We start from the raw sequence: 113281 nt of genomic DNA, 5'->3' as shown, positions 1-113281 counted from the left end.
CGGCACCACCTGGCTGGGCACGGCGGCGCTGCTCCGGGCACCGGACACGGAGGCGGCACGCGCCGTCCTGACCCCGGACCGGTACGCCGACATCGAGGTGCACAACTGGCAGTTCGGCGGGCGGCCCTCATGACGGAGGACGTCCAGGCCATCAGCACCGCGGAAGTCCGTCGGACCGCTCGGCATCCCTCTCTCACCCGAACCCGCGGAGGGATCGGCCTGACGCGTACTGCCGGACCCGTGGGTTCGCGCTGAACGGCTTCCGGTTTCCCCGAACCCGCGGGGAGCACGGCCCCGTTCCTGTACGGCTACGGCGAGAGGGCGAGCAGCTCGACGGGGCGGCTTCCGGGCCTACGATGAGCGGCATGCCGCCTGATGCCTTCCCGTCTTCCGTATGGCCGGTCCTGCACTACGACGACACGAGGGCGGCACTGCGCTTCCTGGTCGATGTTCTGGGGTTCACGCAGGTGGTGGCGGCGCCGGATGAGCACGGCGGGATCGGGCACGCCGAGCTGCGCCGGCCCGGCGGTGGTGCGCTGGTGTTCGGTTCGACCCGGCACACGGACAGCGTGCACGGGGGGGGATGCGGGCGGGGACCAGCGCGGTCTGCGTGGTGAGCGACGACGTGGACGCGGTGCACCGGCGGGTGGTCGACGCCGGTGGTGAGGTTCTGGAGGCGCCGCATGAGACCCGCTTCGGGTCGGGCGCCGCGGCGTACGTGTGCACGGTGCGGGACCCGGAGGGCAACTTGTGGACCTTCGGCACCTACCGGGGCCCTTCGTAGGTACAGGGCGCCGGGTGGAGACCGGAGGACCCCGGCCCGACCGGCCGGGGTCCTCCGGTGTTGCGGCGCCGGGGGTCAGTGGCTGCCGGCGAGTTCGCCGGTGAGCTTGCCGTGGAGGTCGGCGCTGGGATCGTTCAGGCCGGTGATCTCCACCGTCTTGCCGCGCTGCTTGTACTTGGTCTCGATCGCGTCCAGGGCGGCGACGGAGGAGGCGTCCCAGATGTGGGCGGCGGACAGGTCGATGACGACCTTCTCCGGGTCGCCTGCGTAGTCGAACTGGCCGACGAGGTCGTTGGACGAGGCGAAGAACAGCTCGCCCGTGACCTGGTAGACCACCGTGTGACCGTCCGGGTCGGTGACGGCGGTGACGTGGGCGAGGTGGGCGACGCGCCTGGCGAAGATGACCATGGCGGTGATCGAGCCGACGACGACGCCGATGGCGAGGTTGCCGGTGGCAACCACGACGATCACGGTGACGACCATGACGGCGATCTCCCCGGCGGGCATCCGCTTGAGCGTCCTGGGGGCGATGGAGTGCCAGTCGAAGGTGCCGAAGGCGACCATGACCATGACGGCTACCAGGGCGGCCATGGGGATGTCGGAGACGACCGGGCCGAAGACGATGCACAGCACCATCAGGAACACGCCCGCCAGGAAGGTCGAGACGCGGGTGCGGGCGCCGGAGACCTTCACGTTGATCATCGTCTGGCCGATCATGGCGCAGCCGCCCATGCCGCCGAAGAAACCGGTGACGATGTTGGCGATGCCCTGGCCGATGGACTCACGGGTCTTGGAGGAGTGGGTGTCGGTGATGTCGTCGACCAGCTTGGCGGTCATCAGCGACTCCATCAGGCCGACCAGCGCCATCGCGAGGGCGTAGGGGGCGATGGTGGTCAGGGTGTCCAGGGTGAACGGCACGTCCGGCAGGCCGGGCACCGGCAGCGAGGAGGGAAGTTCGCCCTTGTCACCGACGGTGGGCACCGCGATGCCGGCGGCGACGGTGATCACGGTGAGGATGACGATGGACACCAGCGGGGCCGGGATCACCTTGGTGACCTTCGGGAAGAACACCATCAGCGCCAGGCCGGCGATGATCAGCGGGTAGACCGGCCAGGGCACGTCGTGCATCTCCGGCACCTGCGCCATGAAGATCATGATGGCCAGGGCGTTGACGAAGCCGGTCATCACCGAGCGGGGCACGAACCGCATGAGCTTGGCCACGCCGACCGCGCCGAGGATCACCTGGAAGACGCCGGCGAGGATGACGGTGGCGACCAGGTGGCCCAGGCCGTGTTCACGGTTCACGGGGGCGATGACGAGGGCGACGGCGCCGGTGGCGGCGGAGATCATCGCGCGGCGTCCGCCGACGATGGAGATGGTGACGGCCATGGTGAACGAGGCGAACAGGCCGATCGCCGGGTCCACCCCGGCGATGATCGAGAACGAGATCGCCTCGGGGATCAGGGCCAGGGCGACGACCAGGCCGGCGAGGACCTCGGTGCGCCAGACCTTGGGGTTGTTCAGCCAGTCGGGGCGCAGGCCGCGCAGCCGCGCGGCGGGAGTCACAGCTGTGAAGGACAAGGAAATGTGTACCTGTCGTGTTCAGGCACACCCCACCGGTGGACCGGGGCGTGCGGGAAGGACGCGCAGGGGCCGGGCCGGCACCCCACGGACGGCCCGCGGACCGGGCCGGAAGTCGGCGGGGGGAGGGACGCGAGGCAGGGCGGCACGCGGCGGCGGCCGGGCGGCTCACATCCGGGGGCGAAGTCTCACGGCGGGCAGGCGGCGGCGATCGGCGTCATGGGCTCGCGCACGCTCTCTCCTGCAAGAATCGGGGCTTCGCCGGGGACGCCATCGGCCCCGGAACGGCAGTGGCGGGGCAGCCGTGCTGCCCTCACCATCATCAACTCTACCCTAACGTTAGAGTAGGGGTCTGGGGGTCGCGCGGGATGCGGCCCGCCACGACAGGAAGGGCCAGGGGAACGGGCGTGGACGACAAGCACATGCAGATCGGCGAGGTCGCCGCGCGGACGGAGCTGTCCCTGCGCACCATCCGGCACTACGAGGAGACCGGCCTGGTCATCCCCTCCGCCCGGTCCCAGGGCGGCTTCCGCCTCTACACCGAGACCGACGTCGCCCGCCTCATGGTCATCCGCCGGATGAAGCCGCTCGGCTTCACCCTGGAGCAGATGCGCGACCTGCTGGACGCCACCGACCGTCTGGACGGCGACGACGCCCTCGGCACCGGCGAACGCGAGGCCCTGCTGGAGCGCATCCGCACGTACCAGCAGGCAGCCGCCGAGCAAGTGGAAAAACTGCGAGTCCAGCTCGCCCGCGCCGAGGACTTCGCCGCCACCCTGGCCGCCCGCCTGGAACAGAACGCTCCGCCCGCCCGGCTCTAGAACCGCAGGCTCACCTCCCGGCCGGTGCCGTCTCGCCCGGTGGATCGTGCGGACCGGACACCGCAGCAGCCGGCTCCAGCCGGAACCGGCCGCGGCCGTACGAGGGCGGAGCCCCGGGCCCGCTCCTCGGCACTGCTGCCACTCGTAGGTTCCGCCAAAGGGGGCCGTGGCGCTGGCCTGCAGGAATCGCCAGTAGAATCCGTACACGTGACTTCCGCTCCCGCCAAGCCCCGCATCCCCAACGTCCTCGCCGGACGCTACGCCTCCGCCGAGCTCGCCACGCTCTGGTCGCCCGAGCAGAAGGTGAAGCTGGAGCGGCAGCTCTGGCTCGCCGTGCTGCGCGCCCAGAAGGACCTCGGCATCGAGGTGCCCGACGAGGCGATCGCCGCCTACGAGCGCGTCCTGGACCAGGTCGACCTGGCCTCCATCGCCGAGCGCGAGAAGGTCACCCGGCACGATGTGAAGGCGCGGATCGAGGAGTTCAACGACCTCGCCGGGCACGAGCACGTGCACAAGGGCATGACCTCCCGCGACCTGACAGAGAACGTCGAGCAGCTCCAGATCCGGCTGTCGCTGGAGCTGATGCGGGACCGGACCGTGGCCGTGCTGGCGCGGCTGGGCAAGCTGGCCGGGGAGTACGGCGAGCTGGTCATGGCCGGCCGCTCGCACAACGTGGCCGCGCAGGCCACGACGCTCGGCAAGCGCTTCGCCACCGCCGCCGACGAGCTGCTCGTCGCCTACGGCCGGGTGGAGGAACTGCTCGGCCGCTACCCGCTGCGCGGCATCAAGGGCCCGGTCGGCACCGCGCAGGACATGCTGGACCTGCTCGGCGGGGACGCGGGCAAGCTCGCGGAGCTGGAGCAGCGGATCGCCGGGCACCTGGGCTTCTCCGAGGCGTTCACCTCGGTCGGCCAGGTCTACCCGCGCTCGCTGGACTACGAGGTCGTCACCGCGCTGGTGCAGCTCGCGGCGGCGCCGTCGTCGCTGGCGAAAACGATCCGGCTGATGGCCGGGCACGAGCTGGTCACCGAGGGCTTCAAGCCCGGCCAGGTCGGCTCCTCGGCGATGCCGCACAAGATGAACACCCGCTCCTGCGAGCGCGTCAACGGCCTGATGGTGATCCTGCGCGGCTACGCCTCGATGACCGGCGAGCTGGCGGGCGACCAGTGGAACGAGGGCGACGTGTCCTGCTCGGTGGTGCGCCGGGTCGCGCTGCCGGACGCGTTCTTCGCGCTGGACGGCCTGCTGGAGACGTTCCTGACCGTGCTCGACGAGTTCGGTGCCTTCCCGGCCGTCGTCGCCCGCGAGCTGGACCGCTACCTGCCGTTCCTGGCCACCACCAAGGTGCTGATGGCCTCGGTGCGCGCGGGCGTCGGCCGCGAGGTCGCGCACGAGGCGATCAAGGAGAACGCCGTCGCCTGCGCTCTCGCCATGCGCGAGCAGGGCGCCGAGCGCAACGAGCTGCTCGACCGGCTCGCCGCCGACGAGCGCATCCCGCTCGACCGCGCCGGGCTGGACGCGCTGATGGCCGACAAGCTGTCCTTCACCGGTGCCGCGGCCGACCAGGTCGCCGCCGTCGTCGGCCGCGTCGAGGAGATCGTGAAGCGGCACCCGCAGGCCGCCGCGTACACGCCGGGGGCGATCCTCTGACGCGTTTCACTCCCGAGGAGTTGGAGGCCGCCCGCGACCGTCCGGTGCCGGACGTCGTCGCGGACGGCCTCCGCGTGCTTTTCTGCGGCATCAACCCCGGTCTGATGTCGGCCGCGACCGGCCACCACTTCGCCCGCCCCGGCAACCGCTTCTGGCCGGTGCTGCACCTGTCCGGCTTCACCCCGCGGCGGCTGAAGCCGTCCGAGCAGCACGAGCTGCTGTCGTACGGGCTCGGCATCACCAACGTGGTCGCGCGGCCGACCGCGCGGGCGGACGAGCTGAGCGCGGAGGAGTACCGGGAGGGCGGGCGGCTGCTCGCCCTGAAGGTGGCGCGGCTGCGGCCCCGCTGGCTGGCCGTCGTGGGCGTGACCGCGTACCGGGCGGCGTTCGACGACCGCAAGGCGAAGGTGGGCCCGCAGGAGCGGACGATCGGGGACACGCGCGTGTGGGTGCTGCCCAACCCCAGCGGGCTGAACGCGCACTGGACGGCGCAGACGATGGCGGAGGAGTTCGCGCGGCTGCGGGCCGCCGCCGAGGAGTGAGCCGGGCGGGCCGTGGCCGTCCGCCCCGCGCGAGGCCGTGGCCGGGACCCCGTGACTGGTGCCCATGATCGGGCCTCGTGGCTGGTACCCCATGGCCGGGGCCCGGCATCCGGTGGACCCTGCTCCGCCGGGCCCGGGCCCGGCCGCGCGACGGAGCGGACGCAGCCGGCCGAGCGGGAGGGCGCCGTCCTGGTGGGGCGGGGCGCGGGACCGCGCGCAGGCGGTGATCGCGGTGTAGGCGTCGGGGTCCGTGGCGCCGGGCCGAGCGGGCGGCCGGGGCCGCGCTCGCCGGGGGACGGCGTGCCGAGTACGATCCGGCCAACACGCGCACGAGCTGGGAGGACGGACGGTGGGGCGGCTGACCGGCGGGGACCCCTCGCTGCTGCGGAGGATCAACTCCGCGGTGGTGCTGCACGCGTTGCGTGCCACGGACTGTGCGACGCTCACCGAGATCACGCGGGTGACGGGGCTGTCCCGGCCGACCGTCGAGGGCGTCGTGGAGGGGCTGATCGAGGCGGGTCTCGTCGTCGAGAAGGCCGCGGAGGAGGGCGCCGCCCGGCGGCAGGGGCGGCCCGCGCGACGGTTCCGGTTCCGCGCGGAGGCGGGTCATCTGCTGGGGCTGGAGATCGGGGCGCACCGGGTCGCGGCGCTCCTGGCCGACCTGGACGGCCGGGTGATCGGCGCGCAGGTCAAGGACGTCGACGAGTCCGCCCCGGCCGACGAGCGGCTGGAGCGGCTGCGCACGGCGGTGGCCGAGCTGCTGCGCCGGGCCGGTGTCGCGCGGGGCTCCCTGCGGGCCGTGGGCGTGGCCACGCCGGGCATCGTGGAGGCGGGCGGCACGATCCGGCTGGGCACGGCGCTGCCCGAGTGGACGGGGCTGCGCCTGGGCGAGCGGCTGAGCCGTTCCTTCAAGTGCCCGGTGCTGGTGGAGAACGACGCGAACGCGGCGGCGGTCGCCGAGCACTGGAAGGGCGCCGCGACCGACTCCGACGACATGGTGTTCGTGCTGGCCGGACTGAGCCCGGGGGCCGGTTCGCTGATCGGCGGGCGGCTGCACCGCGGATACGGCGGGGCGGCCGGTGAGATCGGGGCGCTGCATCTGCTGGGCCGGGAGGTGAGGCCGGAGACGCTGCTGTCGACCACCGACCGGCCGCTGCACCCGCTGGACGAGCAGGCGGTCGCCGAGGTCTTCGCACGGGCCCGGGAGGGCGACGAGCGGGCCCGCGCAGCCGTCGAGCGGTTCATCCAGCGGCTGGTGCACGACGTGGCGGCGCTGGCGCTGGCGCTCGATCCGGAGCTGGTGGTGATCGGCGGCTGGGCGTCGGGGCTGGACGGCGTGCTGGAGCCGCTGCGGCGCGAACTGGCCCGGTACTGCCTGCGCCCGCCGAAGGTGGCGCTGTCACTGCTCGGGGAGGCCGCCGTGGCCACCGGGGCGCTGCGGCTGGCCCTGGACCACGTGGAGGAGCAACTGTTCGCGGTGGACGGGACGGTGACGGCCCGCCACCGGTGACCGGACGGGCCCGTGCCCGGTGACCGATAGCGGGCCCATGTCCGGTCATCAGTAGCGGACCCGTGCCCGGTGACCGATAGCGGACCCGTGCCCGGTCATCAGTAGCGGACCCGTGCCCGGTGGTGGTACGGCCGTCAGGAGGCCCGGCGGTGCGGGTCGTGGTCGATCCGCACGCCGCCCGAGTCGCCGAACGTCAGCCGGCAGGTGTCCGCGCGGTAGGTGGCGACGGAGAGCGCGGCGGTGCGGCCCTCGGCGATGTAGCGGGTGGTGACGACGAGGACGGGCGATCCCGGGAGCCGGTCCAGCACCTTGGCGTCCTCGGTGTGGGCCGAGCCGAGTTCCACGGCGCTCTCCTGCCGCTCCAGCTCCCGGCGCTGCAGCTCGCGCAGCACGGCACGCGCGCGTGCGGGTCCGGCCGGGGCCTCTATGGCGGACAGGCCGGGCACCGAGGAGGCGGGGATGTGGAGCAGTTCGGCGGCCACGGGCCGGCCGTGCGTGGCGCGGAAGCGGCGCACGGTGTGCACGGGCTCGTCGCGGCCGGTGCCCAGGGCGTCGGCGACGGCCGCGGGCGGGACCGCCAGGGTGCAGTCGGCCGGCTGCCAGGCGTCGCCCGCCGCTCCGGGCCAGGCGTGCTGCTCCGTGCCGACGGACACGCCCACGCGCGGCGGGGCGACGGTCGTGCCGACACCGCGGCGGCGCTGGAGCCGGCCTTCGAGCTCGAGCTGTTCCAGTGCCTGGCGGAGCGTGGCGCGGGCGACGCCGAAACGTGCGGCGAGTTCCCGTTCGTTGGGCAGGATCTCCCCGACGGAGAACTCCGTCTCCAGCGCCTCGCTCAGCACGGTCCTCAGATGCCAGTACTTGGGCTCCGGCACCGATTCCACCTGCGTGGTCCCCACCCTGTCCTCCGCGATCGCCGTGTCTGCGGCGGCGTTTTCAGCGCCCTTGTTTATTAAAGGTTGTTGCACTTCTCTGCGACCATAGGTCGGCCCCCACCCTTGGTCAAGACCAATCCTCGATCCCTCGCGCGTCGTCCGTCGGCGGTGTGGCGGGGACTTCACGGGGAGTTCGTACGGCGTCATGGGCGTGACACGACGGCGAAGCCCTCGCCGTACGGCGAGGGCTTCGTGCGGAGCGCGGAGCGGTCAGGCGGCGGCCAGGGACCCCAGCTTGTCGGGGTTGCGGATGATGTAGACGGCCTGGATGCGGCCGTCGGCGACCTCCATCTGGAAGACGGAGTCGGGCTTGCCCCCCGACAGGACCAGCGCGGCGGGACCGCCGTTGAGTTCCAGGAAGCGGAAGGTCGCGTCGGAGACGCCGCCCTTGCGGGCCGCGCCCAGGATGAAGCGGCCCACCTTGTCGGCGCTCTCCAGCACCCGCAGCGGCGCCCGGGCCTTGCCGCCGCTGTCGCCGACGAGGCGGACGTCGGGCGCGAGCAGGGACATCAGCCCCTCCAGGTCCCCGCCGGCCGCGGCGGTGAGGAAACGCTCGGTGAGGTCGCGGCGCCGGCCGGGATCGACGTCGTAGCGCGGGCGCCGCTCGTCGACGTGTCTGCGGGCCCGTCCGGCGAGCTGCCGCACCGCCGCCTCGCCGCGGTCGAGCATGGCGGCGATCTCGGCGTACGGGTAACCGAACGCCTCCCTGAGCACGAACACCGCCCGCTCCAGGGGCGAGAGGGACTCCAGGACGACGAGGACGGCGAGGGAGACGGAGTCGGCGAGCACGGCCCGCTCGGCGGCGTCGGGCACGGTATCCGCGTAGTCGGTGACGTACGGCTCGGGCAGCCAGGGGCCGACGTACGTCTCGCCCCGCGCCTTGATCTGGCGCAGCCGGTCGACGGCGAGGCGGGTGGTGACGCGCACGAGGTAGCCGCGCGGTTCGCGGACCGACGCGCGGTCGGCGGCGGACCAGCGCAGCCAGGCGTCCTGGACCACGTCCTCCGCGTCGGCCAGGCGCCCCAGCATGCGGTAGGCGACTCCCAGGAGGACGGGGCGGTGCTCTTCGAAGACGTCGGTGGCGGTGTCGGTGGTCACGGGTCCATCCCAGCGGACGCGTCCGGTGGTGTCCAGACGGAATCGGCGCCCCGGCCGTGCGGCGGACACGGCGGACACGGCGGACGCGGCGGACACGGCGGACGCGGCGGACACGGCGGACGCGGCGGACGCGGCACCCGGGAGCGGAACGGCCCGGGGGCTACCCATCGGTAGCCGTTGCTGACACTCTGTCTACGCAAACGTCCGTTCCCCTCCGCCGGCTCCGGCGGGTTCCCGCGCGTCCTCACGAGGAGCCCCATGTCCGCCACCGTCTCGTTCCAGGTCCCCACCCCCCACGGCCCGCGGCCCATGACCGTCGCCTACGCCCGCAAGGGCGCCGGCGATCCCCTCCTCCTGCTGCACGGCATCGGCCACCACCGGCAGGCCTGGGACCCGGTGGCGGACATCCTCGCCACCGAACGCGACGTGATAGCCGTCGACCTGCCCGGGTGCGGCCGGTCCCCGGCGCTGCCGGACGGACTGGCGCACGACCTGCCGACGATGAGCGCCGTGCTCGGCGCGTTCTGCGAGGCGCTGGAGATCGAGCGGCCGCACGCGGCGGGCAACTCCCTCGGCGGTCTGCTGGCCCTGGAACTCGGCCGTACCGGCCGCGTACGGTCCGTCACCGCCCTGTCCCCCGCCGGGTTCTGGGCGCCGGCCGAGCGGCGGTACGCCTTCGGGGTCCTGACGTGCATGCGGCACACCGCCCGGCGCATGCCGGTGCCCCTGGTCGAGCGGCTGTCCCGCACCGCGGCCGGCCGCGTGGTGCTGACGAGCACCATCTACGCCCGCCCGGGTCGCCGTTCGCCCGAGGCGGTGGTCGCCGAGACGCTCGCGCTGGCCCGGGCCGAGGGGTTCTCCGAGACCCTGCGGTCCGGGCGGCAGGTCCGTTTCGCCGACGACGTCCCCGGCATACCGGTCACCGTGGCCTGGGGCAGCCGGGACCGGCTGCTCCTGCCACGGCAGGGCGTACGCGCCAAGCACGCCATCCCGCGGGCCCGGCTGGTGCGGCTGCCGGGCTGCGGCCACGTCCCCATGAACGACGACCCGGCCCTGGTCGCCCGCGTCGTCCTGGACGGCAGTCGCGGCCGCTGACACCCCGTCGGCCGTCCGGCCGGCGCTCACGGTGCGGCGCACGGCGTGGCCGGTTGTTCACCTCGGGTTCGCGTGGGCGCTGCGGAGCCCGCGTAGGTGTGGCACCGACACCGGCCGGATCACCCGTCCCTGGAGGCACCGTCATGTCCCACCGTCCCTTCCCGGGCCGCCGCAGCGTCCTGCGCGGTTCCCTGGCCGCCTCGGCGGCCCTGACCCTGCCCACGGCGCTCGGCGCGGCACCGGCCTTCGCCCGGTCCGGGCGGCCCGGCGCGGGCTGGGGCGTGCAGACGGGCGACGTGACCACCGACTCGGGACTGGTGTGGGTGCGCTCCGACCGGCCCGCCCGCATGATCGTCGAGACGTCGGCGACCGAGTCGTTCCGCGCCCCGCGCAGATGGCACGGTCCGCTGCTGGGCCCGGACACGGACTTCACCGGCACGACCCGGCTGCGCGGCCTGCCGCCCGGCGAGCAGATCCACTACCGGGTGCTGCTCGCCGACCCGGACGACCCGCGCCGCACCGGCGAGCCGGTCACCGGCACGTTCCGCACGGTGCCGGTCCGCCGGCGCGACGGGGTGCGGTTCGTGTGGTCCGGCGACCAGGCGGGCCAGGGCTGGGGCATCAACCCCGGTCTCGGCGGCTACCGCATCTACGACGCGATGGCCCGCCTGGACCCCGACTTCTTCCTGTGCAGCGGCGACACCGTCTACGCCGACGGCCCCATCCCGGAGACGGCCGTCCTGCCCGACGGCACCATCTGGCGGAACATCACCACCGAGGAGAAGTCCAAGGTCGCCGAGACCCTCGCCGAGTTCCGCGGCAACTTCCGCTACAACCTGCTCGACGAGAACCTGCGGCGGTTCAACGCCCAGGTGCCGTCGATCGTCCAGTGGGACGACCACGAGGTGCGCAACAACTGGTACCCGGGCCAGGTCGTCGCGGACACGGACAGCCGGTACACCGAGAAGAGCGTGGACGTGCTGGCGGCCCGGGCGCGGCGCGCGTTCGCCGAGTACTTCCCGGTCTCGACGCTGCGGCCGGGGGCGCGGGAGGGCCGCGTGTACCGGGTGCTGCGGCAGGGCCCGCTGCTGGACGTGTTCGTGCTGGACATGCGGACGTACCGCAACGCCAACTCCTCCGGCGACCAGGCGGTGGACCCGCAGGGCATCCTCGGCCGGGAGCAACTGGAGTGGCTCAAGCGGGAGCTGGCGCGGTCGCGTGCCGTGTGGAAGGTGATCGCCGCGGACATGCCGATCGGCCTGGTGGTGCCCGACACGTCGGAGGGGCGGCCGAACGTCGAGGCGGTGGCGCAGGGCGACCCGGGCGCTCCGCTGGGGCGTGAGCTGCAGATCGCGGAGCTGCTGCGGTTCGTCAAGCACCGGCGGATCACCGGCACGGTGTGGCTGACGGCCGACGTGCACCACACCTCGGCCCAGCACTACCAGCCGTCGCGGGCGGCGTTCACGGACTTCGAGCCGTTCTGGGAGTTCGTCTCCGGTCCGCTGAACGCCGGGGCGTTCCCGGCCAGTCCGCTCGACGGCACCTTCGGGCCGGAGCGGGTGTTCGTGAAGGCGCCGGCCGCCTCGAACGTCTCGCCCGCCGGCGGCTACCAGTTCTTCGGCGAGGTCGACATCGACGGCGACAGCGGGGAGATGACGGTGCGGCTGCGCGAGCAGGACGGCACGGTGCTGTTCACGCGGGTGCTCCAGCCGGGCCGGGTCGGCCAGTGACTCCCGTAGCCTGGTGAATGTGCCGCGCACCGGTGTCATCCCCTGGTGCGCGGCGCATGCCCGGCCCGCCGCCCGGCTTCCCGCCCGCACGGCCGGACACATCCGCAAGCCGCACGGCCCGCACCCGCACCCGCACCCGCACCCGGAACAAACGGCCACGAAGAGCACAGAGGGCTCTTTACTCAGCGGTCACAAGGCGTTCGTGATCGCGCAACACCGTTCCTCCACAGTGGCCGTATGAGTCGAGAAATGTCTGATGTGACGCGCGCCAAGAACGGCCGTCCGGTCCGCCACTGGCGGCGGGACGTGGTCGAACTCGCCGCCCTGTTCACGGCGGTCGCCGCGGCGGACACCGTGGCGCAGCTGGTGGGCCACGGCCCCGACGGCCCGGTCCTGCTGGTGGTCTCGGCGGTCGCCCTGGTCGCCACGGCGGGGTTCCACCTGTGGTGGTCACGCCGCCACGGCCACGCACCGCCGGCGGACGATACCGGCGCCCGGCCGCCGTCCGCCGGGCGGCAGGCCGGGCCCGCCGACCGGGTCACGCCGGAGCACCCCGGCAGGACGGACCGCGGAACGGACCGCGGAACGGACCGCGGAACGGACCGCGGAACGGACCGCGGGGTGGACAGCGAGATGGACGGCGTGCTGTGGCGGATGCGGACGACGGTGCGGGACGAGCCCGGGTCGCTGGCCGCGCTGTGCGCCGCCCTCGCCGACCGGCGGGTCGACATCCTGAGCCTGCAGACGCACCCGCTGGGCGAGGGCACCGTCGACGAGTTCCTGCTGCGCGCCCCGGCCGGGGTCGAGGCGTCCGAGATCACCCGGGCGGTGGCGCGGGCGGGCGGCAGCGGCTCCTGGATCGAGCGGGCGGACGCCCACGACCTGGTGGACGCGCCGACCCGCGTCCTGGAGCTGGCCACGCGGACCGCCCTGGACGCGGCGGAACTCCCTCTGGCGTTGCGGAAGTTGCTGGGCCGGTGCACGATCCGCTCGCTGCCCGCGGCGCCGGGCGACGACGGCCGGGAGGCGGACGGTGTGCCGGTCGAGGGCGTGTGGGAGGACACCGTGCTGCGGCTGCGCGCGCCGGAGGGCGGTGTGATCACGGTGGAGCGGCCGTATCTGCCGTTCACCCCGACCGAGTTCGCGCGCGCGAGGGCGCTGGTGGAGCTGGACGCCCGGCTCGGTCCGCGCGTTCCGCGCGGCGGGGACGTGCTGACGCTGCCCGAGGGCGGCGACCTGACGGTGCGCCGGGCCGGCACCCAGGACGTGGAGGCGGCCAGGGCGATGCACGAGCGGTGCTCGGCGCGGACGCTCGGGCTGCGGTACCACGGGCCGGTCGGTGACGCCGACCGCTATCTGAACCACCTGCTCAGCCCGCGCTTCGGGCGGACGCTCGCCGCGCAGACCGCGTCGGGGCGCGTCGTCGGGCTGGGCCACCTGCTGTGGGACGGCGACGAGACGGAGGTCGCGCTGCTCGTCGAGGACGCCTGGCAGCGCCGCGGCATCGGCGGTGAACTGCTGCGCCGGCTCGTCGCGATGGCCGCCGAGGCGGGCTGCGCGAGCGTGTACGCCGTCACGCAGTCGTCGAACACCGGTATGGTCGCCGCGATGCGCGGACTGGGCCTGCCCCTCGACTACCAGATCGAGGAGGGCACCCTGGTCGTCACCGCCCGCCTGGACCGGGCCGCCGCCGGGACCGGTGCGGCGTACGACCCCGCCGGCCCCGGTGCGGCGTACGACCGGACGCAGGAGCGGTACGGAGGGCGGCTGTAGCGGCACGGAGGGCGGATCCAGCGCTACCGCGGGCGGTTGTGGCGGTACGGCGGACGGATCCAGCACTACCGCGGGCGGTTGTGGCGGTACGGCGGACGGATTCGAGGAACGCCGTCCGCCCGCGCCCCGCCCCTCCCCCGCCCCTCACTTCCGTGCCGGCACCTCTCCCCACGGCTCCTTTGCCGCCGCCCGCTCCCCCAGCGCCCCGTCCAGGTCGGCCCACAGGTCGTCGACGTCCTCCAGCCCCACCGACAGCCGCAGCAGCCGGTCGCTCACCCCGGCGGCGCGGCGGTCGTCGGCGTCGACGACGCGGTGGCTGATGGACGCCGGGTGCTGGATGAGGGTGTCGACACTGCCGAGGCTGACGGCCGGAGTGACGAGCCGGACACGGCCGATGACCTCGTGCGGATCGCCGTGGACCTCGAAGGCGACCATCGCCCCGCCGATGCGCGGGTAGTGGACGCGGGCGACGCGCGGGTCGGCGGCGAGCCGGCGGACGAGTTCGGCGGCGTTCGCGGACGCCGCCCGGACCCGTACGGGCAGGGTCGCCAGGCCGCGCAGCAGCAGGTAGCCGGCGAGCGGGTGCAGGACGCCGCCGGTGGCGAACCGCACCTGCCGCAGCCGCCCGGCGAACTCCTCGTCGCAGGCGACCACGCCCGCGAGCACGTCCCCGTGTCCGCCGAGGTACTTGGTGGCGCTGTGCAGCACCAGCCGGGCGCCCTGCCGGGCGGGACGCTGCAGCACGGGCGTCGCGAAGGTGTTGTCGACCAGCAGGGGCACGGATCCGCAGGCGTGGGCGACGGCCCGCAGGTCCACCTCGGCGAGCGTGGGGTTGGCCGGGGACTCGACCAGCACCAGCCCCGTGTCCGGGCGCAGCGCGTCGGTGATGCCCGCCGGGTCGGTCCAGGTCACCTCCGTGCCGAGCAGCCCGGCGGCCAGCAGGTGGTCGCTGCACCCGTACAGGGGGCGTACGGCCACGACGTGCCGCAGCCCCGTCGCGCCCCGCGCCAGCAGGACGGCGCTCAGCGCGGCCATGCCGCTGGCGAAGGCGACCGCGGCCTCGGTGCCCTCCAGGCGGGCCAGCGCCGTCTCGAAACGGGCGACGGTGGGATTGCCCAGCCGCCCGTACACGGGCGGGCCGTCGGGCTCCGCGCCGGTGGCGGCGAAGGCGTCGATGCGGGCGGCCTCGCCGCGGCTGTCGGAGGAGGGGTAGGTGGTGGACAGGTCGATCGGCGGGGCGTGCAGCCCCTGCCGGGCGAGGTCGTCACGGCCGGCGTGCACGGCCTCGGTGGCCAGTGCTCTCGATGCGGTGGGCGTGTCCATGCCGTAAGGGTGAACGCCGGCCGGGTCATCGGGGCCAAAGCCCGTGCTACGTTCGGCCGATGGCCGACTCTGTCGTACTGGACCCGGTCGATCTCCATCTGCTGCGGCTGCTGCAGAACGACGCACGGACGACCTACCGCGAGCTCGCCGCGCAGGTCGGGGTGGCGCCGTCGACCTGCCTGGACCGGGTGACCCGGCTGCGCCGCGCCGGGGTGATCCTCGGCCATCGCCTGCGCCTGGACCCGGCGAAGCTGGGGCGCGGCCTGGAGGCGCTGTTGTCGGTGCAGGTGCGACCGCACCGGCGGGAACTGGTGGGGCCGTTCGTGGAGCGGATCCGGGCGCTGCCGGAGTCGCGGACCGTCTTCCACCTGACCGGCCCGGACGACTACCTCGTCCACGTCGCGGTCGCCGGCATGACGGACCTGCAGCGGCTGGTCCTGGACGAGTTCACGGCCCGGCGGGAGGTGGCGCGCGTCGAGACCCGGCTGATCTTCCAGCAGTGGGACTGCGGGCCCCTGCTGCCGCCCGCGCCCTGACCGGGGCACGCCCTGGGCGAAATCCGGCCGCCGCGACGCACGCGTCCGGCGAACCGGGCTGACGCGGCACCGGATTCCGTACGAGGATGTCCGCATGTCAGAGACGACCAAGAGCCCGCTGCCCCGCGAGGTCGCCGACGCCTACGTCGACGACCTCATCGCCCTCGACCCGGTCACCGGTACGTACCTCGGCGTGAAGGAGAGTTCCAGCCGCCTGCCCGACTTCTCGCCCGCGGGGCAGGAGGCCCTGGCCGAGCTGGCGCGGGCGACGCTCGCGAAGCTGGACGAGGCGGAGCGCCGGCCGGGCGCGGACAGCGATGTGGAGCGGCGCTGCGGCCGGCTGCTGCGCGAGCGGCTCACCGCCGAACTCGCCGTTCACGAGGCGGAGGAGGGCCTGCGCTCGGTCGGCAACATGAGCACGCCGGCGCACGCGGTCCGGGAGATCTTCACCGTGACGCCGACGGGGACGGACGAGGACTGGGCGGCGATCGCCGAGCGGCTGCGCGCGGTGCCGGACGCGCTGGCGGGCTACCGGGAGTCCCTCGCCCTCGGCCTGGAGCGCAAGCTGTACGGAGGGCCGCGCCCGACCGCCACCTTCGTCGGGCAGCTCGGCGAGTGGGCCGACACCGGTCAGGGCCGCGGCTGGTTCGAGGACTTCGCGTCCGCCGGTCCCGAGGCGCTGCGCGCCGAGCTCGACGAGGCCGCCCGCACCGCGACCGCCGCCGTGACCGAACTGCGCGACTGGATGCGCGACGTGTACGCCCCGGCGGTCGAGGGCGCGCCGGACACGGTGGGCCGGGAGCGCTACGCCCGCTGGTCGCGCTACTTCAACGGCACCGACCTGGACCTGGACGAGGCGTACGCGTACGGCTGGTCCGAGTACCACCGCCTGCTCGGGGAGATGAAGAAGGAGGCGGAGAAGATCCTGCCGGGTGCCGAGACGCCGTGGGTGGCGCTGGCGCACCTGGACGAGCACGGCCGGCACATCGAGGGCGTCGACGAGGTCCGCGACTGGCTGCAGGGCCTGATGGACCAGGCGATCGACGCGCTGGACGGCACCCACTTCGACCTGGCCGAGCGGGTGCGGAGGGTGGAGTCGTGCATCGCCCCGCCCGGCAGCGCGGCGGCGCCGTACTACACGCCCCCGTCGGAGGACTTCTCCCGTCCGGGCCGCACCTGGCTGCCGACGATGGGCCAGACCCGCTTCCCCGTCTACGACCTGGTCTCCACCTGGTACCACGAGGGCGTCCCCGGCCACCACCTCCAGCTCGCGCAGTGGGCGCACGTGGCCAAGGACCTCTCCCGCTACCAGGCGTCCATCGGCATGGTCAGCGCCAACGCCGAGGGCTGGGCGCTGTACGCGGAGCGCCTGATGGACGAACTGGGCTTCCTCACGGACGCGGAGCAGCGGCTGGGCTACCTGGACGCGCAGATGATGCGGGCCGCCCGCGTCATCGTCGACATCGGCATGCACCTGGAGCTGGAGATCCCGGCCGACTCCCCCTTCCACCCGGGCGAGCGCTGGACGTCCGCGCTGGCGCAGGAGTTCTTCGGCGCGCACAGCAGCCGTCCGGCGGAGTTCGTGGAGAGCGAGCTGACCCGCTACCTGACGATCCCCGGGCAGGCGATCGGCTACAAGCTGGGCGAGCGGGCCTGGCTGCTGGGCCGGGAGAACGCGCGCAAGCGGCACGGTGACGCCTTCGACCTGAAGTCCTGGCACATGGCCGCCCTGTCGCAGGGGTCCCTGGGTCTGGACGACCTGGTGGACGAGCTGTCGCGGCTGTGACCCCGAGGCCCCGGCGCGCAGCCGGGGCCCGGACACGGGTCGGCGGCGGAAGCCGCCCTCGGAGTCGATGACCTGCCCGGTGATCCTTCCCCAGCTCTCAACCACGTTCGAGCCGGGGAGACCCCTATCGCCTCGTCGGTGGCGAGCCACGCGACGAGGCGGGCAGGGTCGTCGGGCATGCCCCACCGTCCGCCGAGCGCGCCGGCGGCCCGGGTGACGAGTCCGGCGGGGGCGGCCGGGTCGGCGAGGTCGCCGGGCCCGGCGAGCACGGCCGCGGCGGGGTTGCCGGCCGCCTCGCGCACGGAGGCGACCACGTCGTCGATCCGGTCGGCACCCCAGGGCTGGGCGGCGTCGTGCGGCACGTGGTGGTGCAGGTACACGCTCGCGCCGTACGCGGCGAGCCGCCGGGCGACGGCGTGCCCGATGCCGCCCCGCCTGCCGGCACCGGTGACGAGGGCGGTCCGGCCGCGCAGGGGCAGGGGGTCGCGGCGCAACTGGTCGGGGGTCGGGTGCGGGAGCAGGGGCATGGGGCCCCATGATGGTCGCCCCTCGAGCACCGCGCACGCGGTTATCGGCGGCGAAGCCGCCAAAGGGCCGCCGGCCGGAGGGGTCAGCAGCCGCAGTCCTCCGCGTCCGCCGGCGCCGTCAGCGGGTCGGCGGCGCGCCGCTCGCCGCCCTGCCAGGTCTCGTACGCGAAGCCCTCGCGGACCCAGTACTCGAAGCCGCCGAGCATCTCCTTGACCTGGTAGCCGAGTTCGGCGAGGGCGAGTGCGGCGCGGGTGGCGCCGTTGCAGCCGGGGCCCCAGCAGTACGTCACGACCGGCACGGACCGGTCGAGGAGCCGCTCGGCCTGCTCGGGGACGAGCGCGGTGGGCAGGTGGACCGCGCCGGGCACGTGGCCCTGGTCCCAGGCGGCGGTGGAGCGGGAGTCGACGAGGACGAACCCGGGGTCGCCGCCGGCCGCGAGCGCGGCGGCGACGTCGGACACGTCGGCGTGGAAGGCGAGACTGGCGCGGAAGTAGGCGGCGGCGTCGGCCGGCGCGGCGGGGGCGACGCGCAGGACGGGGTTGGCTGCGGTGGTGGTGCCGGTGCTCATGACGGGTGGCCCTTCGTCGGCGTGCTGTCCTGCCGGAAATCTACGCGGCAATGATCATCTCCAAGAAGGGACGATCCACGGCTTCCCCCTTGTCCCGCCGGGGATTTCCCTGCTATCCCTCGGGGATGACCGCGTATTCCCCGGACGCCACCGACTGGCGCATCCTCGACGTCCTCCAGCGGGAGGGCCGGGCCAGTTTCGCCGAGCTGGCCCGGGCCGTGTCCATGTCCGCGAGCGCGGTGACCGAGCGGGTGCGGCGCATGGAGGAGGCGGGGATCATCCAGGGGTACGCGGCGGTCGTCGACCCGGACCGGCTGGGCCTGCCGATCCTGGCCTTCGTACGGCTGCGCTATCCGAACGGCAACTACAAGCCGTTCCACGACCTGGTCGCGGTCACGCCCGAGATCCTGGAGGCGCACCACGTCACGGGGGACGACTGCTTCGTCATCAAGGTCGCGGCCCGCTCGATGCGGCACCTGGAGGAGGTGTCGGGGAAGATCGGCGCGCTGGGTTCGGTGACGACGAGCGTGGTGTACTCCTCGCCGCTGCCCCGGCGCTCGCTCGGCCGCTGAGCCGCCGTCGGCCCGCCGCCCTCCTCAGGCGGTGCCCCGCCCCCCTCAAGCAGTGCCCCGCCGCCCCTCTCAGGCGGTGCCCCGCTGCCGCAGTACCGACCCCGACCGCCCCTTGACGACCTCCAGTTGCGCGTGGATGCGCCGCCGCAGGTCGGGGACGTGGCTGACGATGCCGACACTGCGGTCCCGCTCGCGCAGGGAGTCGAGCACGTCGAGGACCTCGTCGAGGGTCTGGTCGTCGAGGCTGCCGAAGCCCTCGTCGATGAAGAGGGTGTCCAGGCGGACGCCGCCCGCCTCGTCGGTGACGACGTCGGCGAGGCCGAGGGCGAGGGCGAGGGAGGCGAAGAACGTCTCACCGCCGGACAGGGTCGCCGTGTCGCGTTCGCGTCCGGTCCAGGCGTCGACGACGTGCAGGCCCAGGCCGCTGCGGCCGCGCCCGGTGCGGCCGTCGGAGTGGACGAGGGTGTAGCGGCCGGACGACATGCGCTGCAGCCGCGCGGTCGCGGCGGCGGCCACCTGTTCCAGGCGGGCGGCCAGCACGTACGACTCCAGGCGCATGCGGTGTTCGTTCTCCGCGGAGGTGCCGGCGGCGAGGCCGGCCAGGCGGGCCACCCGGTCGTACTCCTCACGCAGCGGGGCCAGGCGGCGTGCGGAGGCGGCGGCGCGCGCGGAGAGCCGGTCGAGCTCGGCGCAGCGCCGGGCGGCGGCGTCGCGTGCGGAGGCGGCGTCGCGCACCCGCCGGGCGGCGTCGGCCGCGGCCCGTTCGGCGGCGGCGAGGTCGGCGGGCGGCTGCCCGGCGGCGGCCGCGGTGTCGGCCTCGGCGAGGATCGCGCGGACGGCGGCCTCCTCGGTCTGCCACTCGTCGATCCGCCGCCGCAGGGCGCGGTGGGCGGTGTCGTCGAGGAGTGCGTCGGCCGCGGCCTGCGGGGTGTCGAAGCCGGCCCGGTAGGCGGCGTCGGCGAGGCGGGCGTCGGCGTCCTTCAGGCGCTGGGCGGCGTCCTCGGCGGCGCGGGCCGCGTCGGCGGCGCCGGTCAGCGCGGCGGCCTGCCGCTCCAGCTGCGCGGCCCGCGCGGCCACGCTGCCGGCGGCGCCCCGCGCCTGCGCCAGCTCCTCCTCCAGCGTTTCCTGTTCGCGCTCCAGCCGCTCGCGCCGGCCCACCCGGGCGGCGGCCCGCACCGCGGCCTGCTGCCGCGCGGCGACGCGCTCCTCCCGCTCCGACTCCGCCCGGCGCAGCTCCTCCTGCGCGGCGTGCAGCCCGGAGGCGGCGGCGCGTGCCTGTGCGTACGCCCGTTCCAGTTCCCCGGCCTGCTCGGCCAGCCGGCCGGTGGGTTCCTCGCCCGCCTCGGCGGTGGCGGCGGCCAGCGCCTCCCGCAGGGCGGCCAGCCGCCGTTCGTCCTCTGCGCGCTGCTCCTCGGCGCGCCGGCAGGCGGCGAGGGCCTGCTCCTCCGCCTCGCGGTCGACGTGCCCGGCGTCCTTGCGGGCGGGGGCGGGGTGGTCGGTGGCGCCGCAGACGGCGCACGGCTCGCCGTCGGTGAGGGTGGCGGCGAGTTCGGCGGCGATGCCGCTCAGCCGCTGCTCTTTCAGGTCGAGCCAGCGGGTGCGGGCCTCGACGGCGTGTTCGGCGGAGGCGAGGGCACGGCGCCGGGCGTCGTCGGCCTCGGCGGTCAGCCGGTCCCGCTGCCGGGCCGCCGCCAGCCGCCGCCGGGCGGGCTCCTGCTGCACGGCGAGCTGTTCGGCGCGGGTCGCGGCCTCCTGGGCCGCCTCGATACGGGCCTGGAGGGCGGCTCGGGCGGCCTCCCAGCCGGCGAGCCAGCTCTCCGCCTCGTGCAGGACGTCCTCGTCGGCACGTTCCTGGCGGTCCAGGCCGGCGCGTTCGGCGCCGAGTTCGGCCAGCCGCCGCTCGGCGCGGCGGGCCGACTCCAGGCCGCCCAGCTCCTCGGCGGCCCGGCGGGCGGCGGCGGCCAGCCCGGCGGCACCGGCGTCCGCGAAGGCGACCGGCAGCGCGGCACGCGCGCGTGCCTCCGCGGCGGCGGCCCGCCGGTGCTCGGCGTCGGCGGCGTCCCGCAGCTCCAGGGCGGGCGCCACCGCCTCGGCCTTGCGGGCCCGCTCCATGCGCTCCTGCGCCTCGCGGTGGGCGCCGGCCCGTTCCGCCAGCCGCTCGGCCCGCTGCCGCGCCTCGGCGAACCGCCGCTGCAGCCGGGCCCGTTCCCGTACGTCCGCCAGGTCGCTCTCGGCGGCGGCCTGGGCGGACTCGGCCGCGGCCAGGCGCAGCCGGGCGACGGTCAGCTGTTCGCGGGCGGTGCTGCGGGCGACGGCGGCGGCGGTCAGCACGGCCGTGGCCAGGCCCGGCTCGCCCGGCGTCAGCTCCGGGAGCTCCAGGGAGCCGTCGGCGGCCTGCTGCATGCGGTGGGCGTCCGCCAGCAGCGCGGCGTCCCCGTCCCGCACCTGCGCCTCGGTGGCGCGCCGCCGCTCGGCGAGGCGTTTTTCGACGTCGGCGAAGCGGCGGGTGTCGAAGAGGCGGCCCAGCAGCCTGCCGCGCGCCTCGGCGTCGGCGCGCAGGAACCGCGCGAAGTCCCCCTGCGGCAACAGCACGACCTGACAGAACTGCTCGCGGCTCATGCCGAGCAGCCCGGTGATCTCCTCGCCGATCTCCTGGTGGGAGCGGCTGAGGTCCTTCCAGGCCCCGGCCGTCGCGTCGTACTCGCGCAGCCAGGTCTGCGCCTTGTCCACGGTGGTGCCCGTGCCGCGCTTCTTGGGGCGCTCCCAGGGCGGCTGCCGGGTGATCTCCAGCCGGCGCCCGGCGACGGTGAGGTCGAGGGTCACCGAGGTGCGGGTCGCGGGCGCGGCGTGATCACTGCGCAGGCCCGTGCCCTGGCCGCTCTGCCGGGCCCCCGGCACCGAGCCGTACAGCGCGTAGCACACGGCGTCCAGGACGGAGGTCTTGCCCGCGCCGGTGGGTCCGTGCAGCAGGAACAGCCCGGCCGCCGACAGCGCGTCGAAGTCGACCGTCTGCGCGCCGCCGAAGGGCCCGAAGGCGGTGATGTCCAGCCGGTGCAGCCTCATCGGGTCTCTCCCTCGTCCGCCGTGTCCACCCCGTACGCCGCCCTCCTCATCGGGCCGTCTCCCGCGCGGCGTCGTCCGCGCGGACCGCGTCGAAGGCGTCCCGCAGCACGGCCCGCTCGTCCGCGTCGGGCCCGGTGCCGCGCACGTGGGCGACGAAGTCCTCCGCGATCTCCTGGTCGCTGCGGTCGGCCAGGCGCCGGGCGTAGGAGGTCCCGGCGTCCTCGGCGGCGCGCTCGGGGTCGAAGAGGAGGGCGAGGGTGTGCGGGAACCGCTCGGTGAGCCGGGCCATGGGGTCGGCGGGGCGCACCGGGTCGGTGAGCGTCGCCTCGACCCACGCCTCCTCGTGCCGTGCCAGCTCCGGGTCGGCGAGCAGGTCCTCCAGCCGTCCGCGCAGGCGGGCCAGCGGACGCGGCACGGGGCAGTCGATCCGCTCGGCGCTCAGCGCGCCGCCGGGGCCGAGGTCGACGAGCCACATGCTCTTGCGGTGGCCGGCCTCGGAGAAGGAGTACGGCAGCGGGGAGCCGGAGTAGCGGACCCGTTCGGTGATGGTCTGGCAGCCGTGCAGGTGGCCGAGGGCCACGTAGTCCACGCCGTCGAAGATCCCGGCGGGCACGGCGGCCACTCCGCCGACGGTGATGTCCCGCTCGCTGTCGCTGGGCTCGCCGCCGGTGACGAAGGCGTGGGCGAGGACGACGGAGCGGGTGCCCGGGGCGCGGGCGGCGAGGTCGGCGCGGACCCGGTCCATGGCGGCGGCGAGCACGGCCTCGTGGCCCGCCCTGTCCACGGCGAACTCGTCCTTGACCAGGGCGGGTTCGAGGTACGGCAGCCCGTAGAAGGCGACGTCCCCGTGCGCGTCGGCCAGCACCACCGGGGTGCCGCACGCCGCGGGCTCGGTCCGCAGGTGGATGCCGGCCCGTCCGATCAGCCCGGCGCCCACGCCCAGACGGCGGGCGGAGTCGTGGTTCCCGGAGATCATCACCGTGGGCACGCCGAGACCGGCGAGGCGGTGCAGGGTGTCGTCGAACAGTTCGACCGCGGCCAGCGGCGGCACCGCCCGGTCGTACACGTCGCCCGACACGACCACCGCGTCCACGGCGCGCTCGCGCACGGTGGTGACGAGGTGGCCGATGAAGTCGGCCTGGGCGCCGAGCATGCCGACCCGGTGGAACGACCGTCCCAGATGCCAGTCGGAGGTGTGCAGGATTCTCACGTCGCCGCTCCGGCCCGCATCTCTCTCCTCACCTGGCCTCCGGGGACAGCGCCGGTCCCGCGGGGCCGGCGCTGTGAGCACCCACCACGGTAACGCCCGTGGGCACCTGTGCCCTCACCGCCCTCGGGCGGCCCGAAGGACACGGCCCGCCCCGGGACGGGGCGGACCGTGAGGGGGCCGGAGGTTCAGCGTCCGCCGGTCAGCAGCACCGGGCTCGGCAGCCCGTTCTCCTGCTCGTCGTACCCGACGACCGTGATCCCCTGCGGGGTCCAGGCCAGTCCGCTCAGGTGCCGGCTCCCGGCCGGGTCGGCCTGCGGCACCTCCAGCGACGACCAGCGCCCGTCGCGCAGCCGCATCGCGTACGGGGTGCCGTCCGGCCGCTCGCCGGTCACCGCGACCCCGCCGGGGGTGAGGGCCAGGTCGTCGACGCGGCCGGCGTCCGCCGGCACCGGCACCTGCCGCCAGGCGCGGCCGTCCCAGCGCATGACCAGGGCGTGCCCGGTGTCCTCGTCGTCGTTCAGCTTGCGGCCCGCCGCCCAGATGTCGCCGGGCCCGCGCACCTCCAGGTCGAGGAGTTCGCCGTTCACCCCGTCGTAGGGGACCGGGACGCGGGACCAGGAGCCGCCGTCGTAGTGGAGCATCATCGGCTGGTCCTGCGAGGTGTAGCCGGAGACCCACACGTCGTCGGCGGCGAGGGCGGTGACGGAGCTCACCCACAGCGAGCCGGCGTCCGGCACGGGCACGATGTGCCACGCGGTGCCGTCCCAGTGCTGGACCAGCGCCTCCGCGTGGGTTTCCACGACCGTCCCGCCGGGCTTGTCCGGGTTCGGGCTGGGCCTCTCGCTGTCGACGACCTCGAGCCAGCCGACCGCCCACACGTCGTCGGCGGAGCGGGCCGACACGTCCAGCAGTCCGCTGCCCAGGAGCCGCACCCCTTCGGGCGCCGGGGCGTCGATCACCTGCCAGGCGGTGCCGTCCCAGTGCTGGGTGCGGAAGGCGCCGCGCGCCTCGTCGTACAGCCCGACCGCCCAGGCGTCGTCCTGCGACACGGCGCTGATCTCGCTGATCTGGTCGGAGCCCTGGCTGAACGGCGGCATCGGCATCTCCCGCCAGTCCCGCTCGCCGTCGTCCCGGGTCAGCAGCAGGGGTGCCGAGCGCTCGGCCTTGCCCTCCCGGCTCACCCGCATCCCGTACGCCCAGGTGGTGTCACCGTCGACCCGGGTGATCCCGGTCAGCGCGGCGTCGCCCGCCCAGGACAGTTCCGCCGGGGACCATCCCGCGCCGGCGTGCGCCGTCGCCGGCGACGCGACGGCCACCGCGGCGGCCAGCGCCACGGCGCCCGCTCTCATCCGTACACGCGTCTTCCTCATGCCGAGCACTCCCTGCTCTCCTTCCGGGTGCCAACGTCTGCACCCCTTTCAGTGCGCCGGGAGAGGCGGCGGGTTGCACCCGAGGCTCACCACCCGGGTGCCGTACCCGGGTGGTGAGCCTGTCGGGGCGGGTGCGTTCAGCAGCCGGTGGTCCAGATGTGGGAGTCGCCGCGGTCGTTGGCTCCTGCGTTGTAGCCGACCTCCTGGCCGGGGCGCAGGCAGATGGTGACGCCGCCGCCCTGCCAGGCGCTGGCGTAGACCTTGACGTGGTCCTTGATGCCCGGGCCGGAGATGCCGTGGTTGGCCCAGGAGCTGTCCTGGTCGGCGATGTTGCCCTCCCACCAGCCGTCGTCGCCGGACCAGCTCACGCCCAGGCCGCCGAAGTTGGCGTCGGTGTAGGCGCAGAAGTTCCCGCGGGCGCAGGGGGCGGCGGCGTGGGCCGCGGTGGGCACGGTGACCAGGGTGGCAGCGGCGGCGAGGATCAGGCCGGCCGTGGTGGCGAGGGTCTTGCGCATGATGTCGGTCCTTTCGGTGGGTGAGGCCGAGTGGTCCCGGCGGGACGCACTCGCTGAACCCGGTGCCCTGCCGGCCGGTCGCCGGCCGGGCCCCGGGAGTCCTGTCGGGGAGGTGTCAGAGGCCGTGCCGCACGGCGTGGCGCAGACCCTGCTCGCGCATGCGCCGGTGGTCGGCGATCAGTTCGGCGTACTCGGCCCGTACCTCGGCCGCGTGGTGTCGCTCCAGCCTGGTCCCGGTGGCGGCGAGGTCCGTGCTCCGCACGCACCGGGCCTCGGCCACGGCCCACCGCCGTTGCAGGGCCGCGGCCCGGTCCGGCGGGAGGTCACGGGCCTGGCGCTGCCAGGCGGTGCGCAGTTCACCGGGGTCGTCGGCCTTGTGCACCGGGGCGATGCAGCGGGCCCAGCGGGTGAGCGCGGCCCGGTAGGCGGGGTCCCGGACCACGCGGTGGTGGGTGGCGGCCTCCAGGTTGTCGACCGCCACCGTGGCGCGGAACCAGCGGGCCTGGTCGCCGTAGAGGATGCGCTGTGCCTGGGCGAGGCACCCGTCGCTGTTGGCCCGGACGACCAGCCCGGTGGCCGTCCGGGTGGACAGTTCCCGGCGCCCGGTGCCGAACAGCGCGTCGACGAGCCGTTGCTGCTGCCGCGCCTCCTGCCCGCCGGGCCGCGGCGCCTGTGCGCGGGCGCCGTCCGCGCCGTCCGCACCGTCTGGGTTCCCGGTGTCCGACGCGCCGCCGAAGCCGTACTCGGCGGCCCAGGCGGGGTCGTCGATCCCGTACGGGAACGCGCGTCGTGCCGCCGGTTCCCGGTCCGGCGCGGAGCCGTCGCCGGTGCGGGCCCCGTCCCCTGCCCCGGGCGAGGCCGGCGGTGGTGCCATCCCGCGTTCCCTCAGGCACCGCCCGGCGAGCTCCGACTCGGCCCGCTTCAGCAGGTCGTCCTGGGCCCGGGCGGACCGCGGCACGGACCGCGTCCGCTCCGCACCGTCCCGGCCCGGGCCTTCCCCGCAGCCGCCCACCGTGGACACCGCGCACAGCGACAGCGCCACCGTGGCGACGAACCTCGAAGCCCGCACCGTGGTCACCCCCTGCCCCGTCCGGTCGCGTGGACCGGATCGGCCGCCCTCCGACTCCCCCGTCGGCTCGGCTCCATTACAGGGGAGGCGAGGTCGGTTGTGATCCTCGGAAGTGATAGGGCGGCGCGGGGGCGGGCCGTTCGCCGGTGTCCGGCCCGCCGCTCAGTTGCCCGTGGTGGCGAGTTTCGCCGCGAAGCCGAGGAAGAGGGCGCCGGCTCCGGTGGTCAGCGCCGCCGACAGCCGCCGGCGGCGGCGGAACTGGGCCGAGAGATACGTACCGCCGAGGATCAGCAAGGTCACGTAACTGACGCTGATCGCCTGGTAGATCAGTGCGAGCAGGCCGAAGGAGAGCACCGGGTGGGGGTAGGCCGGGTCCACGAACTGCACGAAGAAGGAGATGAAGAACAGGATCGCCTTCGGGTTGAGCAGCGTGATCAGCAGCGACCGGCGGAACGGCCGCTCGTCGTGGCGCGTGTCTTCCGGGCTCTCGGCCGGTGCCGCCGCCCTCCGCGTGCGCCATGTCCTCAGGGCTCCGCGGAGCATGCCGACGGCGATCCAGGCCAGATAGCCGGCCCCCGCGTATTTGATCGCCGAGAAGACGAGCGCGTTGGCGCGCAGCAGCGAGGCGAGTCCCGCGGCGGTGAGCAGCATCAGCAGGGTCTCGCCGAGGAACACGCCCGCCGCCGCCCGGTACCCGGTCCGCACTCCGCGCCGTGCCGCCACGGACAGCGTGTAGAGGGAACTCGGCCCCGGCAGCAGGATGATGAGGAGTGTCCCCAGGGCGTAGGTGGACAGGCTGGACACTCCCAGCATCGGCTTCACTCCCTTCGTGGCGACCGCGGCCGGCCACCGGTGACCACACCGGTGGCCGGCCGCGGTCGCCGGTGTGGTCACCGGTGGCTAGCCGACGTTGTTGCCGGTGCGTACGTTGTGCGCCATGACCAACCGGTCGACTTCCGCGATCCGTTGCAGAGCGTAGTCCTCGGTGATGTGGGTGAAGTTCTCCGCCCACGCGGCCGCGAGTTCGTCGATGTCGAGCAGGTCCTGTTCGCCGAAGCGTTCGCGCAGCTCCGCCCGCTTCTCGGGGGTGAGGGTGATGTCGAGATCGGCCAGGTACGCGTCGATCTCCGTGCTGCTCTTGAAGAACGAGGGCTTCTCGTGGTCGACGAGAAGGTCCCACGCCGGACTGTTGGGCAGGGGGATGAACCGGGAGAACTCGACGGACGACAGCTCGACCTCGCCCAGCATCCGCCGGATGCCCTCGATCGTCCGGTCCAGCGTCTGCGGGCGTTCGCCCGGCGCCCCCGCGATGTACGAGGCGTGTACGGAGATCCCGGCCTTGTTGAGCAGCCGGATCGCCTCCAGGTTCGTCGCGTCGGTGGTCTTGTTCTTCCGCTGCGCCTCCAGCATCTCGGGGTCGGCGGCGTCGAGTCCGATGTTCACCCGGGTCACGCCGAGGCGGCGGCACTTGTCCACGTTGTTGCGCTTGGTCAGGCCCAGCGCTCGCGCGTACACCATGACCTCCAGCTCACCGTTGTCGATACGGCGGCGGATGTGGCGGGGAGTGGCGTCGATGAGGGCGTCGACATAACGCGGGCTGGCGGTGAAGCTGTCGTACACCTCGAAGAAGAGGTTGATGCCGAATTCCCGGTTGTAGGTCTCCACCGCCTTCCAGAATCCGCTCGGTTCGCCCGTGTTGACGGTGAGGTCGGCGATGCTGCAATAGGTGCAGCGTTTGTATCCGTTCTCACAGCCGCGGGCGTTGTTCACGGTGACGGGTCTGACCGTGTGGTCGTGCAGATGCCCGAACTGCTCCCGGTAGTTCCGGGCGTACACGTCGAGTTCGTCGCGTATGAACGCCAGGTCCGGAATCGTGTTGCGTTCGGCGAGCGCGTACCGGGGCGCGGCGTTGGAGACGATCGCCTCGCCCTGCCGGTGGACCAGCGAGGAGACGTCCGACACCGGACCGCCGGACAGGAGCGCGCCGACCAGTTCCACGAAGGGCGTCTCCCCCACGTCGTTGGCGACGACATAGTCGACGCAGGGCCGGTTGGCCAGGATGAGCTCGGGGAAGAACCCGGCGTGGTCGTCCCCGAGGACGACCCTGGCCCCGACCTGTTTCGCGGTGTCGGCGATCTTGAGCGCCTCGCCGTAGGTGGGGGTCAGGGCGCTCACCCCGACGAGGTCCGGTCCGAATTCCCGCACTTTTCTCTGCACTTCGGCGGTATTGCTGATACCTCCGTCGACCACGCGTGCCTCCACCTGATCGCCGAAGGTGTCACGTATCGCCGTGGCGAGCTGGATGATACCGATGTGGGGATAGCAGGCGTAGTTGGACGCGTTTCCGTTGGCAGTGGGGTTCGGGGCGTTCGCCAGAAGCACCTTCAGCGGCATTCTTCCCTCCGCTACGAAGATCGGTGCCCTGATCGTGGCGACGAGGACGAGGTGTGTCATCCCCCCCTCGTTGATTTTTGGTCGCCCGCCGGCGGGCCGGTCACCGGACATGTTTCGGAGCCCTTGGGGAGCACTGGTGCATGCGCCCTACATGCACTCTCTGCGCCCTTCTCGGGGAAGCGGGCCGCTGTGTCCGGGCGAGGACCGCAAGGATCCGGCCGACCGGCCGCTTTCCGCTCGCGGGCCGGGCTCCGGCGGACTTGACCGAATGTCGCCCCTCCGCCGTCCGGTGGACGGGCGGGACCGGGAAGCGGCGCGCCCACCCGCCTCCGGTCCCCCTTCCCGGCTCACACGTCCCCGTACGCCTCCCCGCCCGGCTCGAACCGGGCCGTCCCCGCGGTCGCGTCCGCCAGCCACGCGCGGAAGGCGTCCACGTCGGCGTCCGGCAGGCCGATCTCCAGGGTGACCTCCTCGCCGTAGCGCACGTCCCGGATCGCGCGCCCGGCCGCGCGCAGGTCGTTCTGGAGCTTGCCGGCCCGCTGGTGGTCGACCGTCACGGTGGCCAGGCGGAACCGGCGGCGGGTGATCGTGCCGAGGGCGTCGAGCGCCTCGCCGACCGTCCCTCCGTAGGCGCGGATGAGCCCGCCGGCGCCCAGCTTGACGCCGCCGTAGTAGCGGGTGACGACGGCGACGACGTACCGCATGTCGCGGCGCAGCAGCATCTGGAGCATGGGCAGGCCGGCGGTGCCGCCGGGTTCCCCGTCGTCGCTGGCCTTCTGGACGGAGGCGTCGGCGCCGATGACGTACGCCCAGCAGTTGTGCGTGGCGTCCGCGTGCTCCTTGCGCACGGCCGCGACGAAGTCCTGCGCCTCCTGCTCGGTGGCCGCCGGGGCGAGGGCGCACAGGAAGCGGGAGCGGTTGATCTCGGTTTCGTGCACGCCCGCGCGGGCGACCGTGCGGTACTCGTCCTGCATCCGGCCAGCCTACGGGGGCCGCGCGGAACGCCTGCTCACCCGGGGTGGCGGGGCGGGCGCCGGGAATCGGTCACGCGGCGCCGGCGTTGTCCGGACGACAGCGCGTCCAGCAGTCCCGCAGTCCAAGGAGGCCGCCGATGTACGGCGACGAGGCAACCGTCCGCAAGATCCTCACCGAGCTCGGCGACACCTGGGCCGTGGTGGGCCTGTCGAACAACCGGCAGCGCGCGGCGTACGGCGTCGCCGAGGTGCTCCAGCGCTTCGGCAAGCGCGTCGTGCCCGTCCATCCCAAGGCGGAGACGGTGCACGGCGAGCCGGGGTACGCCTCCCTCGCGGACGTCCCCTTCGACGTGGACGTCGTCGACGTGTTCGTCAACAGCGAGCTGGCCGGGCCGGTCGCCGACGAGGCGGTCGCCAAGGGCGCGAAGGCGGTGTGGTTCCAGCTGGGGGTCGTCGACGAGGCCGCCTACGAGCGGACGCGGGCCGCCGGGCTGGAGATGGTGATGGACCGCTGCCCCGCGATCGAGATCCCGCGCCTGGGCTGACCCGCCCGCTCACCGGCGGCCCCGCCTCCGCGGCGCACCCGTGCGGGCGGGAGGCGGCTGCCACCTCCCCCGCGCCCGCCTCCCCATGCCCGCCTCCTCTGCGTCCGCTTCCCCGTGCCCACCTCCCCTGCGTCCACTTCTCCCCGCGCCGCCTCCCTCCGCGCCCGCCTCCCCGTGCCCCCGCCGGTCCTCCCCGGCGATAATGCGCGGATGACCTCGCACTTTCCCCACCCGCACCCGCACCCGGACCGCGTCGCCACCGCCCCGCGGCACTTCCCGGTCGTCATCGTCGGCGCAGGCCCGGCCGGGCTCACCGTCGGCGCCGTCCTGCGCGCCGCGGGCGTCGACTGCCTGGTGCTGGAGACGGAGAGCCGGGAGTTCATCGAAGCCCGGCCCCGTGCGGGCTTCGTCGAGGAGTGGGCGGTGCGCGAGCTCCGGCGGCGGGGCCTGGCACGGGAGCTGCTGGACGCGGCACCGACGCAGACCGAGTGCGAGTTCCGGGTCGGCGGCGACCGGCACCGGTTCCGGTACACCGAGCTGACCGGGCACCGTCACTTCGTCTGCCCGCAGCCGCTGCTGGTGACGGAGCTGGTCCGCGAGTACGCGGACGTGCGGGGCGGTGCGATCGCCTTCGGCGTACGGGACGTGGCACTGCACGACCTCGGCACGGACCGGCCCGCGGTGTCGTACGTCTGCCCGGACACGGGCGAACGGCGGCTGGTGCGCTGCGACTTCGTCGCCGGGTGCGACGGGGCGCGCGGGGTGACGCGGACCGCGCTGCCGCCGGAGCGCACCTCGCGGCACGACTACGGGATCGGCTGGCTGGCGCTGCTGGCCGAGGCGCCGCCGTCCTGCGACTGCGTCGTCTTCGGCATCCATCCGCGGGGTTTCGCCGCGCACATGGCCCGCGGCCCGCAGGTCACCCGCTACTACCTCGAATGCCCCTCCGGCGACGACCCGGAGAACTGGCCGCACGACCGGGTGTGGACCGAGCTGAGCCACCGCCTGGCCGCCACCGGCGCCGAGCCGCTCACCGAGGGACGGCTGCTCGAGAAGCGCGTCCTGGACATGCACAACTACGTCGTCGACCCCATGGTGCACGGCCGCCTCTTCCTCGCCGGTGACGCGGCCCACCTCACCGCGCCGATCGCCGCCAAGGGCATGAACCTCGCCCTGCACGACGCCTTCCTGCTGGGCGACGCGCTCGCCGCCCGTCTCACCACGGGCGACGAGCGCGGCCTGCGCGGCTACGGCGAGGCGAGCCTGCGGCGCGTGTGGCAGTACCAGGAGTTCTCGCTGTGGCTGTCCGACGTGTTCCACGGCGCCTCGTCGGGCAACCCGTTCCGCGCCGGTACGACGCTGGCCCGGCTGCGCCGCCTGCTCGCCTCCCCTCCGGCGGCGGCGGCCTTCGCCGACCTGTACATCGGCAGGAACGCCGACCACTGACCCGGCGGACCGGCGCCTGGCGCCGGCCGGTCCCGGACGTCAGGCGACGCCCAGCCCCTCCAGCACCACCGCTTGGGGCAGTTCCGCGAACGCCTTGCCGGGGACCAGCAGTTTGCCGCGCCGGCGTCCGCTGCCGACGAGGACGTACGGCAGGTCGGTGACGGCCGGGTCCACCAGGATCGGCCAGCCCTCGGGCAGGCCGACGGGGGTGATGCCGCCGTACTCCATGCCCGTCTCCCCCGTGGCCGTGTCCATGGGGGCGAACGATGCCTTGCGGGCGCCCAGGTGCCGGCGGACGGCGCCGTTGACGTCGACCCGGGTGGTGGAGAGCACCACGCACGCCGCGAGCGTGGTCCCGCCGCCGCGTTTGCCCGTGACCACCACGCAGTTGGCGGACTGTTCGAGCAGCTCGCGGCCGTAGTGCTCGACGAAGGTGGCGGTGTCGGCCCACTGCGGGTCGGTGTCGACGTAGACGATCTGGTCGGCGGGGACGCTGCCGCGCCAGTGGCGTACCGCGTCGGCGACCGGCCGGGTCAGCTCGTCGAGGCAGTCGGGCGCGGGCCGGGCGTTGTCGAAGTGTCCGATGGGTGCGTGCATGGCCGCACGCTAGCAACGGCGGGCGGTCCCGCGGCCGGGTGTCTCAGCGGACGGGCGGGACCGAGACCGCCATGACCATCTCCATGGGCACGTCGCCGTCGTTGCCGTAGGTGTGCGGGGCGTCGGCCTCGAAGGACGCGCTGGCGCCCGCCGGGACGCGGTGCGCCACGCCGTCGACGGTGAGGGTCAGTTCCCCGGCCGTGACGTGCACGAGCTCGACCGTGCCGGCGAGATGCGGGTCGGACGGGCTGCTCTCGCCGGGCATGAGCCGCCAGTCCCACATCTCCAGCGGCCCGGGCGCCTCGGTGCCCGCCAGGAGCCGGTTGTAGCTGCCGGCGTCGGTGTGCCAGAGCCGGACGGCCTGCTCGGCGGGGACGATGCGGACCCGGGGGCCCTGCTCGTAGTCGAGCAGGGTGGTGATGCTGACGCCGAGGGCGTCGCCGATCTTGACGACCGTGCCGAGGCTGGGGTTGGTGCGGGCCTGCTCGATCTGGATGAGCATGCCGCGGCTGACCCCGGCGCGGGCGGCGAGCGCGTCGAGGGTGAAGCCGCGCTCGGTGCGCCAGCGCTTGACGTTGCGCGCCAGGGACTGGGTCAGCAGGTCGAGGTCCGACACATTCCGTCCAATATCGTGGATGACACAGTACAACTTATTGAACTATGGTGGGGTGCACCTGATCGTTCACTGAACTGTACTGCGAGGCCACCGTCCCATGACAGCTCTCTTCGCCCTGGCCACCAGCCTCCTGTGGGGCCTGGCAGATTTCGGCGGCGGGGTACTGAGCCGGCGTACCCCCGCCCTCACGGTGGTCGTCGTCTCCCAGTCCCTCGCGGTCGTCGTCCTCGGCGCGATCGTCGTCGCCACCGGCGGCTGGAGCGAGGCGGGGCCGAAGCTGTGGTTCGCCGTGGCCGCCGGCCTGGTGGGCCCGGTGGCGATGCTCGCCTTCTACAAGGCGCTCGCCCTGGGCCCGATGGGCGTCGTCTCCCCGCTCGGCTCGCTCGGCGTGGCCGTCCCGGTCGGCGTCGGCCTGGTGCTGGGCGAGCGTCCGGGGCTGCTGCAGTTCACGGGCATCCTGGTCGCCGTCGCCGGTGTCGTCCTCGCGGGCGGTCCGCAGCTGCGGGGCGCCCCGGTCCAGCGGCAGGCCGTGGTCCTCACGCTGGTCGCGGCGTTCGGCTTCGGCGCCGTCATGGCCCTGATCGCGGAGGCGTCGACCACGGTCACGGGCCTGTTCCTCGCCCTGTTCGTGCAGCGCGTCACGAACATCGTCGTGGGCGGTACGGCCCTGTGCGTCTCCGTTCGGCGCGGCGGCGCGGCCCTCCCGCCGGAAGGCTTCCCGTGGCGCTCGCTCCCGGCGCTCGCCTTCGTGGGCCTCGCCGACGTCGCGGCGAACGGCACCTACTCCGTCGCCGCCCAGCACGGCCCGGTCACGGTGGCCGCCGTGCTCGCCTCCCTCTACCCGGTGGTGACGGCGCTCGCCGCACGCGGGTTCCTCAGCGAACGGCTGCGCGCCGTCCAGGCGGCGGGCGCGGGGCTCGCGCTGGCGGGCACGGTCCTGCTGGCGGCGGGCTGAGGACCGGGCTCTCTCCGCGGGGCCACCGGCCCAGGCCCTCTACGCCTCGGCGGACCGCGCCGCCGCCTCCCCCGCCGCCGCTTCCCCGTCCGCCGCCGCCTCCGCCAGCGCCAGCAGCTGCTCCGGGGTGACGCCCTCCGGTATCGGCACCGGTGCCGGGGTCCTGAGCGGCGGCTGCCAGCCGTCGGCGGGGGTCCAGCGCCGTACGACCCGGGCGGGGGCGCCCGCGACCACGCTGTGGTCGGGCACCGTGCCGCGGACCACGGCGCCCGCGGCCACCACCACGTTCCGCCCGATCCGCGCCCCCGGCAGGATCACCGCGCCGGTGCCGATCCAGCAGCCGGGGCCGATCTCCACCGGTTCCATCCGGGGCCACTGCTTGCCGATGGGCTCGTGGGGGTCGTCGTAGGAGTGGTTGGTGGAGGTGACGTAGACGTACGGCCCGACGTAGCAGTCGCTGCCGATGGTGACCGTGGTGTCGGCGATGACGTGGCTGCCGCGGCCCAGGACGACGCCGTCGCCGATGCGCAGGATCGGCTCGGGGCCGAGGTCGAGGCCGGGCATCAGCCCGGCGGTGAGGGTGACCTGCTCGCCGATGATGCAGTGGGCGCCCAGGTGGATCCACGGTTCGCCGAAGACCGTGCCGAGCGGGAAGGCGAGCCGCGTGCCGGTGCCGAGCGCGCCGAAGCGGAAGCGCCCGGGGTGCTCGGCGGTGACGGACCCCGTGCGCTGCGCCCAGGCCCACCCCGCGTGGACGGCGCGCTGCGCGAGGCGGCGCCGCCAGGACGAGAACGTGTTCTTGGGCTTGGGCACCCGCTTACCGTACTCAGCGCGCGCGGCGCCGCTGCCGCCCCGGGTCTGTGATCTTCACCCCACCGGGTGGCGTACGGTGCCGTGTATCACCCGACCAGGAGGCGATGATGACGCACAACGCGCTGATCAGAGGCATCGGCGGCAAGGAACCGAAGGTGGACGCGGAGGCGTTCGTGGCGCCGACGTCCACGGTCGTCGGGGACGTGACACTGCACGCGGGGGCGAGCGTCTGGTACGGGGCGGTGCTGCGCGGCGACATCGAGCGGATCGAGGTCGGGGCGGACAGCAACGTCCAGGACAACTGCACCCTCCACGCCGACCCCGGCTTCCCCGTCACCGTCGGCGAGCGCGTCTCCATCGGGCACAACGCGGTGGTGCACGGCGCGACCGTCGAGGACGACTGCCTGATCGGCATGGGCGCCACCGTCCTCAACGGCGCGGTGATCGGCGCCGGTTCCCTGGTCGCCGCCCAGGCCCTGGTCCCGCAGGGCATGGAGGTGCCCCCGGGCTCCCTCGTCGCGGGCGTGCCGGCGAAGGTGAAGCGGCAGCTGACGGACGAGGAGCGCGAGGGCGTCACCCTGAACGGGACGATGTACGCGGAGCTGGCCAGGGCGCACCGCGAGGTCCACGACGACCGGCGCTGACGCCCGGGGTCTCAGTCGGTGGCCGGGACCGTCTCCGGCTCGGCCGCCGGCGCCTGCCCCGGTGCCGCCGCCTTCGCCTTGCGCTTGAGGACCAGCATCGAGGCCAGGCCGATCAGCACGGCGGCCACCAGGCCCAGCCAGGAGAAGCGCTTGAGCCAGGACTCGGCGACGATCCCGACGTAGTAGATGACGGCGGTGGTGCCGCCCGCCCAGACGATGCCGCCGAGGACGTTGGCGATCAGGAACTTCCAGTACGGCATCCGCAGCACGCCCGCCAGCGGGCCGGCGAAGATGCGCAGCAGGGCGACGAAGCGGCCGAAGAAGACGGCCCACATGCCCCACTTCTGGAAGGACCGCTCGGCGGTGGCGATGTGGCCCTCGCCGAAGTGCCGGGGGAACTTCCTCCCCAGCCAGGCCAGCAGCGGCCGTCCGCCCTTGCGGCCGATGGCGTAGCCGAGGGAATCGCCGATCACGGCACCGGCGCTGGCGCACACGCCGAGGATCACCGGGTCGATGCCGGCGTGCTGGGAGGACAGCAGGGCCGCCGAGACCAGGATGATCTCGCCCGGCAACGGGATGCCCAGGCTCTCCAGTCCGATGACCAGTCCCACGACGGCGTAGACGGCTGCCGCGGGCACGGTGTCGAGCCACTCCTGGACGTGCAATGCCCCATCCTCCCGATTCGCGTCCCTGCTGCCCCGGGCTTCCCGGACGTATGCGGCTCTCCCGGACATGCGCGGTTCTCCCGGGCGTGGGGTTTTCCCGGACGTGCGCGCGAGGCAGCGCACGCCCGGGAAGCCTACCGGGTCACCGGTCGGCTCCCGCGTCCCGCGGGGTCGGAGGTGTCACGGACCACAGCGCCCGGACCACAGCGCCGGGATCACAGCACCGGGACCCGCGGCATCACGGGCCGCCGCATCGAGGGCCACGGCGGCCCCGTCCGCCGGGCCTCGCGTCACCGGCGCACCTCCACGGCGGTGCGCAGCCGCAGGTCGCGGGAGGAGGCCCCGATCCACACCGTGCGCCGGCCCGTGCCCAGCACCCAGTCGTGCCGCCCCGGGTCCCAGCACGACAGCGTGCGCGCGCCGACGTGCACGGTGACCCGCCGCCGCTCCCCCGGGCGCAGGGTGAGGCGGCGGTACCCGCCCAGCACCCGTACGGCCTGGTCGAGCCGCAGGTCCGGCGCGGGCCCGACGTACACCTGCGGCACCGTCACGCCCGCGCGCCGTCCGGTGTTGCGGACGGTGAAGCTCACCGCGACCCCGTCGCGGGTGCGGCGCGCCGACGGTTCGGCGTAGGAGAAGGAGGTGTACGACAGCCCGTGCCCGAACGGGAACAGCGGGCGCACCCCCTCCCGGTCGTACCAGCGGTGGCCGATGTGGACGCCCTCCGTGTACTCCTGCCGGCCGTCGACGCCCGGGTAGCGCAGCGGGTCCCCGGCGACCGGGTGGTGGGCGTCGTCGCGGGGGAAGGACTGGGTGAGCCGGCCGCCCGGGTCGCAGTCGCCGTACAGGACGGCGGCGGTGGCGGCGGCTCCTTCCTGGCCCGGGTAGTACATCTGCAGGACGGCCCCGGTCCGTTCCAGCCAGGGCATGGTGGTCGCCGAGGAGGTGTTGAGGACGACGGTGGTGCGCGGGTTGGCCGCGGTGACGGCCTCGATCAGCCGTTCCTGGTTGCCGGGCAGCGCCAGCGTGGTGCGGTCCTGGCCCTCGGTGGCGTCCTCGTAGGCGAACAGCACCACGTCGCGGGCGCCGCGCGCGGCGCGTACGGCCTCGGCGACGTCCTCGGCCCGGGTCGCGCCGGTGATGCGGCGCAGCCGGAACAGCTGCCCCTGCTCCCCGCCCCGCACGGTGATGCGCAGCCGGTGGGCGCCCCGGGTCAGCTTCGGCGTGGCGCGGCGCACGGCGAGGCCGTCGGGGGCGGAGGTGACCAGGCCGCCGGAGAAGTACTCGGTGTAGCCGGGCGCGAGCGGGAAGAGCTCCTCGCCGTCGAGCAGGACCTGAGGGCGGAGGGTGGGCGGGGCGGAGTAGTGGAGGACGAAGGTCCACTCGCCGGCGTCGGCCTCGGTGACGGTGAGGGTGCCGTCGTACGTCCAGGTCCGTCCGGCGGCGACCCGCTGCGCCTCGGTGTCGAAGGCCGGGCTGAGCGCGGCGGCGGGCAGAGGCTTGCCGAAGAGGTCCTCGCCGAGCGCGTACGTCACCCGCGCGGCGCGCCGCCCGAGGACGTCCAGGGGGCTGTCGGCGCGGTCGGGGACGACGTGGGCACTGCCGCCGCCGCTGACCAGCGGCAGCGCTCCGGTCGGGCCGATCACCGCGAGCGTGCCGCCGGGGCGCAGCGGCAGGGTGCCGCGCTCGTTGCGCAGCAGGGTGGCGCCCGCCTTGGCGACCTCCAGGGCGACGGCGGCCCCCGCCTCGGCGTCCCGCCCGGGGCGGGGCGGTGCGCTGCCGTCGAGGAGCCCGAAGCGGTCCATCACGGCGAGGACGCGGCGTACCGCCCGGTCGACGTACCGCTCGGGCACGCTGCCGTCCTCCACGGCCCTGCGCAGCGCCGTCCCGAACCAGGTGCCGTCGGGCATCTCCATGTCGAGGCCCGCGGTGAGGGAGGCGGCCGTGCCGTGGGTGGCGGACCAGTCGCTCATCACCCACCCGTCGAAGCCCCACCGCTCGCGCAGCACCCCGGTCAGCAGTGCCTCGTTCTCGCAGGCGAAGGTGCCGTTGACCTTGTTGTAGGCGGCCATCACCGCACCGGTGCCGGCGGCGACGGCCGCCTCGAAGCCGCGCAGCTCGGTCTCGTGCATCGTGCGCTCGTCGGCCCGCACGTCGACCGACATGCGGTCCTTCTCCTGGTTGTTCAGCGCGAAGTGCTTGACGGTCGCGACGAGGCCCTCTTCCTGGATGCCCCCGATCTCGGCGGCGACCAGGTCGCAGGAGAGCAGTGGGTCCTCGGAGAAGGTCTCGAAGTTGCGGCCCGCGTAGGGGGTGCGGATCAGGTTGACCATCGGGGACAGCAGCACGTCCTGCCCGAGGGCGCGGCCCTCGCGGCCGATGACCCGGCCGTAGCGGCGGGCCAGCTCCGGGTCGAAGGCGGAGGCCAGCAGGACGGGGGCGGGCAGGGCGGTGGCGCGGGCGGTCACCCGGACCCCGGCCGGGCCGTCGGCCAGGCGCAGGGGCGGGATGCCGAGGCGTTCCACGCCGGGGACGTAGCCCGCCTGGCCGAGCGGTGCCGGGTCGGTGGCGCCGTGCAGGAGGGAGATCTTCTCGGCGAGGGTCAGCCGGGCGAGGAGCCGTTCGACGCGCGGGCCTGCGCCCTCGCCGGGACCGGCCGGCGCCGAGGCGTGCGCGAGGGGCGGAAGTCCGCCGCCGGCCGCCGCGGCGACGGCGACGGCGCCGCCCAGCAGACGCAGGGCGGACCGCCGGGGAACGGTGTCGGTAGCGGTATTGGTGTCGGTGTCGGTCATGGGCCGTCACTCCTCCGGGGTGCGGGCACGACGAGGCGAACCGCATCTGCGCCCGCTCCACCAAACGCTCTACCGGTCGGCCCACCAATCGGTCCACCGGTCGGTCCACCGGTCCGCGCATCGGCTTCGGAACGCACTGCGCTTCTGCAGGCACTATGCGTCACCGGCGACTTGACACACCGTTGGCGGCCCGGCGCGGCGGGAGAACCAGCCTCCCTGGCGACCCACCGCACCGGGGCACTTCCGAGATCCCCGAAGCCCTCCGGCCGGGGGGAGGGCCCGCGCGATTCCTCGCGAGGCGTCAGCCGTTGGGCCGCAGGGTCCAGACGACGGTCATCTCGCCGGTCACCGCGCCGTCCTCCCGCCGGATGGCGACGCCCACCGGGAACTCCGGGCGCTTGCCCTCGTCCAGTTCCGCGACGACCTCGGCGATCGGGCGGCCCAGGGTCGCCGTCGCCGTGACCGGGCCCAGCGCGATCTTCTTGAACGCGATCTCGGCGTTGACCGGCAGCGGCACGGCGCGCGCGAGCTGGTCGCCGAAGGCGGCCAGGACGATGGCGCCGCTGGCCGACTCGCCGAGGGTGAACATCGCTCCGGCGTGCGGCCCGCCGACGTGGTTGCGGTACTCGTCCTGGTCCGGGAGGGCCAGCACGGCCTTCTCCGGGGTGGTCTCCAGGTACTGGAGGTTCAGGGTGCGAACCATCGGCACCGTGGCGGCGAGCAACTCGCCGATCGACATCTGGTCTGCGTTCATGACCGGCAGGTTACCCGTCGGTAGCTTACGGGGCCAGGGACCGGCCGCGACACGGGCGGGCCCGCGGAGGGCCGACGGGCGCCCCGAGACCGGCCGGAAGCCATTTGGCAAGTCGGGCGGCCTGCGGCGATAGTCGGCCCGTGACCACCACCGCCGCCGCCTCCCGACGCCCCCGCAGACCCGCCTGGGCGGGCCGCAACTACTCCCTGCTGACCGCCGCCGCGGTGGTCACGAGCCTCGGCAGCCAGGGCGCGCTGATCGCCGCCGCGTTCGCCGTGCTGGAGGCCGGGGGCGACGGCGGCGACGTGGGCCTGGTGGCCGCCGCCCGCACGCTGCCGCTGGTGCTGTTCCTGCTGATCGGCGGCGCCGTCGCGGACCGCCTGCCGCGCCACCGGGTCATGGTCGCGGCCAACGCCCTCAACTGCCTGTCGCAGGCCGCCTTCGCCGCGCTCGTCCTGACCGGCCAGGCGCAGCTGTGGCAGATGATGCTGCTGACCGCGCTGGGCGGCACCGGCCAGGCGTTCTTCAGCCCAGCGGCCGAGGGCATGCTGATGTCCTCGGTCCAGGGCGAGCAGGCGGGCCGCGCCTTCGCGGTGTTCCGGATGGCGATGCAGGGCGCGGCCCTGGGCGGCGCCGCGCTGGGCGGCGCGATGGTCGCCGTGATCGGTCCGGGCTGGGTGCTCGCGGCGGACGCGGCGGCGTTCGCGGTCGCCGGGGCGCTGCGCGGCCTGCTCGACGTGAGCCACATCCCGCCGCGGGAACCGGGTGGCGGCTTGCTCTCCGACCTGCGGGAGGGCTGGCGGGAGGTGGCCGGCCGGCCGTGGCTGTGGGGCATCGTCGTCCAGTTCTCCATCGCCAACGCGGTCGTCGGCGCGGCCGACGCGGTCTACGGCCCCCTCGTCGCCCGGGACCATCTGGGCGGGGCGGGGCCCTGGGGCCTGGCGCTGGGCTTCTTCGGCGCCGGCACGGTCGCGGGCGCGCTGCTGATGACCCGCTGGAAGCCGCGCCGCCTGCTGCTCGCGGGCACGCTGTGCGTCTTCCCGCTCGCCCTGCCCTCCGCCGCGCTCGCCGTCCCGGTCCCGATCGGTGCGCTGTGCGCGGTGATGTTCGTGACCGGCGTGACGCTGGAGGTCTTCGGCGTCTCCTGGATGACCGCGCTGCACCAGGAGATACCGGAGGACAAGCTCTCCCGGGTCTCGGCCTACGACTGGTTCGGCTCGGTGGCGCTGATGCCGCTGGCGACGGCGCTGGCGGGCCCGGCCGAGGAGGCGTTCGGGCGGACGCCGTCGCTGTGGGGCTGCGCGGGGCTGATCGTGCTGATGACGGCGCTGGTGCTGTGCGTGCCGGACGTACGGAACCTGCGGCGCCGCACGCAGCCCGTGGCCCGGGGCGGCCAGGAGGCCGGCGAGGGCTCAGCCGATGCCGAACGCCCCGTCGGGGGGCTCGGGTGACGGTACGGCGTCCTCGTCCCGCACCGGGCGGGCGCCGCCGGTGAAGTCCCGCAGCGCCGCCCCGTGCTCCACCCGGGCGGGGAAGGCGTCGGCGGCGGCGAGCCGGGCCAGCGCGGCCACGGGCAGGGGGCGGTGGGCCGCCGCCAGCACCGCGTTGCCGAAACGGCGTCCGCGCAGCACGCCCGGCTCGGCGATCAGCGCCAGTTCCCCGAAGACCTCCGCGAAGGTGGCGAGCTGGGAGCGCAGGAAGGCGAACGGGGCGCCGTCGGCCAGGTTGGCCACGTACACGCCGTCGTCCCGCAGGACCCGCCCGGCCTCGCGGGCGTAGGCGACCGAGGTCAGGTGCGCGGGCACGCGTGAGCCGCCGAAGACGTCGGCGACCAGGAGGTCGGCCGAGTCCGCGGGCGCGGCCTCCAGCCAGGCGCGGGCGTCGGCGGCGTGCAGGATGATGCCGGCGCCGTCCGGGAGCGGCAGGTGCTCGGCGACCAGCTCCAGCAGGCCGCGGTCGGCCTCCACGACGTCCTGCCGGGAGCCGGGCCGGGTCGCGGCCAGGTACCGGGGCAGGGTGAGCGCGCCGCCTCCGAGGTGCAGCACGTCCAGCGCGCGCCCCGGCTCGGCGACGGTGTCCAGGACGTGCCCGAGCCGCCGGGCGTACTCGAACTCCAGGTGCTCCGGCGCGTCCAGGTCGACGTACGACTGCGGCGCCCCGTCGACCGTCAGCAGCCAGGCCCGCTCCCGGTCGACGTCGGGCATCAGCTTGGCGGTGCCGTGATCGACGGCTCGGCTCACGGGGATCGGCTCGTTCACGGGCTCATTGTGCCGGTACGGCACCCACGCGGACCCCGCCGGGCGTCCCTGCCACCCCGCACCACCCCTGCCAGCCTCCCCCAGCACTCCGTACCCGGGCAGCCGGCCGTCCGGGCATACCTGTCGTCCGGGCATGCCTGTCGTCCCGGCCACCCGCGGATCATCCGGCCCAGACCTCCGCGACCCGCCGCACATGCTCCCGCGCCTGCTCCCGGCCGGCCCGGGCCGACGCGGCCCGCACCGCGGGGTCCAGCGGGTTGCGTCCGAACGCCCGCCTGGCGGTGGCGGACGGCGCGACGACCGTGACCCGGGCGCCCTGCGCGGCCAGCCGTGCGGCCTGCGCCGCGGGCGCGGCCAGCGGGCCGCCGCCTCTGGGCATCGGCGCCAGGACGACGACCCGCTCGTACCCCTCGGCGAGGTGGGCGTTGGCCGTCGAGTGGATGCCGCCGTCCATCCAGCGGCGTCCGTCGAGGGCGACGGGCGGCCAGACGCCGGGGACCGCGCAGCTCGCGGCCATGGCGTCCGCCAGGGAGACGCCGCTGTCGCGGTCGAAGACCCGCAGCTCCCCGGTGGCCGTGTCGACGGCGGTGAGGCGCAGCGGGCGGTCGGGCCAGTGCGGTGAGACCAGCCGGCTCTCGATCGCCGCCCGCCGGACCGCCGGGTCGGGGGTGCGGGCGGCGAGCGCCAGGCGGCCGATCTTCCGGCCGAACGCCTCGGGTGTGCGCGAGGTCAGCGTGGCCCAGGCGTACCGGAGGACCGCGCCGGTGCCCAGCCGGCCGCCGATCTCCTGCCGGGGCTCGGCGAGCTGGCGTTCGTACACCTCCGGCAGCGGGCTCGCCAGGAGCTGGGCGCCCACGGTGGACCCCGCCGACGTACCGATCACGACATCCGCATCGGAGAGGTCCACACCGGCCTCGCCCAGTCCGTACAGCAGACCCGCCAGCCAGCCGATCCCGCCGCTGCCCCCGCCACCGAGCACCAGCGCCCGGCCTCCCGTGCCACCCATGCGTTCCCTCCCGTCTCGGACGACTCCGTCCGCGGTCAAGTGTGATACACGGGACCGACAGCGCGTGGCCGGGGGCCCGCCCCGGGACGGCAGGCGGGCCCCCGGCCCCGGTGGCGGCAGGCTCTGTCCCCGGTGACGGCGGGCCCCGGCCCCCGCTCAGCCCACCGACGTCACCGTCCCCGCGCCGACGGTCCGCCCGCCCTCGCGGATGGCGAAGCCGAGACCCGGCTCCAGCGGCAGCGCGCGCCCCAGTTCGACCGTCATGGTGACGGTGTCACCGGGCCGGGCGACGCCGGTCCCGCCCAGGTCGACCTCACCGACCACGTCCGCGGTGCGGAGGTAGAACTGCGGCCGGTAGCCCGTCGCCACCGGGGTCGTACGGCCGCCCTCGCGCGCGGAGAGGACGTACACCCGCGCCGTGAACCGGCGGCCCGGCACGACGCTGCCCGGCGCCGCGACCACGTGCCCGCGGCGCACGGCGTCGCGCGGGACGCCGCGCAGCAGCAGCGCCACGTTGTCCCCGGCCTGCGCCTCCTCCATCGGCTTGCCGAAGGTCTCCAGGCCGGTGACGACGGTCTCCAGCCCGGTGCCGGGCACCTCGACCCGGTCGCCGGTCCGGACGGTGCCGCGCTCGACCGCGCCGGTGACGACCGTGCCCCGCCCGGTGATGGTCAGGACGTTCTCGACCGGCAGCAGGAACGGCGCGTCCAGATACCGCTCGGGCAAGGGCACGTACGTGTCCACCGCGTCGAGCAGCGCCTCGATCGACGCCGTCCAGCGCGGGTCCCCCTGAAGCGCCTTCAGCCCGGAGACCCGTACGACGGGTACGGCGTCGCCGCCGTAGCCGTGCGCGGTGAGCAGGTCGCGGACCTCCAGTTCGACCAGGTCGGTCAGCTCCTCGTCCCCCGCGTCGGCCTTGTTGAGGGCGACCACGATGTGGTCGACGCCGACCTGCCGGGCGAGCAGGACGTGCTCGGCGGTCTGCGGCATGATCCCGTCGAGCGCGGAGACGACGAGGATCGCCCCGTCGAGCTGGGCGGCGCCGGTGACCATATTCTTGACGTAGTCGGCGTGGCCGGGCATGTCCACGTGCGCGTAGTGCCGGGTGTCGGTCTCGTACTCGACGTGCGCGATGTTGATGGTGATGCCCCGGGCCGCCTCCTCCGGCGCCCGGTCGATGCGGTCGAACGGCACGAACGTGCCGGCGCCCCGGGCGGCCAGGACCTTGGTGATGGCGGCGGTCAGGGTGGTCTTGCCGTGGTCGACGTGGCCCATCGTGCCGATGTTCAGATGCGGTTTGGTGCGGACGTACGCCGTCTTGGGCATGGCGATACCTCGAAGTCTCGGTCTCGGTCGTCTCTCGATCGCCCCTCGGTCGCCACTCGATGTGTCAGCGATACGCCGGTGTTGCGCCGCGTTGCCCGGTGGTGCGCCGAAGAGACGGGTGACGGCCCCGGCGCGGCCTTGCGGGCACGCGGCGGGACGGGGACCCCGAGGTGGTACCGACCCTCCCCCTGCGGGGTCCGCCGGACGATCCGGGAAGGGTCAGCTTCGGGCGCCGTCGGCGGCGGCCACGAGGACGGGAACGGCAGCCTTCGGGGCATCCGCGGCGGCGGATGCGGCGAGGAGGAAGGCGTACCGGAACATGACGCCGATCCTCGCCCACGCCCCGCTCCGCGTCGAATGGTTTTCCGCCGGTTCCTCCGCGCGCGGTGTCCGCCGGTTCGCGCGCCGGTGGCGCCGATGAGGCGAACCATACGGCGATCACACATATGTGTCGGTTACTGTCACCGGATGCTCGATGCCACCACCCGCTCTGGGGGCACCGCCACGGCCTCTCCCCGGGCCGCCGCCACGGAGCTCGCCGCCGCCGTCCCCGGGGCCGCGCCCGCCCCGCCCGTCGCCGTCGCCGCCGGCGGCCTCGCCGCCCGCTGCGCGAGAGTCCTCCTCTCGCCCTGGTCGCGCCTGTCGCTGCTCGTCGCCCTGCTCGCCGCGGCCGCCTCGGCGGTGCTGCTGTTCGAGCCGCAGAAGCTGCTGGTGGACGGCTGGCCGCCGCAGCTCGGCGGAGCCGCGGCGGCGCTGGCGTACGCGGTGGCGTACGGGCTGTGCACCGTGGCGTTCGTGCCGCGTCCGCTGCTGAACCTCGCGGCCGGCGCGCTGTTCGGCTCCCAGGCGGGCCTCGGCGCGGCCCTGGCGGGCACGGTGCTGGGCGCCGGGATCGCGTTCTGCCTGGGCCGGGTGCTGGGCCAGGACGCGCTGCGCCCGCTGCTGCGCGGCCGGTGGCTGAAGGCCGCGGACGGGCAGCTCAGCCGGCACGGCTTCCGCTCGATGCTGGCCGCACGGCTGTTCCCCGGGGTGCCGTTCGCCGCCGCGAACTACTGTGCCGCCGTCTCCCGGATGGGCCTGCTGCCGTTCCTGCTCGCGACGGCGCTCGGGTCCGTCCCGAACACCGCCGCGTACGTCGTCGCCGGCGCCCGCGCCTCGGCACCGACGTCGCCCGCCTTCCTGATCGCGCTGGCCTGCATCGCCGTACCCGGTCTGGTGGGTGCGGTGGTGGCCTGGCGCAAGCGCCACCACCTGCGGGCCCGCTGACGACTGGCCGGACGACGAAGGCCCCCGCCCCACGGACCCACCGGCCCACGGCCCCATCGCCCCACGGACCCACCGCCCCACGGACCCACCGCCTCACAGCCCCATGGCCGCCACCAACCCGCCCCACGACCGCCCACGGACCGCGACGCTGCCCTGACGGTCCGCCCGCGGGCCCCCGGCGGGACGGTCACGGGGCCCGCGGCGGCCCGGCCCCCGGCCCCTGTGCCCGGCCCGTCACCGAAGGACGCTACGCTGCCCCTCGACACGCCCGATCACTGATCACCGCGCACGGCGGCCGGGTGTGTCCCTCGCCCGTTCCCACGATCGGCACTTGGACTCCGTACTTTCATGTCTTGGTTTGAATCCCTCATCCTCGGACTCGTCCAGGGGCTGACCGAGTTCCTCCCTGTCTCCTCCAGCGCCCACCTGCGGCTGACGGCGGCGTTCTCCGGCTGGGAGGACCCGGGCGCGGCCTTCACGGCGATCACCCAGATCGGCACGGAGACCGCCGTGCTGATCTACTTCCGCAAGGACATCGGGCGGATCATCTCGGCATGGACCCGATCGCTCACCGACAAGGGCATGCGCGGCGATCCCGACGCGCGCATGGGCTGGCTGGTCATCGTCGGCTCCATCCCGATCGGTGTGCTCGGCGTGACGCTGAAGGACCAGATCGAGGGGCCGTTCCGCGATCTGCGGATCACCGCGGCCATGCTGATCGGGATGGGCGTCGTCCTGGGCTTCGCCGACCGGCTGGCGGCCCGGGACGAGAGGGGCGGCCGGCACCGCGCGCCCATGCAGCGCAAGACCCTCCAGGACCTCGGCGTCCGGGACGGCCTGATCTACGGCGTCTGCCAGGCCATGGCCCTGATCCCCGGCGTGTCCCGCTCCGGCGCGACCATCAGCGGCGGCCTGTTCATGGGCTACCGGCGCGAGGCGGCGGCACGCTACTCGTTCCTGCTGGCCATCCCGGCGGTCCTCGCCTCCGGCCTGTTCGAACTCAAGGACGCGGCGGAGGGCGGCCACGTGTCCTGGGGGCCGACGATCTTCGCGACGATCATCGCCTTCGGTGTCGGATACGCCGTGATCGCCTGGTTCATGAAGTTCATCTCCACGAAGAGCTTCATGCCGTTCGTGTGGTACCGGATCGCCCTCGGCGTGGCACTGATCGTGCTGGTCAGCCTAGGTGTACTGAGTCCCCACGCGGGCGAGCCGGCGCACTGATCCGGAGGTTCGAGTACTGGTTTCCGCTATCGACTGCCCTGCGGTTGCTTGCGGAAACTAGCGCCGTCTCCCGTCTGTTTTCCTTGATCATCTCCCAGTCGTCTCCCACTCCCCCGCCGCTTCTCCCTGTACGACGAAGGCCCCCAAGTTCTTGGGGACCTTCTGCCGTCCGGACGGGGACCAGGGCGGGGGTTCCGCCTGGGGGTGGGAATCTCCCCCGCCCTGGCCATACCGGCCAGCGATCCGGTCAGGCACACGACACGGTCATGACCTTCACTCTACGGATGGGCGGCCATGACGGCGCCGGCTCGGCCGGTGCCGCGTCCGTCGCGCAGGTCACAGCGTTTGTCGAGTGCTAGACGACCTGACCGATGAGGAGTGGCTCGACCACGAAGGACAGCGCATCGGCAGGCGCATCCGCGAAGTCCGCGAGTTCCTGAACCTGACCCAAGAGCGCGTCTTCCTCGCGGCGCCGATGAACCGCGCTCACTGCCAGAACATCGAGGCCGGCCGCACGAACCCAACCCTCAGGACGCTCCTTCGCATCGCGCGCGCCATCGGTGTATCACTGGAGGAACTCGCGCGGTGAGCGGCCCGCCCCCGACGGGGGCGGAGACGGGCCGCTCGGGGTGTCACCGGCACGATCAGCGACGGGCACGCGCCGGTGACCGGCATCAGACGTCGATGAGTTCCATCTCAATCGCGAGGGCGCCGAGCGCCTCTTTCTCGGGCGGGTAGATCGACCGAATGTTCGCGAGCTGCTGTTCGCGCGTGCTGCTCGGGTTCACGTTCGCTGGCCCCTCGCTGTCGAGCAGCGCCTCGAAGTCGGCGTAGGGGGTGACCCGCTTCACGAGGACGTCGCACGTCTCGGTGGTTCCCTTGATCCGGAACCTGATCCGGTCCCCGGCCGCCATCTCGGCGAGATGTGGGTACCTCACCCGGACTTCGATCGTCTTGCGGCCGGCGGCGACGAGCTCGAAGTACCGGCGATACAGGTTCAGTTCGTATCTGCGGGCGGTGGTGGTGTCGCTCATGGGGCGGTGACGCTCCTCGTCGGTTGGGACATCAAGCGGCCGAGCTCGCCGGCCGAGTACGAGCGGAAGAAGTGCCGTGGGTTGCCGAGCAGCATGGCGGCCATGCCGAGCAGTCGCTCGGCGTAGTCGGCCAACGAGCCGGGCCACAGCCGCGTATCGAGCATCCACGGCGCTGAGCCGTCGGGCAACGACACCTTGCCGTCCCGGATGAGCGACTTCGACAGCTTTGCCCCGGTGTCGGTGACGACCTGCGGGCAGAACAGCCGGGTCGGGAGCTGTGCCCCGACGAGCCCGATCGCGGTCAAGGCGTTGTCGACGAGCGTCGATCCGAACACCCAGTCGCCACCTTTGACCATGACGGACAGCCGGTCGCGGTCCACCGTGACCGCGAGTTCCTTCACGAGGTTGCGGTACAGAGTGGCGAGGTCGAGATACCCGCCGCCGTCCGGGTCGATCACTACCTCGTAGGGCCCGTGGTGCAGGCACACGGCGTGCACGATGGCGTGCTCGTCGGCAAGCAGGATGCGGGTCCGTTCGGCGTACTTCTCGGCCCACCCGCAGCCCGGCGCCGGGCAGGGGACGCGGACGTGCGGTACACCGCGTGCCGGGTCGAGCCACCAGCGGGCGGCGTCGATACGGCGGTGCACTCGTAACCAGGTGCGCCGGTACTGCTCGGTCTGCTGCCGCCGCGAGTACATCTCGATCGAGTAAGGGATCGACAACCGCTCGGACAGCGCGTCGAACAGCGGCCGGTACAGCTCGTCGACCTGGTCGGCGAGGGCCGCCTCGCCGAGCGCGTGCGCGTAGGCACGTTGGTATCGGTGCCCCGACGCCGGGTCCTTGACGACCTCGTACGGTGCGTTGTCGAGGGCGCCGAACAGCACCTCGACGGGGATACCGAAGCGCTGCCGGACGCGCGCGGCGGCGGCGAATGAGAGGGACTGCACGAGGGACGTACCGAGGTGCGGCACGCCGTTGATCTGCGTTCCGACCACGAACGTCACTCGTGACGGGGTCATGGTCCGGATGCGGGGCGCGAGGACGTCCTCGGCCGAGCCGAGCGCGTTCGCGAGCACGGTGTTCGGTGAGACGAGAGCAGTCATGTCACTCCCTGTGTGGACGGGATTGCGAGTGGTTGAGGCCGCATGGGGTATCTCGGTGGGGCAGCTCGATCCGCATGCACGGATTCGATTGCGGAGACAAGCCGTGGTCCGTCACCGGCTCGGCCGGCGCGCGAGCCGGTGACGGGGTCTGGTGTAGGCGGCCGTCTGACCTCCTCTGGCAGGACGGCCGCCCGACCCGCCGGCGCCGCGGTCTCCCTGCGGTGCCGGCGGGAGTCTCAGCCCTGCCGAATCCCGGGCCGGGGGCCGTGGGGGTGGGCGCGGATGAGGACGTTGCAGTCCGAGACGCGCGAGCCGTCTCCCGCTGCCCGGGCCTCCTCCCGCTCCTGTGCGAGGTTCTGGCACGTTGCGCAGCCCGCCTCCGGGTCAGGCTCGGGAGGGAGGAGGCCCAGGGCAGGGGGCGGGCTCATGGTGTTCCGCGTCATCGGCGGTACCTCCTGACGAGCCGGGACAGGGTGCGGCCGATCTCGCACCGGGCCACGTCATCGACGCAGGGCTCGCACAGGGCGACGTGCGCGTAGAGCGCGTGGTGCGCGCGGCGGCCGACGCACGGGCCGCAGGCGCGCGGCCACCAGCGGCCGGCCTCCGGATCGGTGTGCTCGCCGAGGTCGACGGCCGTCTCAGCGAGCAGCCGCGTCGGGCACCAGGCACAGACCGCGCCGCGGGCCTGATCCGGGGTCAGCGTGTCGACGTCGGGTAGCGCAAGCAGGGCCAGGACCTCAGGCGGGATCTCCTGGGTGGTGACATTCACGCCTCGGCCCTCTTCTCACACCCGCAGGTCGCTATGGGCCGAACACGGACGCTGCCGGTACACCGCACTTCTCCTGCCGGGACCAGATCCCTTGTCACTGCGCCGCAGTACCAGCAGGCGCGGCCGTGGAGTCGCGCGATGCTTACCGGGCGGGTGACGCGGATCGGTTCATCCGTGCGCGTGCTCACAGCCCACTCCGATCTGCTCCGCCTGTTCTCGCTGACAGACAGATCATGGGCCACTATGAAGAGCACAAGGGATACAGGCTGTATCCCCTTCTCAAGCTGCTCAGATAGCGCCGATCCACTCTGCGAACGACGTCAGCGACTCGGCGTCCGCGCGGCGCAGGCGCCGCAGAGTCGCGGCGGTGTCCCGCGCCCACGGGTGCTCGCGCGTGTGCTGCGGGGCGATAAAACGTGCGACCTTCAGCGACTCGAACGCGTCGTCCGGGCGGCCCGCCCAGAGCTGTGCGCGGGACAGCTCGATCCAGAAGCCAGACTGCCGCTCCGCCGGCAGGCCGTCGGGTGGGGCCCATTCAGCGGCGACATCCAGGGCACGCTGAAGGTGGTCGCCTCCGAGGCTGACAGCGACGGATACCTCGTGGGCACGGACAGAGTCCGGGCCGAACGCCGTGCCTTGGTACACGTCCTCACGTACCTCGTCGCCGAGACGACGGGCCTCCGTGAGGTGAAGGGTGGCCGCCTCAGGATCGTCGGCGCGGCCGGCGATGACGGCAGCTCGCATGTGCAATGCGCCGCGTGCGGCAGCCGTATCTGGGCCAGTTGGGCTGGGAGAGGCGTCGATGGCCTGCTCCAGAGCCCGGAGCCCCTGGGTGTGGGCGCGGGCCGCGAAGAAGACTTCGGTGCGCACGTAGGCGGTGGCCGCTTCGACCAGCGGGTCCTCGGTTTGGCAGGCGGCCCACCGCATCAGTTCCACCAGGCGGGCCGACAGGTCCCGGGCGCCGAGCTTGTAGGCGACGGCGTCCGCTGATCGGGCGGTCGTGGCGACGAGTTGGGCGACCTGTAGCCGGTCACGGCCAGTGGTGTGGTGGAGGGCCGCGAGGGTGGAGGTGAGCAGTGTGGGTGCGTGTTTGGCGATGCGTGCGTACTGAGCGCCGAGTCGCCAGTCGACGAGCGAGCCGACTGCCTGGGCGAGTTCGTCGAGCGACTGCTGCGGTGGGTCGGTGGGGAGATCGTAGGCGGCGATCGCTGCGGAGATCGCGGGCAGCGCGGCGTGGACGCGGGTTTCGGTGTGGGTGGTGCCGGTGGCGAGGCGGCTGGGGTCCACGTTGAGGGCTGCGGCGATGGAGTCGAGGGTGTCGTCGCTGGGCATGCGGGCGCCGCGCTCGATGGCCTTTACGGTCGCCAGGGAGACGTAGGCGGCGCGGGCAAGGTCGGCTTGTGTCATGCGGCGTGCGTGGCGGGTGGCGGCGATGCGGCGGCCTACCTCACGCAGTGGGTGGGCGGGCATACGGGCTCCGGTTCGGTGCGTCCACTCCGAACCGTACTCGCGCGGTGACGTGCTGAGTATGTGAACGGCCCCGTCCGGCACCCGTCCGGGCGGGGCCGTTGCGGTTACTCGGCGAGGAGGGCGGCGAGTTCTGTGAGGCTGTCGATGCGCCAGTCCGCAGCCTCCACAACGTCCGGGGAGTCGGCCCACAGATGCCCCCACGGGCCACGCCGCAGATGCGCGGTCCGCAGCCCAGCCGCCGCCGCGGGGAAGATGTCGTTCGCCGGATGGTCACCGATGTAGACGGTCTCCTCAGGCGTCGCCTGCGCGACCTCGGCGACCCGCTGAAAGAACTCAGGCTGCGGCTTGGCGACGCCCCACTCCCCGGACGTCACCACCAGGTCGGCGGGCAGGTCCAGGGCGCGCAACAGTTCACCTGCGCGGGCAGTTTGGTTTCCGGCGATGATGACGCGGGCGCCGAGGCGGCGCAGCGTGGAGAGTGCCGGGCGGACGTCGTCGTACAGGTCGCTTTCGTCGAGGTGCTCGCCGCGGCCGGCGGCTTCACGGGCGTGGTACTCGGCGGTGATGTCGATGCCTGGGCGGGCGAGGCGCAAGGCGTCGGCGTTGTCACGGCCTTGGGCGACGACGGCGCCGACGAGTGCGGAGAGGGTGTGTCGGGGGATGCCGAGCCAGTCGGCCCAGGATGCCCAGTAGCGGTCGTCGCGGGTGATGGTTTCGCCGACGTCGAGGACAACTGTTTTGATCACTTGGTGAAGCGTAGGCCGCAGGCTGGGGGGTACGCCCCCGATTCCGTGACCTCTGGTTCCGTGCGGTCTGCTGACGAGCTGAATGCGGCGATTCGTGCGTTGTGGTCGCACCCTGCGGTGCCATTGCCGGCGGTGCAGCGGAACGGATAAACGGTTGCCTGCCGGTGACGGCTGTGGATGCAATGTCCGGCATGATCACCCAGGCGCCGCCACGGCGAGATGAGATGAACCCGTACCCGCGGGCCCTGCCGCTCCGCGGTCCGGACAAGTCGCGACCGAATCGCCACGCGGGAGACGCCGACGCATGAATACGCCACTCTCGTCACCTGGGGCACAGCGGACCGACGGGGCAGCCGTCCGGATCGGCGCTCTCGTTCCGCTGACCCGGCCCGGCTGGACCGGGGCGGGGCACCACCTGCTCGCCGGACTCGAGTTGGGCGTTCGCGACGTCAACGACGCCGGCGGGATCGCCGGAAGGCCCCTGGAGCTGGTGGTCCGGGACACCGCGGCCGATCCGCACAGGGCCGTGGCGGCCGTGGACGAACTGGCCCGCCTGGGCGTGGCCGCCCTGGCGGGGGAGTATCACAGCGTCGTCGCTCGTGCCGCCGCCACCAGGGCGGACGCCCTCGGCCTGCCGTTCCTCTGCTCGTCGGCGGTTCTCGACGCGCTCACCGAACAGCCGACGGAGTGGGTCGCGCGCCTTCCCCCGCCGCAGTCCCGCGGCTGGCGGGTCTACGCGGACTTCCTCCTCGGCGCGGGCCACAGCCGCATCGCCGTGGCGACCCAGCCGAGTGTCTACTGGGCGTCCGGGACCCGTGTTCTGCGGGACTGCCTCGCTCCACGCGGCGGCACCGTCGTCGAACTCGACATGAGCGCGCTCACCCCCGCGGCCGTGTGTGACGCACTCGTCGGTCATCGCGCGACAGCCCTTCTCCTTCTGGTCGGCCATCCGGAGCCGGCCGTGCCGATCGTCAGGTCCGTCCGCCGCGACCGGCGCCTCGCCGAGCTCCTGATCGGCGCGCCGGCCGGACAGCCGGAGTTCACCGAATGGGCGACGCTGCTGGGCGGCGACGGCGCCGCGATCCCGTTCCTGCGCTACCTGCCCGAGCGCCTCGGCCCCCTGGGCGCACGGGTCGGGACGGCCCTGCGCGAGCGGCTGGCCGAAGCGCCCTCCTTCGTCGCCTTCGAGGGCTACGACACGATCGCCGTCCTCGCCGACGTGCTGCGTTCCCACGGCGCGGACCGGGCGCGCACGGCCGCATCCTGGCCGCGCGTCGCGGTCGAAGGCACCCGTGGGCGGATCCGGTTCTCCCGCACGTCAGGCGTCAGCGTGTGGCAATGGGCTGGGACGCCCGTCCAAGTCGTTGACCGGGACCCGGCGGAACCCGGTCGCTTTCGGGTCCTCCACTCCGCCTGAGAGAGCACAGACGTCCGGATTCATCGGGCTGTCGTGCGGCAGCCGGCGCCGGCCCGGCCCGTGGTCCCGCGGACCTCACCGGGCACGGGTCGCGCGCCGGACGGCCACCGACGTACAGCGGTCTCGTCCGGGGTATCGGGGGCAGCCTCCGGCACTCGCCGGAGGCGTCCGGGCGGCGGTTCCGCGGGCGTGGTGCTCGGCGGTGCTGCCGGTTCCCGGGCGGGCAGGTCCGAGGGCGTCAGGCGTCGGGCATCGGGCATCGGGCGTCGGGCGTCAGGCGTCGGGCATCGGGCATCGGGCATCGGGCGTCGGGCGTCGGGCGTCGGGCGTCGGGCGCCGACGCGGTCTTGGGCCACGACGGTGGCCAGGAGAGGAAAAAGGCACCTCGGCTCAGCCGGAATCGGCTCCTTGGCGCCCTTCGGCGGGGCCCGGGGGGAGCCGATGCCCGTAGCCGCGAGGGGGTCCGCCCCCCCTCCCCGGTCCAAGCCCTCCAGAGGCTCGGCGACGCCCTCCCGCCGCATCGTCCGAGCTGGCCTTTCGCGTCACGCGCGCCTACGTTCTCCGCATCGGAAAGGGGACCTGATGGACCGGAACATCCGTACGGTGGACGACGTGTTGAGGCTCCTGGACGGCCTGTTCGCACCGGAGGCCGACCGCTGGACGGCCGGCGCGGCCTCGTGGTGGGACGGCTTCTACGCGGACCGCTCCAAGCCGGTGCCGTTCTTCGCGGAGAAGCCGGACGAGAACCTGGTGTCGTACATCGACCGGGGCCTGGTCGCTCCGGGACGCGCCCTCGACCTGGGCTGCGGTCCCGGCCGCAATGCCCTCCAACTGGCCTCCCAGGGCTTCGAGGTGGACGCCGTCGACCTCTCTCCGGCGGCCATCGCCTGGGCCGAGGACCGCGCCCGCGCGGCGGGAGCCGCCGTCCGCTTCCACTGCGGCGACGCCTTCGCCCTCACCGCGGACGAGCTCGGCGGCCCGTACGACCTGGTTTACGACTCCGGCTGCTTCCACCATCTGCCGCCGCACCGCCGCGTCAGCTACCTCGCCCTCCTCGACCGCGTCCTGGCCCCCGGCGGCCATCTCGCCCTCACCTGCTTCGCGTCCGGCGCGATGGGCTCCGAACTGCCCGACGTGGACTTCTACCGCCAGTCCCGCCTCCACGGCGGCCTCGCCTACACGCCGGAATCCCTGCGCTGGATCTTCTCCGACCTGACGGAGGTCGAGCTGCGCCGTATGCGCGACGAACCGGACGACTCCCCGTTCTTCGGTGAACCCTTCCTCTGGACGGCCCTGTTCCGCCGTACCGCCCAGGAAGTTCCTCCGAGCACGGCCAGGAGCGCGCGGTGAGGAGCGTACGGCCGCACCACGGGACACCACGGACCGCAGCGGCCCTGCGGCCTCCGGGTGGGCCCGGGTGAGCAGAGCGCGCTCTCGCACGGGCGGGCCGACGCGCCGATCGGCGCCGCCCCGGGGCGCGGCCGGAGGCGGGCGGCGCGCCCGCCGTCACGGGCCTCCGGCGGGCTGTGTAGCCGCCCGGTAGCGGAGTGTCAGTGCTTGCCCCTAGGCTTGTCCGCATGTCCCCCGATTCCGTGACCCCTGGTTCCGTGCGGTCTGCCGCAGAGCTGAACGAGCAGATCCGTGACCTGTGGCGGCGCGCGTGCGGGTCCCTGTCGGCCCAAGAGCGCGCGGAGTACGAGTTGTTGGTGGTCGAGTGGGCGGCCGCGATCCGCGGAGAGGTGATCGAGGCGGCGTGAGGGGTGGCGGGCGCCGCCCCTCGGCGTCCGCCTCCTCGACGTCCACTCCCTCGGCGTTCGCCCCCAGTACCCGCCCCTCAGCGCCCGCCCGCCACGCGCAGCACCGCCCCCGTCGTGTAGGAGGCGTCCGGCGACATCAGCCACGCGATGGCGGCGGCGATCTCCTCCGCCCGGCCCGGGCGGCGCAGCGGGAGGGAAGGGCCCAGCCGGTGGGCCCGGTCCGGGTCGCCCATCGTGGCGTGCATCTCGGTGTCGGTGGCTCCGGGGGCGACCGCGTTGACGCGGACGCCGTCCGGGCCGAGCTCCTTGGCCAGGCCCAGGGTCAGCGCGTCGACGGCGGCCTTGGTCGCCGCGTAGTGGACGTACTCCCCCGGGCTGCCGAGGGTCGCGGCGGCCGACGACACGTTGACGATCACGCCGCCGCCCCGCTCCGTCATGAGCTGGGCCGCGCGCCGGGAGCACAGCAGGACGCCCATGAGGTTCACGTCGACGACCCGGCGCAGGTTCTCGGTGGTGGCGTCGGTGAAGCGGCCCAGCGGTCCGGTCACCCCTGCGTTGTTCACCAGGCCGGTCACGGGGCCGAGCCGGTCCTCCGTCACCTCGAAGAGCCGCTCGACGTCCGCCTCGACCGCGGTGTCCGCCCGCACCGTGACCGCGCGCCCGCCCGCCTCGCGCACTCCGTCCGCCACGGCCTCGGCCGCCGCCGCGTCGCGGACGTAGCCCACGGCCACGTCGTGTCCGTCCGCCGCGAGGCGCAGGCAGGTCGCCGCACCGATTCCCCGGCTGCCACCGGTGACCACTGTGACCGGACGCGACATGAGACCTCCTGAAGCCGAGATTTGATCGATCATCGATCATCCTAGGGGGAAACGATCACCTAGGGAACAGGTGCGCGAGATCATCTCCCTTCAGCGGATAGGGCCGTTCCTCGGGCAGCAGCGCGGCGGCCCGTTCAAGCTCGCCCGCGCGGACCCGCGCGTGGATCTCGGCGGCGAGCGGCGTGACGTCCTCGATGCCGGCGATCCACTCGTCGGCGTACCGCGCCGCCGCCTCGCCCGCGAGCCCCAGTTGCAGCGACCGGTGGGGCAGCGGGTTCAGGCGCAGGTCGCGTTCGGGATCCCACTGCACCCGCGCGGGTGCCTGTTTCAGCAGCCGTTTCCAGGCGGCCGCGTCCCCGTGCAGGGCGGGGACGTGGTGGGACAGGCACGCGTGGCGCAGGGCCCAGTCGAAGCCCTCCCGGCTGATCTCCACGGCGAGCACGGTCTCCTGGTTCTCCTTGGTGCCCCAGCCGCAGCGGTACATCATCCACAGGAAGGACGGCTTGATCCACGTCATGCGGTCCCGCTTCCAGGAGGACGGGAAGCGGCCGTCGCGGGCGGCGACACGGCCGATCCCCGGGTGGTACGCCTGGTAGACGGTGACCGTGGAATCGGTGTGGCGCGCGCGTATCCCGTACCGGGGCGGCTGCCGGTCGCCCGGGGTGCCCATGTAGTCGTTCAGGTGATCGTTCCTGCCGTTCATGCGGCACAGCCTGGGCCGGGGCGGTCCGGGCCCGCCACCGAATATCACCGCCCGCCCCCTTGGCGCGGCGTCCTCCATGCCCAACACTGAGCCGATGACGCAGCGTGCGGAACTCGCGGGCGTGAGGGACCGGCTGGCCGTCGACGCGCTGGTCACCGACTACGCGGTGGCCCTGGACGACGGCGACTGGACGGCGTACCGAGGGCTGTTCGCGCCGGACGGGCGGGCCGACTACCGGTCGGCCGGCGGCATCGAGGGGGACGCCGGGGCGGTCGCCGCCTGGCTCGCCGGGCACCTGGGGCCGTTCCCGCTGCGCCAGCACCTGGTCGTCAACCGCCGGGTCCGCTTCGGCGTCTGGGAGCGGGACACCGGCGACACCGCCCACGTCCTGGCCGATTACGTCAGTCCTCTGGTGTGCGCCGCCGGGGACGGGGGCGCGGCCGGGCCCGAGGCGGTGTGCGGCGGCCGGTACGCCTTCGGGCTGCTGCGCACGGAGGACGGCTGGCGGCTGAGCGAGGTGGTCGCCCGGGAGAAGTGGCGACGCGTTCCCGGCGGGCGGCCGGCCGATGTGATCAACTGAACAGGCTCCCTGGGCCTTCGCTCACCGCCGGGGCGCACACTGGAGGCACCGCGGGGTAGGGAGGCGCCCATGAAGACGCTCGGCCACCGGCCCACCTCCCCCTGGCGGCGCTCGGCCGCCGCCGCGCTGGCGGGCGCCCTGCCCGTGCTCGCCTACCCGGCCCCGGGCCTGTGGTGGTGGGCCTGGATCGCCCTGGTGCCCTGGCTGCTGCTGGCCCGCGGCGCGCCGACCGGGCGGCGGGCGGCGTACGACGGCTGGTGCGGCGGGTTCGGGTTCATGCTGGCGATGCACCACTGGCTGCTGCCGAACCTGCACGTGTTCACGTTCGTCGTCGCCGCGCTGCTCGGCGCGCTGTGGGCGCCGTGGGGGTGGCTGGTGCGCCGCACGCTGGGCGGGGCGCCCTCGCCGGGCCGCGTCGCGGTGGCGCTCCTCGTCCTGCCGTCGGGCTGGCTGATGGCCGAACTGGTCCGTTCCTGGCAGGGGCTGGGCGGCCCGTGGGGCATGCTCGGCGCGAGCCAGTGGCAGGTCGCGCCGGCGCTGCGGCTCGCCTCGGTGGGCGGGGTGTGGCTGCTCAGTTTCCTGCTGGTGGCCGTCAACGTCGCCGTCGCGGCCCTGGTCGCGCTCCGCCGGGCCCGGATGCCCGCGGTGGCCGGTCTGGCCGCCTGCGCCGTCGCCGCTTCGGCGGCCTGGGTGTGGTCCCCGCGCCCCGGTGGCGACGGGCGCGTGCGGATCGCGGTGGTGCAGCCGGGCGTCGTCGCGGGCGCGCACAGCGCCGACCGCCGGTTCGGCCGCGAGGAGGAGCTCACCCGCCGCCTGGCCGGCCGGGACGTCGATCTGGTCGTGTGGGGCGAGAGCAGTGTCGGCTTCGACCTGGGCGAGCGGCCCGACCTGGCGCGGCGGCTGGCGGCGCTGTCGCGCGAGACCGGCGCCCGTCTCCTGGTCAACGTGGACGCGCGGCGCTCGGACAGGCCCGGCATCTACAAGAGTTCGGTGCTCGTCGGCCCGGACGGCCCGACCGGGGACCGCTACGACAAGATGCGGCTGGTCCCCTTCGGCGAGTACGTCCCGGCCCGTTCGCTGCTGGGCTGGGCCACCTCCGTCGGCGAGGCGGCGGGCGAGGACCGCAGGCGCGGCTCGGCGCAGGTGGTGATGGACGCCGGGAACGGGCTGATGATCGGCCCGATGGTGTGCTTCGAGAGCGCGTTCCCCGACATGAGCCGCCATCTCGCGCGGGGCGGCGCCGAGGTGCTGATCGCCCAGTCGTCCACGTCGACGTTCCAGCGGAGCTGGGCACCTGAGCAGCACGCCTCGCTGGCCGCGCTGCGGGCCGCCGAGACGGGCCGGCCGATGGTCCACGCGACGCTGACCGGGGTCTCGGCCGTGTACGACGCGGGCGGGGCGCGCGTCGGGCCGCGGCTCGGCACCGACGCGTCCGCCGCGCACGTCTACGACGTCCCGCTCGCGCACGGCGGCACGCCCTACGCCCGCCTCGGCGACTGGCCGGTGCACGCGGCGCTGCTGGTCCTCGCGGCCTGGGGCGCCGCCGAGGGCGTACGGGCGCTGCGGCTCAGGCGGCGGTCCGCTCCTGGATCTCCCGTACCACCCGCTCGCACAGCGCATGGGTCTCCAGCGCGTCCCGGGCGCTGAGCGTCTTCCCCGCGCGCACGGCGTCGAGGAAGGCCAGCACGGCCTGCTCGATGCCGCGCTGCCGGGCCACCGGCACCCAGTCCCCGCGCCGCCGCACGGTCGGCTGCCCCTTGTGGTCGATCACCTCGGCGAGGTTGACCACCTGCCGCTTGGTGTCCTGCCCGGAGACCTCCAGGATCTCCTCCGCCGAACCGCTGAGCCGGTTCATCACCCCGAGGGCGGTGAAGCCGTCCCCGGCGAGCTGGAGCACGACGTGGTGGAGCAGGCCGTCCACGACGCGGGCGCGCACGGTCACGTCGTCGACGGGGCCGGGCGCGAGGAAGCGCAGGGTGTCGACGACGTGGATGAAGTCGTCGAGGATCATCGTGCGCGGGTCCTCCGGCAGCCCGGTGCGGTTCTTCTGCATCAGGATCAGCTCGCGCGGGTGCTCGGCGCACTGCGCGTAGCCGGGGGCGTGGCGGCGGTTGAAGCCGACGGCGAGGCTGACGCCGCGCTCCTCCGCGAGGGCGACCAGCCGCTCGGAGTCGGCGAGTGCGTAGGCGAGCGGCTTGTCGACGTAGGTCGGCACGCCCGCTTCGAGCAGCCGGGTCACGATCTGCGGGTGGACGTCTGTGGGGGCGTGCACGAAGGCCGCGTCGAGGTCCTGGGCGAGGAGGGAGTCGAGGTCGGCGTGGCGCCGCTCGGGCGGCAGGTGCAGGCCGTCGGCGACCCGGGCGAGGGTCGCGGGGGTGCGGGTCTGCAGATGCAGTTCTACGCCGGGCCGGAAGGCGAGCACCGGGAGGTATGCCTTCTGCGCGATGTCGCCGAGTCCGATGCAGCCGACCTTCACGGGGTGTTCTCCTCTACCGGTTGCCGACGGGGGTCCGGCGCAGCATACGGGGGCTGCGGCGGCCGCCAGTCGGCGATCCCGTCGAAGCCGCGCAGGAAGAGCGCCGGTCCGGCCTTCGACAGTACGGCGATCGCGGTGTCGCGTACGGCGACGGCGGCGCGGCTGGGCGTCATGGTGAGCCGGGCCACCTTGACGGCCCGGCGGGCGACGGCCGTCGTACGGGGCAGGCGGGCGGCCGTGTAGGCGGCGAGGTCGTCGTGGTGGTGGGCGAGGACGACGGCGTCCTCGACGGCCTGGTTGCCGCCCTGGCCCAGGGTGGGGGGCATGGCGTGCGCGGCGTCGCCGAGGAGGGCGACCCGGCCGCGGTGGCAGGCCGGGAGCGGCTCGGCGAGGTGGTGCACGTCGTGGCGCAGCACGTCCTCGGGGCGGGCGGCGGCCAGGACGGCGGGGACCGGGTGGTGCCAGTCGCCGAACCGGCGCAGCAGCTCCGCCCGCTCGTCGTCGGGCGCCCGCCCTCCGGCGGGGGCGAGGGCGGCGGCGTAGGCGTAGACCCGGCCGTCCTTGAGGGGGTGGGTGCCCCAGATGCGGCCCCGGCCCCAGGTCTCGTGGGAGGCGAACCGCGCGCCGGGCAGCGGGATCACGACCCGCCAGGTGGTGAATCCCGCGTAGACGGTCCCCGGGTGGTCCGGGAACAGGGCCCGGCGTACGGCGGAGTGGATGCCGTCGGCGGCCACCACGAGGTCGGCCTCCAGGTCGCCGTCGGGGGTGCGCACGCGGGCGGGCCGGCCGGGGCCGCCCGGGTCGGCGAGGGTCGCGGCGGCGGCCGTGCGGACGGTGCCCGGCGGGAGCCGGCCGGCCAGGAGGCCGACGAGGGTGGCCCGGTGCAGCAGGACGAGCGGGCCGCCGAACCGCTCGGCCGCCGCCCGGGCGCTGGAGCGCGACAGCCAGCGCCCGCCCGGGGTGCGCACCCCTCCGTCGCCCTGCCAGGCGGCCAGGGCCCGGATCTCCTCGCCGACGCCGATAACGTCCAGGGCGCGCAGGGAGTTCGGCGCCAGGGAGATGGCGGCGCCGGCCGGCCGGAGCGAGCGGGCCCGTTCCAGGACGGTGACCCGGCAGCCGCGCAGGTGCAGGGCCGCCGCCGCGGTCAGTCCGCCGATGCCGCCGCCGATCACGACGGCGTGCCGTGGTGCCTGTGCCATGACCGCTCCTCGTCGTCCGGGCCGCCGTACGCACCCGTTCACTACATCTGTAGTGAGGCTGCCTCTCGACCGTACTACAGCCGTAGTGAGAGCGGTAGGTTGACGTCCATGTCCGTCCACACCGCCGGCGCCTCCCGCGCCGACCTCGTCGCCGACGCCGCCCTCGCCCTGCTCGCCGAGCGCGGGATGCGCGGGCTCACCCACCGGGCGGTCGACGAGGCGGCCGGGCTCCCCCAGGGCTCCACGTCGAACCTGGCCCGGACCCGGCAGGCGCTGCTGGAGCTCGCGGTGCGGCGGCACGCCGAGCGGGAGGCGAGGGTGCTGGAACTGGCGGAGATGCCGGATCCGCGCGACGGCCTCGACGCCCTGGCCGACGGCCTCGCCCGCGCCGTCCACCGCTCCCTCACCCGCCACCGCGACCTGCTGATCGCCCGCTACGAACTGGCCCTGGAGGCGACCCGCCGCCCCGAGCTGCGCGCCTTCTACGACGCGACCGGCGCCCGCTTCCGCGACCAGCTCCTGGCCCTGGTCACCGCCGCGGGGTCCACGGACCCGGCCCGGCACGTCCTGTCGCTGGTGGCCTGGGCGGACGGGCTGATGTTCAGCTGCGCCGCCGGGTCGTTCGGCGCCGAGGTGCCGGACCTGGACGCGGTGCGGGCGGGGCTGCGGGAACTGCTGGCGGGGATGCTGGGCCGCTGAAAACCCCTGGCCGGACGAGGGCCGGCGGGCGAGGATGCGGGCATGACGACGACCGAGCGCCGCGAACCCGCCCCGAACGCCGACGAACGCACCATGCTGGAAGGCTGGCTCGACTACCACCGGCAGACCCTCGCCCTCAAGTGCGAGGGCCTGACCGACGCCCAGCTCAGGACCGCCGCGGTGGACCCGTCGGAGCTGTCGCTGCTGGGGCTGGTGCGGCACATGGCCGAGGTGGAGCGGAGCTGGTTCCGCAGGGTGCTGGCGGGCGAGGACGCGGGCCCGATCTACTACGACGACGAGGACCCGGACGGCGAGTTCCACCCGGCCGAGGCGGACACCTGGCAGGAGGCGTACACCACCTGGCAGGGCGAGATCGCCGCCGCCCGGCGCCACGCGGCCGGGTTCGGCCTGGACGACCTGTCCCGGGGGAGGCACCGGTCCACCGGCGAGCCCTACAGCCTGCGGTGGATCTACACGCACATGATCGAGGAGTACGCCCGCCACAACGGCCACGCCGACCTGATCCGCGAGCGCATCGACGGCACGACCGGGGACTGACGTCACCCCTGCCGGTTCCCGGCCTCCCCGCGGGGCCGGGGATCACCCGTGCGAGGCATCCTGCGCCCGTCCGCCGCCGTCGGCGGCCCGGAACCAGCAGAGTGGCGCGGGTGCACCGAACGACGACCACCGCGACGCTCCTGATAACCGTGGCTGTCTCGGCCCTGACCGGCTGTGTGACGCTCCAGCGACCATCCGCGCCCGCCCCGCCCGCGACGCCGACGGCGCCGTCCGCACCGCGCCCGGACGGCGCGCCCGAACCGCGGATCGTGCAGGCCCCCGCCCGCGAGGCCCTGGAACGGATCGGTCCCTCCCGGCCGGCGGAACCGCCCCCGTCCCCCTCCGCACCGCGCCGTACGCCGCCGTCGGCCGCCGCGCCGCCACGGGAGCCGTCGGCCGCCCGGCCGGAACCCCGCCCGCGGCCGGCGCGCCCGGAACGCCGAAAGCCCGCGCCCCGCGCCCCGCAGCGCCCGCGCGTCGACCCGCCCGACGTCACGAAACCGGCCGGCCGCGGCGCGCCCGGCGACGCGGACGTGTGCTCCCTGGGCCGGACGTACGGCGGCTGGCGGGCCGACAGCCCGGAGGCGGTGATCTGCAAGCAGGCGTACGGCCGCTGAGGCCGGGGCCGGCGGCCCGCACGGGTTGCCGGCCCACCGCGACGCCGGTCCCGCCGCCCAGCTGGTCCCGCCGCTCAGCCGGGGGCGGGGCCCGAAGCGGAAAGACCTGCGTGACGGGCGACGGGCGACGGGCGACGGGCGACGGGCGACGGGCGACGGGCGACGGTGATGCCCTATCACGTGGGTCCGGTGGAGCCTGTTCCCACCGGACCCGGCGCAGGACGAGTTAACGGAGAAGACCGGCAGGCGGGCTCGCCTCCGCCCGGTTCCGGGGCCGGCTCGACGGGCGTCGGCCGAAGCCGGGCTCCCCCGGTTCACCCCCGCACTCCCGGCTTCCGGCGTCCCCTAGGGGCGCCGTCGCGGCCGGTCCCACGGGCCGCCCTCCGGGGGGTCTCCCGGGGAGCCTTCCTCGTCCAGCCGTCGCGCCAGCCGCCCGATGGCCGCACGCACACCCTCGCCGTAGCCGTCGTCGCCGAGGGCCCCGGCTGCGCCCCGCGCCTGCCGCAGATGCGCGCGGGCGGCCTCGCGGTGGTCGAGCCGGGCGTAGTCGGCGGCAAGGTGCAGATGCAGGGCGGGGTACAGGGCGCGCGCGGCGCGCGTCTCCTCGTGCCCGGCCGGCCGGCCCCGGGTGATCTCCTCCGCGGCCGACAACGCCCGCAGGTCCCACGCCAGTTCGTCGGCGGGGTCGTCCTGGGTGCCGGCCAGGTAGTGGGCCAGGGTGCAGCGGTGGAGCGGGTCGCCGTGCTCGCCGACCTCCGCCCACAGGGCGAGGAAGCGCCGCCGGGCCTCCTCCCGGTCGCCCGCGTGGTGCAGCATCACGACCTGCCCGATGCGCGTCGGCAGGGCGTCCGGCGCCGCCTGTTCCTGTCCCTTGGCCACCGTGTCCTCCGCACCGCTCGTCGGCTCTCTCCCGACGACGCTAACGGCAGCCGTCGGCGATCCCGGTCAGGCGGCTCCGTACGGCTGCCGGGGCCGGGCCTGCGGACGGACCGGCCCCGGCACCCGTGCTCAGCCCAGGTTCGGGATGCTCCAGTCGACGGGCTCGTGGCCCTGCCGGGCGATCGCCTCGTTGATCTGCGTGAAGGGGCGGGAGCCGAAGAACTTCTTCGCCGACAGCGGCGAGGGGTGCGCGCCCTTGACGACCGCGTGCCGCGACTCGTCGATCAGCGGGAGCTTCTTCTGCGCGTAGTTGCCCCACAGCACGAACACCGCCGGGTCGGGCCGGTTCACCACCGCGCGGATCACCGCGTCGGTGAACAGCTCCCAGCCCCGCCCCTTGTGCGAGTTGGCCTCGCCCGCCCGGACCGTGAGCACCGCGTTGAGCAGGAGCACGCCCTGCTTCGCCCACGGCATCAGATAGCCGTTGTCCGGGATCGGCGTGCCCAGTTCCTCGTGCATCTCCTTGTAGATGTTGCGCAGCGACGGCGGGACCTTCACGCCCGGGCGGACCGAGAAGCACAGGCCGTGGCCCTGGCCCTCGCCGTGGTACGGGTCCTGCCCGAGGACCAGGACCTTCACACGGTCGTACGGCGTGGCCTCCAGCGCGGCGAAGACCTCCTCGCGCGGAGGGTAGACGGGACCCCGCGCCCGCTCTTCCTCGACGAACTCCATCAGCTCCTTGAAGTAGGGCTTCTGCAGTTCGTCCCCCAGCACCCCGCGCCAGGACTCGGGCAGCATGGCGATGTCGGTCACGTCGACTTCCTTACCGTGTGCGATCACTTCCAGGACACCGAACCTACAGGCGACCACTGACAGCCGGTCCCCCGGTCCGGGCCCCGGGCGCTACCAGCTCGTCTTGCGGTGCAGCTCCCACATCGTCATGACCGTCGACGGGTCCAGCGCCCGCTCCGCGCCGGATATGTCGTCGCTGGCGGCCACGTACTGCTTGCCCTGCCACAGCGGCAGCAGCCGTGCGTCGTCCACGATGATCCGCTGGGCCTCCTCGAACTCCTCCTCCACGGCGGCGCGGTCGCTCACGCGGCGGGAGCGGGGCAGCAGGTCGCCGGTGATCTCCGGAGCCGGGTAGGGCGTGCCGAGCGCGTTCTGCTCGCCGACGAACGGGGCGATGAAGTTCTCGGCGTCCGGGAAGTCCGGGAACCAGCCCCGCCCGAACACCGGGTAGCGGCCCTTCTGGTAGCCCTCCACGTACGTCTTCCACGGGCTGCTCCGGAGGGTGACCCTGAACAGGCCGGACGCCTCCAGCTGCCGCTCCAGCTCCTCGAACTGAGCGGCGGTCTCGGAGCCGTAACGGTCGGTGGTGTACCACAGGGTGAGCGGGACGGGCCCGGTGATGCCCGCGCGGGTGAGGATCGCGCGGGCCTCGGCGGCGCTGGGGTCGCCGTACTCGTCGAAGAAGTCCGTGGTGTGGCCGGTCAGGCCCGTGGGGACCATCGAGTACAGCGGCTCGACCGTGTCCTGGTAGACCTTGTGCGCGATCGCCGCCCGGTCGACCACCTGGGCCACGGCCCGGCGCACCGCCTTGCGGCCCGCCCACGGGTCGCGAGGGTTGAAGACCAGGTAGCTGATGTCGGTGCCGGTGCCCTCGATCAGCTGGAGTTCCTCGTCCCGGCCGGCCGTGCCCTGGAGGGCGATGATGTCGTCGGCGGCCAGACCGCGGTAGGTGACGTGGATCTTCTGGTCGCGCAGTGCCCTCACCATCGAGCCCGAGTCCCGGAAGTAACGGATCGTCACCGCCTCGTTGCGGTGCTCGGCGAAGCCCTTGTAGCGGTCGTTGCGCACGAGTTCGGCCTGCCGGCCCTCCTCGTACGAGGCGAGCGTGTAGGGGCCGGAGCCGAGGATCTCGCCGTCCTCGCGCACGGCGTCGGCCGGGTAGGTGTCGGGATCGACGATCGACAGGGCGGGCGTGGCCAGCACGAACGGGAACGTGGCGTCGGGCTTGTTCAGGTGGAAGACGACCTCGCGCTCGCTCGGCGCCCGGACGCGGTCCAGGCTGCCCAGCAGGCCGGCGGGGCCGCCGTTGCGGCCGATCGTGCGGATGCGGTCGACCGAGTGCTTGACGGCCCGGGCGTCCAGCGCGCCCCCGTCGGAGAAGGTCAGGCCCTCGCGCAGCTCGCAGCGGTACACCTGGTGGGAGGCGTCGGTGAACGCGCACTCCTCGGCGGCGTCGGGCCGGGGGGAGGTCGCGCCGTTCGGGTAGCTCAACAGCGTCTGGTAGACGTTGCGGAACAGTTCCCAGGAGCTGTCCCAGGAGGCGGCGGGGTCCAGCGTGCTGGGGGCGCTGGTGGTGCCCACGAGGATCGGGCGCTTCTCGTCCGGGGCACCGGGCCCCACCAGGCCGCATCCGGCGACCAGGGACGACAGGGACGCGATGGCCGCCATCCGCCGCAGGCATCGGTTCCGGTTGAACACGCGCACGCTCCTCGATCCGCCGTACCAAGGTCGGCAGACCATACCGCAGCGCCCCCGCGGTCGACCCCCCTCCGAACGGGCATTCCGATCAAGAGGGCGATGACGACGTTGTCATGCGTGCGGCCAGGGCGTGACCGGGTGCCGTCCGGGGCGCGCTCGTGCGCGGGAACGACGCCCCGGGCCCCGGCGCGGGGCCGCCGACGGCGGCGGTCCCGCGCCGGGGCGTCCGGGTCAGGCCACGCCGGCGTTGAGGAAGATGCCGCCGTCGACGACCAGCGTCTGGCCGGTGATCCAGTCCGACTGCGCCGAGGTGAGGAACGCGGCGGCGCCGCCGATGTCGGAGGGCACGCCGAGCCGGCCCAGCGGGTAGGCCGCGGCGGCCTCCTCCTCGCGGCCCTCGTACAGGGCTGCCGCGAACTTGGTCTTCACCACGGCCGGGGCGATGGCGTTGACCCGCACCTTGGGCGCGAACTCGTGCGCCAGCTGCGTGGTCAGGTTGATCATCGCGGCCTTGCTGATGCCGTAGGCGCCGATGAAGGGCGAGGCCGACAGCCCCGCGACGGAGGCGATGTTGACGATCGCGCCGCCGTTCTCCTTCTGCCAGGCGTGCCAGGTGCGCTGGGCGAAGCCGAGCGCCGAGACCACGTTGGTCTCGAACACCTTGCGGGCCACGTTCAGGTCGAGGTCGGCGATCGGCCCGAACACCGGGTTCGTACCGGCGTTGTTGACCAGGTAGTCGACGCGGCCGAAGGCCTCCATCGTGCGTTCGACGGCGGCGGCCTGGTGGGCCTCGTCGTGGGCCTTGCCCGCGACGCCGATGACGCGGTCGGCGCCGAGCTTGTCGACGGCCTCCTTCAGGGCGTCCTCGTTGCGGCCGGTGATGCACACCCGGTCGCCGCGCGCGACGAACGCCTCGGCGACGCCGTAGCCGATGCCGCGGCTGGCGCCCGTGACGAGCGCGACCCTGCCCGAGAGCCCGGGGAGTTCTGCGGAAGTCATGTCCCTGTCCCTGTCCCTTGCCGAGGCCCTAGTCGAGCGGTCCGCCGGCGACGTACAGCACCTGGCCGGAGACGAACCCGGCCGCCTCGCCCGTGAAGAAGGCGATGGCGTTGGCGATGTCGTCGGGCTCGCCGACGCGCTGGACCGGGATCTGCGTGGCGGCGGCGGCCTTGAACTCCTCGAAGCCCATGCCGACGCGCTCGGCGGTGGCCTTGGTCATCTCGGTGGCGATGAAGCCCGGGGCGACGGCGTTGGCGGTGATGCCGAACTTGCCGAGCTCCTTGGCGAGGGTCTTGGTGAAGCCCTGCAGACCGGCCTTGGCGGCCGAGTAGTTGACCTGGCCGCGGTTGCCGAGCGCGGAGGAGGAGGACAGGTTGACGATGCGGCCGAAACCGGCGTCCACCATGTGCTTCTGGCAGGCCCTGGACATCAGGAAGGCACCGCGCAGGTGCACGTTCATGACGGTGTCCCAGTCGGAGACGCTCATCTTGAACAGCAGGTTGTCGCGCAGCACGCCCGCGTTGTTGACGAGGATCGTGGGCGCGCCCAGCTCCTCGACGATCCGGGCGACGGCCGCCTCGACCTGCGCCTCGTCGGAGACGTCGCAGCCGACCGCGACGGCCTTGCCGCCCGCGGCCGTGATCTTCTCGACGGTGTCCTTGCAGGCGGCCTCGTCGAGGTCGAGCACGGCGACGGCGCGGCCCTCGGCGGCCAGTCGTACGGCGGTGGCGGCACCGATGCCGCGCGCGGCACCGGTGACGACGGCGACCCGCTGCTCAGTGGTGGACATTGCTGCTTCTCCTCGCCCTAGGGATGCGGCTCCCGCGGCCCGCCCTGTGGTGAGCGACCGCTTAGTACCTTCAGCAGACGTGACGCTAGAAGCCCCGGCACGCGGTGTCAACGGGACACCGGACGGTGTGATCCATTACCTGCGCGTCCCGCCCCGGAAGCCACGCGGAACCCACGCGCCGCACCACCCGAACGGTCTACGGCTCCGCGCCGCCACACCTCCCGGCCCCTAGCGTCGAAGCGCGAGCCATACATGACCGGAAGGCACCGGAAAGAGCCGGAAAGTAAGGCAAGGCATCGGAAAGTACCGGAAAAGACCGGAATGGAGGCGTCCATGCGCCCTCGCACGACTGCCGCGGGCCTGCTGATCGCCATGGCGGTGGCGGGGCCGCCGGCCGGCACCGCGCACGCTCAGGACCTGGACTGCCGGAACTTCACCTTTCAGGAGGAGGCGCAGGCGGTGTTCGACAGCGACCCGAGCGACCCCAACCGGCTCGACGAGGACCAGGGCCCGGACGACGGCATAGCTTGCGAGGCCCTGCCGCGGCGCGGCGCCGGCGCCACCATCTCGGCCACGAGCCGCCCCGTGCGCCCCACGGCGCCGCCCGTGACCGCGACACCCACCACCATGAGGCCCACCACCATGGCGCCCACCACCATGGCGCCCACGACCCCGGCGCCCACGACCGCGCCACCGCGTCCCACGGTGTCCGCCACTCCGGCGCCGACGCGCGGCGTCCAGGGCGGGCTCGGCGGCGCGTCGTCCACCGGGCCGACCGGCTGGGACATCGGGATCGGCCTGACGTTCGTCACGGGTGCCGCGCTGGCGGCCGGCTGGGTGCTGAAGCGACGCCGCCGGACCTGACACCCGGCGTGTGCGGGCCCGGACATCCGGCGCGCGCGGGCCTGCCCGGTCCGGGCCGCCGGGTCCGCTCACCGTACGAGCCGGGCCCTCTCACCGTACGAGCCGGGTCCCGCCTACCGTACGAGCAGTTCGAGCAGCCGGTCCGCCTCCGCCGCCGGATCGGCCGTGAGGCCGGTGTGGACCGGGCCCGGCTGGACGATCGTGGAGCGGGGGGCGACGAGCCAGCGGAAGCGGCGGCCGGCGTCGTCACGGGCGGCCTGCCCCGCCGCCTCGCCTCCGGCGCACACGCCCTCGGCGGCGCGCAGCGCGGCCCGGACACCGGACACGTCCGCGTCCGGGTCGAGCGCCAGCAGCCGGGCCTCGTCGAGGTGGGTGCGGGCGGCGACGAACGCCTTGGCGCGGCAGTACACCAGCACCCCGGCGTTGATGCACTCGCCGCGCTCGACGCGCGGTACGACGCGCAGCAGCGCGTACTCGAAGACGTGCCGGCCGGTCACCGGACCCCCTGGATGCGTTCGTGGACGACGGCCGCACGGGCCAGCAGCGGGCGCGCGTAGGCCCGCCGCAGGTCGTCCGGCGTGGCGAAGCCCGGCTCGTCGGCCAGCCAGACGTCCGGGATCTCGGCGGTGACCTCGGCGAGGAGTTCCTCGGTGATCAGGGGGGCGAGTTCGGCGGCGGCCGCGGCGACGTCCGGCGCGAAGGGCAGCAGGGCGTGGTCGGAGGCGTCGTAGGGGCGGGCGGCGGAGGTCTCGGCGCCGGGCCAGTTGTGGTGCCAGATCATGGTCGCGCCGTGGTCGATGAGCCACAGCTCGCCCCGCCACCGCAGCAGGTTGGGGTTGCGCCAGGAACGGTCGACGTTGTTCACGAGCGCGTCGAACCAGACGATCCGCCCGGCTTCCCGGGGGCTCACCTCGAAGGCGAGCGGGTCGAAACCGAGGGCACCGGAGAGGAAGTCCATGCCGAGGTTGGTGCCGCCGCTGGACTTGAGCAGTTCCTGGACCTGCTCGTCGGGTTCGCCGAGGCCCAGCACCGGATCGAGGCCGATCGCCACCAGCCGCGGCACCCGGAACCCCAGCCGGCGGGCGAGTTCACCGCAGACGACCTCCGCGACGAGCGTCTTGCGGCCCTGTCCGGCGCCGGTGAACTTCATGACGTACGTGCCGAGATCGTCGGCCTCGACGATCCCGGGGAGCGAACCGCCCTCACGCAAGGGCGTGACATAGCGGGTCGCTACGACCTCTTCCAGCACTTTCCCAGGTCACCCATCTCTACAGCCTTGCAATCCACGGACCGCTTCTTCGGAGCGCAGAGGCGGGAATCGCCGGTCGACGACGCCGGGGAGAATCCGGGGAGTCTCGGCCGGCGTGCCGGTCTCCCCGCTCCCCGAGCAGTCCGTCGATGGTGCCGCACCCCTTGCCGCCGGCCTCCGGCACGAAGTGAGCATAGTAACCGAGGGTGATCGCCGGCGAGGAGTGCCCGAGCCGCCGAGCCAAGGTCACGACGGACGCCCCCCGAAGCTCCGCCTCAACCGGCGGGAACGCTCCGATGCGACGCTTCGGCTCCTCGGCCGTGGGCCGTCCCGCACGCGATTGTCACGGAGGGCGGGTGGACAGTGATCCAGACTGCCGGTGAAAGGAAAGGAATATATGGGAAATATCAGTCTTAGTGGTCGTATCACTCCCGTGACGGACAGAGCGGCGGGGTCTGCGGAGAAGGGGCGGGCCGCGTCGGTGGCTCCAGCCGGGTGAGAAGGACCGGGTGAGAAGGACCGGGTGAGAAGGACGGATGGACCTGGCATCGGTGCGTGAGGTCGTCGACGCGCGCTGCGCGCTGCCGTGGACGTGCGGGGACGCGTGGCTGGCGGGCGGCACGTCGCTGTTCGCCGAGCCCGGGCCCGGGATCGTGCGGCTGCGCGATCTAACCGCCTTGGGATGGAAACCGCTGGCAGCCACCGGCGAAGGGCTGGAGGTCGCGGCCACCTGCACGGTGGCCGAGCTGCTGTCCTTCGCCGAGACGCCAGACGCCCCCTGGCCGCAGGGACGGGCGCTGATCGCCGCCTGCTGCCGCGCGTTCTCCTCGTCGTTCAAGGTGTGGAACGTCGCGACCGTCGGCGGCAACCTGTGCGCGGCCCTCCCCGCCGGCCCCATGATCTCCCTGGCCGTCACCTTGCGCGGCCACTGCCGGGTACAGGCACCGGACGGCGGCGAACGGCACATCCCGGCAGCCGACTTCGTGACCGGGGCGGGAACCACCGCGCTGCGTCCCGGCGAGTTGCTGCGCTCGGTGACCCTGCCGGCCGCCGCGCTCGGAGAACGCAGTGCGCTGCGCCAGGTGAGCCTGCGGCCGCTGGGACGGTCGGCCGCGCTGGTCACCGGTACCTGCGAGGCAGCCGCACGGCACCTGGCCGTCACGGTCACCGCCGCGACCCGCCGGCCTGTCACCCTCACCTTCTCCGGCCCGCCGTCCGCGGCCCGCCTGCGCCGGGAGCTGCTCGAGCACCTGCCGACCGGTCTGATCGCCGACGACGTCCACGGCTGTCCGGCCTGGCGGCGGCAGATGGCCCTCCACCTGGCCGACGAGGTACTGCGGGACCTGACCGCCGGTGAGGTGTAGCCCGTGGCTTTCGTCGTCCGCGTCAACGACCACGAGGTCCACGAGCCGCCCGAGCCGGGGCAGTGCCTGCGCACCTACCTGCGCGCCCAGGGCTGGAGCGGGGTGAAGAAGGGCTGCGACACCGGCGACTGCGGGGCCTGCACCGTGCACGTGGACGGCATGCCCGTGCACAGCTGCCTGTACCCGGCGCACCGCGTCAACGGCCGCTCCGTGACCACCGTGGAAGGGCTGGCCGCCGGCTCACGGCTCCACCCTGTCCAGGAGGCGTTCGCGCAGGCCCGCGCCTTCCAGTGCGGCTACTGCACCCCCGGATTGGTGATGACCGCCGCTGCCCTGGCCGAGCGGCAGCTCGCCGACCTGCCGCAGGCGCTGAAGGGCAACCTGTGCCGCTGCACCGGCTACCGCCCCATCGGCGAGGCCGTGCGCGCCGCCCGCCCCGGCCCCGCGGACACCGGAGCGGATCCGCCCGGTCCGTCTCCGGCCGCCGCCGATCGCACCGGCCGGCCCGGCGGGAAGGACGCGGGGCGCTACGACCCGTGGGCCGGCGATGTGGTCATGGGCGCGGCCCGCTTCACCCTCGACACCCCGGCCCCGCAAGGGCTGCTGCACGTTCATCCGGTACGGTCCCCGCACCGCCACGCCCGCGTCCTCGCCGTCGACACGACCGCCGCGCTCGCCGTGCCCGGTGTCCACGCCGTTCTGACCCACCGGCACGCTCCCCTGGCCCGCTTCTCGACCGCCCTGCACGAACGGGCCGATGACGACCCCGCCGACACGCGCGTCCTGGACGACGTGGTGCGCCATGTCGGCCAGCGCGTCGCCGTCGTGGTGGCCGACAGCCCCGCCACCGCCGAACGGGCAGCCGGCCTCGTCCGCGTCACCTACCACGTCCTGCCGGCCGTCACCGATCCCGAGGCCGCCCTCGCGGACACCGCGGTACGGGTGCACCCCGGCGGCAACATCGTCGCCGAGGTCCACCACGCCATCGGTGACACCGGCCGGGGCCTGCGGGAGGCGGACACCGTCTACCGGGCCACCTTCACCACGCACCGGGTGCAGCACACCGCCTTGGAATGTCACGCCAGCCGCGCCTGGACCACACCCGACGGCCGGATGCATCTGCGCACCACCACCCAGGCCCCCCACCTGGTCCACCGGCGTCTGTGCGAGCTGTTCGGACTGGCCCCCGGACGTCTCCAGGTCACCGCCGGGCGCCTGGGAGGCGCCTTCGGCGGCAAGCAGGACCTGCTGACCGAGGACGTCACCATGCTGGCCGCCCTGCACACCGGGCGCCCGGTGCAGTGGGAGTACACCCGCGCCGAAGAACTGACCGCCGCCACCACCCGCCACCCTTTCCGGGTGCGCGTCACCCTCGGTGCCCGGCGCGACGGCACCCTCACCGCCCTCCGACTGCGGGTGATCGCCGACACCGGTGCCTACGGCAATCACGGCACGGCCGTCCTGCAGGTCGCCTGCGGCGAAAGCATCGCCTTGTACCGGTGCCCGAACATCACCGTCGACGGCTTCGCGGTGCACACCCACCACGTGCCCGCGGGAGCCTTCCGGGGCTACGGCGCCGGGCAGGTCACCTTCGCCGTCGAATCCGCCCTGGACGAACTCGCCCGCACCCTCGGCCTCGATCCGGTCACCGTCCGCGAACGCGCCCTGCTGCGCCCCGGAGACCGCGCGCCGTTCCCCGGCGTCGCCGGCCGGCACCCGGTGATGGACCACGGCCTGTCCCGTTGCCTCGACACCCTGCGTACCGCCCGCGCCCAGCGCCTGCGAGAACGGCCCTCCCCCGCGGTCCGGGGCGGGCTGGTCGGTGAAGGGCTGGCCGTCGCGGCGCTGCACACCCTGCCCGCGGACGGCCACATCGCCCGGGCGTCCATCGCCCTGCGCCCCGACGGCCACTACACCCTGACCACCGGCGCACCGGAATTCGGCAGCGGCACCAGTACCACCCTGCTGCACATCGCCGCCCAGGCGCTGAACACCTGCCCGGCCCACGTCCACCTGCGGCAGGCCGACACCGATCTGCTCGACCACGACACCGGCGGCTTCGCCTCCACCGGGGTGCTGCTGGCCGGGCAGGCCGTCGTGCACGCCTGCCAAGCACTGACCCGGCAGCTGCTGGACTGGGCCGCCACCCGCCACCCCGCCGCCGATCCCGCCGCATGCCGGCTGGACCACGAGACCATCGACTGCGCCGGAACCCCTCTCCCGCTGGCCGAGGTCCATCCCCGTGCCCGGGCGGCCGGAGTCCCCTTGCGCGCCGACGGCTGCGCCGTCGCCGACGACATGATCCCGTCCCTGGCGGTCTGCGGTCAGTGGTTCCGCGTCACCGTGGACCCCGCGACCGGGCAGGTGCGCATCGTCGACAGTGTGCACGCTGCCGATGCCGGCCACCTCCTCGATCCCGCGCAGTGCCGGGCCCAGATCGAAGGAGCCGTCACCCAGGGCGTCGGCACCACCCTGTGGGAAGAACTGCGCACCGACTCCAGCGGCCACATCACCACTCCCGACCTGCGCAGCTACACCATCCCCGGCTTCGGCCACCTCCCCCCGGCCACTGTCCACCTCGTCCAGCCCCCCATGGACGGCGCACCACCGGCCCCCAAACCCATGAGTGAACTGCCCTTCAATCCCGTGGCCCCCGCTCTCGCCAACGCCGTGCGGGACGCGACCGGTCACCGTTTCACCGCTCTGCCCCTGCGCTCTGACACCGTGTGGGAGACCCTGCACCGAACCGGCTGATCCTCCGTCCGCCCTCGACCGCCGTCGGGCGGCCGGCACCTGAGCGACGACGTGCCGGCTCCTGCTCGCGCGCACGCGCCCAGGGCGTCAGGCACCGGACACCAGGTACCAGGCACCGGCTTTCCTCCGGGATGCGGGCTTCGAGGCCGGTGCCCGTGGCGGCCTGGGAACGGACGGTGTGCCTGGAGAGGCGGCGCGGAATTTCCAGGGTGGCCGCGGCAGATCACCGGCACAGTGCGGTATCGACGAGGGACAGCACATGCCGTTCCTTGGCCTTGGCCGCGGGCAGGGCGGTGGGCAGGGCGGTCACCGTGAGGGTGACGGAGCGTCCGTCGTCGGTGGTGCCGCCGCGCGTGTGGTAGCCGTCGATGTCCCCACCGTGCCCCCAAGCCAGGCCGCCGCAACTGAGCGGGGTACTGACCAGTCCCAGCCCGTACCGGGCCCCGGGCCACAGACCCGTCGTACCGGTCGTGGTGCGCATCTGCCGTAGTTGCCGCGGCTTGAGCAGTTCGCCGCGCAGCAGGGCGGTGAAGAACAGGTTGAGGTCACGCGGCGTCGTGATGAGCTGGCCGGCCGCCCATCCCCAGGACGGGTCCATCACGGTGATGTCACGCAACGCCTGACCGGGTTCGACGGCGTGGTAGCCCTTCGGGTGCGGCCCGTCGATGTGCTGGTCCCCGACGGCGGGGAAATAGGTGTGGCGCAGCCCGATCGGCTCGACGACCCGGCGGGTGATCACCTCGGCCACCGGGCGGCCGGTGATCTTCTGGATCAGCAGTCCGAGCACGATGTAGTTGGTGTTGCTGTACTCCCACCGGCTGCCCGGAGCGAAGCGGGCTCTGTGGGCAAGAGCCAGGTCGAGCAGTTCGCGTGGTTCGGTATAGACGTGACGGCGGGCGAAGGAGTCGCCGCCCAGGGAGTCGGTGTAATCGGGCAGGCCGCTGGTGTGCTGGAGCAGTTGTCGTACCGTGATGCGACGCCCGTCGATGCCCTCTCCTCGGACCAGGGCAGGCAGATACGTATCGACGGGTGTGTCCAGGCCGACGGTGCCCTCGCCCACCAGTTGCAGGACGACCACTGCGGTGAACGCCTTGGTGTTGCTGGCCGCGCGGATGTGCCCGTTGGCCGGCACCGGCGCGCCGGTGGCCAGGTCGGCGGTGCCTGCCGTGTAGTCACGGGTGTGTCCGTCGCGCCCGGTGAAGGCTGCCAGTGCCCCGGGGAAGCCGCCCTCGCCCACCAGCCTCTCCATCTCCCGTTGCACCGGATCTCCAGGTTTGCCACCGACCGCTGGTTCGCTTGAGAACACAGCCACAGCAGTGCATCCCCACAGCACGAGAGAAGCCGCCAGCGCGCTCCGGCGCCGGCCGGGGCGCGCGAAGGAACGTGCGCTGGGCATATGAACTCTTCCGCTCTCGGACCTCGCATGACGGGTGCCGTCCGCCGGACCGGCTCTGGCCCGTTCTTACCGCCGCACACACTGCTTTCCCGGGAGTCTGCGGGGGCAAGGGCGCCAACCGGGTGGTGCACAAGCCCCTCGGGCCCGAGGCCGCTCAGCACCACGAGGCGGGCGGCGCCTCCATCTGCTCGTGGATGCCGGGGCCGGTGAGGCGCAGCAACTCCGGGAGCGCCGTCGCGCTCGTACTCGTCGTATTCGTGACTGTCGTATTGGTACTCGTCGTATTCGTGACCGTCGTATTCGTGACCGCCGTGTTCGTGACCGCCGTATTCGTGATCCACGACCGGCGCCTGGCCGCCACGGCCATGTCCTGGCCCACCTGCGCGCCGTCGGCCTCGGTGCGCTGGCGGACCTCGGCTTCCGCAGCCTGGACAACGACGTACTCGACCCCGCGATCGTCGCCGGCTTCCACACCAGCCGCCCCCCACAAGCTCACCCCGCCCAGAAGACCGCCCACCAAGTCCTCGGCCTCGGACGCGCACCGGTCGAACACGGCTACGCCCACCCCGAGAGCTGACGGGTTCTCACCAAGCTCCGTACCGATCCCGCTCGCGCCACGCGCCTCCGACGCAGGCTCCCGGCGGGTGCGCCCCTCGCTTCCAGCCCCCGGCGCGAAGTGAGCGGAGTAACCGAGCCCGGCAGCCGACGAGGAGCGCTCCGCCTGCTGAGCCGCCGTCACGCCGCCCCCGTCTCCCGGAGGGCCGGCGTCGTCCCGATGCCGCCGGGGCGCCGGCCCGCCGGGAGGCGGTCGTCCGGCGCCCCGGTCCCGGCCGGTCCGGGCCGGTCGTCAGCCGGTCGAGCAGGCGGTGCCGTTGAGGCGGAAGACCCGCGGATCCGGGTTGGGGCCGTCGTTGGCGCCGACGAACCCGAACGAGACCGCCGACCCGCCGTCCGGGGCCAGCGGCCCCGCGCCCTCGGGAGCGGTCACCCGTACGTGCCGGCCGGTCTGGTGGAACGTGGCGTTCCAGCCGGAGGAGACCGACTGCCGGTCGGTCGGCCACTCCCAGTCGACGGTCCAGCCGGTGATCGGGGTGTCCGAGAGGTTCCGGACGGTGACCGTGGCCACGAAGCCGTTGCCCCAGCTCGTGTCGCGGTGATACGTCACCGCGCAGGCGGCGTCCGACGGGGTGCCGGTGGTGAAGGTCAGCGGAGCGGACGGGGCGGAGAGCCGTCCCGAGGCGTCGGCCGCCAGCACGTTGACCGTGTGGGTGCTGCCCGGGGGCAGGTTCCGCAGGGTCACGGACGTGCCGGTGGTCTCGCCGACCAGGCGGGTGTGGGCGCCGTCGCGCTCCTGGACCAGGTAGCGGGCGGCGCCCTCGGCGCCCTGCCAGGACAGGCGCGCGGTGGTGTCGGTCACCGCCTCCAGCCGGGGGGTGCCCGGGGTCCCGGCGGCCGAGGCCCCGGGCCCGGTGCCGGCCTTCGGACTGAGGGTGACGGCGAGCATCCCGTACGGCGGCACGGTGACCCGGGAGGCGGACGCGTCGCCTCCGGAGACATCGGTGACGTCGCTGTCGCCGCGCGCGTAGCGGCTCACCTCGGGTGCGGCGCCGGACGGGGTGAAGCCCGCGTACTCGAGGTCCACGGTCCGCGCCGCGTCCGGGTTCTTGTTGATGAGCAGGACGCTCAGGCGCCCGTCGCGACGGTGCACGGCGTGGGTGGAGACATCCTGCGCGGAGGAGGCGGCGGCGACCAGGGTGTCGCCCGTGGTGCCCAGTTCGGCGGTCATCTTCATGCCGTAGTAGGGGTGGAACGGCGTGTTGGGCGGCGGTTCGCAGACGTCGCCGGTGCAGCCGCCGCTGGAGAGCATCCCCATGTCGCCGTAGTCGGTCTCGCCGTCGACGGTGGTGATCTGCCCGGCGCCGTTGTGGGTGTTCCACCAGTCGACGGTGAAGACGCCGTTCTCCAGGGCCGTCAGGAACGCGTCCGCGGCGAACAGGCCGTTGGGGCGGGCGGTGAGCCGGGCGCCGCCGGTGTTGGTGTTGATCTCGGTGAGGGCGATGCCGATGCGCGGCGAGTCGGCGCCGGCGTACCGGTCGAGCTGGGCCCGCACCTCCCGCAGCTCGCCGGGCAGCCCGGACAGCCTCCTCATGGCGGCGTCGGCGGTGGTGTCCGCGCCGCCCGCGTACCAGTGGACGCTCACGAAGTCGATGACGTCGGCGGTCTCGGAGAGCACGGTGTGGTTCCAGTCGCCCGGGTCGCCCTCGCCGACGACACCGTCCGGCCAGTGGCCCGGGGTGGTGAGGACCGCACCGATCTTGATCGTCGGGTCGACGGCCTTCATGGCCTTGGCGTAGGCGCGGACGTTGCGGGCGTACTCGCGGGGGCTCTTGTCGGGGTGCTCGTCGTGCTCCCAGCCGTTGCCGTAGTGGCCGTTGCCGTAGATCTCGTTGCCGATCTCCCAGTACTTCGCGCCGTAGCCCTTGGTGATGTTCGCGTACCTGACCCAGCCGGCCGCCTCCTCGGGCGTTCCCGAGCCGTAGTTGGCGATCAGGATCGGCTGGGCGCCGGCGGCGCGAACGGTGCCCATGAAGGCGTCGAATCCGGTGCCGGGGGCGACGTATCCGCCGGGCGCCGTGTGGGTCTCCCAGTGGTAGATGTCGGCGTAGGAGCCTCCGGGGTAGCGCATCGCCCCGACGTCGGCCGCCTTCATCAGGCCGGCCACCTCGGGGTCGTTCATGTGCGCGTCCCAGACGGCGGCGTTGACGCCGCGGGCGACGTCGGTCAGCCTGCCCAGCGACGCCTGGGTGTTGACCCGGACGGCGACGTCCGCGGCGGCGGCCGTCCGCGGTGCCGCGGGCGCGGCGCCCGCGGTGCCCACCAGGGGCAGCAGGGCGAACGCGGCGGCCAGGACGGTCGCGGTGCGCGCAAGGCGGCGGGGTCCGGTTCTCGGGGTGTGGCGAAGGCCGGTACCGGCCGGTCGGCCGGGTCTCTGCGGTCGTGGCACGTGGGCCCTCCCTCGGAGGTCCGCGGCACGGACGGGCAGCGGATGCCGGACCGTGCCACCGGACGGGCGGGGTGCCGGCGCGGCAGCGGGGCGCTCCGCGCGGTGGCACGGGGAACGGTGCGTGGAAACGGTGCGGTGTAGTGCGGTCGTACGGTGCGATGTGGCCGTACAGTGCGATGCGGTCGTACAGTGCGATGCGGTCGTACGGTGCGATGCGGTCGTACGGTGCGATGTGGTGCGGCCGTGCGATGCGGTGGTCGGGCCACCGCCGTGGGAGCGCTCCCAGGATGGGATCGGTGTGACGTCCTGTCAACGTGCCGGACACCGCGGTGTGAAGGAGACGAGGTCACGCGTCCTCGTCGCGTCCGCAGGCCTGCCGGCGGGTCCCCCGAGCCGGCGTCGCCGTGGGCGCCGTGGGCGCCGTGGGCGCCGCAGACCCCGAGGGCGTCGAGGGGGACCATGGCGTCGAACGGGCCCGGATCAACCGGCCCCCACCTCCTCCCCCGCCGCCCGCAGCGCCTCCACGGCCGCCCGGATCGAGGGGCGGCGGTCGGCGTCCGCGCGCCAGACGACGTACACGTGCCGGCGCACGCGCTGCTTCAGCGGGACGGTGACGACCCCGTCGGGCACCGGATGGCGCCCGAGCAGCGGCGCGATGCACACGCCGAGCCCCGCGGCGACCAGCCCCAGCTGGGTGTGGGTCTCGGCGGCGCGGTGGCCGACGACCGGCTCGATCCCCTTCGAGCGCAGGGTGAACAGCAGCCACTCGTGGCAGAACTCGCCCTCGCCCCAGGTGATCCACTCCTCCTCGGCGAACTCGGCGAGGTCCACCTCGTCGCGGCCGGCGAGCCGGTGGCCGGCCGGCATGGCGACCTCGGCGGGGTCGTCCAGGACCGGCGCCTTGACCAGGCCGTCGGGGACGGGCAGCGGCTTGTTGTACCAGTCGAGGACCACGGCGAGGTCGAGGTCGCCGCGCACCACACCGGCGATGCCGCGCTCCGGCTCCAGCTCGCAGGAGCGGATGCGCAGCGCGGGGTGCGCGGCGCGCAGCGCGGAGAGGGCGGCGGGGAACAATCCGCGCGCGGCGGTCGGGAACGCCGACAGCCGCAGCTCGCCGACGACCTGCCCGCGGTGCGCCTCCAGATCGGACTGGGCGAGGGCCACCTGCGACAGGATGCGCGCCGCGTGCTCGGCGAGCAGCCGCCCCGCGTCGGTCAGCCGTACGCCGCGGCCGTTCTTGGCGAGGAGCTGCTGGCCGACCTCGCGTTCCAGCTTGGACATCTGCTGGGAGACGGCCGACGTCGTGATGTGCAGCCCTTCGGCGGCACCGCTGACCGATCCGTGCCGGGCGAGGGCGTCGAGGGTGCGCAGGCGCTCCAGGTTCAACATGTAAGCAATACTACGAGATACCGCGCGCTAATTCTCGATTGTGCTACACGAACGTCTGTACCATCATGGCCGCCATGAGCGACACCACCGCGCCGCGGGCCTCGGCCCGCCCCTCCTCCCGTCCCGCTCTCGACTGGCGGCTGCGCTTCGCCGCCCTCTCCCTGGTCTGGGGCTTCAGCTTCCTCCTGATCAAGGTGGGCACGGAGGGGTACGCCCCCTTCCAGGTCACGCTCGGCCGGCTGGTGTTCGGTACGGCGGTGCTCGCCGCGGCGATGGCGGTGAAGCGGGAGCGGCTGCCGCGCGGCGCCCGGACGTGGGCGCATCTGACGATCGCCGGGTTCCTGCTCAACGCGCTGCCGTTCTCCCTGTTCGCCTACGCGGAGCTGACGATCCCGTCGACGCTCGCGGGCATCTGCAACGCGACCTCACCGCTGTGGGGCATGGCCCTGTCCCTCGTCGCCCTGTCCGAGGACCGGCCCACCCGGCTGCGGGTGGCGGGGCTCGGCATCGGCTTCCTCGGAGTCCTGACCGTGCTCGGCGTCTGGCAGGGCTTCGACGGCCTGGACGCCACGGGCACGGCACTGGCCCTGCTCGCCTCCCTCAGCTACCCCGTCGGCTGGATCCACGTCCGCCGCACCCTGGCCGGCACCGGCCACTCGAACCTGTCCCTGACGGGGGCTCAGCTGCTGCTCGCCACGCTCCAGCTCGCCGTGGTGACGCCGCTGTTCACCACGGTGCCGGACGGCTTCCCTGCCGTTCCCCTGCTGGCGGTCGCGGCGCTGGGCGCGCTCGGCACCGGCTTCGCCGTGCTCGTCCAGTACGGCCTGGTCGCCGAGGTCGGCCCGACGACCGCCCAGATGGTCACGTACTTCATCCCGGTCATCGCCACGGCCGCGGGCGTCGCCCTCCTCGGCGAGCCCCTGGCGTGGTCGACACCGGTGGGCGCGCTGATCGTCCTGGCGGGCGCGGCGCTGACGCAGGCCCGGCCCGGGAGCGGACAGGGCCGGGGCCGGAACCGGGACCGGGGCTCGCGGGTCCGGATGCGCGGGAGCGGACCGACGGCGGCACCGGCACCGGCACCGGCACCGGCACCGGCACCGGCCGGGAACGCGGGCGTCCGGCAGGAGGCGCGGGAGAGAGGGCAGGCGCGTTCCGCAAGCGCGTAAGGTCCACGGGCGCGTAGGTTCCACAGGCGCGCAAGGTCCACGGGCACGTGGGTGCCACGAGCACGCGGGCACCACGAGCACGCGGGCACCACGAGCACGCGGGCACCACGAGCACGTGGGCACCACGAGCACGCGGAACGAGTACGGCCCGCCCCGCCCCTCAGACGCGGCTCCGCCCCGTCCCCGCCCCCAGCGCGGAAGCCACCGCGTCCGCCAGAGGGCCCGCTTCCTCCACGCCCAGCGACGAGACGGTGATCCGGATGCCGGGCGGGGCGTGCATCCGGAAGCGGGCGCCGGGGGCGACGGCCCAGCCGGCGTGCAGCAGCCGGGCGACGGCACCGGTCTCGTCCGGCACGGGGATCCAGACGTTCATGCCGCTGCGGCCGTGCGCCGTGACCCCGCGCCGCGCGAGCGCGTCGATCAGGGCGTCCCGCCGACGGCCGTACGCCGCCGCCACCGCCCGCGCGTCCACGGCCCCGTCGGCCCACAGCCGCGCCACGGCCCGCTGGGTGATCCGGCTGACCCAGCCCGGGCCCAGCCGTTGCCGTCCGCGGACCCGGTCGAGCGTGACGGCGTCCCCGGTGAGCACGGCGAGCCGCAGATCGGGGCCGTACGCCTTGGCGGCGGAGCGGACGAAGGCCCAGCTGCGGGTCGCGCCGGCGAGGGGGTGCAGGGGCAGGTCGACGATCCGGTGCCCGTGGTCGTCCTCGACGAGCAGCGTCCCGGGATACTCCCGGAGCAGGGACCGCAGCGCACGCGCGCGTGGGGCGCTCAGCGCGGCGCCCGTCGGGTTCTGCGCCCGGTCGGTGACGATCAGGGCCCGTACCCCGGCGGCCAGGGCGCGGCGCACGTCGTCGGGGAGCGGCCCGTCGTCGTCGACGCCGACGGGCACCGTGCGCAGCCCGAGCGCCGGGACGAGGTCGAGCAGGCTGCCCCACCCCGGGTCCTCCACCGCGACGGCGTCCCCCGGCTTCAGGTGTGCCGCCAGCACCCGCTCCATGGCGTCCAGCGAACCGGACGCGACGGCCACGGGCCCGTCCGGCACCCCGTCGGCGTCCAGCTCGGCCCGCGCGAGGCGCTCCAGCTCCGGCTCCACCGGCGCGTCCCCGTACAGGACCGGTTCCCGGTCGGCCTGCTCCGCCGCCGCGGCGAAGGCCGGCCCCAGCGGGGGCAGCAACGCCGGGTCCGGGTTGCCGGTGGACACGTCCCGCGCCCCTTCCGGCACCTCCACCCGGATGAACTCGCGCCCGGTGGTGGCCGGCCTGGCCCGCACCCGGCTGCCGCGCCGCCCGGCAGTCTCGATCACCCCGCGCTCGCGCAGGGTGCGGTAGGCGGCCGCGACGGTGTTGGGGTTCACACCGAGCCGATCCGCCAACTCCCGCATGGGCGGGAGAAGTTGACCAGGCCCCAGCTCCCCGCACGCGACCGCCCGCTCGACGCTCGCGGAAATCTCTGCGGCACGCCGCCCGGTGATCCGATATTCTCCTAGCACAAAGCCAATTATGCACTAGTGCAATGGAGACCGCCATGCAGGGGACGCAGCAGACACCACCCGGCGCCGCCACCGCCTACGCCCGCACCGACCGCACCGTCCCCACCCGCTCCGCGAACCGCGCCTCGTACGACAAGGACCTGGTGCACGCGATACTCGACGAGGGCTACGTCTGCCACCTCGGCTTCGTCCGCGACGGCGCCCCGGTGGTCCTGCCGACGCTGTACGGCCGGGTCGGCGAGCGGCTCTACGTGCACGGCTCGACGGGCTCGCGCCCGCTGCGCATGGCCGGACAGGCCGACCCGGGCCTCCCGGTGTGCCTGACGGTCACGCACGTCGACGCGCTGGTGCTGGCCCGCTCCGGCTTCCACCACTCGGTCAACTACCGCTCCGTGGTGGTGCACGGCACCGCGTACGACGTGACGGACCCCGAGGAGAAGCTCCTGGCCCTGGACGCCCTGGTCGACCACGTCGTACCGGGCCGCTCCCGCGACTGCCGGCCGGCCGACAAGAAGGAGCTGGCCGCCACCGCCGTCATCCGCCTCGACCTGGACGAGGTCTCCGCCAAGCTCCGCACCGGCGGCGTCAACGACGAGCCGGAGGACTACGCCCTCCCCCACTGGGCCGGTGTCCTCCCGCTGCGCAAGGGCTACGAGGCACCGGTCCCCGACCCGCGCCTGGCCCCCGGCACCGAGCTGCCCGGCTACCTGATGGAGCTGTGATGCTGATCCACCCCTGGGACGCACCCCGTGAGGACGCCGAGTGGCAGCGGTGGCTGGCGGTCCACGACTTCGGGCAGCTCGCCGTCAACGGCCTGCCCGGTGACCCGCCCCACGTCCAGCCCCTGCACTTCGCCTACGACGCCGGGCGCGGCGAGGCGGTCACCCATCTCGCCCGCCCCAACCCGCTGTGGCGCGCGCTGGAGGCGGACCCGGACGTGCTGCTGAGCGTGGTCGACGACTACACCTACATCCCCGGCCCCTGGCAGGCCGCGCCGGACGAGCCGCCCGAGCACGGCGTCCCGACCAGCTTCTACGCGGCGGTCCAGCTCCGCTGCCGCGCCCATGTCGTGGACGATCCGGCCGAAAAGGCGGAGCTGCTGAACCGTCAGGTCGGGCACTTCCAGCCGGAGGGCGGCTCGGCCCGGGCCACGGCGGGCGAGGCCCCGTACGGCCGCATGCTGTCCGGCATCCGCGGCCTGCGGCTCGAAGTGACCGGCGTGCGGGCGAAGTTCAAGTACGCGGGCAAGCGGTCCGAGGAGGTCCAGGACCGGATCGCGGCCGGTCTCGCCCGGCGCGACGGGCCGGGCGACGCGGCGGCCCGCGCCCACCTGCTGCGCCGCCGCGAAGCCTGACCAGGGGGCGGGGGCGGACGGTTCGGACCGACCGGCCCCGCCCCCGCCCTCTCGCCCTCAGGCGGTCACACGGTCACCGCCCGCGCGTCCCGCGCCTCCGCCGCCGCGAGCCCCGCGACCGAACCGAGCATCAGCAGGGTGCCGGCCAGGGTCGCCGCCGTGAGGTGCTCGCCGAGCAGGAGCACCGCGAGCGCCGCCGCGGCGACCGGTTCCAGCAGCATGATCACGGACACGGTGGCCGACCGTACGACGGCGGCGCCCGCGAAGTACAGGCCGTAGGCGAGGGCCGTGGGGACCGCGGCGACGTACGCCATCAGCCCGAGGAGCCGGAGCGGCCGGCCGGTGTGCGGCACCAGGCCCTCGGCCAGGGCGAAGGGCAGCAGGCACAGGCTGGTGACGGCGAACGCCCCGGCGGACGTCGCGGCGGCGTCCGCCCCGCCGTCCCGGCCCCAGCGCCGGGTCAGCAGCGTCATCACCGAGTAGCCGGCCGCGGACAGCAGCGCGCAGAGCACGCCCCACGGGCGCACGGTGGCGCTGCCGCCGCCGAGGACGAGTACGGCCAGTCCCGTGAGCGCTCCGGTGACGGCGGCCGTCCCGCCCCGGCCGAGGTGCTCCCCGAGGGTCAGCCGCGCGCCGACCGCGATGAACACGGGACCGGCGCCGAGGGTGACGACGGTGGCCACGGCGAGCCCGGTGGACTCCACCGCGGCGAAGTACGCGGTCTGGAACACCGCGAGACCCAGCCCGGTGACCGTGGCCCGCACCACCTTGCGGCCGAGCGGCACGGTCTCGGCCGTCCCGGCAGACCCGGCAGACCCGGCAGTCTTGGCGGACCCGTCAGTCTTGGCAGACCCGGCAGTCTTGGCAGACCCAACAGTCCCGGCAGACCTGGCGAACCCGGAAGCCCCGGCGGACAGACCGGACTTGCCGGATGAACGGGACCCGCCGGAAAACCCGGACCTGCCGGACGGACCGGACTCGCCGGAAAACCCGGACCTGCCGGACGGACCGGACCCGCCGGACGGACCGGACCCGCCGGACGGACCGGACCCGCCGGACGGACCGGACCCACCGAACGGACCGGACCCACCGGTCCGGATCCGCGGGCGCAGCAGCAGGCGGGCGGCGAGCAGCAGCACCAGCCCGGACGCGCAGCGCCAGAAGGAGAGGGCGACGGGCCCCATGTCACTGGTTCGGTAGACCAGCGAGGCGGTGGCGCCCGCGGTGCCCCACGCGGCACCGGCGACGATCAGATAGAGGAGGCCACGCCCGACGGGCAGGCCGGAGACGGCATTCGACACGAGTTCTCTCCGCAGACGCGCCTGGGGCGCGGAAGTTCGGGAAGGACCCCGGGGCCGTTCGGGCCGTCGCACGGGGTCCGCGGACTTCGTCTGCGGGCAGCACCGTTCTGCCCGGCGGCACGCCGGGCATGTTCCGGAGGGCCCGCCTCAGACGGCGGGCGGCGGAAGAACGAGTGCGTTCGTGTGCATGATCCGCACCTTAGGCGGACGTCCCCCGGGCGGACAACTCCCTTTCCGGGCCGGCGACCGCCACCGGGTCCGCGCCACCCTCGGCGGGTGCCGACGACTGCGCGATGAAGGCGCCGACCAGGACCACCGCGCCGCCGAAGAGCTGCGGCGCGGAGAGGTGCTCGCCGAGCAGCACCCAGGCCAGGACGGTGGCGACGACCGCTTCGAGGCACGCCACGACACCGGCGACCTGCGGCGAGAGGCGGCGTACGGAGAGCACGCCGGTGACGTAGGCGGCGACCGTGGCGACGAGCACGATCCAGGCCAGCAGCACACCGGCGGCGACGGGGGTGCCGTCCATGGAGGCGGTGTCCGCGAGCACGGACCACTCCATGGTCCAGGGGCGGGCCACGACGGTGAGCACGGCCGCGCCGACCAGCAGCCCGTACGCGATGACGCCGAGCGGATCGGGCGCCTCGTCGCCGGCGTCGCCGCCCTGGTCGGACAGGACGAAGTAGCCGACCTGGCAGCAGGCGGCACCGAGGGCGAGCAGCAGGCCGAGAGCGTCGAAGCCCAGGCCCGACCAGACCTCGACGACACAGGCGAGCCCGCCGACCGCGAGGACCACGCCGAGCGCGGCGGCGCGCGTCACCGGCCGCCGCTGCACGAACCGCACCCAGCCGAGCACGAGGGCGGGTGCCAGGTACTCGACGAGCAGGGCGACGCCGACGGGGATACGGGAGATCGCGGCGAAGTAGCAGGCCTGGACGCCGGCCACGGCGAGCAGTCCGAAACCGGTCAGCAGCCCGGGGCGGCGCCGCAGCAGCGCGCGGTGGCGCACGGCGAGCGGCAGCGTCACCAGGGCCGCGCCCGCCACGCGCAGCCACACCACGTGGAGTGGGTCCAGACCCGCCTCGATCAGCGGCTTGGCCGCGACACCGGAGCCTCCGAAGGCGACCGCGGACACGAGCGCGAGGCCGAGCCCGGCGCCCTTGCCGCGGCTGCCTCGACTGCCGCGACTGCTGTCAGACGTATGCACCGGCCCATGATGACAGGCGACGACATGACCGTCACCCTCGATGACACCTGTCTCACCGGCTGGACGTGCCGGGTGGTCCCGGGGCGCCCCCGTCATGAACCGGCCCGGCATGCTCCCCGGCGCGGGCGAACACCGTCCGGGGGTCGATTCCGGCGCGGCAGAGCACCTCGACGGCCCGGGCCTGCGGGTCCACGACGATCGCCGCGAGCAGATCGACGCCGCGGGCCCGGCCCCCGCCGCGCCGGGCGGCGAGCTCACCGGCGTGCTCCATGGCCGCGGCGGCCAGCGGCGACAAGCCCGCGGCCTCGGTCACGACGGGGACGGCGCCGGAGTCCTCCACGGTGCCCTGCCAGCGCAGGCCGTAGCCGATGCTGCGCTGCACGAGGTAGCCGAGCAGCCGGGCGAGATGCGGTCCCTCACCGAGTACGGCCCGCGCCTGCGGGTCGTACTCCAGGAGGGAGTGGAGCAGATGGGCCGTGTCGACGTGCCGGTCTCCGTCCCGCACCGCGCGGCGGCGCGCGGCGGAGACCACCGACGCCAGCTCGGCCTCGGCCCGGACCTCGTGACCGGCTCCGTCCGGGCGCCGGCCGCCTTGCTCACCGGCCGCCTGCCGGGGGATACGGGATTGCACAACTCCCAGCTCATCAGCCTCTTTCGGCCGGGTCATCCCCGAAGGGAACCATTTTCGCGTCCCACGCGAAGGGGATATCACACGCCGTGGTCTCCTCCTTACGGAGGAGACCACGGCGTCGGCCCCTGGGGACACGCCCCTTGGAGGCACGACTTTCGGGGGCGCGCATCCCGGCGTCGCACGCCCCCGGGGGCAACCCGCGCACCGGCCCGTCGGTCCCACAGGCATGGGGAGCAGATGCTGGCTGGTCGCACTGCCGGCCGTCGACGGCAGGCAGTACGTGTACCGGGTGTACGCCCCGGAGGACGCGCTGCCCGCCGATCTGTTCTGGGCGGCGTGGCACTGCCACGACGAGAGCGCCCTGCCGCGCGCGTGGGACCTGTTCGACGCGGCAGCGATACGACGGCTCGACTGACCCCGGCCCTCGCCCGCGGGCGGACGAAGGCGCCCTGCGAATCACCCCGCGGATCACCCCGCGGATCGCTCCGCGGGGGCACCTCGCCGGGTGCCGGGCCGGGACGCGAGGCGGGTCAGTCCTCGTCGGCCAGGATCAGATACAGCTTCTTGCGGGCATCGCCGATGACGGCGAGCGCCTTCTCCCGCTGCTCCTTGCTGCCCGTCTTCCAGACCTGCCCGAAGGCCTCCATCAGCCCGAAGCCGGCCTGCCGGATGTCGTTGAGGGCCTCCCAGTCGACCCCGCGCGAGGCCTCCTCCCAGGGCGCCTCGGGACCTTCGCCGGCCGCGGCGCGGCCCGCCTCGGTGAGGGAGAACAGCTTCTTGCCGCCCTCGCTCTCACTGACGATCAGACCCTCGTCCTCCAGCAGCTGGAGGGTGGGGTAGACCGAGCCCGGGCTGGGCTTCCAGACGCCGCCACTGCGCTCGGCGATCTCCTGGATCATCTCGTAACCGTGCATCGGCCGGTCCTTCAGCAGGGCCAGGATCGACGCCCGTACGTCACCGCGGCGCGCCCGGCCCCTGGGGCCGCCGCGCCCTCGCCCGCCCCAGGCGCCGGGACCGAAGCCGAAGCCCGGCCCGAACGGACCGCCCGGGCCACCGGACCCGCCCGGCCCGCCCGGCCCGAACGGGCCGAAAGCCGCCCGCAGCCCTTCGAAGCCGCCCCGGCCGTGCCCGAAGGGGCCGCCGTGCCCGTGTCCGCCGTGTCCGCGCTCGTATCCGTGGGTACGCATCGCTCTCACTCCATTCCATCGTTGATCTGTCGCGATGCTTCAACGATATATCGGTATAGTTCTTACGGCAACCCTGTCCCGGGAAACGCCCCTGCCCTTTGTCATCCAATCGAGGCGCTTGACGGCGAACCCGATCGTTTCGCCCTTCCTGACAGTGAACCCAGTCGGACGGGTGAGGGCTGAGAGGAGTGCCAGCGCCCCGAACGGGCCGCGCCAGCCGGTGCGCCGACCGACGAGTGAGCCGATCGGCACGCCGACGGCGGTGGCCGGCGCGCGACAGGCTCACGTTCAGGTCGGCGGCCGGGCGCGGAGACGAGCCGTGGAAGCGGCGGGCGACGAAGGGGGTTGCGGCGCAGGGGACTTGGCGGCAGGAGCCGCTTTCGCCGCTCGTTGCCGCGGGAGGACAGAGCGGGTGACGATCGCCTGACGTGCCGGCCGCTGATGAGCTGCGGACCGGTTACGGCATGCGGACGCTGCGTGCGACTTCCGTGGCGCCGCCCAAGTGGACCAGCAGCCCCGACACCTCGTGCTGTGCGGTGGCGGTGGTCGTGGAGGGACTGCCGAGGGAGTCTCCCATGCCGACTGCGAGGTCGCCGATTCCCTGGCCGGCCAGGCGTGCAGCGGGGCAGGCGGTGCTGTTGGCGTTGTCTTCCGCGACGCCGATCGACGGGGCGGACCTGCGGGCCGCGACGCGGCCGGTGGACGTCGGTACCGAGCAGGCGCGGCGGTCCAGGAAACCGAGACGGCCACAGGCGGCACGGAGCCGTTCGGAGTCCGGGCCGAGGGGGGCGAGAGCGGGCCGCGCGGCAAGGGGAACCAGCAACCGCGACCACCCCACCGAGGCGACGCGGATACCAGGAGCGAGTGCGCCCGAGGTGCCACCGAGTGCGGGCAGGACAAGGTCACACTCGGCCGCCGCGAGCCTGCGGAGGCCTACGGAAACAGCGGCGAAGGCGGCATTGACCTGTGCGTTCTTCCGTACGGACCAACTTTTTCCGTACGGACCAACCAGGGGAGACGCACCCTCTCGCATGGATGGCGGCTCGACGTTCCTGCCCCCGGCGCGCCCGGCCAGGAAGACCAGAGCGGCAACCGTCCCATGACCGCACGCGGGCAGTTCCCCCTCGGCGGTGAAGAAGCGGAGGGAGACGACCGGACCACCTCGCCGGCTGTCGTGCACCGACACGGAAACGGCGTGCGACGTTCCCATCCGAACCGGCACACGACGGCGCTCGTCGTCACTCAACGGCGCCTCGTCCAGCACCGCGGCGGGACGACCGCCTTGGCCGTCACACAGACACGCCGGACGATCGTGACGGGCAGACCGCGCCTCCCCATCGCAGTGCCGTGACCCTTGCACCGGACCGGCGCCTGCCTCCCTCGCCCACCACCGGCTCCCCCGTCATGCCTCCGCAGGATTCCGATCGTTTTGCTCTTGAGCCTGCGCCCAGGCGATCGCCCATTCGTTGAGCGGCTGCAGGGCGTGAATGAGCGCCGCCCCCAGCCGGGTGAGCTCGTAACCGTCGGCCGAGGAGGCGATGATCCCGTTTGCCGTGAGTTCGCGAAGCCGCTGGTAGAGGACGCTGGATGACAGCCCTTCGCACCGTGCCAGCAGCGCGCGGGCGCCGAGCGGACCCGCACGCAGCTCCCAGAGAATGCGCAGCGCCCACCGGCGGCCGAAGAGGTCCATCGCGGCCATGATCGGACGGCCGGTCGTCGATCCACGAACCGGTCTTCCTGGGCGCGGTGTCGGCATGACCCTCCTTGCGTTTCGTTATTCGAAACACTAGCATCCGTGCCGTGTTTCGGATTTCGAAACAACCTCAACGGGAGCGCCGATGCCGCGAATAGCCCTGCTGGAACCGCCGTACACCGACGAGGCCGGCGCGCTGCTCGCGCGCATGACGCCCGGGGACGTGCCGCCGATCGGGCTGTTCCGGATGTTCGCCAGAAACCTCCCGATGGCCGGCGCCATGCACGGATGGGGGCGCTACGAGCTGGGCCGGCAGCTGACCCTGACCATGCGGGAGCGCGAGATCGCCATCGACCGGACATGCGCGCTGTGCGGCTGCGAGTACGAGTGGGGCGTGCACATGATGACGTTCGCCGAGCGGATCGAGCTCACCCACGAGCAGGCGGCGTCCCTGGCGCACGGCGGCCCCGCTGACGCGTGCTGGACGTCCGAGCGGGAACGGCTGCTCATCCTCGCCGTCGACGCGCTGCACGAGCGTTCCGACATCGATGACGCGCTGTGGACACGACTCGTGTCGGTCTTCGACGAACTCCAGCTGCTCGATCTGCTTCTGCTGTGCGGGTGGTACCACGCCGTCAGCTTCGCCGCGCGCGCCACGCGCATGCCGCACGAGCCCGGCGCGCCTCGCTTCGCCGACTTCCTCCCCCTCACGACCGCGACCGACCGGTGAGCACTACCCGGGCGCGTTCCGAGGCGCGGCTGCTGGTCCCCTCGCTGATGTTCATCGCTCTGGTCGTGGCGGCGGTCGCCGGCCTCGGGACGCCGCTCGTCACCAGCGTGGCGACCTCGTTCCACGTCTCGCTCGGCAGCGCGCAGTGGACACTGACCGTCGCGCTGCTCAGCGGCGCCGTCGCCACGCCGGTCCTGGGCCGGCTCGGAGCCGGCCCGCACCGGCGGGCCACGATCCTCGCCACGCTGGCGGTCGTCGTCGCCGGCAGCGCGCTCACCGTGCTGCCGCTGCCGTTCGCGTGGCTGCTGGCCGGCAGGGCGGCCCAGGGCGTCGGGCTCGGGCTGACGGCGCTGATGATGGGCGTGGCCCGGGACCACCTCTCCGAGGAGCGCAGCGCGGCCGTGATCGCCCTGCTCTCGGTGGTCTCGATCATCGGGGCCGGCGTCGGCTACCCGCTGGCCGCACTGCTCGCCGAACTCGGCGGGGTACGGGCCGCCTACGGCCTCGGTCTGGTGGTCACCGCCGCCGCCCTCCTGACCGCGTGGCGCTCCATGCCCGAAGCCCCCGAAGGCCGCTCCGCCCACGTGGACGTGGCAGGCGCGGTCGTCCTGGCTGCTGCGCTGCTCCTGGTGCTGTTCCTCGCCGGCGAACGGAATCTGTGGAGCCGGCACCTCGCCGTGGCGGCGGGCCTCTCCGTCGTCGCGGTAGTGCTGCTCTGCGTCTGGGCCGTCATCGAGCTGCGCAGCACGACGCCCCTGGTCGATGTGCGGGCGGTGCGGCACCCGGCGGTCGCCGGGGCGAACCTCGCCATGTTCGTCGGCGGGACCGGCGTGTACCTCCTGCTCACGCTCATCACCCGGTACGCGCAGACGCCGCACGGCGCCGGCTACGGCTTCGGGCTGACGACCTTCGTCGCCGGGCTGGTCCTCATCCCGTTCTCGGTGCTGGGGTTCGTCGCCGGCAAGCTCACGCCGCGCGTGCGGACGCGGGTCGCCGACCCTCTGCTCCTGGCCGGCAGCGCCGTCGTGGTCGGCGGCGGGTTCGCCCTGTTCTCGGCGGGCCGGTCGGACCTGGCCGAACTGTTCGTGGCGATGGGCGTGCTCGGCTTCGGCGCCGGCGGCTTCTCGGCCGCGATGCCCGGCGTCATCCTGGCCGTCACCCCCAAGAGCGAGACGTCGAGCGCCATGAGCTTCAACTACGTCGTCCGCAGCGTCGGGTACTCCCTGGGCAGCGCCATCGGCGGCCTGATCCTCGCCGCGGGCACCGGGCCCGGCCACCTCTTCCCCGACGACAGCGTCTACACCACCGCGGCGCTGGTCGGCATCGGCGCCATGGCGATCACGACGCTGACGAGCCTCGCTCTCGTCCGCCGACGCCCGTCCGAGACCAACCCGTAAGTCAGATGCACTCATCCCCACACTGGAGGTTCCATGCCCAAGGGCTACTGGGTCAGCGTCTACCGCACCATTTCGGACCCTGAGAAGCTGGATGCTTACAACAAGCTGGCCGCTCCGGCCGTCAAGGCCGGGGGCGGTCGGATCCTCACCCGTGGCAGTCGGGTCGTGGCGTACGACGCCGGAATCGCCGAGCGCACCGTCCTGATCGAGTTCGACAGCTTCGAGCAGGCCGTCGCGGCGCACGAGAGTGCGGCCTACCAGGAGGCACTGGTCACCCTCTCCGACGGCGTCGAGCGCGACTTCCGCATCGTCGAAGGCATCGACTGACCGAGGTCGAGTCGGACACCCGGCTCAGAGCTCCCGACGGAATGCGGCTTGCAGGCGGCGCCGGCAGATCACCGAGCAGGCAAGCCCGAGGAACGCCTCGTGGATGACGTCACGAATCTCCCAGCGGGTCCTCAGTCGGCCGAACCGGTGCAGCAGCGCGATCGTCTGCTCGACCACCCCCCGTTTGGTCCCCAGGCCGGATCCGTGGCCGGTACCACGGCGGGCGATCACGGGCTTGATGCCCTTCGCCCGGACCTGGCGGCGGTGGCAGTCGCGGACGTAGCCGCGGTCTGCGTGGAGTTCCCGCGGTCGCTGCCGCGACCGCCCCCGCTTGCCGCGGCTCGGCGGGATCGCCGGGCCCTGGAAACCCGGATCGAAACCCTGCTGGAGGCCCACCCTCTTTCCCAGGTCCTGACCTCGATGCCCGGCAACGGCGTCAGGACCGCCGCCGTCCTCCTGGCCACCGTCGGCGACGGCAGCTCGTTCCCGAGCGCCGCCCACCTCGCCTCCTACGCCGGCCTCGCGCCAGCCGCCAAACAGTCCGGAACCTCGATCCACGGCGAGCACGCGCCCAGAGGCGGAAACCGGCAGCTGAAGCGGGCGATGTTCCTCTCCGCGTTCGCCGCCCTGCACGGTCCCGCATCCCGCGGCTACTACGACCGCTGCCGAGCCCGCGGCAAAACCCACACCCCGGCCCTCCTCCGCCTCGCCCGCCACCGCATCAGCGTCCTGTCCGCCATGCTCCGCGACGGCACCTTCTGCCAACCACGAAGCCCTCGACTCACTTGACGAAGGACATAGAGGCACCCCCCGGGCGGCTGCACGCTCTTCGCGAAGCGGGCCCCGGCTTCGTCCCGCCCGACGGCACCCTGGCGGAATGCGACCGGCCGGTGGTCAGGACGCCGGGCCGGCGGTGACCGCGGCGCCGGAGGAGGGCCGGACGGCGTCGGCGCCCCGCACGCCGCTGTCCGCGCGGCGCGATTCCCGGGGCGGTGCGAAGGCCGCCGCGCTCAGCGCGTAGACCGCTGCGGCAGCCCGTCAGAACCGCCGCAGCGGGAGCGGTGCCGGTCCAGGATCCCCTCGACGGTCCTCATCAGCCGGTTCCCCGCCTGATCGATGCTTCCGTTCTGCGTGCTGACCTGCGCGCCTTCGAGTACGAAGGTGATCTCGGCCGCGACCTGCTCGGGATCGGGCAGCCCGGCCTCGGCGCACATGCCGACCAGCCTGCGGGTCTGGAGGGCCTTGTGCTTCTCGATCACCTGCCGTGCGGGATGGGAGCGGTCGGGCAGCTCGGCGAGGGAGTTGATGAACGGGCAGCCCCGGTACGAGATCTCCGGCAACCCCTCGGCGATGAAGCGGGCCAGGCCGAGGATCTGCTCCCTGGGCCGGCCGGGGTGTTCGGCCTCGACCCGGTCGAAGGCCGCCTGGTAGTCGGCGGCGACGATCCGCAGCCACTCCGCGACCAGCGCGTCCTTGGTTCCGAAGTGCCGGTAGATCGCCATTTTGGTGGTCTCGGCCCTCTCCGCGATCGCCTGGACGCCGACCCGCCGGATCCCCTCGCTCTGGAAGAGCTCTTCCGCCGCGTCGAGGATGCGCTCACGGGGCGGCAGTTTCGCCACCCTGCTCGGCCTTCCGGCGGTCGATGCCATGACTTCTCCGTGACGTCCGGTCCGGTGCGGGCCCCCGCACCCACCGCTACGGTACCAGTCCGTTCCATGCGATACCGTTGGGTCTCATTGGAGACCCAACGGTATCGCCGTATCTGCGGGGAGTGACAGTGAGAATTTCCGAGTACGTGAGCTTCGACGCGGTCGGGCTCGCGGAGCTGATGGCCAAGGGCGAGGTGACCCCCGCCGAAGTGGAAACAGCCGCACGCGAGGCCGCGCAGGCGGTCGATCCGCAGATCAACGCCCTCGTGGAGACCTGGCCGGCCGACGACGCGCCCACCCCCGGCAGCACACCGCTGGCCGGGGTCCCTTTCCTGATCAAGGACATCGCGGTCGCCATGGCCGGGAGACGCATGGAGCTGGGCAGCCGTCTCGCACGCGGCAACGTCGCCGGCGCCGACTCCTCCCTGATGCTGCGCTTCCGCCGCGCCGGCCTCGTGACGTTCGGGCGGACCGCGACACCGGAGATGGCCTACAGCATCACGACGGAACCACTGCTGTACGGCGCGACCCGCAACCCGTGGGACCTGGAGCGGAGCGCGGGCGGATCCAGCGGGGGCGCGGGCGCGGCGGTCGCCGCCGGAGTGGTCCCGATCGCACACGCCACCGACGCCGCCGGATCACTGCGCATCCCCGCCGCCTACAACGGCCTCTTCGGGCTGAAGCCCACCCGTGGCCGGGTCTCCATGGGCCCCGGCGCCGACGAGGTCTTCAACGGCCTGGCCGTGCACGGCAGCGTCAGCCGCACGGTACGCGACAGCGCGGCGCTGCTCGACCGGATCCGCGGCCCGGAACCGGGCGATCCCTACTTCGCCCAGCAGCCGTCCCGGCCGTACGCACAGGAAGTCACCCGCCCCCCGGGCCCGCTGCGGATCGGTGTCCTCACCCAGGCGTGGGGCGGACGCCGCACCACCCCACCCGTGGCCGACGCTCTGTCTCGCACCGTGCGTCTGCTCGAATCCCTCGGCCACCGGGTGGAGGAGGCCGAGATCGGCCTCGGGGCCGACTGGGAGGAGTTCGTCCTGGCCAACGCCCGTCTGATGACGGCGAATCTGACGGCCCAGGTCGACGGACTGGCCGCCGCCTTCGGCCGGCCCGTCGACTCCTCGACCCTCGAACCGCCCACCCTTGCCGGTTACCACTACGGACAGCGGGTCAGCGGCGCCCAGTTCGTCACCGCTCTCACGATCCGGAACCGGGTCGCCCGAAGTCTGGCACGGTACTTCGGCACCCACGACATACTGCTCACCCCGACCCTGCCGGAACTGCCCGTACCCCTGGGCACCTACGCCGAGGACGCAGAGGCGCTGGACGGTCTCGGCTGGATCGACCGCCTCAACGACCGCTCACCGTTCACCCTGGCGTTCAACGTGGCGGGCACGCCCGCCATGTCCGTGCCCGTGACGGCCGACGCCGGGACGGGGCTCCCGATCGGTATGCAGTTCGCCGCCGGTCACGGACTCGAAGGCCGTCTCTTCCGCCTCGCCGGACAGCTCGAACAGGCGAGTCCCTGGTCGGGCCGGACCCCCACGGTGTGGGCGGGGCGTCCCACCGGCCCCTGAGGAGCGCCCCTGACCCGAAGGGATCCAGCCTCGGCGTCACCGTCAGCAGCGCCTGCCTGTCCAGAGCGGTGCCGAGAGGCCCAGGACGATGCCGGTGAAATCAGGCTTGACCTCAACCCTGGTCGAGGGGCGAGGGTCGAGTCATGAACGCCCAGGAATCGACGATTCTCCTCTTCCGGAACACCATGCGCATCACCGACGGTCACCTGGAGGGCTTTCGCAGCGCCATCGCCAGGGCAGTGGCGTTCGCAGAGCGGCACGGGCCGCAACTGATGGTGGAGACCTTCGTGGACGAGGAGCGGATGCTCGCTCACAGCTTCCAGGTCTACCAGGACTCCGAAGCGGTCCGGATCCACTGGAAGCTGGCGGACCCGTACATCCAAGAAGTGATGAAGCACTGTCGGGTGGAGCGCTTCGAGGTGTTCGGCGAACCGGACGCCGACGTGGCAGCGGGCGTACGTTCGGCGCTCAGCGAGCAGTGTGAGCTGACGTTCACCCCGCGCATCGCCGGCTTCGTCCGCTTCGCCGGCGGGCTCCGGGCATAGCGCCCGGTTCCTCACTGCTCGGCATCGGCTGACACGCCAGGCGCCGGCGGTCCGACTCCGACGGCGAACGAACCGGCATCACGGTCAGGGGGCAGAGGTGGCCGAAGGGCCCGGGCCACCGCGGCGGAGGCCGTCGCGCTCGCCTCCGAGCCGCACGTGAAGGGGTGAGCCACTCCGGAGAAGGCGGCGCGCCCCGGTCGCGGTGACGGTGGCGGCCGTAACGGCCGGGGCCCGTCAGCCGCGGCCCGGCACCGATGCCGACTCCGGCTCCGAATCCGAATCCGGCTCCGAATCCGAATCCGGCTCCGGCCCCGGCTCCGACTCCGAATCCGGCTCCGGCCCCGGCTCCGAATCCGGCTCCGGCTCCGGCTCCGGCTCCGGCTTGGGGAGAGTCCCCGCCGCGCGGCGGGGCAGCAGCAGCGGGGTCGCCAGCAGGAGGGCGCCCGCCAGGCCGATGGCCGTGCGCGGGCCGAGCAGACCGCCCAGCACGCCCCAGAGGGCCGTCAGGAGGGCGGTCGTGGCCCTGGTCGTCACCGCCCAGGCGGTCAGCGTACGGGTGACCCGGTCGGTCGCGGTGCGTTCGAGGCGGTAGGTGGCGTGGACGGGGTTGAAGACTCCGCAGCAGAAGATGAGCCCGAGCTCGATACCGATCACCAGCGCCAGCCCGCCGGTGCCCGGCCCGAGGCAGGCCAGGCCGACGGGCCAGAGCGCGCGCAGCGCCCCGGCCGCGACCAGGACCCGGTGTTGTCCGAACCGGGTGACCAGCGGCCGGGCCAGCCGCGAGCCGATCAGCCCGCCGATCGAGGGCGCGGCGAAGGCGAGGCCGTACTGCCACGGCGCGAATCCGAGGGGGCCGAGCATCAGGACGGCCAGCAGCGGCTGGACGGCCGTCACCAGGCCGTTGAACAAGGCGGTGTTGAAGAACAGCGGACGCAGCGCCGCGTCGGCGAGGATGTACCGCCAGCCGTCGAGCAGGTCCGAAGCCCGCAGGCGCGCCGTCTCCCGGCGCTCGGGCCGCGGCTCGTGCCCGCCCGCCGCGCGGATGCCCAGGGCCGAGAGCAGGTAACTGACCGCGTCGGCCGCCACCGTCGCCACCGGGCCGAGGAGCCCGACCGCGGCACCGCCCAGCGGCGGTCCGACGATCGTGGCCGTCCAGGCCGTGGACTCGAACCGGGCGTTGGCGACGAGCAGGTCCTCGGCCGGCAGCAGCGTCTTCAGGTACGCGCCGGAGGCGGCGCGGAAGGTGATGTCGGCCGCCGCGACGACGACCGAGACCAGCAGGAGCTGGACGAAGGTGAGCACGCCGAGCGCGAACGCGGCGGGGACCGTCAGCAGCGCCGCGCAGCGCACCAGGTCCGTCGTGATCAGCACCGGCCGCTTGCGGCGGAACTCCACCCACGGACCGAGCGGCACCGCCACGACCGCGCCCACCGCGGCCCCCACGGAGGACAGCGCCGCGACCTCGGCCGGTCCGGCGTGCAGCACCCGGAGTGCGATCAGCGGGAACGCCCCGAAGGCGAGCCACGTGCCCAGCGCGCTGGTCCCGTACGCTCCCCAGAGCCACCCGAACCGCCGCCCCAGCCGACACCCACCCCTCATGCCCGATATACCCGACATGTCCGATGCCCCTTGCCGCCCATCCGCCCCTCGTCACTCATCCGCATATCGCCGCTCACCCGCACATCGCCCCTCACCCGCACAGCCGATCCGCGGCCGGAAGCATCAAAGCGGGCACCGCGCCCGGGGATCAAACAACCGGAAGGCCGCGAGGCCACAACCAACGGTTGTGGCCGTAGGGTGCCGATATGGACCTCGACACCGTCCGGACCTTCGTCGCCGCCGCCGACGCGGGGCGGTTCCAGGAGGCCGCCGCCGAGCTGGCGGTCACCCAGCAGGCCGTCTCCAAACGCATCGCCGCGCTGGAACGCGTCCTCGGGGTACGGCTGTTCACCCGCACCCCGCGCGGCGTCGAGCTCACCGTCGACGGGCAGGCGTTCCTGCCCCACGCACGGGAACTGCTGCGCGCCGCCGAGCGCGCGGTCGCCTCCGTGCGCACCGGCCACCGTCCGCTGCGCGTCGACGTGATCGCCTCGCGCGTCGCGCCCTCGGGCCTGATGCGCGCCTTCCACCACGCGCACCCCGGGATCGCGCTCGACGTGGTGATGCTGTCCGACATCGAGACGGCCGTCGCGGCCCTCCGCTCCGGCGCGATCGACGCGTCCTTCCGCGCCGTCGCCATGCCCGGCCGTCCCCTCCCCGAGGACATCGCGTCCGTCCGGGTGCTCGACGAGCCGCTCCAGCTCCTCACCGGCCCCGCCCACGCGCTGGCGGACGCCCGGTCGGTGCCCCTCGCGCGGCTCGCCGGGCACCGGATCTGGATGCCCGGCATCGTCCCCGGTACCGAGTGGGCCGCCTACTACGACGACCTCGTCGCCGAATTCGGCCTCACCATCGAGGCGACCGGCCCCAACTTCGGCTCCGACGCCCTCCTCGACACCATCGCCAACACCCCGGACCTGGCCACTTTCATGGGCGAGCGGACCCTCCCCCGGCTACCGCCGGGAGGTACCCCCGCCGGCCAGCCCACCGGCCAGGGCCTGCGCCGCATCCCGGTGACCGACCCGACCCCCGTCTACCCGCACTCGCTTCTGTGGCACCGCGACAACCCCCACCCCGCGCTGGCCACCCTCCGCTCCCACCTCGCCGCCACGGCGGCCGGCCACGACGTCGCCGGGACCTGGGTGCCGGCCTGGACGATCCCGCGCTGACCCGCGGAGAAGCTCGCCGCCGTCGCCCTCCAGGTCGTCGCAGTACGCCGGACGCCCGGTCGTCGCCCTCGCCAGGGCCACGGTGGGACCGGAGGCGAGCCGCCCGGAACCGGCGGTGAGAGGGCCGTCGTCCGCGACGAACCGCAGACCGCCTGTGCTGCCCCTGGCGACGACCACGAGGTCCGAGCCCCGGTAGTACTCGGCCACCGGCGTGACCCCCTCGGCCGGGTACCGGCGGCGGATGCCCGGCGGGCGTCGGATGTCTTCTCCGCGCACGATCGTCTCGCCCGCCATGGGCCAGGGCGGGCAGGGAAGGCTCGGTCGTGCTCGGGACGACACGCCGGACTGGCTCCGGTGTCTCGGCCAGGGCCGTGCCCACACCGTCACACCGGCGCACAGCGACGGCGTTTCCCACTGCTCGTCGGTCAGTCCGCGAGACCGGCCGCCGGCGCCGCCCGCTCCGCGCGGACCAGGGGCCGGACACCGGTCCTGCGGCTGCGGTCCACGGCCGGTTCCGGGCCGGTCGTGCGGTGGTGTCTCCTGTCGTGGAGAGTGCTTCGCGCCGCCCCCCGGCCCGGAACAGGTGGCGTCCGGCAGAGGTGCTCGCGATGGAGACCCTTGCCCCGGAGCAAAGCCATCGCCTGGGAAAGTCATGGCCTGTGGCGGAACGGAACCGTCCTCCCGTCAGGGCAGCGGTTCCCCGGGCGGACGGCCTTCGCCCGCGTCCCGGTCCAGTGACCGCGGATTGGCCTTGGCCCGCGCGTCCCCGGACCCCTTAGCGTCCTGCCATGCGTATTCGAATCGTCGACGCCTTCACCGACCGGCCCTTCGCCGGCAACCCGGCCGGAGTCCTGCTCCTCGACGCCTTCCCGGACGACGACCGGCTCCAGAAGGTGGCCCTGGAGGTCAACCACGCCGAGACCGCGTTCGCCCACCGCCTGTCCGAGGGCGGCGAGGCCGACTGGGCGCTGCGCTGGTTCACGCCCGCCACCGAGGTGGCGATGTGCGGCCACGCCACGCTCGCCACGGCCCACGTCCTGCACACCACCGGCGCCCACGACGGCCCGGTCCGGTTCGCCACCCGCAGCGGCGTCCTGGTCGCCACGCCGCGCGAGGACGGCTCGATCACCCTGGACTTCCCCACCGCCCCGCTCACCCCGGTGGAGGTCCCGGCGGGCGTCGCCGAGGCCCTGGGCGCCGAGCCGCGCGCCGCCTTCGACACCGGCCCGAACGTCGGGGACCTGCTCGTCGAGGTGGCCGACGAGAAGACCGTCCACGCCCTGGCCCCCGACCTGAAGGCCCTCGCCGCCTACTCCGAGCGCGGCGTCATCGCCACCGCCCGCGCCGAGGACCCCGCCCGGGGGTACGACTTCGTCTCCCGGTGCTTCTTCCCGAACGTCGGCGTCGACGAGGACCCGGTCACCGGCAGCGCCCACACCGCGCTCGCCCCCTTCTGGTCCGAGCGTCTGGGCCGCCCGGACCTCACCGGCCTGCAGGCATCCGCCCGCTCCGGCCGCGTCCGCACCGAGCTGCGCGGCGACCGCACGCTGCTGAGCGGGCACGCGGTGACGGTCATCGAGGGCGAGCTGCTCGCCTGAGCCGTCACGCGAGGGGGCGTACGTCTTCCCGTACGCCCCCGCTTCCGCGCCGCCCCCTTGCCCTCCGTACTGCCCCCTTGTCCCCGTACGCCCGCCCCCTCGGGATTCCGTACGCCCGCCCCCTCGGGATTCCGTACGCCCGCCCCCTCGGGATTCCGTACGCCCGCCCCCTCGGGAATGCCGTCCGCTCCCGCGTTCCCGACCGCTCACGCCGTCGGCAGCCACCCCACCTTCCCCGCCAGCAGCGCGTAGCCGACGAACGCCCCGATGTCGAGCAGGGAGTGCGCCACGACCAGGGGCCCCACCCGGCCCCAGCGGCGGTACAGGTACACGAAGACCACGCCCATGACGAGGTTGCCGACGAAGCCGCCGATGCCCTGGTAGAGGTGGTACGACCCGCGCAGCACCGCACTGCCCGCGAGCGCCGCGCCCGGCGACCAGCCCAGCCGGTCCAGCCGCCGCAGCAGGTAGCCGACGACGATGACCTCCTCCACCACGGCGTTCTGCACCGCCGACAGGATCAGCACGGGGTGTTTCCACCACACGTCGGGCAACGCCTCGGGGACCACGGTGAGGTTGAAGCCGAGGCCCCGGGCGGCCAGGTAGAAGGCGATGCCGGTGCTGCCGATGACGGCCGCGACCGCGGCTCCGCGGCCCAGGTCCGGCCAGGGGCGGGTGCGGTCGAAGCCGAGGGTGCGCAGGCTGTGCCCCTCGCGGAGCAGGAAGTGCGCGACGAGGGCGACGGGCACGAGCGCCGTGGTGATCCCGAACAGCTGCCAGGCGAGGTCGAGCCAGGGGCGTCCCGGCGCGGCGGAGGCGTTGAGCGTGGCCGCCTGGTCCTTGAGGCCCCCCGGCCGGGTGACCGAGCCGACGAAGCTGATCAGGGCGGACACGCCGCTCGCGCCGAGCGACAGGCCCAGCACGAGCAGGGTCTCGTCACGGAGGGTCCGTCGTGTGAGCCGTTCCTGCACCGTCGTTTCGGCCACCGCCGCGCGCCTCCGCCCGCACACTGCCTCAAGGGCACACCGTCCTGGGTGTCACAGCATGCCCGATCGGCACGAGCCGACGGTGAGGCGGGTTCCGCCTGGACCCGGCGGGCTCCGATCAGCCCAGCGGCACCGAACCCGGCGGGCTCCGATCAGCCCAGCGGCACCGGACCCGGCAGGCCCCGGCCGGCCCAGCGGCACCGGACCCGGCAGGCCCCGGTCAGCCCAGCGGCACCGGCTCCGGCAGGCCCACCGGCCACAGGTGCACCGGCTCGCCCTGGCGCATGAGCTCGTGGTAGCGCCGGGTGGTGGCGGCGAGCGCGGCCTGGCGGGACAGGCCCGCCTCCCGCGCCCGGTGGAACGTGGCGGACTGCCAGGTCGCCCCGTTGACCCGGCGCCGGCACCGCTCGTCGATCACGCCCAGGTACAGGTCCCGGTCGGCCGGCTCGATCCCCCAGGCGTCCAGCCCGGCCTCGGCCAGCGGCAGCAGTTCGTCGCGTACGAGGCTGACGGCGTCGACCTCGGCCGTGCCGCCGTACCGGCCGCGCCGGGGCCAGGTGAAGCGGGCGTCGATGCCGTGGCGGCAGGCCGCCTCGAAGTTGGCGGCGGCGGCCTCGAACGGCAGCCGGGTCCACACCGGCCGCGACTCGTCGGCGAGGGCGCGGACGACGCCGTAGTAGAAGGCCGCGTTGGCGATGACGTCGGTGACGGTGGGGCCGGCGGGCAGCACGCGGTTCTCCACGCGCAGGTGCGGGACGCCGTCGGCGACGTCGTAGACGGGGCGGTTCCAGCGGTAGACGGTGCCGTTGTGCAGGACGAGCTCGGCGAGCCTGGGGGCGCCGCCCGCGTCCAGCACCTCCAGCGGGTCCTCGTCGTCGCAGATCGGCAGCAGGGCCGGGAAGTAGCGCAGGTTCTCCTCGAAGAGGTCGTAGGCGGAGGAGATCCAGCGCTCCCCGAACCAGGTGCGCGGGCGTACGCCCTGCGCCTGGAGTTCGGGCGGGCGGGTGTCGGTGGCCTGCTGGAACAGCGGGGGCCGCGACTCGCGCCACAGCTCGCGGCCGAAGAGGAAGGGCGCGTTGGCACCGACGGCGATCTGCGCGGCGCTGACCGCCTGCGCGGCGTTCCACACGTCGGCGAAGCGGCCGGGGGTCACCTGGAGATGCAGCTGCACGGAGGTGCAGGCGGCCTCCGGCGCGATCGACTTCGAGGTGCAGGTGAGGTGCTCGACACCGTCGATGTCGAGCGCGAACTCCTCGCCGCGGGCCGCCACGATCTGGTCGTTGAGCAGGGTGTAGCGGTCGACTTCCGACAGGCTGGAGGAGACCAGGTCGTCACGGTCCAGCGTCGGCAGAATGCCGATCATCACGATTCCCGCGGCCAGCTCCCCGGCCTTCCGGTCGGCATATGCCAGGGAGGTGCGGATTTCCTCGGCGAGCCGGTCGAATACCCGCCCGCCCAGCCGGTGGGGGGCAATGTTGACCTCCAGGTTGAACATCGCGAGTTCGGTCTGGAAGTCACGGCTCGCGATCCGTTCGAGGACTTGCCCGTTCAACATCTTCGGCATGCCGTCGGAGCCGACGAGATTCAATTCGATCTCCAGCCCCATCAGGTTCTTCGGGCGGTCGAATCGCTGCTCCGCCAGGAGTCGCTCCAGGCCCGTCAGGCACCGACGGAGCTTGCCCCGGTAGCGCTGGCGATCGGACAGGTCGAACTGACCTGCCGCGACCTTCTCCCCCATCGAAGCATCCCTTCCTCGGATCGGCGGACCGGCGATCCATCCGTCGGCACCGCGGTCACGTGGGATGATGCCCAGCCGAAGCGATCGATAACGTCCCCTCGACGCCCCGGCCTCCGCTACGCTGGGCCGATGTGACCGGCGGCACATTCACCGGGCAAGCCGCATCGCGCAGTTTCGGTGCCGCGGCAACTCGTGAAAAACGCCGACGACAATTGGCCGACCGCTCGGTGAGCGTTTCCCGAGGTCACCGCCGTACCGCCGGACCGAAATCCGGATGATTCCCGTATAACGCCGACCGAATGTACTCTTGTTCTGCTTGCCGGGAACGGCTAGATGAAACACAGGCTGAACACATGTCGTATAAACTCCGCGACAGGCAGAAGGTTGGCGCCCACGGTCGGAGGACCTGGCCCCTCGGCGTGACGAGCGGCAGACCTCACCCTCGCTTCGCATTCTCAGAGTTCTCAGAGTCCAGACCCGGCCCCTGCCTCTCCGCCTTCGTGAGCTGACAGAGTCGTCCGCCCCACCCACGCACGCCCTCGCGCCACCGTGCCTTCGAAATGAGAGGCGACCCATCATGCCGCTGCATGTCCCCCCGGCTCCCGCGCCCGCCCTTCGCTCCGTCCTCGCCGCGCTCTCCTCCCCCACCGCGGTCCGCGAAGCCCGAACGCCCTCCCTGCTCGCCGCCCAGGGGCCCGCGACGCCCGAGCTGCCGCTGCCCGTGCACGTCCTGGACCGGATCTCCGCCGACGGCACGTCGACGACCCGGCTGACCGGGTGGCGCTTCCTGATCCGCTGCGGCGACCGCGCGGTGGCCGCGGCGGAGACCATGCTCACCCCCGACGGCTGGGCCTTCTCGCACTTCTTCGAGGGCCCGTACGTGGCCTCCACCGAGCGCGCCCTGCGGCAGGCCGAGACGGTGCCGCAGCCCTACCAGCCGCGGCTGCTGTCGGTCCCCGGTCTGTACATGCTGACCCTGTGGCTGCACGGCGACTGCGCCGCGGACGCCGCCACCGGCCACCCCGCCGCCACCGACGTGCTGGTGCCGCTGGCGCCGGCGCCGCCCGGCATCGCGGCCCACCGCCCGCACCGGGTCGCCGACCTGCTCCCCGTCCTGACCCACCGGGTGACCCCGACGCCTCCGACGCCCCTGCTCGGCTCGCCCGCCTGACACCCGCCTCCTCGGCACGCGTGCCCCGGCGCCCCTCCCGGCGCCGGGGCACGCGCGTCCGGGCGGCGAGCAGCCGCCCCCGCCCCCGGGCCGATCACCGCCGTCGGAACATCGGCACACTCGCGTCCGCGCGCCGGGCAGCCGCCCTCACCCCGCCCGGTCACCACCGTCGGAGCACCCGCGCCCGCGCGCCGGACAGCCCTCCGCCCCGGCCGGACTAGCCCGATCCGGCCAGCGGAAACCACCCGCCCGGACGGTCCGCCGGGCCGAACCGTCCGGGCGGGTGACGCGTCCTGAACCTGTGAAGAAGCGGTGCCGCGAAATCCCTGCGGAGACACGCCCGTAGGGCAACACTGGGTTCGGACCGACTTACACAACGGGGGCGGCCATGAACGACGCTTCACGCCGCGGGACAGACACGACAGCGATCCCGGACACCATGACAGAGCGAGAGAACCCTTCCATGTGCCAGCACCAGCCACCCTGCCCCTCAGCCGCCTCCGCCGACCGGGAGTCCGCCCGTCTCGTGGCGCACCACCCGGAACAGGGATGGAGCCTGCTGTGCAACGGCGTCCTCCTCTTCGAGGACACCGGTGAGCTCCTGCCGGACGGCCGGGTCATCGCCCCGCACCGCCCGCTGGACTCCGGCCAGGTGATGTCGGCCGCCTGAGCACCACGGGGCCGGTCCGCGGGTAGGCCCGCGCACCGGCCCCGGCACGCCCGCGGGGGCGTTCAGTTCCGCGCCGCCAGTTCCCCGAGGGCGATGTTGAGCCGCAGGACGTTCACCCGGGGCTCGCCGATGAAGCCCAGGGTGCGGCCCTCGGTGTGCTCCTCGACGAGCCTGCGCACCTCGGCGACGGGCAGCCGGTTCTCGTACGCGACCCGGCGGACCTGGAGGCGGGCGTACTGCGGGGAGATGTCCGGGTCGAGCCCGGAGCCGGAGGACGTCACCGCGTCGGCGGGGACGTCGGCCGGGTCGACGGGGTGGCCGGGCACCGAGTTGTCCCGGACGACCGCGTCCCGGGCCTCCCGCACCCGCCGGGCGAGCTCGGGGTTGTCCGCGGCCAGGTTGGTGGCGCCGGAGACGAGAAGCTCGTACCGGTTGTTGATGCTGTTGGTGCCCAGGCCGCCCGCGGGCCGGCCCTGGAACCACTTCGGGTCGGGCTCCGGGTCCTCCTGTCCGGTCCGCCGCGGCAGGTGGTACGACTGCCCGATCAGCGACGAGCCGACGACCTCGCCGTCCGCCGTGACCTCCGATCCGTTCGCCTTGTCCGGGAACAGGGCCTGGGCGACGCCGGTGACCGCCAGCGGGTAGAGGACGCCCGTCACCAGCGTCAGCGCGAGGAGGGCGCGCAGGCCCGCCGTGAGCAGCCGGGCGGTGCCGGATACCGAGGTGTTCATGGTGATCATCCGATTCCGGGGACGAGGGAGACGAGCAGGTCGATGGCCTTGATGCCGATGAAGGGGGCGATCAGCCCGCCGAGGCCGTAGACGGCGAGGTTGCGGCGGAGCATGCGGTCCGCGCTCGCCGGCCGGTACCGCACCCCGCGCAGGGCCAGCGGCACCAGGGCGACGATGACCAGCGCGTTGAACACGACCGCCGAGAGGATCGCGGAGTCCGGCGAGGACAGGCGCATGATGTTCAGCTTGTCCAGGCCCGGATGGACGGCCGCGAAGAGCGCCGGGATGATCGCGAAGTACTTCGCGACGTCGTTGGCGAGGGAGAACGTCGTCAGCGCGCCCCGGGTGATCAGGAGCTGCTTGCCGATCTCGACGATCTCGATGAGCTTGGTCGGGTCGGAGTCGAGGTCGACCATGTTGCCGGCCTCCTTGGCGGCCGACGTGCCGGTGTTCATCGCCACGCCGACGTCCGCCCGGGCGAGCGCGGGCGCGTCGTTGGTGCCGTCGCCGGTCATCGCGACCAGCTTGCCGCCGGCCTGCTCCCGTTCGATCAGCGCCATCTTGTCCTCGGGGGTGGCCTCCGCGAGGAAGTCGTCGACCCCGGCCTCCTCGGCGATCGCCCGCGCGGTCAGCGGATTGTCACCGGTGATCATGACGGTCTTGATCCCCATGCGGCGCAGTTCCCCGAACCGCTCCCGCATGCCCCGCTTGACGACGTCCTTCAGGTGGATCACGCCGAGGACACGGGCCCCGCCGGCGTCCTCGACGGCGACCAGCAGCGGCGTGCCGCCCGCCGCGGAGATCCGGGCGGCCAGTTCCTCCGCGTCGTCCGCGACCTCGCCGCCGCACTGCCGTACCCAGGCGACGACCGAACCGGCCGCCCCCTTGCGGATCCTGCGGCCGTCGACGTCCACGCCCGACATACGGGTCTGCGCGGTGAAGGCGATCCACTCGGCACCCGCCGGTTCGCCCTGCCGGCGCTCGCGCAGGCCGTACTCCTCCTTGGCGAGGACGACGACCGAGCGGCCCTCGGGCGTCTCGTCGGCCAGCGAGGACAGCCGGGCGGCGTCCGCGACCTCGGCGGCGGTCACCCCGCGCACCGGCACGAACTCCGCCGCCTGCCGGTCGCCGAGCGTGATGGTGCCGGTCTTGTCCAGCAGCAGCGTCGACACGTCACCGGCGGCCTCCACCGCCCGCCCCGACTTCGCCAGCACGTTGCGCTGCACCAGGCGGTCCATGCCCGCGATGCCGATGGCCGACAGCAGGGCGCCGATGGTGGTGGGGATGAGGCAGACCAGCAGCGCCACCAGCACCACCAGCGACAGGCGGACGCCCGCGTGGCCGGCGAAGAACGGCAGGGTGGCGCAGGCGAGCAGGAAGACGATCGTCAGCGAGGCCAGCAGGATGTTCAGCGCGGTCTCGTTGGGCGTCTTCTGCCGGGCGGCACCCTCCACGAGGTGGATCATCCGGTCGATGAAGGTCTCCCCCGGCTTCGTCGTGATGCGGACGACGATGCGGTCGGAGAGGACCCTCGTCCCGCCGGTGACGGCGCTGCGGTCGCCACCGGACTCGCGGATGACGGGCGCCGACTCACCGGTGATCGCCGACTCGTCGACGCTCGCCACGCCCTCGACGACGTCGCCGTCGCCCGGGATGACGTCCCCGGCCTCACAGACGACCAGGTCGCCGACGCTCAGCTCGGTGCCCGGGACGACGGTCCCGTCGGCCTTGCGCGCCACCGTGTCCGTCCTGGCCCGGCGCAGGGTGCCGGCCTGCGCCTTGCCGCGGCCCTCGGCGACCGCCTCCGCCAGGTTGGCGAAGAGCACGGTCAGCCAGAGCCAGGCGCTGATCGTCCAGCCGAACCAGTCGCCCGGGTCCGTGCAGGAGAACACCGTGGTCAGGACCGACCCGACGAACACCGTGAACATGACGGGCGACTTGATCATCACCCGGGGGTCGAGCTTGCGGAAGGCGTCCGGCAGCGCCTCGAGCAGCTGCCTGGGCTGGAAGAGCCCCGCACCGACGCGGACGCCGGCCTCGGGGCCGGTCGGCGTCTCCTGGTGCGGCGCCCGGGTCGGGGTGACCGTGGCCATCGGGTCCTCTTGCTTCGTGGTCGGGATCGGTTGCTCGGGGGCGGGGGGCTCCGCTCTCGCCGCGGGGGCCGTCATGCCGCCAGCCCTTCGGCGAGCGGGCCCAGCGCCAGGGCCGGGAAGAACGTCAGCCCGGTGATGATCAGGATGGCGCCCACCAGCAACCCGCTGAACAGCGGTTTCTCGGTGCGCAGGGTGCCCGCGGTGACCGGTGCCGGCTGCTGCGCGGCCAGCGCGCCGGCCAGGGCGAGGACGAACACCATCGGCAGGAAGCGGCCGAACAGCATCGCGAGCCCGGTCACGGTGTTGAACCAGTCGGTGTCGGCGTTCAGGCCCGCGAAAGCCGAGCCGTTGTTGTTCGCGGCGGAGGTGAAGGCGTACAGCACCTCGGTGAAGCCGTGCGCGCCGGGGTTGAGCATCGAGTGCGGCGGCGTCGGCAGGGCCAGGGACAGGGCGGTGCAGACCAGCACCAGCGCCGGGGTGACCAGGATGGAGGCGGCCGCCAGCTTGATCTCGCGGGGGCCGATCTTCTTGCCCAGGTACTCCGGTGTGCGGCCGACCATCAGGCCGGCGAGGAACACCGCGACGACCGCCATGATCAGCATGCCGTACAACCCGGACCCGACCCCGCCGGGCGCGATCTCGCCCAGCATCATCCCGAGCAGGGTGATGCCGCCGCCGAAGCCGGTGTACGAGGAGTGGAAGGAGTCGACGGCGCCGGTCGAGGTGAGCGTGGTGGCCACCGCGAAGATCGACGAGGCGCCGACGCCGAAGCGGACCTCCTTGCCTTCCAGGGAGCCGCCCGCGAGCGCCGGCGCGCCCCCGTGGTGGGCGAACTCGGTCCACATCATCAGGGCGGTGAACCCGGCCCAGATCGCGGCCATGGCCGCGAGGATGGCGTAGCCCTGCCGCACCGAGCCGGCCAGCACGCCGAAGGTCCGGGTCAGGGAGAACGGGATCACCAGGATCAGGAAGATCTCGAAGAGGTTGCTGAACGGCGTGGGGTTCTCGAACGGGTGGGCGCTGTTGGCGTTGAAGTAGCCGCCGCCGTTGGTGCCGAGCTCCTTGATGGCCTCCTGCGAGGCGACCGCGCCGCCGTTCCACTGCTGCGTGCCGCCGGTGAACCGGCCGACCTCGTGGATGCCGGAGAAGTTCTGCAGGACGCCGCAGGCGACGAGGACGACCGCGGCGACGGCGGCCAGCGGCACCAGGATGCGGACGACACCGCGCACCAGGTCCGCCCAGAAGTTGCCGAGCTCGCCGGTCCGGGACCGGACGAAGCCGCGGACCAGGGCGACGGCGACGGCCATGCCGACGGCCGCGGAGACGAAGTTCTGCACGGCCAGACCGGCGGTCTGCACGACGTGCCCCATGGTCTGCTCGCCGCTGTAGGACTGCCAGTTGGTGTTGGTCACGAAGGACACGGCCGTGTTGAATGCCTGCGCCGGCTCCACCGGGGCGAACCCGAGCGAGCCCGGCAGGACGCCCTGGAGCCGCTGGAGCAGGTAGAGGAAGAGGACACCGGCGACGGAGAAGGCGAGCACGCCCCGCAGGTAGGCGGGCCAGCGCAGCTGCGCGTCCGGGTCGGCGCCGATGGCGCGGTAGATCCACCGTTCGGCGCGCAGGTGCCGGCCGGAGGAGTAGACCCGGGCCATGTAGGTGCCGAGGGGGATGTGGACGATCGCCAGTGCGCCCGCGAGCGCGAGCATCTGGAGCACACCGGCGGTGACGGGACCCATGGCTGTCGTCAGAACCTCTCCGGGAAGAGCAGGGCGAGGACGAGATAGCCCAGCAGGGCGACGGCCACGACCAGGCCGACGACGTTCTCGGCGGTCACAGCTTCGTCACCCCCTTGGCGACGAGGGCCACCAGCGCGAAGGCCGCGATCGTGGTGGCGACGAAGGCCAGGTCGGCCATCGTGAACTCCTGGAGTGAGGTCCGAAGGAACGGGAACGCATCGAGAAAACCCCCTCCGTGGCCGGATCCGACCGCTGTTGACGGGTCCCTTACGGCTCCGCGCCCGCCTTTGACGGGTCTCTTACGGTGTTCTGCGCTCCGACGGCCCCGCTGCCGTGCCCCGGCGGCCCCGCTGTCCCCGCTGCCGTGCCCCGGCGGCCCCGCTGCCCGCGCTGCCGCGCCCTGCCCGCCTCCTGGCCGGGGACGACCGGATCGCCGTCCGCCGTCCGCCGGGCGCCCGCCCCGGCGCCGCGCCGGGCCACACCGGCCGCGCCGAAGCCCCGGCCCGGCCCCGTGCCCACCGGCCCCCGGACGGCACCTATCGTGACCGGCATGCAGTCCTACACGATCGGCCAGGCGGCACGGCTGCTCGGCGTCAGCCCGGACACCGCCCGGCGCTGGGCCGACGCCGGCCGGATCACCACCCACCGCGACGAGAGCGGGCGGCGGCTCGTCGACGGCCGTGACCTGGCCGCCTTCTCGGTGGAACTCGCGCGCTCCGGCGACGGCGGGCAGGACGTCCCGCACACCTCGGTCCGCAACGCCTTCCCCGGGATCGTCACCGCGATCAAACTCGGCGACGTCGCGGCCCAGGTCGAGATCCAGGCCGGTCCCCACCGGCTCGTCTCCCTCCTGACCCGGGAGGCCGTCGAGGAACTCGGCCTGGAGGTGGGCATGGAGGCCACCGCCCGCGTGAAGTCGACGAACGTCCACATCGACCGCGCCTGACCCGCCGGCCCCGCGCCACCCCGCCGGACCTCCCGGCCGGCCACCCACCGGCCCACCGCACCCCGTACGAACGCACATACCAACCACACCCCCGGCGATGTCTCGCTCATGCGATGCGACAGCAGACGTACACCTCGCAAATGCAGAATTATGATCGGCGCATCGGTGGAGCACCGGTGGACGCCGCGCCACGCCCGGCGGCCCGTCGTGCCCGCCCCGGAAGACTGAGGGAGAGTGGCCCCGTGACGACCCGATCCGCGCGCCGTATCCGCCGGAGCCTGCAGCCGACCGGTGCCGCGGTCGCCGCGCTGCTGGCCCTGAGTGCCTGCTCCTCCGGCTCCGGCTCCACCGATACGGCGTCGTCGTCGAAGCCGTCCGGCACGATCACCGTCTTCGCCGCGGCCTCCCTGAAGGAGAGCTTCACGACGCTCGGGAAGCGGTTCGAGAAGGAGCACCCGGGCACCGAGGTCACCTTCAGCTTCGGCGGCAGCGACACCCTCGCCGCGAGCATCACCGGCGGCGCCCCGGCGGACGTGTTCGCCGCGGCCAGCACCAGGACGATGAAGACCGTCACGGACCAGGGCGCCGCGGCCGGGACGCCCGGCACCTTCGTCCGCAACCGGCTGGAGATCGCCACCCTTCCCGGCAACCCCGACGGAATCCGCTCCCTGAAGGACCTCACCAAACCCGGCCTGAAGGTGGTGCTGTGCGACAAGGCGGTGCCCTGCGGCGCCGCCGCGCAGACCGCCCTGAAGACCGGCGGCCTCCGGCTCACCCCGGTGTCGTACGAGGAGGACGTCAAGAGCGCCCTGACCAAGGTCGTCCTGAAGGAGGCCGACGCCGCCGTCGTCTACCGGACGGACGTGCGGGCGGCCGGCGACAAGGTGGAGGGCGTGGACTTCCCCGAAGCGGCCGAGGCCGTCAACGACTACCCGATCGCCCTGCTCGACGAAGCGCGCAACCCCGGCACGGCCCAGGCCTTCATCGACCTGGTGAAGTCCGCCGAGGGGCAGAAGGTGCTGACCTCGGCCGGGTTCCTCACCCCGTGACCGGGGCCGACAAGCCGCCGGCCGGCGGCCCGCCGCGCCGCGGGGGCGCCCTCCGGCCCGCCGCCCGGCGGGCGCCCCTGCCCCTGCTCGTCCCCGCGGCAGTGGGCCTGGCGTTCCTGCTGCTGCCCCTGGTCTCCCTGCTCATACGGGCTCCCTGGCGCAGCCTCCCGGAGCAGCTGACCAGCGCCGAGGTGTGGCAGGCGCTGCGGCTCTCCCTGGTCTGCGCCACCGCGGCGACCGCGCTGAGCCTGCTCCTCGGCGTGCCGCTGGCCTGGCTCCTCGCCCGCACCGACTTCCCCGGCCGGGGCGTGGTCCGTGCCCTGGTGACCCTGCCGCTCGTCCTGCCTCCGGTGGTGGGCGGCGTCGCCCTGCTGCTCGCCTTCGGCCGCAACGGTGTCGTCGGGCAGTGGCTGGACTCCTGGTTCGGGATCACGCTGCCGTTCACCACCACGGGTGTCGTGCTCGCGGAGACGTTCGTGGCGATGCCGTTCCTCGTCATCAGCGTCGAGGGCACCCTGCGCGCCGCCGACCCGCGCTATGAGGAGGCCGCCGCGACGCTGGGCGCGTCCCGTTTCACCGCGTTCCGCCGGGTCACCCTGCCGCTGATCGCCCCGGGTATCGCGGCGGGGGCGGTCCTCGCCTGGGCCCGGGCGCTGGGCGAGTTCGGGGCGACGATCACCTTCGCCGGCAACTTCCCCGGCCGTACCCAGACGATGCCGCTCGCGGTCTACCTGGCCCTCCAGAACGACCCGGCGGCGGCGATCGCCCTCAGCCTGGTCCTGCTGGCCGTCTCCATCGCCGTCCTGGCCGGGCTGCGGGACCGCTGGATGACGGCATCCTGAAAACCCACGACGACGATGGCGCACGACCATGACGATGACGACGGTGGCCGCCCTTCCATGACCGCTTCCCGCCCCGCCCCCACCGCACCCGACGAGGGCCTCGACGCCCGTCTCGTCGTCGACCGCGGCACCTTCCGCCTCGACGTCGCCCTGACCGCCGCCCCCGGCGACGTCGTCGCCCTGCTCGGCCCCAACGGCGCCGGCAAGACCACCGCCCTGCGGGCGCTCGCCGGTCTGGTCCCGCTCGCGGACGGCCATCTGCGCCTCGACGGCGCCCTGCTGGACCGCACGCCGCCCGAGTCGCGCCCCGTCGGCGTGGTCTTCCAGGACTACCTGCTCTTCCCTCACCTCACCGCCCTGGACAACGTCGCCTTCGGGCCGCGCTGCCGGGGCGCGGGCAAGGCGGAGGCCCGGGCGCAGGCCGCCGAGTGGCTGGACCGCATGGGCCTGTCCGGGCACGCCGACGCCAAGCCGCGCCGCCTCTCCGGCGGCCAGGCCCAGCGCGTGGCCCTGGCCCGCGCCCTGGCCACCCGTCCCCGGCTGCTGCTCCTGGACGAGCCGCTCGCCGCGCTGGACGCCCGCACCCGCCTGGAGGTGCGCGCCCGGCTGCGCCACCACCTGGCCGAGTTCGAGGCCGTGGCCGTCCTGGTCACGCACGACCCGCTGGACGCCATGGTGCTGGCCGACCGGCTGGTCGTCGTCGAGCACGGCCGGGTCGTCCAGGAGGGCGCCCCCTCCGACATCGCCCGCCACCCCCGCACGGACTACATCGCCCAGCTGGTCGGCCTGAACCTGTACCGGGGCCTGGCCGACGGGCACACCGTCCGGCTCGACGCGGGCCCCGCCCTGACCACCACGGAAGACCTCACCGGCCCGGTATTCGTCGCCTTCCCGCCCGGCGCGGTCACCCTCCACCGGGAGCGCCCCACCGGCGCCAGCGCCCGCAACCTCTGGCGCTGCGAGGTCGCCGGCCTGGAGACCCACGGCGACCGGATCCGCGCCGACCTCACCGGCGAACTCGCCCTCGCCGCCGACCTGACCACGGTCGCCGCCGCCGAACTCGGCCTCCACCCGGGCGTCCCGGTGTGGGCGGCGGTGAAGGCGACGCAGACCCACGCGTACCCGGCCTGAGGCACCGTCCCCGCACCGGACCGGCAGACGGAGGGCGGGGGGCGAGCAGGGGCCGACGTCCGCGGCTGCGATCCTGGTGGTGAAGGCGCTGGTGCACGACGCGATGCG

Annotated in this window: 105 protein-coding genes and 7 pseudogenes (1 of these 112 cut by a window edge); 50 read left to right on the top strand and 62 right to left on the bottom strand. The window is 73.7% G+C overall.

Annotated features, from left to right (window positions below):
- Together ABZ340_RS12735 and ABZ340_RS12730 are read left to right on the top strand one after the other, a co-directional pair.
- On the top strand, positions 1-133 hold the 3' end of the coding sequence (locus tag ABZ340_RS12735; RefSeq protein WP_358781758.1) for a YciI family protein. It extends 419 nt beyond the left edge of the window; 133 of the gene's 552 nt are visible here — the last part of the coding sequence; its start codon lies off the left edge, out of view; it ends in the stop codon at positions 131-133.
- Between the two features lie 480 nt (positions 134-613).
- Positions 614-784, top strand: a complete 171-nt coding sequence (locus ABZ340_RS12730; protein WP_358781757.1) for a VOC family protein — start codon at positions 614-616, stop codon at positions 782-784.
- Between the two features lie 75 nt (positions 785-859).
- On the opposite strand, the gene ABZ340_RS12725 is transcribed toward ABZ340_RS12730, so the two are convergent.
- Complete coding sequence (locus ABZ340_RS12725) at positions 860-2365, bottom strand: SulP family inorganic anion transporter (RefSeq protein ID WP_358781756.1); 1506 nt, start codon at positions 2363-2365, stop codon at positions 860-862.
- Between the two features lie 407 nt (positions 2366-2772).
- Between ABZ340_RS12725 and ABZ340_RS12720 the strand changes: the two genes are divergently transcribed.
- The 4 genes from ABZ340_RS12720 to ABZ340_RS12705 all read left to right on the top strand — a co-directional run bounded on the left by ABZ340_RS12720 (position 2773) and on the right by ABZ340_RS12705 (position 6888).
- Entirely contained in the window at positions 2773-3186 is a 414-nt protein-coding gene (locus ABZ340_RS12720; protein ID WP_358781755.1) for a MerR family transcriptional regulator, read from the top strand.
- A 207-nt stretch (positions 3187-3393) separates the two neighbouring features.
- Positions 3394-4836 carry an adenylosuccinate lyase gene (gene purB / locus ABZ340_RS12715; protein ID WP_358781754.1) on the top strand — a complete coding sequence of 481 codons (1443 nt, stop codon included), beginning with the start codon at positions 3394-3396 and terminating at the stop codon, positions 4834-4836.
- The gene (gene mug, locus ABZ340_RS12710) at positions 4833-5378 is read left to right on the top strand and encodes a G/U mismatch-specific DNA glycosylase (protein WP_358781797.1); all 546 of its coding nucleotides are present in this window, start codon (positions 4833-4835) and stop codon (positions 5376-5378) included. Before purB ends, mug begins: the two co-directional genes overlap by 4 nt.
- 349 nt (positions 5379-5727) lie before the next feature.
- The gene (locus ABZ340_RS12705; protein ID WP_358781753.1) at positions 5728-6888 is read left to right on the top strand and encodes an ROK family transcriptional regulator; all 1161 of its coding nucleotides are present in this window, start codon (positions 5728-5730) and stop codon (positions 6886-6888) included.
- A 134-nt stretch (positions 6889-7022) separates the two neighbouring features.
- Here ABZ340_RS12705 and ABZ340_RS12700 read toward each other — a convergent pair whose 3' ends face one another.
- Positions 7023-7784: a GntR family transcriptional regulator gene (locus ABZ340_RS12700; protein ID WP_358781752.1), complete on the bottom strand. Its 762-nt coding sequence runs from the start codon at positions 7782-7784 to the stop codon at positions 7023-7025.
- Positions 7785-8030: 246 nt separating this feature from the next.
- The gene (gene sigJ / locus ABZ340_RS12695; protein ID WP_358781751.1) at positions 8031-8918 is read right to left on the bottom strand and encodes an RNA polymerase sigma factor SigJ; all 888 of its coding nucleotides are present in this window, start codon (positions 8916-8918) and stop codon (positions 8031-8033) included.
- A 258-nt stretch (positions 8919-9176) separates the two neighbouring features.
- Between sigJ and ABZ340_RS12690 the strand changes: the two genes are divergently transcribed.
- From ABZ340_RS12690 to ABZ340_RS12680, 3 genes are all read left to right on the top strand, one after another.
- Positions 9177-10013 carry an alpha/beta fold hydrolase gene (locus tag ABZ340_RS12690; RefSeq protein WP_358781750.1) on the top strand — a complete coding sequence of 279 codons (837 nt, stop codon included), beginning with the start codon at positions 9177-9179 and terminating at the stop codon, positions 10011-10013.
- 143 nt (positions 10014-10156) lie between these two features.
- Positions 10157-11743: an alkaline phosphatase D family protein gene (locus ABZ340_RS12685; protein ID WP_358781749.1), complete on the top strand. Its 1587-nt coding sequence runs from the start codon at positions 10157-10159 to the stop codon at positions 11741-11743.
- A 249-nt stretch (positions 11744-11992) separates the two neighbouring features.
- Complete coding sequence (locus ABZ340_RS12680; RefSeq protein ID WP_358781748.1) at positions 11993-13516, top strand: GNAT family N-acetyltransferase; 1524 nt, start codon at positions 11993-11995, stop codon at positions 13514-13516.
- A gap of 144 nt (positions 13517-13660) precedes the next feature.
- Here the strand turns inward: ABZ340_RS12680 and ABZ340_RS12675 are convergent, their stop codons facing one another.
- The gene (locus ABZ340_RS12675) at positions 13661-14839 is read right to left on the bottom strand and encodes a PLP-dependent transferase (protein WP_358781747.1); all 1179 of its coding nucleotides are present in this window, start codon (positions 14837-14839) and stop codon (positions 13661-13663) included.
- Positions 14840-14898: 59 nt separating this feature from the next.
- Here ABZ340_RS12675 and ABZ340_RS12670 point away from each other — a divergent pair, with 59 nt between their 5' ends.
- Complete coding sequence (locus tag ABZ340_RS12670) at positions 14899-15375, top strand: Lrp/AsnC family transcriptional regulator (protein ID WP_358781746.1); 477 nt, start codon at positions 14899-14901, stop codon at positions 15373-15375.
- A gap of 94 nt (positions 15376-15469) precedes the next feature.
- Complete coding sequence (locus ABZ340_RS12665) at positions 15470-17161, top strand: DUF885 domain-containing protein (RefSeq protein ID WP_358781745.1); 1692 nt, start codon at positions 15470-15472, stop codon at positions 17159-17161.
- A 42-nt stretch (positions 17162-17203) separates the two neighbouring features.
- On the opposite strand, the pseudogene ABZ340_RS12660 reads toward ABZ340_RS12665, so the two are convergent.
- Together ABZ340_RS12660 and ABZ340_RS12655 are read right to left on the bottom strand one after the other, a co-directional pair.
- Positions 17204-17688 (bottom strand): annotated as a pseudogene (locus ABZ340_RS12660) (hypothetical protein); the annotation flags it as partial.
- 83 nt (positions 17689-17771) lie between these two features.
- Positions 17772-18257, bottom strand: a complete 486-nt coding sequence (locus tag ABZ340_RS12655; protein WP_358781744.1) for a rhodanese-like domain-containing protein — start codon at positions 18255-18257, stop codon at positions 17772-17774.
- A gap of 125 nt (positions 18258-18382) precedes the next feature.
- Here ABZ340_RS12655 and ABZ340_RS12650 point away from each other — a divergent pair, with 125 nt between their 5' ends.
- Entirely contained in the window at positions 18383-18829 is a 447-nt protein-coding gene (locus tag ABZ340_RS12650; RefSeq protein WP_358781743.1) for an Lrp/AsnC family transcriptional regulator, read from the top strand.
- A 69-nt stretch (positions 18830-18898) separates the two neighbouring features.
- Here ABZ340_RS12650 and ABZ340_RS12645 read toward each other — a convergent pair whose 3' ends face one another.
- From ABZ340_RS12645 to ABZ340_RS12610, 8 genes are all read right to left on the bottom strand, one after another.
- Positions 18899-21892 carry an SMC family ATPase gene (locus ABZ340_RS12645; protein ID WP_358781742.1) on the bottom strand — a complete coding sequence of 998 codons (2994 nt, stop codon included), beginning with the start codon at positions 21890-21892 and terminating at the stop codon, positions 18899-18901.
- A 46-nt stretch (positions 21893-21938) separates the two neighbouring features.
- The gene (locus ABZ340_RS12640; protein ID WP_358781741.1) at positions 21939-23102 is read right to left on the bottom strand and encodes an exonuclease SbcCD subunit D; all 1164 of its coding nucleotides are present in this window, start codon (positions 23100-23102) and stop codon (positions 21939-21941) included.
- A gap of 185 nt (positions 23103-23287) precedes the next feature.
- A complete protein-coding gene (locus tag ABZ340_RS12635) occupies positions 23288-24472 on the bottom strand; it encodes a hypothetical protein (RefSeq protein WP_358781740.1) in 1185 nt (394 codons plus the stop codon).
- A 137-nt stretch (positions 24473-24609) separates the two neighbouring features.
- The gene (locus tag ABZ340_RS12630) at positions 24610-24987 is read right to left on the bottom strand and encodes a peptidase inhibitor family I36 protein (RefSeq protein WP_358781739.1); all 378 of its coding nucleotides are present in this window, start codon (positions 24985-24987) and stop codon (positions 24610-24612) included.
- A 115-nt stretch (positions 24988-25102) separates the two neighbouring features.
- On the bottom strand, positions 25103-26056 hold the full coding sequence (locus tag ABZ340_RS12625) for a hypothetical protein (protein WP_358781738.1): 954 nt from the start codon (positions 26054-26056) through the stop codon (positions 25103-25105).
- A gap of 162 nt (positions 26057-26218) precedes the next feature.
- The gene (gene leuE, locus ABZ340_RS12620; protein ID WP_358781737.1) at positions 26219-26869 is read right to left on the bottom strand and encodes a leucine efflux protein LeuE; all 651 of its coding nucleotides are present in this window, start codon (positions 26867-26869) and stop codon (positions 26219-26221) included.
- Positions 26870-26956: 87 nt separating this feature from the next.
- Positions 26957-28510, bottom strand: a complete 1554-nt coding sequence (locus tag ABZ340_RS12615) for a radical SAM protein (RefSeq protein WP_358781736.1) — start codon at positions 28508-28510, stop codon at positions 26957-26959.
- 287 nt (positions 28511-28797) lie between these two features.
- On the bottom strand, positions 28798-29424 hold the full coding sequence (locus ABZ340_RS12610; RefSeq protein WP_358781735.1) for a YigZ family protein: 627 nt from the start codon (positions 29422-29424) through the stop codon (positions 28798-28800).
- A 137-nt stretch (positions 29425-29561) separates the two neighbouring features.
- On the opposite strand from ABZ340_RS12610, the gene ABZ340_RS12605 reads away from it, so the two are divergent.
- Both ABZ340_RS12605 and ABZ340_RS12600 read left to right on the top strand, forming a co-directional pair.
- Positions 29562-29969 carry a CoA-binding protein gene (locus tag ABZ340_RS12605; RefSeq protein ID WP_358781734.1) on the top strand — a complete coding sequence of 136 codons (408 nt, stop codon included), beginning with the start codon at positions 29562-29564 and terminating at the stop codon, positions 29967-29969.
- A gap of 210 nt (positions 29970-30179) precedes the next feature.
- Positions 30180-31415, top strand: a complete 1236-nt coding sequence (locus ABZ340_RS12600; RefSeq protein ID WP_358781733.1) for a 4-hydroxybenzoate 3-monooxygenase — start codon at positions 30180-30182, stop codon at positions 31413-31415.
- 39 nt (positions 31416-31454) lie between these two features.
- Here the strand turns inward: ABZ340_RS12600 and ABZ340_RS12595 are convergent, their stop codons facing one another.
- Both ABZ340_RS12595 and ABZ340_RS12590 read right to left on the bottom strand, forming a co-directional pair.
- Positions 31455-32012 carry a YbaK/EbsC family protein gene (locus ABZ340_RS12595; RefSeq protein WP_358781732.1) on the bottom strand — a complete coding sequence of 186 codons (558 nt, stop codon included), beginning with the start codon at positions 32010-32012 and terminating at the stop codon, positions 31455-31457.
- A gap of 43 nt (positions 32013-32055) precedes the next feature.
- Entirely contained in the window at positions 32056-32628 is a 573-nt protein-coding gene (locus tag ABZ340_RS12590) for an XRE family transcriptional regulator (protein WP_358781731.1), read from the bottom strand.
- Positions 32629-32725: 97 nt separating this feature from the next.
- On the opposite strand from ABZ340_RS12590, the gene ABZ340_RS12585 reads away from it, so the two are divergent.
- Positions 32726-33583 (top strand): EamA family transporter, encoded by an 858-nt coding sequence (locus tag ABZ340_RS12585; protein WP_358781730.1) that lies wholly within the window; start codon positions 32726-32728, stop codon positions 33581-33583.
- Between the two features lie 39 nt (positions 33584-33622).
- Here ABZ340_RS12585 and ABZ340_RS12580 read toward each other — a convergent pair whose 3' ends face one another.
- Positions 33623-34396 carry an acyltransferase gene (locus ABZ340_RS12580; protein WP_358781729.1) on the bottom strand — a complete coding sequence of 258 codons (774 nt, stop codon included), beginning with the start codon at positions 34394-34396 and terminating at the stop codon, positions 33623-33625.
- 107 nt (positions 34397-34503) lie between these two features.
- On the opposite strand from ABZ340_RS12580, the gene ABZ340_RS12575 reads away from it, so the two are divergent.
- A complete protein-coding gene (locus ABZ340_RS12575) occupies positions 34504-35040 on the top strand; it encodes a gamma carbonic anhydrase family protein (protein WP_358781796.1) in 537 nt (178 codons plus the stop codon).
- An 11-nt stretch (positions 35041-35051) separates the two neighbouring features.
- On the opposite strand, the gene ABZ340_RS12570 is transcribed toward ABZ340_RS12575, so the two are convergent.
- The 3 genes from ABZ340_RS12570 to ABZ340_RS12560 all read right to left on the bottom strand — a co-directional run bounded on the left by ABZ340_RS12570 (position 35052) and on the right by ABZ340_RS12560 (position 39236).
- On the bottom strand, positions 35052-35705 hold the full coding sequence (locus tag ABZ340_RS12570) for a DedA family protein (protein ID WP_358781728.1): 654 nt from the start codon (positions 35703-35705) through the stop codon (positions 35052-35054).
- 290 nt (positions 35706-35995) lie between these two features.
- On the bottom strand, positions 35996-38497 hold the full coding sequence (locus tag ABZ340_RS12565) for a glycoside hydrolase family 3 N-terminal domain-containing protein (RefSeq protein ID WP_358781727.1): 2502 nt from the start codon (positions 38495-38497) through the stop codon (positions 35996-35998).
- 301 nt (positions 38498-38798) lie between these two features.
- Positions 38799-39236, bottom strand: a complete 438-nt coding sequence (locus tag ABZ340_RS12560) for a DUF4442 domain-containing protein (protein WP_358781795.1) — start codon at positions 39234-39236, stop codon at positions 38799-38801.
- A 155-nt stretch (positions 39237-39391) separates the two neighbouring features.
- Here ABZ340_RS12560 and ABZ340_RS12555 point away from each other — a divergent pair, with 155 nt between their 5' ends.
- The gene (locus ABZ340_RS12555) at positions 39392-40702 is read left to right on the top strand and encodes an MFS transporter (protein ID WP_358781726.1); all 1311 of its coding nucleotides are present in this window, start codon (positions 39392-39394) and stop codon (positions 40700-40702) included.
- Here the strand turns inward: ABZ340_RS12555 and ABZ340_RS12550 are convergent.
- From ABZ340_RS12550 to tuf, 3 genes are all read right to left on the bottom strand, one after another.
- Positions 40664-41509, bottom strand: coding sequence for a fused MFS/spermidine synthase (locus tag ABZ340_RS12550; RefSeq protein WP_358781725.1), 846 nt, complete (start codon positions 41507-41509; stop codon positions 40664-40666). The genes ABZ340_RS12555 and ABZ340_RS12550 overlap by 39 nt on opposite strands.
- Before the next feature lie 160 nt (positions 41510-41669).
- A complete protein-coding gene (locus ABZ340_RS12545) occupies positions 41670-42515 on the bottom strand; it encodes a patatin-like phospholipase family protein (protein ID WP_358781724.1) in 846 nt (281 codons plus the stop codon).
- 156 nt (positions 42516-42671) lie between these two features.
- A complete protein-coding gene (gene tuf / locus ABZ340_RS12540) occupies positions 42672-43841 on the bottom strand; it encodes an elongation factor Tu (RefSeq protein ID WP_358781723.1) in 1170 nt (389 codons plus the stop codon).
- A gap of 468 nt (positions 43842-44309) precedes the next feature.
- Here tuf and ABZ340_RS12535 point away from each other — a divergent pair, with 468 nt between their 5' ends.
- The 3 genes from ABZ340_RS12535 (at position 44310) to ABZ340_RS12525 (ending at position 46920) form a co-directional block, all read left to right on the top strand.
- A complete protein-coding gene (locus ABZ340_RS12535) occupies positions 44310-45107 on the top strand; it encodes a TVP38/TMEM64 family protein (protein WP_358781722.1) in 798 nt (265 codons plus the stop codon).
- Positions 45108-45455: 348 nt separating this feature from the next.
- Entirely contained in the window at positions 45456-46331 is an 876-nt protein-coding gene (locus tag ABZ340_RS12530) for an undecaprenyl-diphosphate phosphatase (protein ID WP_358781721.1), read from the top strand.
- Between the two features lie 352 nt (positions 46332-46683).
- Entirely contained in the window at positions 46684-46920 is a 237-nt protein-coding gene (locus tag ABZ340_RS12525; RefSeq protein WP_358781720.1) for a helix-turn-helix transcriptional regulator, read from the top strand.
- Between the two features lie 85 nt (positions 46921-47005).
- Here the strand turns inward: ABZ340_RS12525 and ABZ340_RS12520 are convergent, their stop codons facing one another.
- The 5 genes from ABZ340_RS12520 to ABZ340_RS12500 form a co-directional block, all read right to left on the bottom strand.
- The gene (locus ABZ340_RS12520) at positions 47006-47365 is read right to left on the bottom strand and encodes an ASCH domain-containing protein (protein ID WP_358781719.1); all 360 of its coding nucleotides are present in this window, start codon (positions 47363-47365) and stop codon (positions 47006-47008) included.
- Positions 47362-48468: a hypothetical protein gene (locus ABZ340_RS12515; RefSeq protein ID WP_358781718.1), complete on the bottom strand. Its 1107-nt coding sequence runs from the start codon at positions 48466-48468 to the stop codon at positions 47362-47364. Before ABZ340_RS12515 ends, ABZ340_RS12520 begins: the two co-directional genes overlap by 4 nt.
- Positions 48469-48907: 439 nt before the next feature.
- Positions 48908-49237, bottom strand: a complete 330-nt coding sequence (locus tag ABZ340_RS12510) for a hypothetical protein (protein ID WP_358781717.1) — start codon at positions 49235-49237, stop codon at positions 48908-48910.
- A 288-nt stretch (positions 49238-49525) separates the two neighbouring features.
- Entirely contained in the window at positions 49526-50707 is a 1182-nt protein-coding gene (locus ABZ340_RS12505; protein WP_358781716.1) for a helix-turn-helix transcriptional regulator, read from the bottom strand.
- 104 nt (positions 50708-50811) lie between these two features.
- Positions 50812-51450 (bottom strand): HAD family hydrolase, encoded by a 639-nt coding sequence (locus tag ABZ340_RS12500; RefSeq protein ID WP_358781794.1) that lies wholly within the window; start codon positions 51448-51450, stop codon positions 50812-50814.
- 307 nt (positions 51451-51757) lie between these two features.
- On the opposite strand from ABZ340_RS12500, the gene ABZ340_RS12495 reads away from it, so the two are divergent.
- From ABZ340_RS12495 to ABZ340_RS12485, 3 genes are all read left to right on the top strand, one after another.
- Positions 51758-52870, top strand: a complete 1113-nt coding sequence (locus ABZ340_RS12495) for an ABC transporter substrate-binding protein (RefSeq protein ID WP_358781715.1) — start codon at positions 51758-51760, stop codon at positions 52868-52870.
- A gap of 582 nt (positions 52871-53452) precedes the next feature.
- A complete protein-coding gene (locus tag ABZ340_RS12490; protein WP_358781714.1) occupies positions 53453-54220 on the top strand; it encodes a methyltransferase domain-containing protein in 768 nt (255 codons plus the stop codon).
- 227 nt (positions 54221-54447) lie between these two features.
- Positions 54448-54627 (top strand): hypothetical protein, encoded by a 180-nt coding sequence (locus ABZ340_RS12485; protein WP_358781713.1) that lies wholly within the window; start codon positions 54448-54450, stop codon positions 54625-54627.
- Positions 54628-54704: 77 nt separating this feature from the next.
- Here the strand turns inward: ABZ340_RS12485 and ABZ340_RS12480 are convergent, their stop codons facing one another.
- Positions 54705-55445: an SDR family oxidoreductase gene (locus tag ABZ340_RS12480; protein ID WP_358781712.1), complete on the bottom strand. Its 741-nt coding sequence runs from the start codon at positions 55443-55445 to the stop codon at positions 54705-54707.
- Between the two features lie 55 nt (positions 55446-55500).
- The gene (locus ABZ340_RS12475; protein ID WP_358781793.1) at positions 55501-56115 is read right to left on the bottom strand and encodes a DUF4291 domain-containing protein; all 615 of its coding nucleotides are present in this window, start codon (positions 56113-56115) and stop codon (positions 55501-55503) included.
- Between the two features lie 127 nt (positions 56116-56242).
- Here ABZ340_RS12475 and ABZ340_RS12470 point away from each other — a divergent pair, with 127 nt between their 5' ends.
- Positions 56243-56728 (top strand): nuclear transport factor 2 family protein, encoded by a 486-nt coding sequence (locus tag ABZ340_RS12470; protein ID WP_358781711.1) that lies wholly within the window; start codon positions 56243-56245, stop codon positions 56726-56728.
- 69 nt (positions 56729-56797) lie between these two features.
- Positions 56798-58375, top strand: a complete 1578-nt coding sequence (gene lnt / locus ABZ340_RS12465) for an apolipoprotein N-acyltransferase (RefSeq protein ID WP_358781710.1) — start codon at positions 56798-56800, stop codon at positions 58373-58375.
- Here the strand turns inward: lnt and ABZ340_RS12460 are convergent.
- On the bottom strand, positions 58296-59204 hold the full coding sequence (locus ABZ340_RS12460; RefSeq protein WP_358781709.1) for a Gfo/Idh/MocA family oxidoreductase: 909 nt from the start codon (positions 59202-59204) through the stop codon (positions 58296-58298). The two genes, lnt and ABZ340_RS12460, sit on opposite strands and share 80 nt — an antisense overlap.
- Positions 59201-60403 (bottom strand): FAD-dependent monooxygenase, encoded by a 1203-nt coding sequence (locus tag ABZ340_RS12455; protein ID WP_358781708.1) that lies wholly within the window; start codon positions 60401-60403, stop codon positions 59201-59203. The genes ABZ340_RS12460 and ABZ340_RS12455 overlap by 4 nt, the downstream gene beginning before the upstream one ends.
- Before the next feature lie 108 nt (positions 60404-60511).
- Here ABZ340_RS12455 and ABZ340_RS12450 point away from each other — a divergent pair, with 108 nt between their 5' ends.
- The 3 genes from ABZ340_RS12450 (at position 60512) to ABZ340_RS12440 (ending at position 62277) form a co-directional block, all read left to right on the top strand.
- Complete coding sequence (locus ABZ340_RS12450; protein ID WP_358781707.1) at positions 60512-61102, top strand: TetR/AcrR family transcriptional regulator; 591 nt, start codon at positions 60512-60514, stop codon at positions 61100-61102.
- A gap of 42 nt (positions 61103-61144) precedes the next feature.
- A complete protein-coding gene (locus ABZ340_RS12445; RefSeq protein WP_358781706.1) occupies positions 61145-61660 on the top strand; it encodes a DinB family protein in 516 nt (171 codons plus the stop codon).
- A gap of 149 nt (positions 61661-61809) precedes the next feature.
- Complete coding sequence (locus ABZ340_RS12440) at positions 61810-62277, top strand: hypothetical protein (RefSeq protein WP_358781705.1); 468 nt, start codon at positions 61810-61812, stop codon at positions 62275-62277.
- Between the two features lie 345 nt (positions 62278-62622).
- On the opposite strand, the gene ABZ340_RS12435 is transcribed toward ABZ340_RS12440, so the two are convergent.
- The 5 genes from ABZ340_RS12435 to fabG all read right to left on the bottom strand — a co-directional run bounded on the left by ABZ340_RS12435 (position 62623) and on the right by fabG (position 67435).
- Positions 62623-63156: a hypothetical protein gene (locus tag ABZ340_RS12435; protein WP_358781704.1), complete on the bottom strand. Its 534-nt coding sequence runs from the start codon at positions 63154-63156 to the stop codon at positions 62623-62625.
- Positions 63157-63285: 129 nt separating this feature from the next.
- Positions 63286-63969, bottom strand: a complete 684-nt coding sequence (gene ung / locus ABZ340_RS12430) for a uracil-DNA glycosylase (RefSeq protein ID WP_358781703.1) — start codon at positions 63967-63969, stop codon at positions 63286-63288.
- 90 nt (positions 63970-64059) lie between these two features.
- Positions 64060-65646 carry an ABC transporter substrate-binding protein gene (locus ABZ340_RS12425; RefSeq protein WP_358781702.1) on the bottom strand — a complete coding sequence of 529 codons (1587 nt, stop codon included), beginning with the start codon at positions 65644-65646 and terminating at the stop codon, positions 64060-64062.
- Positions 65647-65877: 231 nt separating this feature from the next.
- Positions 65878-66645 (bottom strand): SDR family oxidoreductase, encoded by a 768-nt coding sequence (locus ABZ340_RS12420; protein WP_358781701.1) that lies wholly within the window; start codon positions 66643-66645, stop codon positions 65878-65880.
- Positions 66646-66673: 28 nt separating this feature from the next.
- On the bottom strand, positions 66674-67435 hold the full coding sequence (fabG, locus tag ABZ340_RS12415; protein ID WP_358781700.1) for a 3-oxoacyl-ACP reductase FabG: 762 nt from the start codon (positions 67433-67435) through the stop codon (positions 66674-66676).
- A 333-nt stretch (positions 67436-67768) separates the two neighbouring features.
- On the opposite strand from fabG, the gene ABZ340_RS12410 reads away from it, so the two are divergent.
- A complete protein-coding gene (locus ABZ340_RS12410) occupies positions 67769-68299 on the top strand; it encodes an excalibur calcium-binding protein (RefSeq protein ID WP_358781699.1) in 531 nt (176 codons plus the stop codon).
- 113 nt (positions 68300-68412) lie between these two features.
- Here the strand turns inward: ABZ340_RS12410 and ABZ340_RS12405 are convergent, their stop codons facing one another.
- The 3 genes and pseudogenes from ABZ340_RS12405 to ABZ340_RS12395 form a co-directional block, all read right to left on the bottom strand.
- Positions 68413-68796: a DUF3037 domain-containing protein gene (locus tag ABZ340_RS12405; RefSeq protein WP_358781698.1), complete on the bottom strand. Its 384-nt coding sequence runs from the start codon at positions 68794-68796 to the stop codon at positions 68413-68415.
- Entirely contained in the window at positions 68793-69548 is a 756-nt protein-coding gene (locus tag ABZ340_RS12400) for a HipA family kinase (RefSeq protein WP_358781697.1), read from the bottom strand. The genes ABZ340_RS12405 and ABZ340_RS12400 overlap by 4 nt, the downstream gene beginning before the upstream one ends.
- Before the next feature lie 19 nt (positions 69549-69567).
- Positions 69568-69810 (bottom strand): annotated as a pseudogene (locus ABZ340_RS12395) (hypothetical protein); the annotation flags it as partial.
- A 274-nt stretch (positions 69811-70084) separates the two neighbouring features.
- Between ABZ340_RS12395 and ABZ340_RS12390 the strand changes: the two are divergent.
- Complete coding sequence (locus ABZ340_RS12390) at positions 70085-70912, top strand: FAD binding domain-containing protein (protein WP_358781696.1); 828 nt, start codon at positions 70085-70087, stop codon at positions 70910-70912.
- 3 nt (positions 70913-70915) lie between these two features.
- Positions 70916-73666: a molybdopterin cofactor-binding domain-containing protein gene (locus ABZ340_RS12385; RefSeq protein WP_358781695.1), complete on the top strand. Its 2751-nt coding sequence runs from the start codon at positions 70916-70918 to the stop codon at positions 73664-73666.
- Between the two features lie 223 nt (positions 73667-73889).
- Here ABZ340_RS12385 and ABZ340_RS12380 read toward each other — a convergent pair whose 3' ends face one another.
- The 4 genes from ABZ340_RS12380 to ABZ340_RS12365 all read right to left on the bottom strand — a co-directional run bounded on the left by ABZ340_RS12380 (position 73890) and on the right by ABZ340_RS12365 (position 79455).
- The gene (locus tag ABZ340_RS12380) at positions 73890-74927 is read right to left on the bottom strand and encodes a serine hydrolase domain-containing protein (protein WP_358781694.1); all 1038 of its coding nucleotides are present in this window, start codon (positions 74925-74927) and stop codon (positions 73890-73892) included.
- Between the two features lie 289 nt (positions 74928-75216).
- A complete protein-coding gene (locus tag ABZ340_RS12375; RefSeq protein WP_358781693.1) occupies positions 75217-75627 on the bottom strand; it encodes a hypothetical protein in 411 nt (136 codons plus the stop codon).
- A gap of 282 nt (positions 75628-75909) precedes the next feature.
- Positions 75910-77970 (bottom strand): cellulose binding domain-containing protein, encoded by a 2061-nt coding sequence (locus ABZ340_RS12370; RefSeq protein ID WP_358781792.1) that lies wholly within the window; start codon positions 77968-77970, stop codon positions 75910-75912.
- Between the two features lie 576 nt (positions 77971-78546).
- Entirely contained in the window at positions 78547-79455 is a 909-nt protein-coding gene (locus ABZ340_RS12365; protein ID WP_358781692.1) for a LysR family transcriptional regulator, read from the bottom strand.
- Positions 79456-79529: 74 nt separating this feature from the next.
- On the opposite strand from ABZ340_RS12365, the gene ABZ340_RS12360 reads away from it, so the two are divergent.
- Positions 79530-80621: a DMT family transporter gene (locus tag ABZ340_RS12360; RefSeq protein WP_358781691.1), complete on the top strand. Its 1092-nt coding sequence runs from the start codon at positions 79530-79532 to the stop codon at positions 80619-80621.
- Between the two features lie 160 nt (positions 80622-80781).
- Here the strand turns inward: ABZ340_RS12360 and ABZ340_RS12355 are convergent, their stop codons facing one another.
- Positions 80782-82113, bottom strand: a complete 1332-nt coding sequence (locus tag ABZ340_RS12355) for an aminotransferase class I/II-fold pyridoxal phosphate-dependent enzyme (protein ID WP_358781690.1) — start codon at positions 82111-82113, stop codon at positions 80782-80784.
- 35 nt (positions 82114-82148) lie between these two features.
- Between ABZ340_RS12355 and ABZ340_RS12350 the strand changes: the two genes are divergently transcribed.
- Entirely contained in the window at positions 82149-82835 is a 687-nt protein-coding gene (locus tag ABZ340_RS12350; protein WP_358781791.1) for a pyridoxamine 5'-phosphate oxidase family protein, read from the top strand.
- The gene (locus tag ABZ340_RS12345) at positions 82835-83467 is read left to right on the top strand and encodes an FMN-binding negative transcriptional regulator (protein ID WP_358781689.1); all 633 of its coding nucleotides are present in this window, start codon (positions 82835-82837) and stop codon (positions 83465-83467) included. The genes ABZ340_RS12350 and ABZ340_RS12345 overlap by 1 nt, the downstream gene beginning before the upstream one ends.
- 65 nt (positions 83468-83532) lie before the next feature.
- On the opposite strand, the gene ABZ340_RS12340 is transcribed toward ABZ340_RS12345, so the two are convergent.
- The 4 genes and pseudogenes from ABZ340_RS12340 to ABZ340_RS12325 form a co-directional block, all read right to left on the bottom strand.
- Positions 83533-84384, bottom strand: a complete 852-nt coding sequence (locus tag ABZ340_RS12340) for an EamA family transporter (RefSeq protein WP_358781790.1) — start codon at positions 84382-84384, stop codon at positions 83533-83535.
- A 177-nt stretch (positions 84385-84561) separates the two neighbouring features.
- Positions 84562-84768: pseudogene (locus ABZ340_RS12335) on the bottom strand (EamA family transporter); the annotation flags it as partial.
- A gap of 199 nt (positions 84769-84967) precedes the next feature.
- A complete protein-coding gene (locus tag ABZ340_RS12330) occupies positions 84968-85975 on the bottom strand; it encodes an EamA family transporter (RefSeq protein ID WP_358781688.1) in 1008 nt (335 codons plus the stop codon).
- A 52-nt stretch (positions 85976-86027) separates the two neighbouring features.
- Positions 86028-86606 carry a Clp protease N-terminal domain-containing protein gene (locus tag ABZ340_RS12325; RefSeq protein ID WP_358781687.1) on the bottom strand — a complete coding sequence of 193 codons (579 nt, stop codon included), beginning with the start codon at positions 86604-86606 and terminating at the stop codon, positions 86028-86030.
- 226 nt (positions 86607-86832) lie between these two features.
- Between ABZ340_RS12325 and ABZ340_RS12320 the strand changes: the two genes are divergently transcribed.
- Complete coding sequence (locus tag ABZ340_RS12320; protein ID WP_358781686.1) at positions 86833-87021, top strand: hypothetical protein; 189 nt, start codon at positions 86833-86835, stop codon at positions 87019-87021.
- A gap of 115 nt (positions 87022-87136) precedes the next feature.
- Here the strand turns inward: ABZ340_RS12320 and ABZ340_RS12315 are convergent, their stop codons facing one another.
- The 3 genes from ABZ340_RS12315 to ABZ340_RS12305 all read right to left on the bottom strand — a co-directional run bounded on the left by ABZ340_RS12315 (position 87137) and on the right by ABZ340_RS12305 (position 89492).
- On the bottom strand, positions 87137-87793 hold the full coding sequence (locus ABZ340_RS12315; protein ID WP_358781685.1) for a PadR family transcriptional regulator: 657 nt from the start codon (positions 87791-87793) through the stop codon (positions 87137-87139).
- 457 nt (positions 87794-88250) lie between these two features.
- Complete coding sequence (locus ABZ340_RS12310) at positions 88251-89153, bottom strand: PhzF family phenazine biosynthesis protein (protein WP_358781684.1); 903 nt, start codon at positions 89151-89153, stop codon at positions 88251-88253.
- A 42-nt stretch (positions 89154-89195) separates the two neighbouring features.
- Positions 89196-89492 (bottom strand): helix-turn-helix domain-containing protein, encoded by a 297-nt coding sequence (locus tag ABZ340_RS12305; RefSeq protein ID WP_358781683.1) that lies wholly within the window; start codon positions 89490-89492, stop codon positions 89196-89198.
- A gap of 139 nt (positions 89493-89631) precedes the next feature.
- On the opposite strand from ABZ340_RS12305, the gene ABZ340_RS12300 reads away from it, so the two are divergent.
- The 3 genes from ABZ340_RS12300 to ABZ340_RS12290 are packed head-to-tail and all read left to right on the top strand — an operon-like array spanning position 89632 to position 91940.
- Positions 89632-90216: a carboxymuconolactone decarboxylase family protein gene (locus ABZ340_RS12300; protein ID WP_358781682.1), complete on the top strand. Its 585-nt coding sequence runs from the start codon at positions 89632-89634 to the stop codon at positions 90214-90216.
- Between the two features lie 47 nt (positions 90217-90263).
- Positions 90264-91613 carry an MFS transporter gene (locus tag ABZ340_RS12295; RefSeq protein WP_358781789.1) on the top strand — a complete coding sequence of 450 codons (1350 nt, stop codon included), beginning with the start codon at positions 90264-90266 and terminating at the stop codon, positions 91611-91613.
- 33 nt (positions 91614-91646) lie between these two features.
- Positions 91647-91940 (top strand): DUF1330 domain-containing protein, encoded by a 294-nt coding sequence (locus ABZ340_RS12290; protein ID WP_358781681.1) that lies wholly within the window; start codon positions 91647-91649, stop codon positions 91938-91940.
- Positions 91941-91964: 24 nt separating this feature from the next.
- Here ABZ340_RS12290 and ABZ340_RS12285 read toward each other — a convergent pair.
- Positions 91965-92294 (bottom strand): annotated as a pseudogene (locus tag ABZ340_RS12285) (transposase); the annotation flags it as partial.
- Between ABZ340_RS12285 and ABZ340_RS12280 the strand changes: the two are divergent.
- Positions 92292-92729: pseudogene (locus tag ABZ340_RS12280) on the top strand (transposase); the annotation flags it as partial. The pseudogenes ABZ340_RS12285 and ABZ340_RS12280 overlap by 3 nt on opposite strands.
- A gap of 221 nt (positions 92730-92950) precedes the next feature.
- Here the strand turns inward: ABZ340_RS12280 and ABZ340_RS12275 are convergent.
- Positions 92951-93589: a TetR/AcrR family transcriptional regulator gene (locus ABZ340_RS12275; RefSeq protein WP_358781680.1), complete on the bottom strand. Its 639-nt coding sequence runs from the start codon at positions 93587-93589 to the stop codon at positions 92951-92953.
- A 128-nt stretch (positions 93590-93717) separates the two neighbouring features.
- Between ABZ340_RS12275 and ABZ340_RS12270 the strand changes: the two genes are divergently transcribed.
- Together ABZ340_RS12270 and ABZ340_RS12265 are read left to right on the top strand one after the other, a co-directional pair.
- A complete protein-coding gene (locus ABZ340_RS12270; RefSeq protein WP_358781679.1) occupies positions 93718-95169 on the top strand; it encodes an amidase in 1452 nt (483 codons plus the stop codon).
- A gap of 143 nt (positions 95170-95312) precedes the next feature.
- Positions 95313-95714 carry a hypothetical protein gene (locus ABZ340_RS12265; protein WP_358781678.1) on the top strand — a complete coding sequence of 134 codons (402 nt, stop codon included), beginning with the start codon at positions 95313-95315 and terminating at the stop codon, positions 95712-95714.
- Positions 95715-95948: 234 nt separating this feature from the next.
- Here the strand turns inward: ABZ340_RS12265 and ABZ340_RS12260 are convergent, their stop codons facing one another.
- The gene (locus ABZ340_RS12260) at positions 95949-97313 is read right to left on the bottom strand and encodes an MFS transporter (protein ID WP_358781677.1); all 1365 of its coding nucleotides are present in this window, start codon (positions 97311-97313) and stop codon (positions 95949-95951) included.
- A gap of 206 nt (positions 97314-97519) precedes the next feature.
- On the opposite strand from ABZ340_RS12260, the gene ABZ340_RS12255 reads away from it, so the two are divergent.
- Entirely contained in the window at positions 97520-98482 is a 963-nt protein-coding gene (locus tag ABZ340_RS12255; protein WP_358781676.1) for a LysR family transcriptional regulator, read from the top strand.
- Positions 98483-98485: 3 nt separating this feature from the next.
- On the opposite strand, the pseudogene ABZ340_RS12250 reads toward ABZ340_RS12255, so the two are convergent.
- Positions 98486-98988, bottom strand: a pseudogene (locus ABZ340_RS12250) (hypothetical protein); the annotation flags it as partial.
- Positions 98989-99270: 282 nt separating this feature from the next.
- On the opposite strand from ABZ340_RS12250, the gene ABZ340_RS12245 reads away from it, so the two are divergent.
- On the top strand, positions 99271-100080 hold the full coding sequence (locus ABZ340_RS12245) for a PhzF family phenazine biosynthesis protein (protein WP_358781675.1): 810 nt from the start codon (positions 99271-99273) through the stop codon (positions 100078-100080).
- A gap of 206 nt (positions 100081-100286) precedes the next feature.
- Here the strand turns inward: ABZ340_RS12245 and ABZ340_RS12240 are convergent, their stop codons facing one another.
- Both ABZ340_RS12240 and ABZ340_RS12235 read right to left on the bottom strand, forming a co-directional pair.
- Positions 100287-101066: a type II CAAX endopeptidase family protein gene (locus ABZ340_RS12240; protein ID WP_358781674.1), complete on the bottom strand. Its 780-nt coding sequence runs from the start codon at positions 101064-101066 to the stop codon at positions 100287-100289.
- A gap of 220 nt (positions 101067-101286) precedes the next feature.
- The gene (locus tag ABZ340_RS12235) at positions 101287-102804 is read right to left on the bottom strand and encodes a glutamate--cysteine ligase (protein ID WP_358781673.1); all 1518 of its coding nucleotides are present in this window, start codon (positions 102802-102804) and stop codon (positions 101287-101289) included.
- 577 nt (positions 102805-103381) lie between these two features.
- On the opposite strand from ABZ340_RS12235, the gene ABZ340_RS12230 reads away from it, so the two are divergent.
- The gene (locus ABZ340_RS12230; RefSeq protein WP_358781672.1) at positions 103382-103975 is read left to right on the top strand and encodes a hypothetical protein; all 594 of its coding nucleotides are present in this window, start codon (positions 103382-103384) and stop codon (positions 103973-103975) included.
- A 463-nt stretch (positions 103976-104438) separates the two neighbouring features.
- Positions 104439-104645 carry a DUF5999 family protein gene (locus tag ABZ340_RS12225; protein WP_358781788.1) on the top strand — a complete coding sequence of 69 codons (207 nt, stop codon included), beginning with the start codon at positions 104439-104441 and terminating at the stop codon, positions 104643-104645.
- A gap of 62 nt (positions 104646-104707) precedes the next feature.
- Here ABZ340_RS12225 and ABZ340_RS12220 read toward each other — a convergent pair whose 3' ends face one another.
- The 4 genes from ABZ340_RS12220 to kdpF form a co-directional block, all read right to left on the bottom strand.
- The gene (locus ABZ340_RS12220; protein WP_358781671.1) at positions 104708-105376 is read right to left on the bottom strand and encodes a potassium-transporting ATPase subunit C; all 669 of its coding nucleotides are present in this window, start codon (positions 105374-105376) and stop codon (positions 104708-104710) included.
- 5 nt (positions 105377-105381) lie between these two features.
- Positions 105382-107469: a potassium-transporting ATPase subunit KdpB gene (kdpB, locus tag ABZ340_RS12215; protein ID WP_358781670.1), complete on the bottom strand. Its 2088-nt coding sequence runs from the start codon at positions 107467-107469 to the stop codon at positions 105382-105384.
- 71 nt (positions 107470-107540) lie between these two features.
- Positions 107541-109205 (bottom strand): potassium-transporting ATPase subunit KdpA, encoded by a 1665-nt coding sequence (gene kdpA, locus ABZ340_RS12210; protein WP_358781669.1) that lies wholly within the window; start codon positions 109203-109205, stop codon positions 107541-107543.
- Between the two features lie 8 nt (positions 109206-109213).
- Positions 109214-109303 carry a K(+)-transporting ATPase subunit F gene (gene kdpF, locus ABZ340_RS12205; RefSeq protein ID WP_037817630.1) on the bottom strand — a complete coding sequence of 30 codons (90 nt, stop codon included), beginning with the start codon at positions 109301-109303 and terminating at the stop codon, positions 109214-109216.
- 452 nt (positions 109304-109755) lie between these two features.
- Between kdpF and ABZ340_RS12200 the strand changes: the two genes are divergently transcribed.
- The 5 genes and pseudogenes from ABZ340_RS12200 to ABZ340_RS12180 all read left to right on the top strand — a co-directional run.
- A complete protein-coding gene (locus ABZ340_RS12200) occupies positions 109756-110151 on the top strand; it encodes a helix-turn-helix transcriptional regulator (protein WP_358781668.1) in 396 nt (131 codons plus the stop codon).
- Positions 110152-110393: 242 nt separating this feature from the next.
- Positions 110394-111200: a molybdate ABC transporter substrate-binding protein gene (gene modA, locus ABZ340_RS12195; protein WP_358781667.1), complete on the top strand. Its 807-nt coding sequence runs from the start codon at positions 110394-110396 to the stop codon at positions 111198-111200.
- 77 nt (positions 111201-111277) lie between these two features.
- A complete protein-coding gene (modB, locus tag ABZ340_RS12190; protein ID WP_358781787.1) occupies positions 111278-112042 on the top strand; it encodes a molybdate ABC transporter permease subunit in 765 nt (254 codons plus the stop codon).
- 57 nt (positions 112043-112099) lie between these two features.
- Positions 112100-113173 (top strand): ABC transporter ATP-binding protein, encoded by a 1074-nt coding sequence (locus tag ABZ340_RS12185; protein ID WP_358781666.1) that lies wholly within the window; start codon positions 112100-112102, stop codon positions 113171-113173.
- Between the two features lie 28 nt (positions 113174-113201).
- A pseudogene (locus ABZ340_RS12180) lies at positions 113202-113281 on the top strand (short-chain dehydrogenase); the annotation flags it as partial.

The organism is Streptomyces sp. NPDC006134 (genome assembly GCF_040628835.1).
In the GTDB taxonomy this organism is placed as follows: Bacteria; Actinomycetota; Actinomycetes; order Streptomycetales; family Streptomycetaceae; genus Streptomyces.
Note: the sequence above shows the minus strand (reverse complement) of the source record. Positions and strands in the feature narration are given on the sequence as shown.

Coding starts and splice junctions, on each gene's coding strand:
- ABZ340_RS12690 (WP_358781750.1), top strand. CDS start 9,177: ATGTCCGCCACCGTCTCGTTCCAGGTCCCCACCCCCCACGGCCCGCGG.
- ABZ340_RS12685 (WP_358781749.1), top strand. CDS start 10,157: ATGTCCCACCGTCCCTTCCCGGGCCGCCGCAGCGTCCTGCGCGGTTCC.
- ABZ340_RS12680 (WP_358781748.1), top strand. CDS start 11,993: ATGTCTGATGTGACGCGCGCCAAGAACGGCCGTCCGGTCCGCCACTGG.
- ABZ340_RS12675 (WP_358781747.1), bottom strand. CDS start 14,839: ATGGACACGCCCACCGCATCGAGAGCACTGGCCACCGAGGCCGTGCAC.
- ABZ340_RS12670 (WP_358781746.1), top strand. CDS start 14,899: ATGGCCGACTCTGTCGTACTGGACCCGGTCGATCTCCATCTGCTGCGG.
- ABZ340_RS12665 (WP_358781745.1), top strand. CDS start 15,470: ATGTCAGAGACGACCAAGAGCCCGCTGCCCCGCGAGGTCGCCGACGCC.
- ABZ340_RS12655 (WP_358781744.1), bottom strand. CDS start 18,257: ATGAGCACCGGCACCACCACCGCAGCCAACCCCGTCCTGCGCGTCGCC.
- ABZ340_RS12650 (WP_358781743.1), top strand. CDS start 18,383: ATGACCGCGTATTCCCCGGACGCCACCGACTGGCGCATCCTCGACGTC.
- ABZ340_RS12645 (WP_358781742.1), bottom strand. CDS start 21,892: ATGAGGCTGCACCGGCTGGACATCACCGCCTTCGGGCCCTTCGGCGGC.
- ABZ340_RS12635 (WP_358781740.1), bottom strand. CDS start 24,472: ATGAGGAAGACGCGTGTACGGATGAGAGCGGGCGCCGTGGCGCTGGCC.
- ABZ340_RS12630 (WP_358781739.1), bottom strand. CDS start 24,987: ATGCGCAAGACCCTCGCCACCACGGCCGGCCTGATCCTCGCCGCCGCT.
- leuE (WP_358781737.1), bottom strand. CDS start 26,869: ATGCTGGGAGTGTCCAGCCTGTCCACCTACGCCCTGGGGACACTCCTC.
- ABZ340_RS12615 (WP_358781736.1), bottom strand. CDS start 28,510: ATGACACACCTCGTCCTCGTCGCCACGATCAGGGCACCGATCTTCGTA.
- ABZ340_RS12610 (WP_358781735.1), bottom strand. CDS start 29,424: ATGCAGGACGAGTACCGCACGGTCGCCCGCGCGGGCGTGCACGAAACC.
- ABZ340_RS12605 (WP_358781734.1), top strand. CDS start 29,562: ATGTACGGCGACGAGGCAACCGTCCGCAAGATCCTCACCGAGCTCGGC.
- ABZ340_RS12600 (WP_358781733.1), top strand. CDS start 30,180: ATGACCTCGCACTTTCCCCACCCGCACCCGCACCCGGACCGCGTCGCC.
- ABZ340_RS12595 (WP_358781732.1), bottom strand. CDS start 32,012: ATGCACGCACCCATCGGACACTTCGACAACGCCCGGCCCGCGCCCGAC.
- ABZ340_RS12585 (WP_358781730.1), top strand. CDS start 32,726: ATGACAGCTCTCTTCGCCCTGGCCACCAGCCTCCTGTGGGGCCTGGCA.
- ABZ340_RS12575 (WP_358781796.1), top strand. CDS start 34,504: ATGACGCACAACGCGCTGATCAGAGGCATCGGCGGCAAGGAACCGAAG.
- ABZ340_RS12565 (WP_358781727.1), bottom strand. CDS start 38,497: ATGACCGACACCGACACCAATACCGCTACCGACACCGTTCCCCGGCGG.
- ABZ340_RS12560 (WP_358781795.1), bottom strand. CDS start 39,236: ATGTCGATCGGCGAGTTGCTCGCCGCCACGGTGCCGATGGTTCGCACC.
- ABZ340_RS12545 (WP_358781724.1), bottom strand. CDS start 42,515: ATGGGTGGCACGGGAGGCCGGGCGCTGGTGCTCGGTGGCGGGGGCAGC.
- tuf (WP_358781723.1), bottom strand. CDS start 43,841: ATGCCCAAGACGGCGTACGTCCGCACCAAACCGCATCTGAACATCGGC.
- ABZ340_RS12535 (WP_358781722.1), top strand. CDS start 44,310: ATGCTCGATGCCACCACCCGCTCTGGGGGCACCGCCACGGCCTCTCCC.
- ABZ340_RS12530 (WP_358781721.1), top strand. CDS start 45,456: ATGTCTTGGTTTGAATCCCTCATCCTCGGACTCGTCCAGGGGCTGACC.
- ABZ340_RS12520 (WP_358781719.1), bottom strand. CDS start 47,365: ATGAGCGACACCACCACCGCCCGCAGATACGAACTGAACCTGTATCGC.
- ABZ340_RS12515 (WP_358781718.1), bottom strand. CDS start 48,468: ATGACTGCTCTCGTCTCACCGAACACCGTGCTCGCGAACGCGCTCGGC.
- ABZ340_RS12505 (WP_358781716.1), bottom strand. CDS start 50,707: ATGCCCGCCCACCCACTGCGTGAGGTAGGCCGCCGCATCGCCGCCACC.
- ABZ340_RS12495 (WP_358781715.1), top strand. CDS start 51,758: ATGAATACGCCACTCTCGTCACCTGGGGCACAGCGGACCGACGGGGCA.
- ABZ340_RS12490 (WP_358781714.1), top strand. CDS start 53,453: ATGGACCGGAACATCCGTACGGTGGACGACGTGTTGAGGCTCCTGGAC.
- ABZ340_RS12485 (WP_358781713.1), top strand. CDS start 54,448: ATGTCCCCCGATTCCGTGACCCCTGGTTCCGTGCGGTCTGCCGCAGAG.
- ABZ340_RS12480 (WP_358781712.1), bottom strand. CDS start 55,445: ATGTCGCGTCCGGTCACAGTGGTCACCGGTGGCAGCCGGGGAATCGGT.
- ABZ340_RS12475 (WP_358781793.1), bottom strand. CDS start 56,115: ATGGGCACCCCGGGCGACCGGCAGCCGCCCCGGTACGGGATACGCGCG.
- ABZ340_RS12470 (WP_358781711.1), top strand. CDS start 56,243: ATGACGCAGCGTGCGGAACTCGCGGGCGTGAGGGACCGGCTGGCCGTC.
- lnt (WP_358781710.1), top strand. CDS start 56,798: ATGAAGACGCTCGGCCACCGGCCCACCTCCCCCTGGCGGCGCTCGGCC.
- ABZ340_RS12455 (WP_358781708.1), bottom strand. CDS start 60,403: ATGGCACAGGCACCACGGCACGCCGTCGTGATCGGCGGCGGCATCGGC.
- ABZ340_RS12450 (WP_358781707.1), top strand. CDS start 60,512: ATGTCCGTCCACACCGCCGGCGCCTCCCGCGCCGACCTCGTCGCCGAC.
- ABZ340_RS12445 (WP_358781706.1), top strand. CDS start 61,145: ATGACGACGACCGAGCGCCGCGAACCCGCCCCGAACGCCGACGAACGC.
- ABZ340_RS12420 (WP_358781701.1), bottom strand. CDS start 66,645: ATGACTTCCGCAGAACTCCCCGGGCTCTCGGGCAGGGTCGCGCTCGTC.
- fabG (WP_358781700.1), bottom strand. CDS start 67,435: ATGTCCACCACTGAGCAGCGGGTCGCCGTCGTCACCGGTGCCGCGCGC.
- ABZ340_RS12410 (WP_358781699.1), top strand. CDS start 67,769: ATGCGCCCTCGCACGACTGCCGCGGGCCTGCTGATCGCCATGGCGGTG.
- ABZ340_RS12390 (WP_358781696.1), top strand. CDS start 70,085: ATGGACCTGGCATCGGTGCGTGAGGTCGTCGACGCGCGCTGCGCGCTG.
- ABZ340_RS12365 (WP_358781692.1), bottom strand. CDS start 79,455: ATGTTGAACCTGGAGCGCCTGCGCACCCTCGACGCCCTCGCCCGGCAC.
- ABZ340_RS12360 (WP_358781691.1), top strand. CDS start 79,530: ATGAGCGACACCACCGCGCCGCGGGCCTCGGCCCGCCCCTCCTCCCGT.
- ABZ340_RS12350 (WP_358781791.1), top strand. CDS start 82,149: ATGCAGGGGACGCAGCAGACACCACCCGGCGCCGCCACCGCCTACGCC.
- ABZ340_RS12345 (WP_358781689.1), top strand. CDS start 82,835: ATGCTGATCCACCCCTGGGACGCACCCCGTGAGGACGCCGAGTGGCAG.
- ABZ340_RS12320 (WP_358781686.1), top strand. CDS start 86,833: ATGGGGAGCAGATGCTGGCTGGTCGCACTGCCGGCCGTCGACGGCAGG.
- ABZ340_RS12315 (WP_358781685.1), bottom strand. CDS start 87,793: ATGCGTACCCACGGATACGAGCGCGGACACGGCGGACACGGGCACGGC.
- ABZ340_RS12305 (WP_358781683.1), bottom strand. CDS start 89,492: ATGGCCGCGATGGACCTCTTCGGCCGCCGGTGGGCGCTGCGCATTCTC.
- ABZ340_RS12300 (WP_358781682.1), top strand. CDS start 89,632: ATGCCGCGAATAGCCCTGCTGGAACCGCCGTACACCGACGAGGCCGGC.
- ABZ340_RS12295 (WP_358781789.1), top strand. CDS start 90,264: ATGTTCATCGCTCTGGTCGTGGCGGCGGTCGCCGGCCTCGGGACGCCG.
- ABZ340_RS12290 (WP_358781681.1), top strand. CDS start 91,647: ATGCCCAAGGGCTACTGGGTCAGCGTCTACCGCACCATTTCGGACCCT.
- ABZ340_RS12275 (WP_358781680.1), bottom strand. CDS start 93,589: ATGGCATCGACCGCCGGAAGGCCGAGCAGGGTGGCGAAACTGCCGCCC.
- ABZ340_RS12265 (WP_358781678.1), top strand. CDS start 95,313: ATGAACGCCCAGGAATCGACGATTCTCCTCTTCCGGAACACCATGCGC.
- ABZ340_RS12260 (WP_358781677.1), bottom strand. CDS start 97,313: ATGAGGGGTGGGTGTCGGCTGGGGCGGCGGTTCGGGTGGCTCTGGGGA.
- ABZ340_RS12255 (WP_358781676.1), top strand. CDS start 97,520: ATGGACCTCGACACCGTCCGGACCTTCGTCGCCGCCGCCGACGCGGGG.
- ABZ340_RS12245 (WP_358781675.1), top strand. CDS start 99,271: ATGCGTATTCGAATCGTCGACGCCTTCACCGACCGGCCCTTCGCCGGC.
- ABZ340_RS12235 (WP_358781673.1), bottom strand. CDS start 102,804: ATGGGGGAGAAGGTCGCGGCAGGTCAGTTCGACCTGTCCGATCGCCAG.
- ABZ340_RS12230 (WP_358781672.1), top strand. CDS start 103,382: ATGCCGCTGCATGTCCCCCCGGCTCCCGCGCCCGCCCTTCGCTCCGTC.
- ABZ340_RS12225 (WP_358781788.1), top strand. CDS start 104,439: ATGTGCCAGCACCAGCCACCCTGCCCCTCAGCCGCCTCCGCCGACCGG.
- ABZ340_RS12220 (WP_358781671.1), bottom strand. CDS start 105,376: ATGAACACCTCGGTATCCGGCACCGCCCGGCTGCTCACGGCGGGCCTG.
- kdpB (WP_358781670.1), bottom strand. CDS start 107,469: ATGGCCACGGTCACCCCGACCCGGGCGCCGCACCAGGAGACGCCGACC.
- kdpA (WP_358781669.1), bottom strand. CDS start 109,205: ATGGGTCCCGTCACCGCCGGTGTGCTCCAGATGCTCGCGCTCGCGGGC.
- ABZ340_RS12200 (WP_358781668.1), top strand. CDS start 109,756: ATGCAGTCCTACACGATCGGCCAGGCGGCACGGCTGCTCGGCGTCAGC.
- ABZ340_RS12185 (WP_358781666.1), top strand. CDS start 112,100: ATGACCGCTTCCCGCCCCGCCCCCACCGCACCCGACGAGGGCCTCGAC.